At 36.2% G+C, this 115,343-nt stretch carries 109 protein-coding genes and 1 tRNA gene (2 of these 110 only partly in view); 64 read left to right on the top strand and 46 right to left on the bottom strand.

Annotated features, from left to right (window positions below):
* Nucleotides 1-608 carry the 5' portion of a type IX secretion system membrane protein PorP/SprF gene (locus F0365_RS13195; protein ID WP_169934119.1) on the bottom strand. 343 nt of this gene lie to the left of the window's left edge, so 608 of the gene's 951 nt are visible here — the first part of the coding sequence; its start codon is at nt 606-608; its stop codon lies off the left edge, out of view.
* Nucleotides 609-633: 25 nt separating this feature from the next.
* Complete coding sequence (locus tag F0365_RS13190) at nt 634-6,867, bottom strand: gliding motility-associated C-terminal domain-containing protein (RefSeq protein ID WP_169934118.1); 6,234 nt, start codon at nt 6,865-6,867, stop codon at nt 634-636.
* 642 nt (nt 6,868-7,509) lie between these two features.
* Here F0365_RS13190 and F0365_RS13185 point away from each other — a divergent pair.
* The 3 genes from F0365_RS13185 to F0365_RS13175 all read left to right on the top strand — a co-directional run bounded on the left by F0365_RS13185 (nt 7,510) and on the right by F0365_RS13175 (nt 10,891).
* On the top strand, nt 7,510-9,375 hold the full coding sequence (locus F0365_RS13185) for a T9SS type B sorting domain-containing protein (RefSeq protein ID WP_169934117.1): 1,866 nt from the start codon (nt 7,510-7,512) through the stop codon (nt 9,373-9,375).
* Nucleotides 9,376-9,575: 200 nt separating this feature from the next.
* Entirely contained in the window at nt 9,576-10,133 is a 558-nt protein-coding gene (locus F0365_RS13180) for a DUF4251 domain-containing protein (RefSeq protein ID WP_169934116.1), read from the top strand.
* A gap of 26 nt (nt 10,134-10,159) precedes the next feature.
* The gene (locus F0365_RS13175) at nt 10,160-10,891 is read left to right on the top strand and encodes a DUF6090 family protein (protein ID WP_169931759.1); all 732 of its coding nucleotides are present in this window, start codon (nt 10,160-10,162) and stop codon (nt 10,889-10,891) included.
* A 521-nt stretch (nt 10,892-11,412) separates the two neighbouring features.
* Here F0365_RS13175 and F0365_RS13170 read toward each other — a convergent pair.
* From F0365_RS13170 to F0365_RS13150, 5 genes are all read right to left on the bottom strand, one after another.
* Nucleotides 11,413-11,850 (bottom strand): GNAT family N-acetyltransferase, encoded by a 438-nt coding sequence (locus tag F0365_RS13170; RefSeq protein ID WP_169934115.1) that lies wholly within the window; start codon nt 11,848-11,850, stop codon nt 11,413-11,415.
* Nucleotides 11,851-11,858: 8 nt separating this feature from the next.
* The gene (locus F0365_RS13165) at nt 11,859-13,187 is read right to left on the bottom strand and encodes a phosphoribosylamine--glycine ligase (RefSeq protein ID WP_169934114.1); all 1,329 of its coding nucleotides are present in this window, start codon (nt 13,185-13,187) and stop codon (nt 11,859-11,861) included.
* A gap of 54 nt (nt 13,188-13,241) precedes the next feature.
* Nucleotides 13,242-13,580 (bottom strand): hypothetical protein, encoded by a 339-nt coding sequence (locus tag F0365_RS13160; RefSeq protein WP_169934113.1) that lies wholly within the window; start codon nt 13,578-13,580, stop codon nt 13,242-13,244.
* A 460-nt stretch (nt 13,581-14,040) separates the two neighbouring features.
* The gene (locus tag F0365_RS13155; RefSeq protein WP_169934112.1) at nt 14,041-14,436 is read right to left on the bottom strand and encodes a hypothetical protein; all 396 of its coding nucleotides are present in this window, start codon (nt 14,434-14,436) and stop codon (nt 14,041-14,043) included.
* Between the two features lie 371 nt (nt 14,437-14,807).
* The gene (locus F0365_RS13150; RefSeq protein ID WP_169934111.1) at nt 14,808-15,257 is read right to left on the bottom strand and encodes an ABA4-like family protein; all 450 of its coding nucleotides are present in this window, start codon (nt 15,255-15,257) and stop codon (nt 14,808-14,810) included.
* A gap of 199 nt (nt 15,258-15,456) precedes the next feature.
* Here F0365_RS13150 and F0365_RS13145 point away from each other — a divergent pair, with 199 nt between their 5' ends.
* The 3 genes from F0365_RS13145 (at nt 15,457) to F0365_RS13135 (ending at nt 17,523) form a co-directional block, all read left to right on the top strand.
* On the top strand, nt 15,457-16,092 hold the full coding sequence (locus F0365_RS13145; protein WP_169934110.1) for a thiamine phosphate synthase: 636 nt from the start codon (nt 15,457-15,459) through the stop codon (nt 16,090-16,092).
* Between the two features lie 151 nt (nt 16,093-16,243).
* Nucleotides 16,244-16,687 carry a TlpA family protein disulfide reductase gene (locus F0365_RS13140; protein WP_169934109.1) on the top strand — a complete coding sequence of 148 codons (444 nt, stop codon included), beginning with the start codon at nt 16,244-16,246 and terminating at the stop codon, nt 16,685-16,687.
* A 272-nt stretch (nt 16,688-16,959) separates the two neighbouring features.
* On the top strand, nt 16,960-17,523 hold the full coding sequence (locus F0365_RS13135; RefSeq protein ID WP_169934108.1) for a DUF4494 domain-containing protein: 564 nt from the start codon (nt 16,960-16,962) through the stop codon (nt 17,521-17,523).
* 336 nt (nt 17,524-17,859) lie between these two features.
* Here F0365_RS13135 and F0365_RS13130 read toward each other — a convergent pair whose 3' ends face one another.
* Nucleotides 17,860-18,051: a cold-shock protein gene (locus tag F0365_RS13130; protein WP_101013943.1), complete on the bottom strand. Its 192-nt coding sequence runs from the start codon at nt 18,049-18,051 to the stop codon at nt 17,860-17,862.
* A gap of 295 nt (nt 18,052-18,346) precedes the next feature.
* Here F0365_RS13130 and F0365_RS13125 point away from each other — a divergent pair, with 295 nt between their 5' ends.
* Together F0365_RS13125 and F0365_RS13120 are read left to right on the top strand one after the other, a co-directional pair.
* Entirely contained in the window at nt 18,347-19,630 is a 1,284-nt protein-coding gene (locus F0365_RS13125; RefSeq protein ID WP_169934107.1) for a mechanosensitive ion channel family protein, read from the top strand.
* Nucleotides 19,631-19,900: 270 nt separating this feature from the next.
* Nucleotides 19,901-20,200: a hypothetical protein gene (locus F0365_RS13120; RefSeq protein WP_169934106.1), complete on the top strand. Its 300-nt coding sequence runs from the start codon at nt 19,901-19,903 to the stop codon at nt 20,198-20,200.
* A gap of 126 nt (nt 20,201-20,326) precedes the next feature.
* On the opposite strand, the gene F0365_RS13115 is transcribed toward F0365_RS13120, so the two are convergent.
* Together F0365_RS13115 and rimK are read right to left on the bottom strand one after the other, a co-directional pair.
* On the bottom strand, nt 20,327-21,289 hold the full coding sequence (locus F0365_RS13115) for a succinylglutamate desuccinylase/aspartoacylase family protein (protein WP_169934105.1): 963 nt from the start codon (nt 21,287-21,289) through the stop codon (nt 20,327-20,329).
* Entirely contained in the window at nt 21,282-22,154 is an 873-nt protein-coding gene (gene rimK, locus F0365_RS13110; protein WP_169934104.1) for a 30S ribosomal protein S6--L-glutamate ligase, read from the bottom strand. Before rimK ends, F0365_RS13115 begins: the two co-directional genes overlap by 8 nt.
* 2,154 nt (nt 22,155-24,308) lie before the next feature.
* On the opposite strand from rimK, the gene F0365_RS13105 reads away from it, so the two are divergent.
* The gene (locus tag F0365_RS13105; RefSeq protein WP_169934103.1) at nt 24,309-24,767 is read left to right on the top strand and encodes a fasciclin domain-containing protein; all 459 of its coding nucleotides are present in this window, start codon (nt 24,309-24,311) and stop codon (nt 24,765-24,767) included.
* 383 nt (nt 24,768-25,150) lie between these two features.
* Here the strand turns inward: F0365_RS13105 and F0365_RS16680 are convergent, their stop codons facing one another.
* Nucleotides 25,151-25,276 carry a hypothetical protein gene (locus F0365_RS16680; protein ID WP_262889009.1) on the bottom strand — a complete coding sequence of 42 codons (126 nt, stop codon included), beginning with the start codon at nt 25,274-25,276 and terminating at the stop codon, nt 25,151-25,153.
* Between the two features lie 170 nt (nt 25,277-25,446).
* Here F0365_RS16680 and F0365_RS13100 point away from each other — a divergent pair, with 170 nt between their 5' ends.
* The 3 genes from F0365_RS13100 (at nt 25,447) to F0365_RS13090 (ending at nt 27,479) form a co-directional block, all read left to right on the top strand.
* Nucleotides 25,447-25,752, top strand: coding sequence for a hypothetical protein (locus F0365_RS13100; protein WP_169934102.1), 306 nt, complete (start codon nt 25,447-25,449; stop codon nt 25,750-25,752).
* A gap of 370 nt (nt 25,753-26,122) precedes the next feature.
* On the top strand, nt 26,123-26,695 hold the full coding sequence (locus tag F0365_RS13095) for a Crp/Fnr family transcriptional regulator (protein WP_169934101.1): 573 nt from the start codon (nt 26,123-26,125) through the stop codon (nt 26,693-26,695).
* A 55-nt stretch (nt 26,696-26,750) separates the two neighbouring features.
* Nucleotides 26,751-27,479, top strand: a complete 729-nt coding sequence (locus F0365_RS13090) for an acyl-CoA desaturase (protein WP_169934100.1) — start codon at nt 26,751-26,753, stop codon at nt 27,477-27,479.
* A 125-nt stretch (nt 27,480-27,604) separates the two neighbouring features.
* Here the strand turns inward: F0365_RS13090 and F0365_RS13085 are convergent, their stop codons facing one another.
* Together F0365_RS13085 and F0365_RS13080 are read right to left on the bottom strand one after the other, a co-directional pair.
* Entirely contained in the window at nt 27,605-28,114 is a 510-nt protein-coding gene (locus tag F0365_RS13085; protein ID WP_169934099.1) for a PepSY domain-containing protein, read from the bottom strand.
* Between the two features lie 467 nt (nt 28,115-28,581).
* Nucleotides 28,582-29,376: a DUF4294 domain-containing protein gene (locus tag F0365_RS13080; protein WP_169934098.1), complete on the bottom strand. Its 795-nt coding sequence runs from the start codon at nt 29,374-29,376 to the stop codon at nt 28,582-28,584.
* A gap of 100 nt (nt 29,377-29,476) precedes the next feature.
* Between F0365_RS13080 and F0365_RS13075 the strand changes: the two genes are divergently transcribed.
* The 4 genes from F0365_RS13075 (at nt 29,477) to F0365_RS13060 (ending at nt 31,956) form a co-directional block, all read left to right on the top strand.
* Nucleotides 29,477-30,586 (top strand): M42 family metallopeptidase, encoded by a 1,110-nt coding sequence (locus tag F0365_RS13075; RefSeq protein WP_169934097.1) that lies wholly within the window; start codon nt 29,477-29,479, stop codon nt 30,584-30,586.
* Between the two features lie 189 nt (nt 30,587-30,775).
* Complete coding sequence (locus F0365_RS13070) at nt 30,776-31,240, top strand: hypothetical protein (protein ID WP_169934096.1); 465 nt, start codon at nt 30,776-30,778, stop codon at nt 31,238-31,240.
* Between the two features lie 4 nt (nt 31,241-31,244).
* The gene (locus F0365_RS13065) at nt 31,245-31,703 is read left to right on the top strand and encodes a hypothetical protein (RefSeq protein WP_169934095.1); all 459 of its coding nucleotides are present in this window, start codon (nt 31,245-31,247) and stop codon (nt 31,701-31,703) included.
* 22 nt (nt 31,704-31,725) lie between these two features.
* Nucleotides 31,726-31,956 carry a hypothetical protein gene (locus F0365_RS13060; RefSeq protein ID WP_169934094.1) on the top strand — a complete coding sequence of 77 codons (231 nt, stop codon included), beginning with the start codon at nt 31,726-31,728 and terminating at the stop codon, nt 31,954-31,956.
* Between the two features lie 230 nt (nt 31,957-32,186).
* Here F0365_RS13060 and F0365_RS13055 read toward each other — a convergent pair whose 3' ends face one another.
* A complete protein-coding gene (locus F0365_RS13055) occupies nt 32,187-33,149 on the bottom strand; it encodes a lipid A deacylase LpxR family protein (protein ID WP_169934093.1) in 963 nt (320 codons plus the stop codon).
* Nucleotides 33,150-33,496: 347 nt separating this feature from the next.
* Between F0365_RS13055 and F0365_RS13050 the strand changes: the two genes are divergently transcribed.
* The 6 genes from F0365_RS13050 (at nt 33,497) to F0365_RS13025 (ending at nt 39,404) form a co-directional block, all read left to right on the top strand.
* Entirely contained in the window at nt 33,497-34,183 is a 687-nt protein-coding gene (locus F0365_RS13050) for an RluA family pseudouridine synthase (RefSeq protein WP_169934092.1), read from the top strand.
* 349 nt (nt 34,184-34,532) lie between these two features.
* Nucleotides 34,533-35,441 (top strand): ABC transporter substrate-binding protein, encoded by a 909-nt coding sequence (locus F0365_RS13045; protein ID WP_169934091.1) that lies wholly within the window; start codon nt 34,533-34,535, stop codon nt 35,439-35,441.
* Complete coding sequence (locus F0365_RS13040) at nt 35,438-36,814, top strand: aldehyde dehydrogenase (protein WP_317169824.1); 1,377 nt, start codon at nt 35,438-35,440, stop codon at nt 36,812-36,814. The genes F0365_RS13045 and F0365_RS13040 overlap by 4 nt, the downstream gene beginning before the upstream one ends.
* A gap of 251 nt (nt 36,815-37,065) precedes the next feature.
* A complete protein-coding gene (locus F0365_RS13035) occupies nt 37,066-37,380 on the top strand; it encodes a hypothetical protein (protein WP_206071281.1) in 315 nt (104 codons plus the stop codon).
* A 1-nt stretch (nt 37,381) separates the two neighbouring features.
* A complete protein-coding gene (locus F0365_RS13030; RefSeq protein WP_169934089.1) occupies nt 37,382-37,999 on the top strand; it encodes an L-threonylcarbamoyladenylate synthase in 618 nt (205 codons plus the stop codon).
* A gap of 571 nt (nt 38,000-38,570) precedes the next feature.
* The gene (locus F0365_RS13025; protein ID WP_169934088.1) at nt 38,571-39,404 is read left to right on the top strand and encodes an alpha/beta fold hydrolase; all 834 of its coding nucleotides are present in this window, start codon (nt 38,571-38,573) and stop codon (nt 39,402-39,404) included.
* Nucleotides 39,405-39,408: 4 nt separating this feature from the next.
* Here F0365_RS13025 and F0365_RS13020 read toward each other — a convergent pair whose 3' ends face one another.
* On the bottom strand, nt 39,409-40,371 hold the full coding sequence (locus F0365_RS13020; protein WP_169934087.1) for a hypothetical protein: 963 nt from the start codon (nt 40,369-40,371) through the stop codon (nt 39,409-39,411).
* 99 nt (nt 40,372-40,470) lie between these two features.
* On the opposite strand from F0365_RS13020, the gene F0365_RS13015 reads away from it, so the two are divergent.
* Entirely contained in the window at nt 40,471-40,851 is a 381-nt protein-coding gene (locus F0365_RS13015) for a CDP-alcohol phosphatidyltransferase family protein (protein WP_169934086.1), read from the top strand.
* A 220-nt stretch (nt 40,852-41,071) separates the two neighbouring features.
* Nucleotides 41,072-41,425, top strand: a complete 354-nt coding sequence (locus tag F0365_RS13010; protein WP_169934085.1) for a hypothetical protein — start codon at nt 41,072-41,074, stop codon at nt 41,423-41,425.
* Here the strand turns inward: F0365_RS13010 and F0365_RS16580 are convergent.
* The 3 genes from F0365_RS16580 to F0365_RS16570 all read right to left on the bottom strand — a co-directional run bounded on the left by F0365_RS16580 (nt 41,422) and on the right by F0365_RS16570 (nt 42,644).
* Entirely contained in the window at nt 41,422-41,673 is a 252-nt protein-coding gene (locus tag F0365_RS16580; protein ID WP_240961673.1) for a hypothetical protein, read from the bottom strand. The genes F0365_RS13010 and F0365_RS16580 overlap by 4 nt on opposite strands.
* Complete coding sequence (locus F0365_RS16575) at nt 41,670-42,248, bottom strand: TlpA family protein disulfide reductase (protein WP_240961671.1); 579 nt, start codon at nt 42,246-42,248, stop codon at nt 41,670-41,672. Before F0365_RS16575 ends, F0365_RS16580 begins: the two co-directional genes overlap by 4 nt.
* Nucleotides 42,249-42,323: 75 nt before the next feature.
* Nucleotides 42,324-42,644 (bottom strand): hypothetical protein, encoded by a 321-nt coding sequence (locus tag F0365_RS16570; RefSeq protein WP_240961670.1) that lies wholly within the window; start codon nt 42,642-42,644, stop codon nt 42,324-42,326.
* Between the two features lie 95 nt (nt 42,645-42,739).
* Here F0365_RS16570 and F0365_RS13000 point away from each other — a divergent pair, with 95 nt between their 5' ends.
* Nucleotides 42,740-43,324: a pseudouridine synthase gene (locus F0365_RS13000; RefSeq protein WP_169934084.1), complete on the top strand. Its 585-nt coding sequence runs from the start codon at nt 42,740-42,742 to the stop codon at nt 43,322-43,324.
* Nucleotides 43,325-43,426: 102 nt separating this feature from the next.
* On the opposite strand, the gene F0365_RS12995 is transcribed toward F0365_RS13000, so the two are convergent.
* From F0365_RS12995 to panB, 3 genes are all read right to left on the bottom strand, one after another.
* On the bottom strand, nt 43,427-44,038 hold the full coding sequence (locus tag F0365_RS12995; protein WP_169934083.1) for a hypothetical protein: 612 nt from the start codon (nt 44,036-44,038) through the stop codon (nt 43,427-43,429).
* 351 nt (nt 44,039-44,389) lie between these two features.
* Nucleotides 44,390-45,700 (bottom strand): UDP-N-acetylglucosamine 1-carboxyvinyltransferase, encoded by a 1,311-nt coding sequence (murA, locus tag F0365_RS12990; RefSeq protein WP_169934082.1) that lies wholly within the window; start codon nt 45,698-45,700, stop codon nt 44,390-44,392.
* 427 nt (nt 45,701-46,127) lie between these two features.
* On the bottom strand, nt 46,128-46,946 hold the full coding sequence (gene panB, locus F0365_RS12985; protein WP_169934081.1) for a 3-methyl-2-oxobutanoate hydroxymethyltransferase: 819 nt from the start codon (nt 46,944-46,946) through the stop codon (nt 46,128-46,130).
* Between the two features lie 238 nt (nt 46,947-47,184).
* Here panB and F0365_RS12980 point away from each other — a divergent pair, with 238 nt between their 5' ends.
* A complete protein-coding gene (locus tag F0365_RS12980; RefSeq protein ID WP_169934080.1) occupies nt 47,185-47,343 on the top strand; it encodes a hypothetical protein in 159 nt (52 codons plus the stop codon).
* A gap of 307 nt (nt 47,344-47,650) precedes the next feature.
* On the opposite strand, the gene F0365_RS12975 is transcribed toward F0365_RS12980, so the two are convergent.
* From F0365_RS12975 to F0365_RS12925, 11 genes are all read right to left on the bottom strand, one after another.
* Complete coding sequence (locus tag F0365_RS12975; RefSeq protein ID WP_169934079.1) at nt 47,651-48,466, bottom strand: prohibitin family protein; 816 nt, start codon at nt 48,464-48,466, stop codon at nt 47,651-47,653.
* Between the two features lie 11 nt (nt 48,467-48,477).
* The gene (locus F0365_RS12970; RefSeq protein ID WP_169934078.1) at nt 48,478-50,496 is read right to left on the bottom strand and encodes a hypothetical protein; all 2,019 of its coding nucleotides are present in this window, start codon (nt 50,494-50,496) and stop codon (nt 48,478-48,480) included.
* A 12-nt stretch (nt 50,497-50,508) separates the two neighbouring features.
* Nucleotides 50,509-51,255 carry a 3-oxoacyl-[acyl-carrier-protein] reductase gene (gene fabG / locus F0365_RS12965; RefSeq protein WP_169934077.1) on the bottom strand — a complete coding sequence of 249 codons (747 nt, stop codon included), beginning with the start codon at nt 51,253-51,255 and terminating at the stop codon, nt 50,509-50,511.
* Between the two features lie 70 nt (nt 51,256-51,325).
* Nucleotides 51,326-52,198 (bottom strand): succinate--CoA ligase subunit alpha, encoded by an 873-nt coding sequence (gene sucD, locus F0365_RS12960; protein ID WP_169934076.1) that lies wholly within the window; start codon nt 52,196-52,198, stop codon nt 51,326-51,328.
* A gap of 30 nt (nt 52,199-52,228) precedes the next feature.
* Complete coding sequence (locus F0365_RS12955; protein WP_169934075.1) at nt 52,229-52,603, bottom strand: nuclear transport factor 2 family protein; 375 nt, start codon at nt 52,601-52,603, stop codon at nt 52,229-52,231.
* Between the two features lie 87 nt (nt 52,604-52,690).
* Entirely contained in the window at nt 52,691-53,632 is a 942-nt protein-coding gene (locus F0365_RS12950) for a UDP-3-O-(3-hydroxymyristoyl)glucosamine N-acyltransferase (RefSeq protein ID WP_169934074.1), read from the bottom strand.
* A complete protein-coding gene (efp, locus tag F0365_RS12945; RefSeq protein ID WP_169934073.1) occupies nt 53,633-54,199 on the bottom strand; it encodes an elongation factor P in 567 nt (188 codons plus the stop codon).
* 3 nt (nt 54,200-54,202) lie between these two features.
* Nucleotides 54,203-54,988 carry an acyl-ACP--UDP-N-acetylglucosamine O-acyltransferase gene (gene lpxA, locus F0365_RS12940; protein WP_169934072.1) on the bottom strand — a complete coding sequence of 262 codons (786 nt, stop codon included), beginning with the start codon at nt 54,986-54,988 and terminating at the stop codon, nt 54,203-54,205.
* Nucleotides 54,988-56,388, bottom strand: a complete 1,401-nt coding sequence (locus F0365_RS12935) for a bifunctional UDP-3-O-[3-hydroxymyristoyl] N-acetylglucosamine deacetylase/3-hydroxyacyl-ACP dehydratase (protein WP_169934071.1) — start codon at nt 56,386-56,388, stop codon at nt 54,988-54,990. The genes lpxA and F0365_RS12935 overlap by 1 nt, the downstream gene beginning before the upstream one ends.
* 6 nt (nt 56,389-56,394) lie before the next feature.
* Nucleotides 56,395-57,408 (bottom strand): UDP-3-O-(3-hydroxymyristoyl)glucosamine N-acyltransferase, encoded by a 1,014-nt coding sequence (gene lpxD / locus F0365_RS12930; protein WP_169934070.1) that lies wholly within the window; start codon nt 57,406-57,408, stop codon nt 56,395-56,397.
* Nucleotides 57,409-57,431: 23 nt separating this feature from the next.
* Complete coding sequence (locus F0365_RS12925) at nt 57,432-58,658, bottom strand: HD domain-containing protein (RefSeq protein ID WP_169934069.1); 1,227 nt, start codon at nt 58,656-58,658, stop codon at nt 57,432-57,434.
* Between the two features lie 32 nt (nt 58,659-58,690).
* Here F0365_RS12925 and F0365_RS12920 point away from each other — a divergent pair, with 32 nt between their 5' ends.
* The 16 genes from F0365_RS12920 (at nt 58,691) to F0365_RS12845 (ending at nt 65,592) form a co-directional block, all read left to right on the top strand.
* The gene (locus tag F0365_RS12920) at nt 58,691-60,241 is read left to right on the top strand and encodes a bifunctional response regulator/alkaline phosphatase family protein (RefSeq protein ID WP_169934068.1); all 1,551 of its coding nucleotides are present in this window, start codon (nt 58,691-58,693) and stop codon (nt 60,239-60,241) included.
* Nucleotides 60,241-60,654, top strand: coding sequence for a tRNA (adenosine(37)-N6)-threonylcarbamoyltransferase complex ATPase subunit type 1 TsaE (gene tsaE, locus F0365_RS12915; RefSeq protein ID WP_169934067.1), 414 nt, complete (start codon nt 60,241-60,243; stop codon nt 60,652-60,654). The genes F0365_RS12920 and tsaE overlap by 1 nt, the downstream gene beginning before the upstream one ends.
* A 147-nt stretch (nt 60,655-60,801) precedes the next feature.
* Nucleotides 60,802-60,954 carry a hypothetical protein gene (locus F0365_RS12910; RefSeq protein WP_169934066.1) on the top strand — a complete coding sequence of 51 codons (153 nt, stop codon included), beginning with the start codon at nt 60,802-60,804 and terminating at the stop codon, nt 60,952-60,954.
* Between the two features lie 60 nt (nt 60,955-61,014).
* Complete coding sequence (locus tag F0365_RS12905) at nt 61,015-61,176, top strand: hypothetical protein (RefSeq protein WP_169934065.1); 162 nt, start codon at nt 61,015-61,017, stop codon at nt 61,174-61,176.
* A 63-nt stretch (nt 61,177-61,239) separates the two neighbouring features.
* Nucleotides 61,240-61,401: a hypothetical protein gene (locus F0365_RS12900; RefSeq protein WP_169934063.1), complete on the top strand. Its 162-nt coding sequence runs from the start codon at nt 61,240-61,242 to the stop codon at nt 61,399-61,401.
* A 63-nt stretch (nt 61,402-61,464) separates the two neighbouring features.
* Nucleotides 61,465-61,626, top strand: coding sequence for a hypothetical protein (locus F0365_RS12895; protein ID WP_169934063.1), 162 nt, complete (start codon nt 61,465-61,467; stop codon nt 61,624-61,626).
* A gap of 63 nt (nt 61,627-61,689) precedes the next feature.
* Entirely contained in the window at nt 61,690-61,851 is a 162-nt protein-coding gene (locus tag F0365_RS12890; protein ID WP_169934063.1) for a hypothetical protein, read from the top strand.
* A 63-nt stretch (nt 61,852-61,914) separates the two neighbouring features.
* Entirely contained in the window at nt 61,915-62,076 is a 162-nt protein-coding gene (locus F0365_RS12885; RefSeq protein WP_169934063.1) for a hypothetical protein, read from the top strand.
* A 63-nt stretch (nt 62,077-62,139) separates the two neighbouring features.
* A complete protein-coding gene (locus F0365_RS12880) occupies nt 62,140-62,301 on the top strand; it encodes a hypothetical protein (protein ID WP_169934064.1) in 162 nt (53 codons plus the stop codon).
* A 63-nt stretch (nt 62,302-62,364) separates the two neighbouring features.
* Nucleotides 62,365-62,526, top strand: coding sequence for a hypothetical protein (locus tag F0365_RS12875; RefSeq protein WP_169934063.1), 162 nt, complete (start codon nt 62,365-62,367; stop codon nt 62,524-62,526).
* Between the two features lie 63 nt (nt 62,527-62,589).
* Entirely contained in the window at nt 62,590-62,751 is a 162-nt protein-coding gene (locus F0365_RS12870) for a hypothetical protein (protein WP_169934063.1), read from the top strand.
* A gap of 63 nt (nt 62,752-62,814) precedes the next feature.
* Nucleotides 62,815-62,976, top strand: a complete 162-nt coding sequence (locus F0365_RS12865; RefSeq protein WP_169934063.1) for a hypothetical protein — start codon at nt 62,815-62,817, stop codon at nt 62,974-62,976.
* Nucleotides 62,977-63,039: 63 nt separating this feature from the next.
* The gene (locus tag F0365_RS12860; protein WP_169934063.1) at nt 63,040-63,201 is read left to right on the top strand and encodes a hypothetical protein; all 162 of its coding nucleotides are present in this window, start codon (nt 63,040-63,042) and stop codon (nt 63,199-63,201) included.
* 280 nt (nt 63,202-63,481) lie between these two features.
* Complete coding sequence (locus F0365_RS12855; RefSeq protein ID WP_169934062.1) at nt 63,482-63,973, top strand: hypothetical protein; 492 nt, start codon at nt 63,482-63,484, stop codon at nt 63,971-63,973.
* Nucleotides 63,974-64,011: 38 nt separating this feature from the next.
* Nucleotides 64,012-65,211, top strand: coding sequence for an alanine dehydrogenase (locus F0365_RS12850; protein ID WP_169934061.1), 1,200 nt, complete (start codon nt 64,012-64,014; stop codon nt 65,209-65,211).
* 6 nt (nt 65,212-65,217) lie between these two features.
* Nucleotides 65,218-65,592, top strand: a complete 375-nt coding sequence (locus tag F0365_RS12845; RefSeq protein WP_169934060.1) for a DUF4258 domain-containing protein — start codon at nt 65,218-65,220, stop codon at nt 65,590-65,592.
* A 3-nt stretch (nt 65,593-65,595) separates the two neighbouring features.
* Here the strand turns inward: F0365_RS12845 and F0365_RS12840 are convergent, their stop codons facing one another.
* Entirely contained in the window at nt 65,596-66,765 is a 1,170-nt protein-coding gene (locus F0365_RS12840; protein WP_169934059.1) for a proline dehydrogenase family protein, read from the bottom strand.
* 141 nt (nt 66,766-66,906) lie between these two features.
* Here F0365_RS12840 and aroB point away from each other — a divergent pair, with 141 nt between their 5' ends.
* Nucleotides 66,907-67,971 (top strand): 3-dehydroquinate synthase, encoded by a 1,065-nt coding sequence (gene aroB, locus F0365_RS12835; protein ID WP_169934058.1) that lies wholly within the window; start codon nt 66,907-66,909, stop codon nt 67,969-67,971.
* Nucleotides 67,972-68,048: 77 nt separating this feature from the next.
* Nucleotides 68,049-68,354, top strand: a complete 306-nt coding sequence (locus F0365_RS12830) for a hypothetical protein (RefSeq protein ID WP_169934057.1) — start codon at nt 68,049-68,051, stop codon at nt 68,352-68,354.
* A gap of 407 nt (nt 68,355-68,761) precedes the next feature.
* Here the strand turns inward: F0365_RS12830 and sucC are convergent, their stop codons facing one another.
* Nucleotides 68,762-69,958 carry an ADP-forming succinate--CoA ligase subunit beta gene (gene sucC / locus F0365_RS12825; RefSeq protein ID WP_169934056.1) on the bottom strand — a complete coding sequence of 399 codons (1,197 nt, stop codon included), beginning with the start codon at nt 69,956-69,958 and terminating at the stop codon, nt 68,762-68,764.
* Between the two features lie 200 nt (nt 69,959-70,158).
* On the opposite strand from sucC, the gene lysA reads away from it, so the two are divergent.
* Both lysA and F0365_RS12815 read left to right on the top strand, forming a co-directional pair.
* Nucleotides 70,159-71,382 carry a diaminopimelate decarboxylase gene (lysA, locus tag F0365_RS12820; RefSeq protein ID WP_169934055.1) on the top strand — a complete coding sequence of 408 codons (1,224 nt, stop codon included), beginning with the start codon at nt 70,159-70,161 and terminating at the stop codon, nt 71,380-71,382.
* A 408-nt stretch (nt 71,383-71,790) separates the two neighbouring features.
* Nucleotides 71,791-72,666 (top strand): DUF808 domain-containing protein, encoded by an 876-nt coding sequence (locus F0365_RS12815; RefSeq protein ID WP_169934054.1) that lies wholly within the window; start codon nt 71,791-71,793, stop codon nt 72,664-72,666.
* A 291-nt stretch (nt 72,667-72,957) separates the two neighbouring features.
* On the opposite strand, the gene F0365_RS12810 is transcribed toward F0365_RS12815, so the two are convergent.
* The 4 genes from F0365_RS12810 to F0365_RS12795 form a co-directional block, all read right to left on the bottom strand.
* The gene (locus F0365_RS12810) at nt 72,958-77,592 is read right to left on the bottom strand and encodes a LamG-like jellyroll fold domain-containing protein (RefSeq protein ID WP_169934053.1); all 4,635 of its coding nucleotides are present in this window, start codon (nt 77,590-77,592) and stop codon (nt 72,958-72,960) included.
* A 406-nt stretch (nt 77,593-77,998) separates the two neighbouring features.
* Nucleotides 77,999-82,645 (bottom strand): LamG-like jellyroll fold domain-containing protein, encoded by a 4,647-nt coding sequence (locus F0365_RS12805; RefSeq protein ID WP_169934052.1) that lies wholly within the window; start codon nt 82,643-82,645, stop codon nt 77,999-78,001.
* A 404-nt stretch (nt 82,646-83,049) separates the two neighbouring features.
* Nucleotides 83,050-87,705, bottom strand: coding sequence for a LamG-like jellyroll fold domain-containing protein (locus F0365_RS12800; protein WP_169934051.1), 4,656 nt, complete (start codon nt 87,703-87,705; stop codon nt 83,050-83,052).
* Nucleotides 87,706-88,066: 361 nt separating this feature from the next.
* Nucleotides 88,067-89,296: a glycosyltransferase family 4 protein gene (locus F0365_RS12795; protein WP_169934050.1), complete on the bottom strand. Its 1,230-nt coding sequence runs from the start codon at nt 89,294-89,296 to the stop codon at nt 88,067-88,069.
* Between the two features lie 202 nt (nt 89,297-89,498).
* Between F0365_RS12795 and F0365_RS12790 the strand changes: the two genes are divergently transcribed.
* From F0365_RS12790 to F0365_RS12755, 9 genes are all read left to right on the top strand, one after another.
* A complete protein-coding gene (locus tag F0365_RS12790; RefSeq protein ID WP_169934049.1) occupies nt 89,499-90,263 on the top strand; it encodes a ParA family protein in 765 nt (254 codons plus the stop codon).
* 5 nt (nt 90,264-90,268) lie between these two features.
* Nucleotides 90,269-91,165: a ParB/RepB/Spo0J family partition protein gene (locus F0365_RS12785; RefSeq protein ID WP_169934048.1), complete on the top strand. Its 897-nt coding sequence runs from the start codon at nt 90,269-90,271 to the stop codon at nt 91,163-91,165.
* Complete coding sequence (locus F0365_RS12780; protein WP_240961655.1) at nt 91,158-91,742, top strand: DUF5683 domain-containing protein; 585 nt, start codon at nt 91,158-91,160, stop codon at nt 91,740-91,742. Before F0365_RS12785 ends, F0365_RS12780 begins: the two co-directional genes overlap by 8 nt.
* A gap of 1 nt (nt 91,743) precedes the next feature.
* Nucleotides 91,744-92,445 (top strand): 4-hydroxy-tetrahydrodipicolinate reductase, encoded by a 702-nt coding sequence (dapB, locus tag F0365_RS12775; protein ID WP_169934047.1) that lies wholly within the window; start codon nt 91,744-91,746, stop codon nt 92,443-92,445.
* A gap of 40 nt (nt 92,446-92,485) precedes the next feature.
* A complete protein-coding gene (lepB, locus tag F0365_RS12770; RefSeq protein WP_169934046.1) occupies nt 92,486-94,150 on the top strand; it encodes a signal peptidase I in 1,665 nt (554 codons plus the stop codon).
* Nucleotides 94,151-94,153: 3 nt separating this feature from the next.
* Nucleotides 94,154-94,762: a WbqC family protein gene (locus F0365_RS12765; RefSeq protein WP_169934045.1), complete on the top strand. Its 609-nt coding sequence runs from the start codon at nt 94,154-94,156 to the stop codon at nt 94,760-94,762.
* A gap of 10 nt (nt 94,763-94,772) precedes the next feature.
* Entirely contained in the window at nt 94,773-95,621 is an 849-nt protein-coding gene (locus F0365_RS12760; RefSeq protein ID WP_169934044.1) for a DUF1853 family protein, read from the top strand.
* Between the two features lie 120 nt (nt 95,622-95,741).
* A complete protein-coding gene (locus F0365_RS16675) occupies nt 95,742-95,870 on the top strand; it encodes a hypothetical protein (protein ID WP_262889008.1) in 129 nt (42 codons plus the stop codon).
* Nucleotides 95,870-96,361 (top strand): Dps family protein, encoded by a 492-nt coding sequence (locus F0365_RS12755; protein WP_169934043.1) that lies wholly within the window; start codon nt 95,870-95,872, stop codon nt 96,359-96,361. The genes F0365_RS16675 and F0365_RS12755 overlap by 1 nt, the downstream gene beginning before the upstream one ends.
* Before the next feature lie 80 nt (nt 96,362-96,441).
* On the opposite strand, the gene F0365_RS12750 is transcribed toward F0365_RS12755, so the two are convergent.
* A complete protein-coding gene (locus tag F0365_RS12750; protein WP_169934042.1) occupies nt 96,442-97,143 on the bottom strand; it encodes a DUF4290 domain-containing protein in 702 nt (233 codons plus the stop codon).
* A gap of 62 nt (nt 97,144-97,205) precedes the next feature.
* The gene (locus F0365_RS12745; RefSeq protein ID WP_169934041.1) at nt 97,206-97,493 is read right to left on the bottom strand and encodes a DUF493 family protein; all 288 of its coding nucleotides are present in this window, start codon (nt 97,491-97,493) and stop codon (nt 97,206-97,208) included.
* A gap of 69 nt (nt 97,494-97,562) precedes the next feature.
* On the opposite strand from F0365_RS12745, the gene F0365_RS12740 reads away from it, so the two are divergent.
* From F0365_RS12740 to F0365_RS12720, 5 genes are all read left to right on the top strand, one after another.
* Entirely contained in the window at nt 97,563-98,090 is a 528-nt protein-coding gene (locus F0365_RS12740) for an AAA family ATPase (protein WP_169934040.1), read from the top strand.
* A 2-nt stretch (nt 98,091-98,092) separates the two neighbouring features.
* Nucleotides 98,093-99,976: an ATP-dependent DNA helicase RecQ gene (locus F0365_RS12735; RefSeq protein WP_169934039.1), complete on the top strand. Its 1,884-nt coding sequence runs from the start codon at nt 98,093-98,095 to the stop codon at nt 99,974-99,976.
* Nucleotides 99,969-100,922: a methionyl-tRNA formyltransferase gene (fmt, locus tag F0365_RS12730; RefSeq protein ID WP_169934038.1), complete on the top strand. Its 954-nt coding sequence runs from the start codon at nt 99,969-99,971 to the stop codon at nt 100,920-100,922. Before F0365_RS12735 ends, fmt begins: the two co-directional genes overlap by 8 nt.
* Before the next feature lie 153 nt (nt 100,923-101,075).
* Nucleotides 101,076-101,348, top strand: a complete 273-nt coding sequence (locus F0365_RS12725; RefSeq protein WP_015363467.1) for an HU family DNA-binding protein — start codon at nt 101,076-101,078, stop codon at nt 101,346-101,348.
* A gap of 164 nt (nt 101,349-101,512) precedes the next feature.
* Nucleotides 101,513-102,073, top strand: coding sequence for a YqgE/AlgH family protein (locus F0365_RS12720; protein WP_169934037.1), 561 nt, complete (start codon nt 101,513-101,515; stop codon nt 102,071-102,073).
* Here the strand turns inward: F0365_RS12720 and F0365_RS12715 are convergent.
* Together F0365_RS12715 and F0365_RS12710 are read right to left on the bottom strand one after the other, a co-directional pair.
* The gene (locus tag F0365_RS12715) at nt 102,070-102,906 is read right to left on the bottom strand and encodes an aminotransferase class IV (RefSeq protein WP_169934036.1); all 837 of its coding nucleotides are present in this window, start codon (nt 102,904-102,906) and stop codon (nt 102,070-102,072) included. The two genes, F0365_RS12720 and F0365_RS12715, sit on opposite strands and share 4 nt — an antisense overlap.
* Nucleotides 102,907-102,956: 50 nt before the next feature.
* Entirely contained in the window at nt 102,957-103,346 is a 390-nt protein-coding gene (locus tag F0365_RS12710) for an START-like domain-containing protein (RefSeq protein ID WP_169934035.1), read from the bottom strand.
* 146 nt (nt 103,347-103,492) lie between these two features.
* Here F0365_RS12710 and F0365_RS12705 point away from each other — a divergent pair.
* Nucleotides 103,493-103,566 (top strand) — tRNA-Met (locus F0365_RS12705).
* 33 nt (nt 103,567-103,599) lie between these two features.
* Here F0365_RS12705 and F0365_RS12700 read toward each other — a convergent pair.
* Nucleotides 103,600-104,601 carry a LacI family DNA-binding transcriptional regulator gene (locus F0365_RS12700; protein WP_169934034.1) on the bottom strand — a complete coding sequence of 334 codons (1,002 nt, stop codon included), beginning with the start codon at nt 104,599-104,601 and terminating at the stop codon, nt 103,600-103,602.
* A gap of 267 nt (nt 104,602-104,868) precedes the next feature.
* Here F0365_RS12700 and F0365_RS12695 point away from each other — a divergent pair, with 267 nt between their 5' ends.
* Nucleotides 104,869-110,226: a LamG-like jellyroll fold domain-containing protein gene (locus tag F0365_RS12695; RefSeq protein ID WP_169934033.1), complete on the top strand. Its 5,358-nt coding sequence runs from the start codon at nt 104,869-104,871 to the stop codon at nt 110,224-110,226.
* Nucleotides 110,227-110,449: 223 nt separating this feature from the next.
* On the opposite strand, the gene hisS is transcribed toward F0365_RS12695, so the two are convergent.
* Complete coding sequence (gene hisS / locus F0365_RS12690) at nt 110,450-111,820, bottom strand: histidine--tRNA ligase (protein ID WP_169934032.1); 1,371 nt, start codon at nt 111,818-111,820, stop codon at nt 110,450-110,452.
* 123 nt (nt 111,821-111,943) lie between these two features.
* Here hisS and F0365_RS12685 point away from each other — a divergent pair, with 123 nt between their 5' ends.
* Both F0365_RS12685 and F0365_RS12680 read left to right on the top strand, forming a co-directional pair.
* The gene (locus tag F0365_RS12685; protein WP_169934031.1) at nt 111,944-113,185 is read left to right on the top strand and encodes an ABC transporter permease; all 1,242 of its coding nucleotides are present in this window, start codon (nt 111,944-111,946) and stop codon (nt 113,183-113,185) included.
* 176 nt (nt 113,186-113,361) lie between these two features.
* Nucleotides 113,362-113,538 carry a glycine zipper domain-containing protein gene (locus F0365_RS12680; RefSeq protein WP_169934030.1) on the top strand — a complete coding sequence of 59 codons (177 nt, stop codon included), beginning with the start codon at nt 113,362-113,364 and terminating at the stop codon, nt 113,536-113,538.
* Nucleotides 113,539-113,918: 380 nt separating this feature from the next.
* Here F0365_RS12680 and F0365_RS12675 read toward each other — a convergent pair whose 3' ends face one another.
* Complete coding sequence (locus F0365_RS12675; protein ID WP_169934029.1) at nt 113,919-114,521, bottom strand: PhnA domain-containing protein; 603 nt, start codon at nt 114,519-114,521, stop codon at nt 113,919-113,921.
* A 118-nt stretch (nt 114,522-114,639) separates the two neighbouring features.
* Nucleotides 114,640-115,343 carry the 3' portion of a flavohemoglobin expression-modulating QEGLA motif protein gene (locus tag F0365_RS12670; protein ID WP_240961653.1) on the bottom strand. It continues 499 nt past the right edge of the window, so the window shows 704 of its 1,203 coding nt (coding positions 500-1,203); its start codon lies off the right edge, out of view — the gene reads right to left on this strand; it ends in the stop codon at nt 114,640-114,642.

Below are 115,343 nucleotides of genomic sequence, written 5' to 3'. Positions count from 1 at the left end.
AAATGAATGTCTTGAACACCAGTAGACTGTATACCGTTTTCATTTTCTAAATGTGTCGCCGCTAATAAATTAGGAGCTGATAAACCTACATAGAATTTATCTGTAAAATAAAAACCTCCTAAACCTACATTAGGAAAGCTTTGAGTTACATTTTCATTAAAAGCAACATCAGTATCAACGCCACCGGACTGAAGGTTAAAACCGTTAAAGTTAGCATCAAATAAAGTAAGACCCGCTTTTATACCCAAGGAAAGTTTAGCAGTTTCAGAAACAGGCAATACATAGGCAAAATCTGCATAGATATTGTTTTCTGTAACGACGTTTCCTATATCATCGTTTGTAAAAGATATTCCCACTTCCACGCGGTCACTTACTGGGTAATGAACAAATAAGGAAGCTGTCTTGGGAGCACCCTCTAGTCCTACCCATTGTGATCTATACAAAGCACCTACATTAATTTCCGACTTATTTGCAGTAGCATAAGCCGGGTTTAGAATACTTTGATTATACATGTATTGGGTAAACTGCGGATCCTGTTGAGCAACCGTGCTCAAGGAAAGCATACCGATCAATACAATTAGTAATGGTGTTATATTAAAATTTTTCATTTTGTTTATTTCTTTCTTGGAGTGACTATCGGCTTAAGTAAATTCTACCTTGGGATGGTTTTGTAGTTCCATCATTGTATTTCAGGATGTAGTAATAAACGCCTACTGGTAACTCTCCGTCACTCAATAAGGCCGATTGATTACTGAAACCGTTAAATCTAGGTGTATTGGCAGTTCCGTCATAAACACGACTTCCATATCGGTTATAAAACTCTATACTGAAGTTAGGATAAAGAAAGTTTAAGTTATCAATATCAAAAGTATCATTTACTCCATCACCATTAGGTGAAAAACCATCTGGAATTACCAGATTTCCACAAGCCGATAAATCTACCGTAACTTCTAATCTTAGGCTACTTTGACAACCACTTGCTGCATCTATTAAAACAGCGTAATAAGAAGTACCATCTGTCATAATTGTAGAGAGTGGTAAAGCATTCATACCATCAACCGTATCGTACCAAACAACATTATTTGCAATAGAATCATATTCCAATACGTTCAGAGTAAGCTGTTGCAAAGTAGGATTATCGTTGATACAGAAGAGTTCTCCACCTTGATCTAAAATAGGAGTTGATGCATCTCCTACCGTTACCATTACTTCAGTTCTGATACTCGATTCACATCCATTTGCTTCTGTTTGAGAAGCAAAATAAGTGGTTCCATCTGTAAGAGTGTCTGTTGCTGCTAATGGAATAGTTGCATCAATAGCATTATACCATAAAATCATATCTCCAGTTACAGCTGTATCTAGATCGATTACTGTTGGATCATCACTCGTACAAAAATCAAGAGTAGCGCTTATCAAAGTAGGCGCTGCACTTTCATCCACTTGAATATCTAAGGTAGCAGAAGCATCTGTTGCACATGGAGAAGTTGCGGTAACAGTATACGTATAGGTTCCTGCAACGTCTACAGTTGGGTCAAATATATTAGTACCACTATCTAGTAATGGAAACCAAGTTCCGGTCGCGTCAGGTGTACCACCTAATTGACTTAATAAGTCAATTGTACCATCAGATATACAAGTAGAAATTATGTTATCTGTTCCAGCATCAGGAGCTTCGGTAATAGTAACGATAACATCAGCTGAAGATGTGTTACAAGAACTGGTAACGGTGTAGGTATAAGTAGCTGCAAGATCTATAGCTGGATCAAATACACCACTAACACTAGCTAGAGCAGGAGTCCAAGTTCCACCAGTAGTAGCAGTTCCTAATAAGTTAAATAAATCTGTTGTTCCATTGTCAGTACAAGCGTCTAAAATAGCATCTGTACCAGCGTCTACCGGAGCTTCTACAGTTACCATTACAATGGTTGAAGCATCTGTACAAGGTGCTGTTGCACTTGCCATATGTTCAAAGCTATAAGTTCCAGCAACTACTGCGGTTGCGTCAAATAGATTTCCTGTCAATGCCATAGTAGCATCTGTGTCGATCCAAGCACCACCTATATCCTGTGTACCATCTAAAGCAGTAAACAAATCGACCATAGTTTGATCATTACATACAGAAAGTGGCACTGCAACACCAGAATTAGGTGATACAAATATATTTACTGTTACGGTAATACTGTCGTTGGATTCACAATTGGTTATCGCATCTGTTTGTGTAGCAAAATAATTTTCTCCATCTAGCAGAGCGTCTGTGCCTATTAATGGATTCATTAATGTCGCATCTTCATACCATATCACTGCATTCCCCATAGCTGATAAATCAGCAACAGTTGCTTGATCGCAAAAGTCTTGTATAGCAGGAGCAGTGGGAGCAGCAATGTTGTTTATCGTTATTTGTACCGTTTCCATATCTGCACTACAAGTGGCAGAAGGAGTTACCCCATACGTGAAATTATAAACACCCGTAGATAAAGCAGAGATATTTAAAATAGAACCCGTGAGTTCCCCCGTTAGACCATCATCAGTCCAGTTTCCACCAGCATCATTTCCATTTAACTGAGTAAATAAATCTAGCGTTTGTCCTGTGGAAACATCTGAAAGACATATATCTAAGTCGGTTGCAGTACCGGCATTAGGAGCATCCAGTACACTAACGAGTACTGTTGCTGTATCTGAACAAGCTCCATTAGTAACGGTATAGGTAAAGTTATAGTCACCTACAACCAATCCAGTTAGATCAACCGTATTTCCGGTTAAGGCCATTGTTGCATCATCATCAGACCAGTTTCCACCAGCATCTTGTCCAGCCAATTGGCCGAATAAATCTAAAGGAGAGTTAGCAGCCAATTCATTTGCACAAACTACAAATGCTGCAGCTGTTCCTGCCTCGGTAAGCGCATTAATGATTACCGTAACCGTTACATCAACATCCGTACAAGTGCCTATCGCTGGAACAGCATAAGTAAAATCAAATGTTCCGTTTCCTAATGTTGTTAAGTCGATTGGGTTGGTTACCGCAGTTCCTGAAGAAGTGTTTCCAGCATACCAAGTTCCGTTCGTGTCTTGTGTTCCATCGAGTAAATTAAAAAGATCATAAGGCGAGTTGGCCGCTGCTTGATCTTCACAAACTGTAAAAGGAGTTCCTATATAAGCGCCAGACTCTGGTGCAGGTTCTACGGTTACCAAAACTGTAGAGCTGTTGGTACACAAATTCCCATCAGTGATGGTGTAGGAAAAATTATAGTTCCCTACTGCCAATCCTGTAATATCGACGTTGTTACCTGTTAACGAGCCAGTAGCATCGTCATCAGACCAAGTTCCACCAGCATCTTGTCCAGCTAGTTGACCGAATAAATCTAAAGGAGAGTTGGCTACTAGTTCATTTTCACAAACTAAGAATGGAGTAGGAGTTCCTGTATTAGGTAATTCATTGATGATTACCGTTACCACAACATCAACGTCAGTACAAGTGCCTATCGCTGGAACAGCATAAGTAAAATCAAATGTTCCGTTTCCTAATGTTGTTAAGTCGATTGGGTTGGTTACCGCAGTTCCTGAAGAAGTATTTCCAGCATACCAAGTTCCGTTCGTGTCTTGTGTTCCATCGAGTAAATTAAAAAGATCATAAGGCGAGTTGGCCGCTGCTTGATCTTCACAAACTGTAAAAGGAGTTCCTATATAAGCGCCAGACTCTGGTGCAGGTTCTACGGTTACAACAACTATAGAGCTATTGGTACACAAATTCCCATCAGTGATGGTGTAGGAGAAATTATAGTTCCCTACTGCCAATCCTGTAATATCGACGTTGTTACCTGTTAACGAGCCAGTAGCATCGTCATCAGACCAAGTCCCGCCAGCATCTTGTCCAGCTAGTTGACCGAATAAATCTAAAGGAGAGTTGGCTACTAGTTCATTTTCACAAACTAAGAATGGAGTAGGAGTTCCTGTATTAGGTAATTCATTGATGATTACCGTTACCACAACATCAACGTCAGTACAAGTGCCTATCGCTGGAACAGCATAAGTAAAATCAAATGTTCCGTTTCCTAATGTTGTTAAGTCGATTGGGTTGGTTACCGCAGTTCCTGAAGAAGTGTTTCCAGCATACCAAGTTCCGTTCGTGTCTTGTGTTCCATCGAGTAAATTAAAAAGATCATAAGGCGAGTTGGCCGCTGCTTGATCTTCACAAACTGTAAAAGGAGTTCCTATATAAGCGCCAGACTCTGGTGCAGGTTCTACGGTTACAACAACTATAGAGCTATTGGTACACAAATTCCCATCAGTGATGGTGTAGGAAAAATTATAGTTCCCTACTGCCAATCCTGTAATATCGACGTTGTTACCTGTTAACGAGCCAGTAGCATCGTCATCAGACCAAGTCCCGCCAGCATCTTGTCCAGCTAGTTGACCGAATAAATCTAAAGGAGAGTTGGCTACTAGTTCATTTTCACAAACTAAGAATGGAGTAGGAGTTCCTGTATTAGGTAATTCATTGATGATTACCGTTACCACAACATCAACGTCAGTACAAGTGCCTATCGCTGGAACAGCATAAGTAAAATCAAATGTTCCGTTTCCTAATGTTGTTAAGTCGATTGGGTTGGTTACCGCAGTTCCTGAAGAAGTATTTCCAGCATACCAAGTTCCGTTCGTGTCTTGTGTTCCATCGAGTAAATTAAAAAGATCATAAGGCGAGTTGGCCGCTGCTTGATCTTCACAAACTGTAAAAGGAGTTCCTATATAAGCGCCAGACTCTGGTGCAGGTTCTACGGTTACAACAACTATAGAGCTGTTGGTACACGAATTCCCATCAGTGATGGTGTAGGAGAAATTATAGTTCCCTACTGCCAATCCTGTAATATCGACGTTGTTACCTGTTAACGAGCCAGTAGCATCGTCATCAGACCAAGTCCCGCCAGCATCTTGTCCAGCTAGTTGACCGAATAAATCTAAAGGAGAGTTGGCTACTAGTTCATTTTCACAAACTAAGAATGGAGTAGGAGTTCCTGTATTAGGTAATTCATTGATGATTACCGTTACCACAACATCAACGTCAGTACAAGTGCCTATCGCTGGAACAGCATAAGTAAAATCAAATGTTCCGTTTCCTAATGTTGTTAAGTCGATTGGGTTGGTTACCGCAGTTCCTGAAGAAGTGTTTCCAGCATACCAAGTTCCGTTCGTGTCTTGTGTTCCATCGAGTAAATTAAAAAGATCATAAGGCGAGTTGGCCGCTGCTTGATCTTCACAAACTGTAAAAGGAGTTCCTATATAAGCGCCAGACTCTGGTGCAGGTAAAATTTCAATTACAATTGTTTCAGAATTGTTACAAGTACCGATATTAATAGTATAGGTATAGGAATAAGGACTTCCTGCAACTGTAAATGCAGTAATATCTAAAGAGTTGGAAACGGTATTATTCATTGCGTCTGTCCATGTTCCAAGATTGTTATCTTGAGAGCCATCTAAGGAGCTGAACAAATCATAAGGAGAAATAACGCTAAGGTCATTTTCACAAAATTCAGTAACTACTGCTGCACCAGCATTAGGATCTTCTAGTACGATAACTTGTACGGTTGTAGATTCTTCTAGACATGGATTAGGAGCTAAGTTTTGACTGTATGTAAAGTCATAAGTTCCTGGTATAAATGACGTCAAATCTATAGGTGAAGTCACCGTTGGATCCATACTCGTTGTTCCTTGTGTCCATGTTCCTCCTGCGTCTTCGTTATCTAATAAAAAAGTCAAGTCATATGCTGCGGGTAATTGAGATACACAAAAGCTTACTGGATTTAATGCGGAAGGAGTTCCAGAAGATAAAATTTCTAAAATCTCAAGACTAACCGTAGAGGTTTCATCTGGACATGCGCCAGGACCTGTTAATGTGTATACAAAATTATAAACACCTATTGCTTGTCCACTTATGTTAACTGTTCCTTGATCTCCGTTAGCTGTCGCCAAGGGACCGGTCCAAGTACCCCCAGAATCAGCATTAGGCCCTAATAAAGGAAATAAGTCAAAATCTGCTGCGGGAATATTATCCTCACAATAATCCAAACTATTACTCATTCCTGCATCAACAGGATCATCAATTTGAACTACAACTGCAATCGCATCGCTTTCACAGAAAAAATTATCTGCCTGAACATAATAGGTCGCTCCATCAACTAAAGCTTCTGTATCTAACAAAGCCGGTGGAATAGGATCATTAGAACCATCCACATTTTCGAACCAATTGAAGTTAGCGGTTGTTCCGGGAATCAAATCAGCTATAGTTGGATTGGTATCTGAACAAAATTGCTGAGCCGCTGGAGGCGCAGGTGGCGCAGGTGAAGGGAATACAGCAGTACTGCCTGTTTCTATTTGGCTGCGACAACCACCAGAATCAACAAAAACTATAAAGTAATTAGCATTTCCTGATAAAGGCGTTGCTGGACTTAACAAATTAGTAAGTGCAAAATCGCTAAAAACCTGAACACTTCCACCAGCAGGTGCATTGATAGAAAGCGCTCTATTTATATAGGTTTGTATCGTTGGGTTCTCGTTAGAGCAGAATATAGCATCCAGACTTTGACCACTAGGATCTACAGTAAAGTCCACTACCAAAGCTGGTCGAGTACCGCAAGTCCCAGATGGATCGCCAGCATAATAAGTGCCTTGTCTAACAAGTTGTGATTGCTGTAGTGGTGTTCCACCAGTGGCATTTAGATACCAGCGGACGCTGTTCCCAGGTGTTGGTGTTGCAAATGCGTTCAAATCATTAAAGTCAAAACCTGCAGCGTCACAAATTACCTGAGGAGAAACAGGTACTGTTGGACATTGAGCATAAATGGTGTTGAATGAGATGAAGAAAAGTAAAGCCATTAGATATGGCGTTATTTTCATTTTTCGGAGTAGAAATCCTTTCATAAAATTGTAGTATGTAAATCCTAATGGAACGCAAATGTAGTGCTACATGATTAACCGAACAAAAAAATATATTCTATTTTTTAACATCCGATTAACATTCGATAAAATGCAAGATTAAACCGTTCAGCGAGGTGTTTTTTATACGGATAAACGTAATAACCTTAAAACTACACCGTTTTATTTCATGAAAATACGTTAAAACGGTAGTGTTTTTAACAAATGATGGAATAAATTTACCTGGTATTTTGTCTTTTATATGTTTTGCTTTCGCGAAAGCGCCATTTAAATTTCATTCTACTTAAAGTGGTAATACCTTGTGCACAAAAGATTAAGATCAAATAACGTTAGATAGACCAACAATAACTGCTATATCTAAATGGAAATAGCATTGAAAATGATCCGTAGTAAGTTTTAAATAATTTACAAGAGCTACAAATCATCTAAAGAAATATTTCTATTTATAGCAACTCATCCATAATCCATAAAGTGTAGGATTATGTTGTTCATCGATGTTTTAATAATCAATCAATCGTTAAAATCTTAAAAATTTATCACTTTGTATTCTAGAAAAGAGACAAACCATAGTATTTTTCACAAATGAACAAAATTTGCAGCCTTATTGCCTGTCTTTTTTTATGTGTTGCTTTCGCGAGAGCGCAATTAGGGTTTTGCGCAGGTCAAAGTGGAAACGCCATCTTTACCGAAGATTTTGGACAAGGAACTGTTAACGGACCAGCCTTACCCGTTAGTCATACCAGTTACACCTATGTAAACAACGGCGTTCAGGATGGTCAGTATACCATTTCAAGCAATATGCAACAATTAGGAGATTTCTGGAATGCACCAGACCACACCGGTAATCCCAATGGTAAAATGTTGATCGTTAATGCTGATTTTAACCCAGGTGTTTTTTATCAAACTCCTGTTATAGGACTTTGCGAGAACACGCCATATGAATTCAGCTCTTGGGTAATTAATGTATTAAGTACTAATAATTCATGTGGGACTAATGACATTCCTATTCAAGTACGATTTGAAATATGGGACAGTACAGATACTAATCTGCTCTCTGAAGGAGTGATGAGTCCGCGTACTGCAGATGCTGCACCATCTTGGATAAAGTACGGACTTACTTTTACCACCGCTTCGGGACAAAGTGGTTGTATACTCAAATTGATCAATGAAGGAATAGGTGGCTGCGGGAATGATCTGGCTATAGACGATATAGAATTTAAACCCTGTGGAGATGTTACCGAAGTTCTAAATCTAACAAGTTCAAATCTTTCTTCCATTTGTGAAAACGATCCAGCCACTTCCATAACGTTACAAGCTAGTGCATCAACCAATGTTTTTGTTTCCCCAGAATACCAGTGGCAAACAAGTATTGATGGAATTAATTTTAACGATTTAGCTGGCACTAACACCGCTACCTATACCACTCCGATTTTAAACAACACTACATTTTATAGAGTCAAGGTAGCTGAAGATGGCATCAATCTCAACAATTCACAATGTGTCAATTTTTCTGAAATTTTTGAATTTAGAAAAGTAATCGTAGGTCTTGCTGTTCCTAGAAACGACCCTTTTGTATCTTGTAATGGCGACCTGGTAGATCTTATCGTTGATATCGCACCTGGATTAGAAGCCTATTGGTACGACAGTCCCATTGGCGGCACATTGCTAAATAGCAATTCAACAGATTACGCTACCAACCTCGCAGGAACTTATTACGTCGAGACACGCGATCTATTTAGCGGTTGCACCAGTAATATAAGAGTCCCGGTTCCTTATGTAATAGAAAATTCACTAGTAGTGAACAGTGCCGATTTCACGATCTGTCCTAATGATATAGCTATATTAGATCCACAAGCTCCTAATGCGAGATATGTTTGGAATACTGGAGCAACTACACCTAACATAAGTATTGGAACTGCAGGCACCTATACTTGTGAAGTGATTAACAACGCTGGTTGTTCTTCTATTGCGACATTTAATGTTAGCGTAATAGACCTTCCTGTTATCGCATCACTTGATATAATAGGAGAGGAGCTTATTATCAATTTACAAACTCCAGGTGATTTTCAATTTAGCATCGATGGAAGCAATTGGACCACTAGAAATACGTTTGATATCACCACTTTTTTACAAGTTATTGCCAGAGTAAGAGACCGTTTTGGTTGTGAAGTAATTACTCAAGAGTTCTTACGCATTCAAATCCCTAAATTTTTCACGCCAAATGCTGATGGATTTCACGACACTTTTAAAATTTACGGTATCGACAAATTTCCTGGTGCACAACTAGAACTATATGATAGGTATGGAAAATTATTACTGCAAATCAATGATCTAGAAGAAGGCTGGGATGGGATGTACCTTAACCAGCCGCTTCCTAGCAGTGATTACTGGTATAAGTTGTATTTTAATGATCAGCTCATTTCTGGTCATATCACCTTAAAACGTTAAATGTTAAACGAGTTCGTATTATGCATATTATATTTAATTTTAGAGGTGGTACAAAAGTGAAAAGCCGAAAACGTAGGTAGAGGAATGATAGTGTTATTTAAAATATCGCTTTCTTATCTTACCTGCTGGGAGGCAGAAAAGCAAATCGTAAAAAATATAATGCGGCAGCATTTGTACACACATTTATTAAAATAAACAGCATGAAAACTCTAAGGTATTCCATATTAATACTAGTTTTACTAGCGTTTAACTCTTGTAAAACTAGTTTTACAGAGGAAGATCTAAGTAAATTAGTAAATCTACAAGAACAAATGAACCAGCAAGGCTTTGAATTTGAAGCAGATGTTGTCATTCCATTTAACACACAAGCCCTCAATAATGTGGCAAACGATTTGTTGATACGTTCTGGAAACAACGTTGCGCGCATTGATGTACAAGGCGATCATTACACCCTAAAGATAGAAAAGCAGGAGGCAGAATTTGTATTGCCATTTTACGGTGAACGCCGCGTTAGTGGTGGATATACTAACGATACCGGTTATAATTTTATAGGTGATATAAAAAACATCAAGAGTAGGATCAATGAGAAAAAAGGCTATCTTTCTTATGAATTCACGACAAGAAACGACGCAGAAACGTTGGACGTCGAGCTTCAAATTTACCAACCCAATAATGTAAGGTTAAGCATTAACAGTTCACAGCGCACCTTTATGAAATATGAAGGTCGTTTAAAATGGCTGGCAGTAGAAGAGGAATAAGGCTAATTTATGGACCCCAATCAAATATGAGATTTTTTAATAAAGCAAGATTAAAGCATATTAAAGTTAGTGGTTTACGCAAGTACCTGATGTATGCAACAGGAGAGATTATTCTGGTTGTATTGGGTATTCTTATAGCCCTATGGATCAATAACTGGAGCCGAGAAGAACAAATAGGCAAAGCCAATGTCCAACTTCAGGAAAAGGTCTTGTCACAACTGGATAAAGATATTCATGACTTGGATCAGTTTCTAAAAGAATTAGACACCTTGAACAATACGTATCTAAGAGTACTTGGGCGTGATTACGATAAAACTAAAATAGATAAAAAAGGAATATTGTCTACCATACTGTTTGATGTTAAAGATTTAGATCTGGATAAGCAAAACAGCAATTGGATAGATAATGCGGTATTAAATAATTCTCAAGCATCTGAAAGCTTAATCAATCTGAGCGGTATTTATAAATCTTATTTTAAGGATATAGATGATATGGAACAAATCATCTATAAAAAGTTTACTGCAAACCTAGAATACCTAGAAGAAACACAACCATGGTATACAATCTTAATTACAGATTTAAAATGTGAGAACGATTGCATCAACTACTTATTAAAGAGTGAAGAGCACAAATCGAGAATAGCATCTTTACGATTTCTGTATATCAATGGATACGGAGATATAGTCAACAGTTTTTATGACGACCTTATTAAGTTCAAAGAAGAATTAAAGTTGTCGGAGGAAGAAGAGACGAAGTAAGTGTTTGCTTAGAGTTGTGTTGGTCTCTATAAATTCTATTTGACATAATATACATTATGGTTCAAATGTAATTATTTCTGTACGGCCGCGTTTCAGGCTATTTACACATAATTGTAGATACAGTGCCTTTAGGTCTATAAGGTCAGCAATCATATTTAAAGAAATTATGGCTAATGAACTTTAAGGTTTACTCGTAAGCTATAATGTTATGTAATGTGAAATATCCCAGGAAGTTTTGTTTTCATTAGAATATTTGGAACTTGGGTCATTAAACATCCTTGTATTTATTAATCGTTTAATTTAAATATTCTGTTCAATCTCACCTGATTTTTTTAAATAGGCGTTTCTCAAGAAACTTTAGGTTTACACATCAGGATATATGCATCGTAAAAAACAACCTAATAGCTCAATTAAAATAATTAAGTTATAAAGCCCGAGAATCTAATAGAAATAAATGATGTTTTTAAAGTCTATAAATGGGACTTTACAGAATCAGTGATATCAAAAGTTTTGATCCCGTTTTAGTAAATAAATAATTCTTCTTCCTCATCTTGACACCCTATTGTTTTGACATAAGTAAACCCTACTTTTTCATAAAAGTATCGGAGTTGTTTCTCTTCTGTGGTCAACCAGTAATGTTGTTTGGGATCCTCTAATAACAAGTTTTTAAGCCATAAACTGCCATAATTTTTATTTCTTTTGTCTTCAGGCACCCAAACATAACCTATGTATAGGTAATTTTTTAGAAACCAGTAATTGGCTTCCTCTTTATAAGCTTTCATTTCTGTTGTTAAAGCAGAAAAAACAATACCACCTGCACAAATTTCGTTATCCTGCTCCAATACATATATGAGCGTATGTTCTCTATTTTTTTTCCAAATCGATTTTATTCCTTTTTGCCAATCTAAAGGCAACAGATCCATAAAAACAGATTCGTTTTTTAAAATTTTTAGTCGCATACGCTGGTTTATAAAAGTCCCCAAGACCATAATTTATCCGAATCCTCTTGCCAACGATCTCCTATATCGGTGCGGTAGTAACAGTTATTCACAATGACGTTTTGTACTCTGTTGTACATATTGCGCTGTGCATCTTTCATGGTTAAACCGGTACCACTAATTAGAAGGGCTATTCCGGTATCCCCTGTAATAAGCCATTCATTATTTACTTTTTTAAGGTGCATGAGATGTATGCCTTCTTTTGTTTCTTTTTTAATAATGACTACGGCATCTTTAGAAAAGAGTTGAAAGGTTTTCTTATCCTCATAAGGAAATGGTGGTACCACAATAAAAACGCCTACTTGAAAACCTTTTTTAACTTTGATTTCAAATTTTTGACCTGAAGCTAATCTGTAAAAGAAGTCGCCTAAAGGTTCATTGATTCCAGCACGTTGAATGAGAATTTGTGGATATCCAAATCGAGAGGTAAATTCTAATGGATAAATACCATTTCCGTTTACGATACAATTAATATCTATATGTCCTATAAAATTTGATTTCGCCAGCGTGGCCTCAAATTTCTTTAGAGTAGCATCAAATATGGGCGAATCTTTAGTCCAGAACATACTGGTTCCCATCTCACCAGTGGAAACTCCTAATTCTTTTGGAAATAATTTTTTATGCTCAAAAGTGATGTTGATGGGCTTTAAGAACTCGGTTCCATTAAAAAATGAAGCTATAGAAATCTCTACACCTTTTACCTTTTTTTGAAGTTGAAAATCACCAAAATCATTCCCCCACGATTTTTCATAGGCTTTTAAAACACGTATCACATCCAAGCCTTCATCATCACTACCTACAAATAACAATTGCTTAAACTCTTGGGTTTCGCCAGAAGGTTTAATAACATAAGTATCTGGATGCTTTTCAATAAAAACAATAGCCTCTTGAAAATTAGTAAATTCATAAGATGGCAGTACTTTAATCTTATGAGCTTTCAATTGTTGATGGCCAAAATTGCGATCTAACTCCAATAAATCTGTGTAGATGGATCCTCCCACAACAAGTTTTCCTGCATTTCTAAGGTTTTCGCAAATTTCGCCATATCCAGTGTAATCAAAGATAATTAATTCGGCCCAGTCGGTATGCTTTTTCCAATCAGTGACTTTAGGGCAAAAACCGTAGCCAATTTCTTTACAGCCTCTTTCTTGTATAAACAACTTAATACTATGCCCTTCGGTTTGTATTGCATTTGCTATATCCAAAGTTTCTCCATACTTGGAAACAAAGAGAATTTTTCTTTTAACGCCCACTGATTTTTTTAATTTAATAATTGCACGGTCAACTTCTGATCCCATAGGTAAAGGTTTTAAAAAAGATACGGGACTCCTTAATGAAGTCCCGTATCTTTGTTAATCTACTTTTTTCAATGTTTTCAACACATAAGTTTCTTCTGAGAACTCACCGTCTTCTGTTTCTTTTTCAGGAATAATTTGGTACGTCATTTTAAAAGTTTTTCCTACCAGATCATTAGACTTTAAATCAAAAGATTTTAAAATGTCTTCAGAAATTTCACTAAAAGCAATGTAAGTATCTTCACCATCCGCACCACCAGAAATACTAAAGTTATACTCTTCGTATTCATAACCATCATAAGTTACCGTAACACTCTTTACATCCTGCTCTATAGTTTTAAAAGATAAAAAAGACAGGCTTAGAACACATAAAACTAATATTATTTTTGTTTTCATTATTTTAAATTTTTAAATTGAAATGTTTACTTACTTCGGATGTTTTCCACCTCAAGTCCGACAGGCTTTTAGTAACCCCTTTTAAAAGAAGTTATACGTGGTTTTTATAGGCTAAATCACAATATTCCCTTTATAGATTAAAAAAATAAGTATTCTTATAATTGCCTAAAAATTAAGTTTTTATAGGGCGTTGTATTTAAAGGAAATGTAAACAAAAAAACCATTCAAAATCAAGCAGATTTATTATTATATCAGCAAAATAGATGAGGAGATAGCACTTATTTGAGTCGGTGATAAGAATGGGCAAACGCCAGTCACATTAGAATCTGCTAGATCCTATTATTAGGTGATTTGGAGACTTGTCACCTGTGTTTCTGCATACTTCACTTCGCTCCTCTCCTTATTCACGCTTAAGAATCTTGTATAAATGGGCAATCCTTTAAAAAGGTAATTGGCGTCATCAACCCATCAATGCAATTCCCAGACTCGCTTGATCATACATAAAAGCAATCCAACTAGCATAAGCCCATCCAAAAAAAGCAACTACCCTGATTTGATGCCTAGTATTTTTTTTCCATTTACGAGACAGTAATAAAGCAAATAATGGATTGACTTGAATCCCATGCAATCCGAAGAAATGAGCGATTCTTAAATCTTCTCCTAGTTTGCTCCAATTCAATAATGGAAGCCCTGCAACAACATCTGCAACAGCTACCTTATGAGACATCTTACTGATCATTTGTCTGCCCACCCCACTTGCAGCTATAAAGATGATCCATCCTGTAAGAGTGACAAATTGGATGGATTTTGTGGTGTTTACTTTCAATCGTACCGTTTCTATCAAGAAAATAATCATGGCCAAAAATTAGTTCCTATTTAATTCCCATACCAGCAAATAATAATCCATCCAACCAAGCAGATTGACTGTAATGAGAAGTCACACCTCTTGATGTTTGATAAACAAGGAACTCTTTTTCTATTAGCAAGGTCCAAGAAGTCCATTATTGAAAATGATTTTCTTTCTTTTGGAGAACGTATATAAGGTGACCAAATAGTTAATAGTTAATAGTTAAAATATAAATAGCAGCAGAAATACAGATTTCAAAGGTTTGGTCCATATAGGAACTCCCATAAGAGTACGCCCATCTATAATGAGTCGCGCAATGCACGCAATGGCTCCTATCAAATGAATCAACACAATCATATAAAGTATAGGACGTTCTTTTCTTAGTTTTTGGATGCCATGATGGAAATCTCATGACTTTTTTGCTTGAAGAATTTGATGATCATAAAAAGTAAAAATCCCAAAGGTCCAAACATAAACGTTCCTAATAAACAAGGAATCATCACCAATTGATGAATGCCTAGTTTTTTATTTTGATCCAGCATCCACATACCTACTACCAGATCAAAAGCCAAGTAATGCACCCAACCTGACAAAACAGCATTCTCTGTTGTAAACAACTCCATAACTGATGACAGAGTTCCAAAATCCATCATACCTCCAGCCAGTAAGCCTTGAATAATGTAGATCGCATAGATCACTGCTAGCGCCAGCGGTATCACTTTATAATCGATTAAAAATCTGCTGACCTTCCATTTCGGTAAGATGATCATCAAGAGCCACATGGGTAAGGCCAGGATATTAACTATAGAAAAAACGTCATTTGGAGTCATAATGGATAATTTTAAGAGATATTGTCAGTTCTTTGTTATTCAAATACCAAGTTAATATAAAGAATTGGTGCTAAATACTACTCAACCATCATTATCTGATGTTCAATTGTAATTTGAATAGCACTACTATCCCGTTTTAAATAGATACTTTTGGATATTCATACATAAATGTGTATTCCATTGCATAAATCAAGACCCTATGATCCCTAAACTACATTATACGTCTCAAGCACAATCTACTGCAGCGCATCTAGAAAACATCCAAAAAGCCTGCAGCTCTGGAGCCGAATTGGTACAACTAGATCTGGAACATATCGCCGGAAAAGATCATTTGAAACTCGCGCAAGAAGTCATAAAAATTACCGCGCATTTTCAAACCAGATTAGTTATCAAATCCCATTATAAAATTGCCCACGAGATCAAAGCAGACGGTATTTATCTGGAACAAAATGATGCCTGCCCTACCCTAGCCAGAGAACACTTGTACCCTTGGCAAACTATAGGTGCCACAGCGCATAACTTGCAAGAATGCGAGACCTTACTCACTAAAGAAGTAGATTATATAGGATTAGGACCTTTTAGAATCTCTCAAAAAAATGAAACTAAAGCTTTAGGTATCAATGGCTATACTGCTATATATGAAGACTTAAAGACAGAGACACCTCTTATTGGTTTTGGAGACATTACGCCAGAAGACGTTAAGTACATTTTAAAAACGGGCATCTCTGGAATTGCCGTTGCTGATGCCATTACTCAAAATTTTGACCTTATAAAAACCTTTAATCAATTGTTAGGAGCTTCTTCCACAGACGAAATGCGACATACGTTTAAATAAAAATAAAACATGTTGCTTATTACTGATTTGGGCGTTCCCCTAGCGGGTCCTGCTTTCCACTCTATCTTTTATTTAAAAAAAATAAAAGGATGTCGTTGTAATCGGTAACGCGGGAATAAAGTAAGAAATATAACCTGATGACCTTAGCATTATGAACAGTCTTATAACTTCCATTGCAGTAAAAGATCTCGATGGTGAAGACGTAGATTTAATAAGACTCTATAGAGAGAAAGTACAGCTGTTGATGCTTTATAACAACGACTGTTTGGGTTGTACCGGTCGTGCCCTGCCACTCGCCTATGAATTCCAAATCCAATACCCAAGTATACAAGTAACAGGAATTCATGCCGATTTCCCAACTCGAGAAGGAACAAAAGAAAATATCAAAGCTGTTTTTAGAAGTGGCAACAACCCTTTTCCCATATATATAGACCAGCACCATAAAGTCTACGAGCAGTTCCATGCCGAAGGAACACCACAATGGCTGCTCATTACTAAAAATGGCGAACTCTACCGCTCTATTTTTGGATCACAGGATAATGCAAAAAATCGATTGTTTTATGCGTTGGAGAGTTTGATAGGGTTAGATAGGTAGTTTTGAATGCTACTACAAATAATTATGTTAACATCATATCTTACGGAATCAAGGTCTCTATAAACGTTTATCTCTCCTTCCCAATAAGCACAATTCAGTATAAACTTCTATTTGTATCTCTCTTTCGCGAAAGCGAAACCACCAACAAAATTCTTAATTCCCTAAAAACAAATCATCTAAAAACAAAAAACCTAATTTGTGAACATCTATTCTATTTTTTAAGGTTTGCAGCTGGTGCAGCAGCCTATATTTGGCGTCCTAAAAACAAAAATATGAGTGCAACTTGGTACGAGTGTAAAGTAAAATATAGAAAATTTGATGAAGCCTCTGGCACACAAAAAATAAAGACAGAGCCCTTTTTGGTAGATGCGATTTCTTATACAGAAGCCGAGAGTAGAATCACTGAAGAAATGGCAGCTTACTTGCCCGAAAGTGAAGAAATTAAGATCACCAATATCAAGGTGGCCAATTATGCAGAGATCCACCCTTTTGAAAATACAGATCGCTGGTTCAAATCCCGTGTGTCGCTTATTGCTTTTGACGAAGAAAGTGGCAAGGAACGCAAGACCAATATGTACTTGTTGGTTCAAGCAAATGATGTCAAGGAAGCTTATGAAAATACGGTCACCACAATGAAAGATACGATGGGTGAATACACCATTCCGGCGGTGGCTGAGTCCCCTATCATGGACGTGTTTCCTTATTTCTCTGGTGAGGAGGAAGATATGGACCGTCTAAAATCATTTGTCGCCTTGAAAGATTCAGTTCCTGCTGTGAACACGATAAATGAAGATCTAGAACTACCAGACGTGCTCGCTACTGCCGAAGAAGAATAAAAAATACATACTGCGCTGGCCTATGTTGAACACGTCGATCAACTCAGCATAGGCTATCGAAGTAATGCAAAATCTGCCAATTGTGATCGAGATCTCAATCTCTTCTAATTTTTACTCTGGCAGGTCTTCATCCTACTTAGGTAAGGTTTTATTTTCTGCACTCGCTGGTACTGATATTACCTGTACTGAGCCTGTCGAAGGTCATTATGATGTGCAAACTATTGGATCTAATTGGGAAGTTGTAACACATCAACAGGCAGTTAGCTATTAAAATAACGACCATAAAAAAGCCCCATCAATATTGATGGGGCTTTTGTCAAAATATATAACTATATATTAGAGAACTTTTACGTTTACCGCGTTTGGTCCTTTGTTTCCTTCTTGTAAATCAAATTCTACTTCGTCACCTTCTCTAATCTCATCGATTAATCCTGAAATGTGTACAAAGTGGTCTTTTTCAACTCCTTCTTCTGTGATAAATCCAAATCCTTTAGTGTCATTGAAAAACTTTACTGTTCCTTTACTCATCGTAATGTAATTTATTTTTATTAATACTTTTGTTAGAGCAAAGATAGTGCCATTTATCCAAATGACAACACTGTTAACAAAAAGGCTACTACTATTCTTTAATATTAAAGGCTATCATCTGTTTCTATAAGAGCTACTTTCTTTATTTAAAGCGGTCTACCAACTTTATCTTCCTCTAAGAATTTTAAAATAAATCTTGTTAAACCAAGACTATTCTACACAAGGATACCTAATTTTGCAAACTAGAAAAAAACACTTCTTCCACTACCAATAGCTTCCAACAAAGGCCACTCTTATGAATATAGAACATCTGTTATATGATTATTTAGTAGCAACAGGACTCTCAGACACCGCAGCCAAATATGTAAACCTCATCAGCTTGCTCTTAGCACTCTTGATCGCAGCCTTTATTATTGATTTTATTACGAGTAAAGTGATTATCAGATTATTCACTCAATTTAGCGATAAGACCAAAACCGATTTTGATAATTTATTAGTAAAGAACAAGGTCCCTCAAAATGTAGCTCATATCATTCCGCTTCTAGTGATACTTGAATTTATTCCTAAGGTATTTATCGATTTTCCATACTTTGAAAATATAGTAGAAAAAGGATTTAAGGTATTTGCTATCGTTCTCACCCTATGGATAGGCCGTAGTTTATTAAATGCGCTTAGAGATTACTTCAAAACCTTACCTCGTTTAAATGATAAACCTATAGACAGCTACATACAGGTGTTTATGATTTTTGCTTGGGCGCTAGGAATACTATCTGCTTTTGCGATCATAACTGGTATAGAGTTCATTAAATTTATTACGACTATTGGTGCAGCTTCCGCCATTATTATTTTAGTATTTAAAGATACCATACTAGGTTTTGTAGCCAGTATACAAGTATCTATAAACGATATGGTACGTATAGGTGACTGGATCACCTTTGAAAAATACGGCGCCGATGGTGATGTGATCGAGATCAACCTATCGACGGTTAAAGTTCAAAACTTTGATAAAACCATTACCACCATTCCTACTTATGCGCTTATTTCTGATTCCTTTAAAAACTGGCGAGGAATGGAAGAATCCGACGGTAGACGTATCAAGCGAGCTTTAAATATCAAATTAGACAGTATCAAACATCTATCTATAGAGGAAGTAGATCGGTTAAAAGAAATTCAGCTGATTTCTTCCTATTTAGAATCCCGTCAATCTGACATCAAAACATATAATACCGAAAATAACATCAATAAAGAATTGTTGTTAAACGGTAGAAATCTTACCAATATAGGAGTATTTAGAAAGTATATGGAGACCTATATTGAAAATCATTCGGGTACCAATAAGGAAATGATGATCATGGTACGGCAGTTAGCTCCTACTGCTCACGGAATTCCTATAGAGATGTATGCTTTTAGTAGTGATAAGCGCTGGCAAAATTATGAGTACATCATGGCCGATATATTTGACCATCTGATCGCAGCAGTACCTTATTTCAATTTAGAAATATTTGAACTGCCTAGTAATTCGAGTTTTACCGATTTGACTAAAATCACTAATCAAGCTATAGCAAGCGGCAAAGAGTGACCCATTAGTTCTATTATGAATGTTTATGCTACTTAGGGCTTTAACGACATGCCTGTCAACAGTTGAGAAAGCAGAACAAAAAGAACTACCTAAAACAGATCAGTTACTACTGCCCTCTTCCCTCCTGCATAAGTACCATTCCTATTGAATGTTCCAAATCATTCAAGTGCAGGAATTAAATAACAAACTCTTGTTAAGATATGTTTTCATAATGTTAATCGGTAGGTGAGTAAGTAACTTATTTGTTATATTATTTAAAATCAATTTATTATGAAAAAGGAAGCCGAAAATACCGAACAGAAATTAGCTTATAATCCAGACATAACTAAGGAAGATAAAGCCTTGTTAGGTGAGGATAGGGATAATATTCACAATGATGGAAGCGCTGATCGCGAACTAAAAAACAGAAACAAAAAAGTAGACTTTACAGGAAAAGATTTAGATGTTCCTGGAAGAATAGCTGCCCATAAAGAAAATGATACCACTGGGCTAAATGATGAAGAAAATAAGCTTCACAGTCAAGGTGGAGAACGAAATAATAATCTGGAACGCGATGATTCCTCCCAATAAAACCTGCTCTTACAGGAACAAAAAAAAGCTTTCAAGTAGAAGTTACTTGAAAGCTTTTTTTATGATGCCTATAGTTCGAGTTTATTTCTAATGCTCCACCTATGTACTTTTAAGGGTTTGCCCCTACTATTCTATAGACATATGGATAACGGCATCGCCTTTATTCACAACAGGTGCTCTATTGATGCAAAAGACATAGCCTTTTACAGGAGCTTTGACATCTTTTTCAAAAAAACCGAAAGGATCTGAAATACTACCGATCTTATCCCCTTTGTTGTATAGTCGTCCTAAAACTGCATTACTGCGAAACATACCAGAATAGCTCGCTCTGATCCATTTAGAACTTGCTACAACAATAGGCTCATTAACTTTTGCCTTGCTAGCTAATTCTTTTGAAAAATCCCTAATACCTAAATGATGCATCAAATTCAAAGCTCCTTTGACACCCACCTTAGTCACTGATTTATCTATATCTAAAGATTTTCCACCTTCAAATAAGAGAACTTTTTTCCCTAATTTGATAGCAGAATCTCTATATGATTTTTCTCTGCGTTTGGATTTCATAATAAAAGGAGCTCCAAAGATTTTAGCCAACTCTAAGCTTTCTTCATCTCCTTCATTAATTCTTACTTGAGGAGCGTTAAAACGATCTGCACCACCCGTATGAAAGTCTAAACAGTAATCGGCCAGCGGGACAATTTCCTTCATCAAATGATAAGCAAATATACTGGCTAGAGAACCTCTTTTAGAGCCAGGGAAAACCCGGTTCAAATCCCTTCCATCAGGAAACTGACGGGTTTGATTTAAAAAGCCGAAAATATTAACCACTGGAATACAGATGACCATTCCTTTTTGAGGCTTGTGGTAGCCTTTGGCAACCAGTTGCCTGACGATTTCTACTCCGTTAATTTCGTCACCATGAATCCCCCCAGTGATTAAAATGGTAGGACCAGGTTCCTTTGCCCGCTCTATAATAATAGGCACTTCTATTTTTGTGCGTGTATGAAGTTTTGCGATATCGAGATTGATTTGAAGCCCTTTACCTTCTGAAATGACTTTTCCTAAAACTTCGATACTACTGTTATGCATTTCTCTCTACGTATTTGATAATTTGGGAAGCAATGTCTTTACCTGTTGCTGTCTCGATCCCTTCTAGTCCAGGGGAAGAGTTCACTTCTAAAATTAAAGGACCTCTTGCCGACTGTAGCATATCTACACCCGCAATACCTAATCCCATTACTTTAGCTGCTTTTAAAGCTGCATTTTCTTCTTCATCTGTTAATTCAATGATGTCTGCTGATCCACCTCTGTGCAAATTAGATCTAAATTCCCCTTCCTTTCCTTGTCTTTTCATCGCCCCTACTACCACACCATCAACTATAAAAGCACGTAAGTCGGCACCTTTTGCCTCTTTGATAAATTCTTGTACGATCACACGAGCTTGTAAACCATTAAAAGCTTCTAAGATAGATTCGGCAGAGTTTTTATTATCGGCTAATACCACACCAAGACCTTGAGTACCTTCTAATAACTTAATAACTAGTGGTGCACCGCCTACTTTCTCTACGACATTGCTCACATTTTTAGAGTAATTACTAAATACAGTTTTCGGCAAATCAAGACCTGCTCTAGCTAAAATTTGAAGGCTTCTCAACTTATCTCTAGAACGCACAAGAGCTTGCGACTCTGTAGCCGTAAAAATTTTCATCATTTCAAACTGACGCACTACGGCGGTACCAAAAAAGGTTACCGAAGCACCTATACGAGGAATGACTCCATCGAGATCTCGTATTTCTTCGTCTTTGTAAATAACGATAGGTTTCTTTTTTTCAATAACTAAATCACACTTTGTGTGATCTATGATGATCATTTCATGCCCTTTCTTTTTACCTGCCTCTATAATTCTTTTTGTAGAATAGAGGTTAGGACTGGCTGATAAAACTGCAAATTTCATTAATTAAATTTTAATATTGGGTTAAAGCTATGTTGTAAATAAATAAAGCTGCTCGTTAACAAAGCCTAGAAATACGAACAGATTCTGATAATATACAATAATATAAATGTCATCTGCAACTATGTGCTTAGTAGATTGAATACGTTAACATAGTTTGTTAACGACGTCACAAATATAAGTTGTTGTATCCTTACCTGTATTAAAAACAGAAAATCATACAGGTAAATTGAAAAGGGAAGATTAATTCCATAAAGAAGTTGCCCCGTCCTGAATAAAGGCTGCATAATTTGACACAATTAGGTGAAAAAATAACAAAGTAATTATACGTTACAGTAAGCGTTATAAACGCTATTTATTACCTCTAAAATTGTTAAATGAAAAGGATCATAATGTCTTGGTACTGTATTCTTGCTACAGCTAGATCGCTGCACGGACTATTCTTATTTTAGAATTGGAAATAATATTTAAATCTAAAAGTGTCCTATTAGCTTTTATCTAGTCAAAAACAACAATAATAGTAGATTGAAAAAATTCAATACCTGTATCTGAAAGATCGTCAGGAACATGAGATATTGAATTCAATTTAATTATTAAATCGTCCTTAGTGTTTTGGACTGTACTAAAAATGTCTTGTTGAACGATTTCTTCTTCGCCATTTCCAAAAGTTTACTTCTTACTATTGATGTAGATACAATAGTTGTTGTTATTGGAGGAATATTTTCATCCAAAATTAAGGCCTAAACTTAGTATTGCAAGCAAAATAATTATTACTTGTTTTTTAATAATTGATCGCGTTTTAATTTATAAATCAAAAATCTATAGAAGTGAAGTCTAAACCACTTTATGCTTATGATGTTTGGCATAAGTGTAACCAAATCATCATAAGCTATGTAAATGTCATCGTCGAGTGCGGTTATACCTCTTATAGTAATATGATCCAGGTTAAGTGTAGTTTGCAATTCGCTCTAAGTGTATGATAAAACATCATAACTACCAATAAAGGAACTAGTTTGATCTCGATTTTTATTCCCTACGACTATAATGATCTGGCTAAATTTTGAAGTTAACGATTCGAATACTGCATTATGTAATGCTATGTACTTGAATCCACGTACCGTTCAAACTATTGTAAACAATCACTTCGTCTGATAAATTTATTGAATTTGGCCCAGGTGAAGAACTTGAGGTATGGTCTGCTCCTCCAAACATATAAATGTTATCGTTAACGGCTTCACCATCTCTTTGTTCTCTATAACCTGATGGTGGTATTGAGGCTTGTAATAAAGACCAAACTATAAATGAAGAGTTGCCTTTAAATGAAAGTAACCTAACTACTATTAATGTTTTTAGAAAGTATATGGAAACCTGTATTGAAAATTATTCTAGCAACAACAAGTAGATAGTGTTCCAAGTGCTCTAGCTAATTCCTATTAGTCACAGGATTTCAATTGAAATTTACGCCATCAGTATTGATAAGCGCAGGAAGAATTATGAATATATAATGGCAGCTATATTTGATCATCTTATAGCAGCGGTACCTTATTTTAATCTAAAAATATTTGAGTTGCTTCGTGATTTAAATTTTACTGATTCTTAAAGGCTAAGAGATTAAAACAAATATTTTATGTTTATAAATATGTTGGTTTAACAATAGAACGATTGTAACATTAAAAAAGTTTTGGTAACATACTTCTAGTATTAAGGTCGTTTGTCTCTTTAAATCGCACTGGTATCTAAACATAACAGATCGCAGCTATTGATGTTAAAACGGCAGATAAACTAATAGCTGTAGAAAAAATAAGTGCCGAGCAAATGCTGAAATTTTAGCTAGTGAAATGCTAACATTCTCAACAGAGGGAGAGAAGTATTTGTAAGGGAGGAAAATGTAAATAACGCATAATTAATTATGCCAAAAGTTGAAAATTGAAATGGTGTTTTAAATGTAATCAATGGTGTACATCTAACTAAGAAGTAAATATTGAGCATCCATAATAGCAATATTGATCCCGAGCTTATAAAATTGGATATCGTTTTTTTTTAAAAACTTAAAATTTGCCAATTTTATCACTTTCTAGTTAAAGCCTAGTTAATACAGGTAAGTTAGTAGAGGCACGTACGAACTTATAGAAACAGTATTAACCTTAAAACAAATTTATGTCAGATTTAAACAAAACAATCGTAGAAACAGCAATTGCAACAGATGCACTTTCAACTTTAGTAGCAGCTGTAAAAGCAGCTGATCTAGTAGAAACATTATCTAGTGAAGGACCATTTACCGTTTTTGCTCCAACAAATGATGCATTTGATGCATTACCAGATGGAACAGTAGCAACTTTATTAAAACCAGAAAATAAGAGTCAGTTAGCAGGTATTCTAACTTATCACGTAGTTTCTGGAGACATTAAAGCTGCAGATGTATTGGGTCTTATCGAAAAGAACAATGGAAAAGCAACTGTTAAAACAGTAGCAGGTGGTGAATTAACTTGTACTACAGAGGATGGTAAAGTTTTCGTTCACGATGAAAATGGAAATGCAGCAGAAGTTGTAATAGCTAACATTGAGAATTCAAATGGAACCGTACATGTTATCAATAAAGTTTTAATGCCTAAGTAATCATTAAATTATAAGTATTGATATTTAAATCAGTCCCGCAATTCTATCATAGAATAGCGGGACTTTTTTATTGTAATGATTTTACAACTTGCTATTCAGTTTTTATAGTAGTTCTACATATGTTTCAAGTGTGCAGCTTCTTACTCATATAAAATGCCAAAAATTGTAGTGAAAAATCATTCTCGATATCGTTCCAATTAAAATAGACCTCATACAGTTTTTAATACCATTGTCTAAAAACCAAAGCAATCTATCCCATCTACTACATTTTTTGTTTCAAACCCGCTGTGCGTGAGCTATGGGAAACTAGGTACAAGACTACCATGATAGATTCCTAGTCCATCTTTGATGATAAAAACTTGATCTATGTTTCTACCTGCTTTTTAAACATCAGGAATCCCTAAATACGTATCTCTAGCTGGGTATAAATCTCGATGATGTGCACAGAACAAAAAGGAATCTTGTGTCTTCCATGGAAACCCTAAAGGTTGAATGTTAATGATGTTCATTTTCATTTGTTTTATGATGTAGCAAGAACTCTAAAAGTATCTGGATCATACCGTTTATCAAAAACAAATATAATACCTCTGAAAACACCCTATCAGGTCTAAATGATTATGGTGTTTTAAGAATGCGACATAGGGTTATATTTGTGACGCACTTAATAATTACTCATAAAATGTCTGACAGCATCCCCTGCCCCAATTGCCAAACTACTATTTCAATAAACACAGAAGAATTCTTAAAAGGAAAAACTTTTTCCTGTTCCAATTGTGATGTAAAAATTGGACGGACAGAAAAAACAGACTTGGATCAACAGAAAATGGAAGTGTTCAAAAATTTTAATAAAATCAAAAAAGAAAAAAAATCTAGCATCCCTTGTCCTGACTGTGGTACCGCAATCCCTTTTCTTACTAAAAATTTAATGAAAGGTCATAAAATTGCGTGTCCCAATTGTAAAGCAAGTTTAGCTTTGCAGGGATAAAAACACCAAATTTGATGGGGAACCAGTAGGAATGCCCCTAGTTTTGTCGTTACGAATAGTCGTGCTACGTACAAGGTATGCCACGCAGTCTGCTTAAAGTCTATTCCGTACTCCGCAAGGCGACTTGATATAGAACTGATCATAAAGAAAGATGCTAGTTGGAGCGACAATAGTAAACGAATGCTTGTGGAAAAACATCCTGGTAATCTCAAAATATCCACGCAGTCTACCAAAAGTTTGTTCCATGCTGCACAATACATTGCTCTGCTCCATCGGCACTTATTAAATTACCTTTTAATTAGGAAACTGCTATCTATTAATTTGTTTCTATGCGCTTATCTTTGAAATGGAATTAGTAGGATCGATCTAAATGGAACAAATTAAAGAATATCTAGAAAGTATTGCTCACATCTCTGAAGAGGACTGGGATTTCTTTACCTCAAAATTAACGCAGCGAGTGATTCCTAAAAAAGAAATTTTTCTAAAATTAGGTGAGGTAGAAAATCAGATTTCGTTTATAGAGTCGGGAATCGTACGCTTGTTTATTCCTAAAGAAGACGATGAAAAAGACATCACTTTTGGCTTTAGTTTTGAAAACCAATTTATAAGTGCCTACGACTCTTTTTTAACCAGACAGCCCTCATTGTATCAATTACAGACACTGACCAAAACAAGTTTACTCAGTATTACCTATGAGGACTTACAGGATGTGTACAAAAAGACGCAGATAGGGAATCTTATAGGCAGATTAACCGCAGAGCGACTTTTTTTAATAAAATCTAAACGGGAACAAAACCTCTTGAATCTTAACGCTGAAGAGCGATACGTGAAATTATTTAAAGAAAGACCTCAATTGATACGTGTCATGCCTTTGAAATATATCAGCTCTTATATAGGTGTTACCGCACAAGCATTGAGCCGCATTAGAAAGCGAATTTCTTGATCTAGGTTCATAGTTTTACAAGGGTACTGCTCCTACCTTTGTAAAAAAAAGATTTATGGCTGTTATACTCTTAGTTGTAGCTCTCTGGTACGGTGGACTCTTCTTTCAATCCTTCTTTTTACATCGCTATGCGGCACATCAAGTGTTTACGATGTCTAAAACAATGGAACGCATTACTTTTGTACTCACTTGGATTTTTCAAGGCTCTAGTTATTTAAGTGCCTATGGGTACGGCATCATGCATAGAATGCATCACGCTTTTACCGACACAGAAAAAGACCCACATTCCCCAAGATTTGATGATAATATGTTTGCCATGATGTGGAAGACCAAAACTATTTATCAAGACATCAATCAAGAGCTCGTAGAAGTAGATGCACGTTTTACTAAAAATGTACCTCAATGGAAAGCTTTTGACAAATTTGCTAGCTCCCGTTTCTCTAGGCTTTTATGGATTACTTTGTACGTATTATTCTTCGTTTACTTTGTAACTGCTTGGTGGCAATGGTTATTATTACCAGTTACCCTTATGATGGCACCTATTCATGGTGTGATCATCAACTGGTTCGGTCATATCTATGGTTATGTGAATTACCAAATGAAAAATACCAGTAAGAACTTATTCCGATTTGATTTCTTGATGATGGGAGAAGGTTATCACAACAATCACCACAAACACGCTAATCGTGCTAACTTTGGTGTGAAATGGTACGAAATAGACGTTACCTACCTTATTATTAGATTACTGAACTCTATAGGCATCATACAGCTTAAAAGGTCTTGATATAAAATAGAATAAAAAAAATCCTCCCTGTAGATTTAACATCTATTCGGAGGATTTTTCTTTGGAGTGAACTTTAGTTTTGAGATCTAATTATTAAACTGCTAAGTCTAATTCAGCAGGAACAACTATACAAACAATAAGACTAAGGTCAAGACCAATCCAGCGCCAGCAAAGAGAATTCCTTTTTTAAAGATTTCAGTACCTCGCATAAACATCCAGAATGCTGATATTACAAAGAAGAGCAAGCCAACTCCAAAGAAGATGTTTAAAAAGAACAAGGGCTGCCCTGACTTTGCTTTGTGGAAGTGAGTGAGTTTATCTAATAGGTAAGGCAATTCCATTTTAGTGTATTGCGTTTCTCCAGTGAGACTGTTGTAAAAACCATTTTCAAAATAGTAGATCCCTGCTTCCTCCCGAGTTACTTCAAGTTTTTTTATTGGAATAGCTGGGCCTATTTCGCTTATAGTTAGCTGCGGCTCGACTGTTTTTTCAATGGTGGTCTCTTGCTTTAATAATTCTGTATCTCTAAAGATTAACGCAATACCACTTATCGCATAAACAGCCATGATACCTGCAAGGAAAAAGCCCAGATACCTGTGCAACTCGCGCATTTTTTGAGAAGTTTTTCTACCCATTGTAATTTATTATCTAGAATTATTATAAATAACAAATGTAAGGCACCCTATACGATTACAAAAGCGCTATCTTAAAAATAGCTCCTTTTTTTAAAACTCGTTATTTCAGCTTTAACAACACAACTTAATGTTGGACCAAATCCAAAGCGTGAACTCTACTAACAAAGACGAAGCACTCCAAATTAGAGGAGCTTTTAATGTAATTATGAGCTGTAATGTGAACTTTTTGAAGTATAGTATAAAGAATCGTAAGCCCATTTAATGATGTAAACTATATATTTACTTGAAGTATTTAAATAGTTGATTAATAGCATTGTAAATGATTTAAAAACTCACTATAGGCTTTGTCTATTATATGGTTTTATTGATATTCTAAAGGATAATTTGAATCAGTTTATCGTATGGAGCAACAAGAGGTGCCTGATACTATAAGACCTTCGGATTTAGTTAAGGAACTGGAGAGTAAATCAATTATTACGTCTGGCTTTGCGTGCTTTTTTCACGTTGTATTCCTGGATGCGTTTAGCTCTTGCAGCGAGTTGAATACTGTCATAATTTGCTGGAAGTTCTCTTTCATAAGATTTCCAATGCGCACGCGCAGCAAAATAATCAAACTCAATCGCAGGCTTTTGATCCTCCAATTTATCATCAGTAATGCTGTTCATAAGGATGTCTTCCACGTAAAAATCATCTACAACGGTTTCTGGTCGGTACTCTTCTTTTAGAGACATATCAAAAACACTTGCTGTTTTATCAAACCAAAATGCACTCCAACCGCTTCTTAAGCGCTTTAATAAATCATAAGCCGTATTTCCAGTCTGCCGGTGGATGAGTTTAATGAGTATTTGTCCTTCGGTTTTGGACAGTTTTTTAAGCTCTCCTTTGAATTCTCCCTCGATATAGTCCTCGACCATCTTAGAATATTTCTTTTTTTGGTTTTTGGTTTCTAAAGAGGCGAGTCGTTTATCGAGAACGGTTAAACGTTCTGCCGCTAGTTTTGCATAGGGCCATACTTTTTCCACCTTGCGTTTTAAGATTAAATAACGTATGCGCTCGTACCTACTGTCAAAATTTAAGTCTTGTATCAAAAGGACTTTATCCAATTCTATGGCACTTAATGAGTCGCCATCCACGTAGAAATATTGTTCTACTGCCTTTGCTATCGAGTCTTTTGAAACGGGTTTGGGTGTTGGTATTACTTGTGCTTTCGCGAAAGCGAGACCGCCACAAGCCACTAGTAAAAAAATTAAATTATTTATCATAAACAAGTATGCTCTAAAAGTGTTCCAAAAATAAGAAACCCAATAGAATACAAGCGTTTTTGCGACCATATTATTATCTTCACGCTCTAAAATTTATCACATGGCTGAAAAAAGCATTTTAAATAAAAAATCACTCGACTTTCTAGAAAAATACCTCAATACCGCCTCTCCTACTGGTTATGAATGGAACGGTCAAAAGGTATGGATGGACTACCTAAAACCTTATGTAGATAGCTTTATAACAGATAATTACGGTACCGCTGTAGGCGTTATCAATCCAGATGCAAAGTTTAAAGTCGTTATAGAAGGGCATGCAGATGAGATCTCGTGGTATGTGAATTACATTACGGACGATGGCCTTATTTATGTCGTGCGCAATGGTGGCTCTGACCATCAAATCGCTCCTTCTAAAAAAGTAAACATTCATACCAAGAAAGGAATCGTGACAGGAGTATTCGGCTGGCCAGCGATTCACACTAGAAATAAGTCCAAAGAAGAAGCTCCTAAACCAGACAATATTTTTATAGACTGCGGTTGTGAGACTAAAGACGAAGTACTGGCACTTGGAGTAGATGTAGGATGTGTGATTACCTATCCAGATGAGTTTTTTGTATTGAACAAAAACAAATTTGTATGTCGCGCACTGGACAACCGCATGGGCGGATTCATGATTGCTGAAGTAGCGCGTTTATTGAAAGAAAATAAGCGAGAATTGGATTTTGGACTGTATATAACTAATTCTGTTCAAGAAGAAATAGGATTGCGCGGAGCAGAAATGATCACGCATACCATAAAACCTAATGTAGCGATCATTACAGACGTGACCCACGACACGACAACTCCTATGATCGAAAAGAAATCTAATGGAGACGCAGCCATAGGAAAAGGTCCTGTCCTCGCCTATGCACCAGCGATTCAAAACAACCTGCGCAACCTGATCATGGATGCCGCAGATGAGAAAAAGATTCCTTATCAAAAAAGAGCTACTTCTCGTTCTACAGGAACAGATACAGATGCTTTTGCTTATTCTAATGGTGGCGTACCAAGTGCGTTGATATCACTTCCATTACGTTATATGCACACTACTGTAGAAATGGTTCACAGAGATGATGTAGAAAATGTGATCAAAATGATTTATGAATCTTTATTGAAGATTGAGAATAATCACGATTTTAATTATTTTTCTAATAAGAATGAAGGCTTGTTTTAAATGATCCTCTTTTTCCAAAGGGCAGCATTTATTCTGCCCTTAGGAAATGCTTTTGTTACAATTAAACAATCCCTTATTTGCTTTGTGAATGGGGATTTTTTTTTTGCAATGTTATTAAATTTGACATCATTAAAGATAAAGAAGAACCAGTTCTTTATTTTTACCAGTATAAAATTTAATTGCCATTAAATGAAATTAAAAACCTTATTCTCTTGTCTTTTTCTATGTGGTGTGATGTTGTCCTGTTCTACAAAAAGAAAAAAAGACACCTCAGCGCTTACGCAGAAGAATCAAAATGTCTTTAACTTTAAACCTTTGTTTCCATTAATAGCTGGTTGCGAAGGTGCTCAAAGTTCCTCTTGTCTTGAAAACGCAATTAGTTACATCATTATTGATGAAAGTATTAAAAGAAAAATGGTATTTGTCAACGACACCGTGAATGTAGGGATCAGCTTTAAAGCTAATGGAAAGTTAGATTTAATAACTAATACAACTAACAACAGTCTATTAAAGAAACTAATTGTTGATATTTTGCCCTCTATAGATTTATTAGCTCCAGCTTATTCAGAGAGAGAAAAAAGGTATGTTAGCCACACCAACTTATGGTTTATTATCATTAAAAATAATGAACACGTAAATCCATCCAATTATTAACAACATGAAAAAATTAATCCTTAGTTTCTTATTATTAGCTACTTATCAAGTCACATTTGCTCAGAACATTTACAAAGTAAAATTGAACGAATGTAACACTCAACAGTTCGGCTTAGAAAGCAGAGAAACCACTGCAAAAATTAAGGATAAAGATGTCCTTGAATTATTGATTAAGAGCATGAAAGAGGATGCCTTTAACAAAATTAGAGGGGTGTTAAAACTTCAAGTTATAGTTTATAAGGACGGTACCAGCTGCCTGTTAAGCTTTGAGAACGAGACTAATCTGAGCTCTGAAGAATTGAACATTATAAATATCAAGTATGCGATTGATAGTCAATTAAAATGGACTATTGGAGATGAAGCCGTAGCGGCATTAATGGAAATTGATTTTAAAAAACGAAAAACAGTTATTAATAGGTTCGGAATACACGGTGATCTTGGTTGGCATCAATTAAAAAATTAAAATATCAATTAATACTGAATAAATGTCATACTTAAGTACTAAAGCTTTTGGAATGCTTCTCGATCGCTTTATTGAAATATCAAGCATACGGGTAATGTGCGGCAGCCTTTTAATTTTATTTTCTGGGATTACCTTTTGGATTTTTGAAAACGTGCTTTATATCAATACTTTATTAATTCTCGGTATCTTAATAGGTGTGGCCTTAATTATCTGGAAAGTCTTAGACCACCTTAAACGAAAAAACGAATTATAAGATCTTATTGATTGGGTTTTGATAGGTACGCAACAGATACTGAACAAATTTGAATGGAGCTTTTCTTCGTAGTTGAATTCATATAAATCCAACAAGACAGTTCTTTTCTAAGCTACTCATGACTTTATTTTCCAAAGGGCAGCATTTATTTTGCCCTTAGGAAATGCTTTTGTTACAATTAAACAATCCCTTATTTGCTTTGTGAATGGGGATTTTTTTCTAATCCTATGTCAAATCGTAAACCCAATCCTGATCCCGCCCCACTTTGCAGTTTCTCCAGTATCAAATTCTTTTGAAATGATGGAACGCGTGTATTCCAAATACAAGGTTTTCGTTTTTAAAACGATACCATAATTGAACTGTGTGTTGAGTCGTTCTAGATTTCTAGAATCTACAGTGTAAGGGCTGCTCCTATGGAACAATCCTCCTTGGAGTGTGGCATCGTAGCCTATGACGTTTAGTATAGGTTGGACATACGCATAGAGTTGAAACCCGTTTCTTTTCTCCGCAGAAGAAAATGGCGAATTTATAATTCCAATCATAGAATTGAATCCCATAGAGGCGTTGGTAAAAAGCGTTCCTATTTTTGTGTTTGCTTGGGCTTGAATAGAGAATAGGTCTTTGTATTGAAGCAATTGTTTTTCGTAACCTACTTCGTAATTCATAACCAAGTCATTCTTGATTTGATTTCCCCAACCTCTAGGAGTTTTATTTCCAGTAGCCTCATGTATTCCAATTTGCATCTCGCCACCATAAGCTGCTGGGCCTATGATTCCTAAATTGAAAGAAGAAGTAAACCGGCTTTTGTTGATGCTGTCTGTAGCGATTACAAAGCTTTTTAAAAAAATAGCCGCTGCAAAAGGCCTGTCTCCTACTTGAATCTCGGGTAAATCATAGCGACCTGGCGTGAAGCCTATGTGTTCTATGGCTAATCCATAACGAGTCTCCACTTCTTTTGGCTTTAAGAAAAGATAGTTGGCAGGATTGTTTTTAAAAAATGGAGTTGCCAATTCAAAACTATAACCTTGCGTATAATTCTTATCTGACGCAGCAAAATAATCGTTATCGTAATGAAATCTAAAGTAGTTGGTGTTTTTGATATCGCGTATGGAAGATAGGTTATCAATTTTCTGAGCGATGGCTATCGCTGGAAGTAGTAAAACGAGTAAAGTAAAAATGCTAGTATTTCTCATACTGTATAAACGAGAAATCGGCAGCCGCAGTTTTATTTATAAGTTCCTAAAGAATTGAATGAATACTCGTGTTTAGAAAAACTTAGATTACCTATGGAGTTTAAAAAACTATCTCTGCATGGAATGGTAAATAAATGGCTGAAATATCTTTAAAAAAATATTTAATGTATTCATAGTGAGTATTTTAAACCTAAAGGTCATTTGTCTTTTAAAAACTGTAATTACGCTTGCACCCATAGTTTGATAATAGTAATGTAAGATGGCAACAAATAACACTATCATACAATGAAGATATTATACTATAAAAAAGTTACAAGTACTTTACCTTTACCACTCGATTCTACCCTATGTCTATCAACCACCGCATCCTTTTTGAAGACAACCACCTTATTGCTATCAACAAGCAGTCTGGAGATCTCGTGCAAGGAGATAAAACTGGAGATGAAATTCTCCCTGATGTGATCAAAGAGTATATCTCAAAGAAGTACGATAAACCTGGTGCTGTCTATTTAGGCGTGGTTCATAGATTAGACCGCCCTACAAGCGGTGTTGTGATATTTGCACGTACTTCAAAAGCATTGCCTAGAATGAACAAACTTTTTGCTACTCATGAAACTGACAAAACCTATTGGGCAATTGTAGAAGGAATTGTACCTAAGAAAAAAGACCGTTTGGAACATTATCTGGTCCGCAATCCGAAGCAAAATAAAAGTTACGCACATGATCATGAGGTGCCCAACTCTAAAAAAGCAGCACTCTCCTATACTGTGATTAAAGAACTGGATCGTTATACGCTTTTAGAAATAAAACTGGAAACAGGAAGACATCATCAAATCAGATCACAGCTGAGTAAAATAGGTTGTGTGATCAAAGGAGATTTAAAATACGGCGCCAAACGCAGTAATAAAGACGGCAGTATTCATCTTCACGCGAGAACATTAGAATTTGTGCATCCTGTAAAAAAGCAGCAGGTTAAGATTATCGCTCCTGTGAATGTTAAGGATGCGTTGTGGAAGGCAGCTGCCGAGTTGTAAATAGTTCTGAGAATAGGACTTGAAAAGGAGAATTAACCAACTCCTCTTCAACCACTACTAATTAGTAGCAAGCTAGCAAATCTGTCGTTTGCATTGCTCTCGAAAAAAAGCTCATCGACTGCAAGTAATAGTTAATGGGACCAAAAGTAGCCACTGGAGGGGCGAAAGTAGCGGTGGCAAATTTTAGCCGGATAGATTTTGAGGTCTTAGAATAGGATCACATACTTTGTATTTATCTTCAAATCATATATCAACGTAATCAATCACAATTTCTTACCAACTTTACAAACACCTTCACATAACTTGGTGTTCTTTGGTGTAAATTGGTTTTTAATTTGAAAATCAATCGATGACATCGTTAAAAATAGCTCTAGACTGGACGCCAAATGCAAATCACATTGGGTTTTTTATAGCTCAAGAATTGGGGTACTACGCAAATGAAGACTTATTGGTAGAAATTATAGATCCTTCACAAGATAATTACGAGCTCACCCCTGCAAAGAAAGTGGAACTAGGCCAAGTAGATATGGCTTTGTGTCCGCTGGAGAGTGTGATGAGTTATCAAACAAAATCAAATGCTTTTGATCTAATTGCAATTGCAGCCCTATTTCAAGAAGATCTTAGTGCAATAGCTTGTAAATCTGGTACAGGGATTAGGTCTCCTAAAGATTTAGATCATACCACTTATGCTTCTTATAAGGCCCGCTACGAAGATGCTATAGTGAAACAAATGATCAAAAATGATGGTGGAAAAGGAATGATAGAATGCGTTTACCCAGATAAATTAGGTATTTGGGAAACCATAGAAAAGGATCAAGTTCAAGCCACTTGGATCTTTACCAATTGGGAAGGTGTTCAGGCAGCACAACAGAATACCGAGTTGGTATTGTTCCAATTAAAGGACTACGGTATTCCTTACTCATATTCTCCTGTGATCAGTTGCTCTGAACATACCATTTCCACAAAAGAAGTCGCATTAAGATCATTTTTAAAAGCCACTAAAAAGGGTTTTTTCTACGCGCAAGAATATCCTGAGAAGGCTGCAGAATTCTTAAAGGCTCTAGTTCCAGAAAAAGATAAGAACATGGATCTACAGAAATCTATAATAATGACTTGTGCTGTTTTAGGAGATCACGAGCATTGGGGCCAAATGAATTCTGATGGAATCCATAAATTCTTGACCTGGCTTCAAGACCAAAAGTTAGAGAACCATCACTTAAAAGCGAATTCCCTTTTTACTAATACCTTATTATCATGATGAATGTAGAACAGCTCCATAAAGCCCAACAAGATTTTTTTAAGACGCGTAAGACACAAGATCTAAAATACCGTGTTGAAAGCCTTCAAAGGCTCAAAAAAGTGATAGAAAGTCGGGAACAACAAGTTTACAAAGCACTCGCAGATGATCTCGGTAAGAGCGAATTTGAAGCCTTTCTTACGGAGTATAATGTGATTATAGATGAGCTTAAAAAATACATTTACAGAACAAGTAAATGGTCTCAACCTAAAAGAGTTAGGGCTTCTGTACTCAACTTTCCCTCTAAGGCAAGAAGATACCCAGAGCCCTATGGAAATACCTTGATTATATCGCCCTGGAACTATCCTTTTCAACTTGCTTTAGCTCCATTAATAGGTGCTGTAGCCGCAGGAAATACAGTAGTTTTAAAACCTAGCGAATTCTCCAATGCGACGAGTAAATTGTTACAGGAAATCATAGAAGAAGCATTTGACGAGGCACATGTTTCTGTCGCTTTAGGAGATTCAAAAGTTGCACAAGAGCTCACTACCCTGCCTTGGAATTATATCTTTTTTACTGGGAGTCCAGCAGTAGGTAAATTAATTTATCAAGCAGCAGCAAAACATCTTACACCAGTGACATTAGAATTAGGTGGTAAAAATCCATGTGTGGTCCATGAAAGTGCAAATATCAGGGTAACGGCAAAACGTATCGTTTGGTCTAAGTTTCTCAATGCAGGTCAGACCTGTATCGCACCAGATTACTTACTGGTACACAAAAGCATTAAAGATCAACTGGTTACTGAAATTAAAAAACAAATTCACGTATTCTTCGGTACCAACGTAAAAGAATCGGCAGATTTCCCTAGAATTATTAGAGAGAATCATTTTGACGAACTTATTGGTATGTTGGAAGGAGAAATTCTAATCGAAGGTGGCGACCACGATAGAGATGCACTGTATATAGCTCCTACCCTTGTTGATGAACCATCTAGAGATACTAAAATAATGGGGAATGAGATTTTTGGCCCTCTACTACCCGTGATCACCTATTCCACAAAAGAAGATTTGGAACAATGGATCGATAGTTTTGAAAAACCTTTGGGCGCTTACTGCTTTACTGGCGATTCTAAATTTGAAATGTGGTTCATCAAGCGATTTGCTTTTGGCGGTGGTGTTATTAACGATAGCATTGTTCAGTTTCTAAATGATAGGCTTCCCTTTGGTGGTGTCGGCAACAGCGGCATCGGCTCTTATCACGGTAAGAAAACTTTTGAAGTGTTTTCTCATTACAAAAGCGTGGTACATAGAGGTACTTGGATTGATTTACCAGTTAAATACGCACCCTATACTCATAAGTTGAGTAGGGTTAAAAAGTTGATGAGTTGGCTGTAATTCCATAATCAGTATTCTCGAATTGATACTAAATGATCAAAAAATTATTTGTGGCAGGCTTTCGCGAAAGCGAGACAAATAAAATACTCTAAAATAGAAATCACAATATCAAATAATCTAAACCTAACACTATTGGTCAAGAAGAAATAAAACATTCAACAACAAGGCGCTGTAGGCCTTTTAAAACATAAAGCGCAGTAAAAGCTGCTGATTAATCAATTTTATTGATTAAATTTAACCTAATATAAAACATGGATTTGAATTATACTCTAATTACATCGCAGCAATTACTGCAATACAGCCTGCAAAGCACCTTAACAATTGTTATTGTTTCTGGGCTTTTTGTGTTGGGATGGATGCTATTTTTAAAAAATCAGAAAGCAAACTCTGACTCCACTAAAAATTCTATTTCTATAAAAATAGATCACAACGGTAAATATAAATATGATGTAGTGCCCAATTCAGGCAATAGTAATTTGAAGTTTTGGATACGCATTCTCATTGCTATTATCGCTTTAGCCTTTCTTTGGATTCCTATCAAATCATTTTTTAATCCGCAATATTAATATGGCACAATTGATTAAAATATACGAAGATAATCCTAACCAAAAGGACTTAAAACGTATGGCAGATGCTATGCGAGACGGTGCTTTAGTTATTTATCCCACTGATACCGTCTATGGTTTAGGTTGTGATATTACCAATAAAACGGCACTAGAAAAGATAGCCCGAATCAAAGGAGTCAAACTAGAAAAGGCCAACTTTTCTTTTATCTGTGAAGACTTGAGTAATCTAAGCGATTACGCCAGTCAAATTGATTCTCATACTTTTAAAATTCTCAAACGTAATCTACCAGGTCCTTATACCTTTATTTTACCAGGGAATAATAATTTACCTTCTGTATTTAAGAAAAAGAAAACAGTAGGAATACGTGTGCCAGATAATAAGATCGCTACAGAGTTGGTACGATTATTAGGAAATCCAATTATCTCTACTTCTATTAAAGATGATGATGAAGTTATAGAATACACCACAGATCCAAGTCTTATTGCCGAAAAATGGGACAAACTAGTGGATTATGTGATCGACGGCGGTTTCGGTGGTAACATAGGTTCAACAGTTATTGACCTTACAGGTGATGAGCCTGTTCTTTTGCGTGAAGGAAAGGGATCTATAGAATTATAAGTAGTGCTTTCCAGATTTTATAGAACTGAATTTTATCTGAGCTTACTGATTATAGCTATTAGTATGGCTATGTAAATCAACTTAGCATAGCAGACTCGTCTATGGATATTAATATTCATGACACCTATTATGTTTTCGGTTTAATAGATTTGCTCTCTATTGTTTTATGGACAGGGCTCTTATTGGGTTCTTTTTTAGCAGGTTTAAGCAATAAGAAGTTCTCTTCCTTTACCAAGCTTTACATGATTACCTTTATTATATTTCTAATATTGATGTTTTCATTTATACGTAATTACTTTTTTTATCTCCCTATGTAAACCTTACTTAAAAGGTATTATACCAATAGTGATCAACTTGAATCTTATGTAAATATTATTCTGTTTTTATTGCCCATTATAATAGTTATGTTGCTGATTATTGGTATTTGAAACCTTATGAGTCTAAGAAAAATTAACAAGGTATAGTTGTCTTTTAATGGCAAATTTAAATTTGATAAAGCTTTCCTTTTTCACATTTACTTATTAGAATACCATTTATTTTGTTTTAAATTGTAACTAATAAAAAATAAAAAATGCCAAATTTAATAAAGACTACAGCTCAAAAAGATAACAATGTAAGCATCTACTATGAAGATCATGGAAGCGGTCAACCGATCGTTTTAGTTCATGGATGGCCATTAAGTAGTGCCATGTGGGAATACCAAGTTCCTGTTTTAGTAGAAGCTGGTTATCGTGTGATTATTTATGATCGTCGCGGTTTTGGTCGTTCTTCTAGGCCTTATTTTGGTTATGATTATAAATCCATGACAGAAGATTTACATGATTTGATTGAAAAATTAGATTTAAAAGATATTGTTTTGGTTGGGTTTTCCATGGGCGGTGGTGAGTTAGGACAGTATGCAGAAACATATGGAACCAGTAGAATTAGCAAGCTTATTTTTATCAGTTCTGTAGCTCCTTATCTATTAAAAACAGATGACAATCCCGATGGAGCTCCTGACGAAGTCTTTAAAGGAATGGAAGAAAATGTGAAAAATGACCGTGCTGGTTTTTTAAAAGCTTTTGGTGAAAGCTTTGTCAATTATAAAGATTATAAAGACCGTATTTCTCAAGGACAATTAGATTACAACTTTCAAATCGCAATAGATGCTAGTCCTAAAGGAACTTTGGATTGTATCAATTCCTTCGGTAGAACAGATTTACGTAAGGAATTAAAGGCTATCCAAGTCCCCACTCTATTCATTCACGGAGATGCCGATAACATTGTTCCTTCAGCACCTAGTTCTCAACAAGGACATCAATTAGTAAAAGGTTCTAAGTTAGAAATTATTAAAGGTGGCCCTCATGGTTTATACCTCACTCACAAAGACGAACTCAATAGATTGCTCCTGAGCTTTATCAAATAGATTTTTAAAAATCCAATAGTTCATAACGCTCTAGAGATTGTTCTAGAGCGTTTATTTTTTGTTCTATTTTATTGAAAAATCGCGCTCTTTCTTTAGTGGAAGCCTTACTCAACGAAGTAGATTGTTTGAGTTGGTGTTTGAAGTACCCTTGAATGCGACCCAACATATTACTAGCGGTAAATTTGATATACCCCAGCATGGTCATGGTCACAAAACCGGCTGCTGGTTGACCGTGCTTATAAGTTATAGAATTATTAGTCATGATCAATAACTCGTGGTAATGTATATCATACCTATCACTGGCTAAATCTTTTTGTCTTTGCTTTACCAACTTCATAATGTCCTGACACAATATCTTAGCATCAGAAAGAGGTAACAATCCAGCAGTTAAAAAGTAATCCACTTGCTTAAGACTGCTGCTCACCGTAGTATCATTCCATATTTCACAAACTTCAAATCGACTTATCAATTTGTTGATTTCTTTCATATATGTCTTGAGCTCTAAGCTTAAATGAAAGTTTTCATAGCGAGTTTCGGTAAAGTTAGGATCCATTAATTGCAGCCATACATACATCTTGAACCTGGACAACTCACTAGCATCAAAATGGTGATAGACAGGAATATCCTTAGCGCTGTATTCAAAACGAACCCCATCTTTACCCAATTGAGACAAGTTTTGGATCGTTTCGGCAAGGTAAATTTCCATACTTTTTATGGAATTCACATGAGGAGTTGCTTCTCCTAAGGCACTTAATTTTAAATCTTCGACTAAAATATTATCTAATGAAAACTGTCCTTTTTGCGCTAATTGCATGGCTTCCTCTATAGACAGCTTTGCTTTGCCTTGAATACGCCTATAAGCAGCGTCATAACTTATTTCTAGCACGTCGGCTACTTGTTGTATAAAAGATGATGATTCTGTTAGGCTTTCGCGAAAGCGGGTAATAACAAGCTCTTGTTTATTCATTTTGCATTTTTCACAAAAATAAAAATACAACATTAGGAGTTAACGCAAATGATCTTCGAAATAACGCGATAGATTTGAGCATTCCAAATAAAGGAACTTATGCATATTCCAAAAGCATTGATATTATTTAGACTGCTCTTAGCTCCGATCATTTTAACACTAGCCTATTTTGTCGATGATGCTTCTAAAATAACTGTAATAATTCTCATGTATTTGGGACTGGTTTCTAAAATTCTCGGTGGTATAGTCGCTCACAAACAAGGAATTCCTAGTGCTCAACTAAGAAGAATGGACCGTCTGAGCTATATGGTATTTTGGCTTTCTATAGGTTTTACTGCCTGGATATTATACCCACAACTTATCGCCAATAATAGCGTTTCTATTTATATCATTTTGGAGATAGAAATCACCTGTTATATCATCATTAAGGTGAAATTTAAAAAGGAGACTTACACACATGCCTTTCTTTCTAAATTATAGGGCGTAAGGCCATTGATTGCTTTCACCTCTTTAATAGGCTTTAATCACGATGGGATACCTTTTGTAACTGCACTAGTCGTGGGATTAATTTTTCCTATAAGCCGAATTTTAATAAGGCTTATTTTACCAGAATAGGCACACGACATACCAGATGCTTATTTGATTAGAAAAGGAATAGATTTTAAAAAGAATGACTTACTCAACGGTTAAAAAAAATGTTATGAGAAACTTAGTACAACAATATTATGTGATTATGGAAGAAAAAGTAAGCACCACCACTTTTACAAAATTGTGGATGGCTTTAAAGCATAACCTAGGTGCTAGCTATCTCGACGTGCAGTTAGAACGTTTGTGTAAAAATAAAAGAAAACAATTGCTTTCTTTAATCCCCCATCATAATACCAAAGGGAAGCCTTCTATTTTAAGTATTCAACTGACCAATGCAAAAATAGGAGAACTACGCGATGTGCTTACAAAATCTGGGTTGAAGCTATTGAAACTGGTGCGTATTCCGATTAATATGAAAGAGCAAGAGCTGGTAATTCCACCAAATATCATGCGCGATTTATTTTAATTGTCGCTTTGCAACTGTTCCATTAATTGGTAAAACTCCTCTTTAAATTTCTCATATTTCTGTCCAGTGGCGCGTCCATTGTAACCGGTATGTATACGTCTTACTTTTCCAAATCTATCTATGTAAATACTGGTAGGATAAGATAGTATGTGATCTAGCATAGGTAGTTTTTCGTTAGCGGTTTTCTTATCTGTAAAGCCGTATTGCGCTAAAAGTATAGGATAGGTAACATTTTCAGCTGCAATCAAACGATCAATAGAATTAAATGCTTCTTTTTCAGAACCTCATATTCAAAAGCGAGTCCTATAAATTTAACATCAGGTTGTCGAGAGTTGATGTATTCTTGATAGAATCGTGTTTCTTCGAGACAGTTAGGACACCAACTTCCTAAAAGCTGGACAATAACTACCTGATCTTTAAATTCTGGATCATTCAAGCTGACTATATTGCCATTAGTATCTTTAAAACTAAAGTCAATAGAATCAGAGCCTTCTTTTAAAAAAGTCAATTCTTTTGCATCTGGTAAGTTGTATTCATTATTTAGAACAGCTGTAAAAGGTTCCCAACAGTGATTACCACTATAAAAGACTCCCTCCAAAACACTGTCTTTTACCACCGCTTCAAATAGGAATACATGCGCCCCATCAAATGTGGATAATTTTAAAGTATGATTTATAATGGAACCTTCTAAAAACCTATAATCTCCAGTTGTTGTTTCATATGTTCCCGTTACTTCGTTTCCCTTTTGATTAAATACACCTTTTGCCATGTATCGATCTAGTTTACTATCTGGACTAAAAACAGTTTGATAGTTTCCAGACATATCGGTTGCGATACCTTTATTATTTGTTTCATCAAAACGATATTCTTTTCCCGCATTTAATTGAAATGGTACTATTCAATCCAGACTAGGTTTTATATCGACGCCTGTAATTAAACTATAAGACTCAAACTTACCTTTAAAATAACCTTCAAAAACTGGCGGTTTTATAAAAATAGAATCTCCTTCAATGGCTACTTCGGTAACTAAGATTTCTTCGTTAGCATTTTTTATAGTAATGGTTTGATCTTCATTTACTGTGATTTTTACAGGTAGTTGGTTATTGTCTCCTAAATCAAAAACAAGTCTCCAGTTACTGGGCTTTAACGAGTACTGTTCTGCTGCTTTTTGACAGGAGGTGATGAGTAGGATAAAGGAAAGTAATAGCAGCTTTTTCATAATATGAGTGTATCATTTAATTACCAGGTAAGTATTACGTAAGATTTAATTAATATTTATTTAGGATTTGAGTAGGAATTTAGGAACTTTGCTGAATGGATCACCGCCACTTCTTAATCTATAAACCTTATAAAATGCTCAGTCAGTTTATGACGAACGACAGGCATCAAAAAAACAAGAACTTTCTAGGCGATCTTTATGATTTCCCAACAGAAAGTATGGCGGTAGGAAGACTGGATGAAACCAGTGAAGGCTTATTAATGATTACAACAGACGGCCAACTCAGCAACATTATTAATAAAAGAGGGAAAGTAGAAAAGGAATATTATGCTCAAGTAGACGGCACGATAACTCCCGAAGCTGTTGAAAAAATGATTACGGGTATGGAGATCAGTATCAACGGCAGTAACTACTTAACTAAAGAGTGTCAAGCTCGTATTTTAGATCACCAACCCTTTTTACCAAAAACACGTCAACGGGTCAGAGATGACCGACATGGTCCAACAAGCTGGGTGTCTGTAACTTTAAAAGAAGGTAAATTTAGGCAAGTACGTAAAATGTGTGCTGCGGTAGGCTTTCCTGTATTGCGATTAGCCCGTGTGCGTATAGGAGATTTTACAATAGACGATTTAAAAGGTGAAAAAGTTGTGGAAATTACGGAACTCATAACCACGGAATAAATGTGCTCTTTATGGGAATACCAACTATTGATGTTAGCTTGCTTTAACTAGCAGCAGAAGAAGTAAAACAGCTATTCAGTTGTATTTTTCCTAAAGGTAGAATTACTCATTCTTTAGAATGATCAAGGTTGCTTTTACTCCGGCAGCCAGATTCCATATGTTTTGTTGGATGACTTTCCCTTTGGAATCCATTACCTTGAACTCGGCTGTATTGGGACCTGAAGTACCTTGATTTAATGCTTCTATTTCTAATTTATTAAAACCGTCTTTAAGTGGTATGCTTACCCCTTGATAGACATTTCTTAGATAAATCTTATCCACTAGTATTTTATCATCTTGCCAGATACGAACCATATCTCCATCTTCAAATTGATGATCTCTACAAATAAGGCGTAATATTTTCTCGCCAGTTCTGATCTCTCCTAAGAAAGTATCACTTTTAAATCCCGCACCAACTGGAGCATCTCTTTTAAATTTTTGTTTTTCGTATTTAATTCCTGGATCCACCAAATCCGTTTCTATACGCATTTTGATTTCGTTGTTGTCTTTAGGTCTGGTATAGGTTTTTGTCTCCTTCTTTTCTGGAAATAACATCGATCCACCCGAAGTAGTTTGAGGTACCGGTTCTATAGTACGTGGAGTCGTTTTAGGGATTTCCTGAGCAACAGAAATACCTAAAGAAAAAATAAAAATGAATGCGACAATATTTTTCATAATTGAAAGATATCAAATTCCTTGCCCAATCTGTATTCTAAAAAGTTATTTTAGGTTAAAAGAACTGTAATAAATAGGTCGCTTGAATCAATTTTAACTTTCAAAGACATTGATATAGAATGATTTCCGTACCAGCTAGCAGTTCATTTAAAATAGAAATAATAAAAACCTGTCTAATTCTATAAAAGCAAGATGTTCTTTAATACCTCACTTTTTATAGTGGTTGCGCTTTCTTGGTTGCCAAAAGGCATGACGCGGAAGCATCACCTAGATCAGAATCAATACTAGAATCGCTTTTGCTCCGCTACTCAATGTCAAGGGATTAAAAATTGAAATACTAAATCATTAAAGTTAATTCAACCGCTCGATCTTAGCTCCTATCGCTCTTAACCTAGTATCTATATTTTGGTAGCCTCGGTCAATTTGCTCAATATTGTGGATCGTACTCGTGCCTTTTGCACTTAATGCTGCTATAAGTAACGAGATACCTGCTCTAATATCTGGACTAGTCATAGTCGTAGACTTTAACTGAGATTGAAAATCATGACCAATAACAGTAGCTCTATGTGGATCACAAAGAATGATTTTTGCCCCCATATCAATCAATTTATCTACGAAGAACAAACGGCTTTCAAACATCTTCTGGTGTATGAGCACACTACCTCTAGCCTGTGTAGCCACCACCAAAACAATACTCAGTAAATCTGGAGTAAAACCTGGCCAAGGTGCATCAGAAATGGTCAAAATAGAACCGTCGATGTAATTCTGGATTTCGTACCCATCTTTATGAGCAGGAATGTAAATATCATCTCCTTTGCGCTCTACGGTAATTCCTAATTTTTTAAAGGTATTAGGAATATTTCCCAGCTCGTCATAAGCTACATTTTTAATAGTCACTTCAGATTTAGTCATCGCAGCAAGACCTATCCAGCTTCCTATCTCAATCATATCTGGAAGTACGCGATGTGTCGTGCCTCCTAATTTTTCTACACCTTCAATGATCAACATGTTAGATCCTATACCAGATATGTTGGCACCCATACGCACGAGCATTTTGCAGAGTTGCTGTAGGTAAGGTTCACAAGCGGCGTTATAGATCGTTGTTTGTCCTTTGGCAAGGACAGCGGCCATAACGATGTTTGCTGTTCCTGTTACCGAAGCCTCATCCAGTAACATGTAGGCTCCGTGAAGCTCATCTGCCTCTACTCCATAGAAATACTCTTCTTTATTGTATCTGAATTTTGCTCCTAATTTGATAAAACCTTCAAAGTGGGTATCTAATCTGCGACGGCCTATTTTATCACCGCCTGGGCGTGGAATATAACCTTTTCCAAAACGTGCTAATAACGGCCCCACTAACATGATAGAACCTCTCAGACCGCGCCCTTGAGTTTTATATTCTTCCGACTGTAACCAGTCCAGATTGATATTATCTGCCTGGAAAGTGTACGATTCTGGACCGTTTTTAGTCACTTTCACACCTAAGTTGTTCAACAAAGCGATGAGTTTATTCACATCGATTATGTCTGGAACGTTATTAATTTCTACCGGCTGGTCCGTTAATAAAACTGCACAAAGTATTTGAAGTACTTCGTTTTTAGCTCCTTGCGGATGTATATCTCCTTTTAATTGATGACCGCCTTCTATTATAAATGTTCCCATGAATGTCTTTGATTGTAATTTTTAAAAATAAAGAACTTGAAGAAGTTGTTAAAGCGTTCTTAAGTTTAGTATTCACAAGTAATGAACAAGATGAAGTATTAAGTACTGGAACCAAGCATTAAGATTTTTAATAATTACAAAAGCTTATGGAGCTAAAAACTAATGGTTACTTTTAGTACTACAATCACTGCCAACACTCATCTCAAAATTCCCTTGCGGGAAGGATTTTCCAAATTCAGATTTTATTGAGAAATATCCCCTTTAAGTTGGGTAAAGTGTTTCGGCTGTACTTATTCTCAGAAACCTTTCCCCGTACAGAAGCTATCGAGACTAAAGGTTTAGGTTGATAACCCACCCATTCCAGCATTTTATTCAATAAAATAATTTAGTATCACCTTATACCAATAGGCAATCGGTAATTTAGAATTTAATACTGCTCCTCGTCATTAGGAAAGTCCTCTGCTTTTACATCTTTCACATAATTTGCTACTGCGTTACCCATATCTTCATAAAGGTTTAAATAACGACGTAAAAAACGAGGATTAAATTCATGCGTCATACCAAACATGTCGTGAGAGACTAAAACCTGTCCATCTACTCCAGCGCCCGCTCCTATTCCTATTACTGGAATGGTAAGCTGGTCTGCTACTTGTTTTGCAAGTGCTGCCGGCACTTTTTCTAATACCAAAGCAAAACAACCCATACGTTCCATAGCAAGGGCATCTTCAATAAGTTTATCGGCTTCCTCCTTTTCTTTTGCTCGTACCGTGTACGTTCCAAATTTATAAATAGACTGTGGCGTGAGTCCTAAGTGACCCATTACTGGAATACCTGCATGAAGAATACGTTTGATAGATTCTTTAACTTCGCTTCCACCTTCTAATTTCACACTGTGACCGCCACTTTCTTTCATGATGCGTATGGCACTGCGCAACGCCTCTTTGGGATCACTCTGATAACTACCGAAAGGTAAATCAACTACTACTAGAGCACGCTCTGTACCTCTTACCACACTGCTCGCATGATAAATCATTTGGTCCAGCGTAATAGGTAAAGTTGTTTCATGTCCTGCCATTACATTACTGGCACTATCACCTACAAGAATCACATCTATACCAGCGCTATCAATGATTTTTGCCATAGTATAATCATAAGCGGTTAACATCGATATTTTCTCGTTATTCCCCTTCATCTCCGTTAGTGATTTTACGGTGACTCTTTTATATTGCTTCTTTGCAGTTGACATAATACTTGTTTTAAGTGTAGCAAAAGTACTACTATTACAGCGCAATTAAACTGAAACAACAGGAGACTTCTAATCCCTATTATTTGCGTTCTCGCTTTCGCGAAAGCAAACTCTCAACAAACTCTACCACAAGATTCTACCACTGTAACCATTGAAAAGCCTACTGCTATAGATGCCGTAAAACCTTTTTAAGCATTTTTAGGCACAAGACTCCACTGCATTAAAAAAATCCAGACGTATGAATATACCGCTGACAACTATATCTATAACTAGAGAAGACCACAAATTAAGCACGACTGAAGCATCACAGCTTCTTATAAAAATCGTTAGTATTCCAGACAGTATCCCTTTTGAAGAACGACTTATCAAATTAGTTTTGTCGGAGATACACAAATAGCGACCGTAACAACCACCTATGAATTTTATTACAATAACTTCTTAGCGCATTTGGAAACCAATAGGTTTACACTTTTCTTTATCGATGTTAAATGGATCATCGCAGGATTAGCAGACACCCGTATATACCGGTAGCATCACTGGTCTCGAGTAGCTATATGAGTTATTGCCACAAGTACTTTTTTAAGACACTTGCTATTGACTACCTTGAAACAGCTCGTGGTAGGCCACTTTTACAAACATAAAAAGTCCCATTTCATAAGTTATGAAATGGGACTTTTTTTAAAATCTATTGAAATCGGAGTCTTTTACTGATTCCCTAGTATGATAGGTAAACCACCGTTTTCACCGCCACCTATAACAATAACTTTAGAATTAGGCGATTGAGACAGTTGTAAGGTAGCTTCAATTCCTTTTTCCTTTAAAATTTTATCAGTTAAAGATGCGCTTAGAATTTTGTTAGCTACTGCTTTTCCTTCGGCATCGATTCTTTGTCTTTCAGCTTCTTTAGATGCTTTGGTAAGACGAAATTCATATTCTAAAGATTCTTGTTCCTGACGTAATTTACGCTCGATAGCCTCTTTAATTTTAACCGGTAAGGTTACATCTTCTACCAATACTTTATTCACTTGAATATATTGGGAGGACAATTCTTTTTGGACTTCTTCAAGAATTTCATTTTGAATAACATCTCTTTTACTAGAGTACAGTTGCTCTGGAGTATAACGTCCTACCACACTTCTAGCGGCAGCACTAATGGCTGGAGCAAGAATCGCAGACTCGTAATTACGTCCTTTTTCTTGATGTAAGTAAGGTAATTTGTTGTATTGTGGTTGGTACCATACCGTACCATCTACAGTAACTTCTAGACCGTTAACAGAAAGCACTCTCATTTTATCACTTACTGAAAGCTGTCTTACAGGATAAATGATCATGTCATTCCACGGCGCAATAATGTGAAATCCTTCACCATAAGTGTTTTCTCTATCCACACCATTGTCAAGAGTTTTAAATAAAACACCTGCCTGCCCAGACTCAATAATGACTGAACTTTTGATAATAATAATTGCTAGTATCACTAAACCTACTAAGGTTAATACTGCCGCTTTGGGTAATTTTTGCATAATCTTCTTTTTTAAACTAATCCGTTATATTTTCTTAAAAACCATTCTAAACCTAACAATAAAAGGATCATTACCAATACCACTTTCCAGTCTATTAGACTATTTTGCTTTATGGTTGCTCTTTCTACTGTTTGTAATAATGGGTCACTATTTAATCGAGTCATCAACTGATCCACCTGTCCTTGATAAAAAACATTTGACGATCCCACCAACTTTTTCATACCAACATCACTGGCATTTACCTGTTGCTTTTCAATATCGTAATCTAAAATACTAAAAGATCCAGAACGAGATAATTGATCATTCTCTATTTGAACTGTAAAGGTATAATCCCCATGATTCAAACCACTTAAATCTACGGTATAAGTATTACCACTCAACACAAAAGGTCTGGTGACTATTTCTTCAGTATCCTTATTTCTTAAATTCATATTTAAGATACCATTATCTTCAAACTCATAATTCTTATCGAGGTATTGAGCATTAATAACAACGGCTTTATTCTGATAATAAAAAGACTCATAAAGTACTTCTAATCTATTTCTCTTTTTACTATTTGCAAGATACTGAACTTGACTACTTACTAGGTCATCAAAATTTTTAAAGTCCTTATTATTAAGAAAACTTTGGCCTCTCCACCTCCATAAACCACTCGCTAAGGTTACCGCATGTTTAGAATCGTTGTTTTCATAGGTAAACCATATAGGTTGTGTAGTCGCAATACTTCCTATTTGCTTATAAAAAAGAACATCTACATTGGTATTAAATATCATATCACCAAAAGGTACCTTAACTGGCGGATAATCTTCAAAATTGAGTTTCTCTAAATTGAAAGTGGCATAGGAGTCATTGAGAATAGGCTGCGCCTCATCGTATTCATTACTTGCCTCTATTTGAAATACAGGGTTATTGGCATTCATGTAATTCAAATCAGGATCAACTCCTGTGATGATCCAAGTGTTTTTATTCCATTGGTCTTTTTGGGTATACGCTTTGGCAAAAGCCGAACTCACCCCATACATCACTACCAAATTGTACTCATTGAAATCGTAAGAATCAGAGGTGTTTTTGATGGTTACCTTACGTTGTTGATTGGATTCTATCGCTTTCTTTAGCACTCCTATATCTGGATGCAATTGATCGCTTAAAAGAAGCACACTAGTTTGTTGATCAATTACTTCTACTGCAAAACTTCGGTAATTATTTTTTGTGTTCTTCTCCTTAGATAGGGTTTGTATGGTCGCGAGCATTGATTGTGTTCCCACAGAAGTGCTCGTTAAATTAAAACTCGCAATAGCAGCTCTTTTTTTTGCATCAAACGAAAATGATTCCTTGTGCAATGTTTTGGTTCCTTGAGTTACTGTAAAGCTTAGAATCACCTCTTCAGTACCTTGATATGCTACAAATACCTCTACTGGAAACTCATTGTTAAGGTAGGAATACCTATTCACGTTAATAGTAGTGATCTGTACATCTGAATAGGAAGTCGTATCACCATAAATAACTGGATACAAACTGGTTTTATCATCCAGTAGAGCATACGCATAGCTGTTTCCACTAGTCTGGTTACCGTCTGTAAGAATGACGACAGCTTTATTTCTATTCTTAAAAAGCTCTTGAGGTTGCTCAATCGCTTTGCCTATGTCGGTATCTGATTGATTAAAACCTAAAGAATCTAAAGGTTGAATAACGTCAGAAAACTGGAAGCTTTGAATCTCAAATTTTGAATTTAGTTCCTCATTTTCTTGTAATAATTCCAAATCCTTTTGAACAGTACTCGCCGCCCCTAAATAGTCCATAGATTTAGAATCATCTACCATAATTACCAATTGAGGCAAGAGCGATTCATAAGTTTTAGAGTCAAATCTAGGGGCAATGAATAACAATAAAATAAAAAAAACCGTGAGAAAGCGCAATAACGCAAACCAAGGTTTTCTTTTGGTATTTTTAGAAGTACCTATATAACCGTATTGAAAAAGAGCAATTAACGCAGCTACTACTGCAGCAATAATCATCCAGAATACGGTCATGAAATTATTTTTTTAGGTTAACATCCCGCCATCTACGTGTAGTGTCTGTCCGGTAATGTAAGTAGAAAGATCACTAGCAAGGAATACACAGGCGTTTGCAACATCTTCTGGAGTACCACCACGTTTCAATGGGATTGCATTTCTCCAGCTCTGCACTGTTTCTTCATTAAGAGCATCTGTCATTTCTGTTTCTATAAAACCAGGAGCAATAGAATTACAACGTATGTTACGCGATCCTAATTCCAAAGCAACTGATTTGCTAAAACCTATAATCCCTGCTTTACTAGCCGCATAATTGGTCTGTCCAGCATTTCCTTTCACGCCTACAATACTGCTCATATTAATAATACTACCGTGACGTTGCTTTAACATGGTGCGTTGTACTGCTTTGGTCATGTTAAAAACAGACTTTAAGTTGACTTGAATTACTGTATCAAAATCAACCTCGCTCATTCTCATCAAGAGATTGTCTTTAGTGATACCTGCATTATTTATCAATACATCAATACTGTCAAAATCTTTTGTAACAACATCAATAAGTTCTTGTGACTCCGTAAAGTCGGCTGCGTTACTTTTATATGCTTTTGCTTTAACTCCTAAAGCGGTAAGTTCCTTCTCTAACTCTAGCGCTGGGCCTTCAGAACTTGCATAAGTGAAAGCGATGTTTGCTCCGTGTTTTGCAAACACTTCAGCAATACCTTTACCTATGCCACGACTGGCACCAGTAATGATTACATTTTTACCTTGTAATAATTTCATAAGAGGTTGGTTATATATAAAAGCCAGAATGGGTATCAAATCAATGTTACGTATTCTGGCTTTGTGTAATTTATCCTAAAACTTCGGCAACTTTCTTACCTATTTCGGCTGGAGAATCCACCACGTGAATTCCACATTCTTTCATGATTGCTTTTTTAGCTTGAGCAGTATCTTCAGACCCGCCTACGATTGCACCAGCGTGCCCCATAGTACGACCTGCAGGAGCAGTTTCACCAGCGATAAAGCCTATAACAGGTTTTTTGTTACCAGTTGCTTTGATCCAATGTGCTGCGTCAGCTTCTAACTGTCCACCTATTTCACCTATCATAACGATAGCTTCAGTTTCTGGATCATTCATAAAAAGTTCAACAGCTTCTTTAGTAGTTGTTCCTATAATTGGATCACCACCTATTCCTATTGCTGTAGAAATACCATAACCCTGTTTAACAACTTGGTCTGACGCCTCATAAGTAAGCGTTCCTGATTTGGAAACAATACCTATTTTTCCTTTTTTAAATACAAAACCTGGCATAATACCTACTTTTGCTTCTCCTGGAGTAATCACCCCTGGGCAGTTAGGACCTACTAAGCGACAGTCCATATCTTTTATATAGTCTGCAACTTTAACCATATCTGCTACTGGAATACCTTCTGTAATGGTAATGATTACTTTGATACCTGCATCTGCGGCTTCTTTAATAGCATCTGCAGCAAAAGCTGGGGGTACAAAAATGATGGATACATCGGCTCCTGCTTTTTCTACTGCTTCTTGAACAGTATTAAAAACTGGTTTACCTAAATGTTCTTGACCACCTTTTCCTGGGGTAACACCACCTACTACGTTAGTACCGTAATCTATCATTTGACCTGCGTGGAAGGTACCTTCACTACCGGTAAAACCTTGTACTATTATTTTAGAATCTTTGTTTACTAAAACGCTCATTGTTTATAATTTATATGGAGTATTCTTAATTTAATCTTGTGATGGGTGACTGGTCTGATGCACCTCTATTATTTTATCGTCTTCTAATTTAAAGATAGAAATAAAATATCCTACAGGAATCTCTTCTCTTGGATTTTCATTTGTTCTTACATAAACGGTAAATCTCGCTGCTACTTCTTTTTTATCACTGATCATATGTGTTACCTCAGACCTCATACTTTCATAGGAAGTTGCTGTAGACTGACAAAGTCTGTAATAATCATCGTAATTGAATTCTCTGTAACCAGAGCTTGCATGCCAGTGCATTTTAAGATCTTTATGTATGTAATGATCAAACTCTTCTACGTTAACAAACACGTCAGAATCTAAAAATTTTTGCACTATTTTCTTTGCTGCTGCAGCCATTTATAAAAACTTTTAATTGAGTGCTAAACTAGGTAAGAATGAAATGTTAACCTAGAATAAAATTCTATCTTTTCATTAAAATATTAACTATTGCTTATTCATTTTTTTAAGAAGTTCTAAGGCTTCCGGAATTTGTTTTATAGCTGCTATTTCCTTGTATTTACTTCTAAAATCATCTGCAGGAATACCAAAATAATTTTTATTCCCTTCCAGTGATTTACTTACTCCAGACTTTGCAGAAATAACTGCCTTCTTCCCTATTGTTACACCGCTCGTGATTCCTACTTGTCCCCAAATGGTTACTTCGTCTTCTATAACTACACAGCCTGCAATCCCTGTCTGACTGGCAATAAGAACGTGTTTACCTAAAACGGTATCATGCCCTATTTGTACTTGGTTATCAAGTTTACTGCCATAGCCTATTGTAGTATCTCCTGTAACACCACGGTCAATAGTGGTATTTGCGCCTAGTTCTACATGATCCTCAATGACTACACGACCATTACTTAATAATTTATCATAGCCATCTGGACGACGTTTGTAATAAAAAGCATCACCCCCTAAAACCGCCCCGGCATTAATAATCACGTGATTACCAATAACAGATCGATCACCTATACTCACATTTGCATGTATAATGGTGTGATCTCCTATTTCTACATCCCTACCTATTGTGGCGCTGGGATGAATGTGGGAGTGTTCTCCTATACTTTTGGGAAGTTGCGCTTTCGCGAAAGCGAAAAAAGGAACAAAATACTGCGTAAGCTTATTAAAATCTCTAAAAGGGTCGTCTGAAATAAGTAATGCCTTGCCATTTGGACAGTCGACTTGTTTATTGATTAACACAATGCTAGCAGCACTTTGCAATGCTTTATCATAGTATTTAGGGTGATCCACAAAAACAATATCGCCTGGGGTCACCACATGAATTTCATTCATTCCCAAAACAGGAAAGGATGCGTCACCCACATAATCACAATTGATAATTGCGGCTATTTCAGCAAGTTGATATGTTTTAGGAAATCTCACTTATTGCTTCATTCTCTCGTGATAGTTCCCCTTTTCAGTATCAATTCTAATGATATCACCTTCATTGATAAATAAAGGAACATTGACTTCAGCACCTGTTTCTACCGTAGCTGGCTTAGATGCATTTGTTGCTGTATTTCCTTTAAGACCTGGTTCAGTGGCGGTTACCTTAAGAATCACGTATTGTGGCATATCTACAGACAATGGAGAATCATCTTCTGTATTGATTTGAATTTTCACTACTTCCCCTTCTTTTAATAATCCAGGCGCATCCAAAGAATTTTCTTGCAGTATAATTTGCTCATAAGTCTCTGTATTCATGAAGTGATATCCCTCACCATCTTTATATAAAAATTGAAAAGAATGTGTTTCTACACGTATTTCTTCAATTTTATGTCCAGCAGAAAATGTATTATCAATCACTTTTCCTGAAGTTACAGATTTTAATTTAGTTCTTACAAATGCAGGACCTTTACCAGGTTTTACATGAAGAAATTCAATAATTTTAAAAATATCGTGATTGTAATGAATACACAATCCTTTTCTAATGTCGCTTGTACTTGCCATATCTTATTGTTTACTAACGTATCCTCTCATGATACCTCGCTTTGTGTTTTTAATAAATTCTAATATTTCATCGCGCTCTGGTGTCGCAATCATTTCTGCCTCTATGATTTCTACACCTTGAGAAACATTGTAATTTTTTTGATAAAGAATGCGATAGATGTCTTGAATTTCTCGGATTTTTTCCAAGTCAAATCCTCTTCTACGCAAGCCTACAGAATTAATACCTACATAGCTTAAGGGCTCACGACCCGCTTTAACAAACGGAGGAACATCCTTACGAACTAAAGATCCACCGGTTACAAATGCATGGCTTCCTATCTGACAAAACTGTTGTACAGCGGCCATACCTGCTAGTACTACATAATCTCCTACTGTAATATGACCTGCAAGAGTACTATTATTAGAAAAAATACAATTATCTCCAACAATACAATCGTGTGCAATGTGGCAATAAGCCATGATCCAACAGTTTTTACCTATCACGGTTTTCATTCGGTCTGAAGTACCCCGATTAATGGTCACACATTCTCTAATAGTGGTATTATCCCCTATTATAGTTAGGGTATCTTCGTCTTCAAACTTTTTATCTTGAGGAATGGCACTTATTACTGCACCAGGGAAAATACTTACATTTTTACCTATACGTGCACCTTCCATGATGGTCACGTTAGATCCTATCCAAGTTCCTTCCTCGATAACCACATCGTTATGAATGGTTGTAAAAGGTTCTATAACTACGTTTTTGGCAATTTTTGCTCCTGGATGTACGTATGCTAGTGGTTGATTCATTATTTTACTTTTGAAATTTGTGCCATCAACTCAGCTTCGGCACAAAGGATGCCATTTGCGTAAGCGTAAGCTTGCATGTGACAAATCCCTCTTCTTATAGGAGAAATTAAATCACATTTAAATATAAGGGTATCACCTGGGGATACTTTTCTTTTAAACTTTACATTATCCATTTTCATAAAGAAAGTCAAATAATTCTCTGGATCTGGAACGGTACTCAAAACTAAGATACCACCAGTTTGTGCCATGGCTTCTACGATAAGTACTCCTGGCATTACCGGCTGCCCAGGAAAATGACCTAGGAAGAAGGGCTCATTCATTGTTACATTCTTCAAACCAATTACATGACTATCAGAAAGTTCAAATATCTTATCTATCAATAAAAAGGGGGGCCTGTGCGGCAATACCTCCATAATTTGCATTACATCCATAAGTGGTTCCTTACGAATATCTACCTGAGGTACATTATCTTTAATATCCTTCTTAATAATTTTTGACATTTTTTTCGCAAATTGAGTGTTGACAAAATGTCCCGGCTTAGTGGCAATTACTTTACCTCTAATTTTATAGCCTATTAAGGCGAGATCACCAATGACATCTAACAGCTTGTGGCGTGCAGCTTCATTAGGGTGATGAAGTTCTAGATTATCTAAAATTCCATTAGGTCTAATGGTAATATTATCTTTTTTGAATGCTTTTTTAAGGCTTTCTGTTGTTTTCTCTGACAGTTCTTTGTCGACATAAACAATGGCGTTATTAAGATCACCACCTTTTATCAATCCATGTTCTAAAAGCATTTCAATTTCATGAAGAAAACTAAATGTTCTAGCACTAGAAATCTCTTCTTTAAAGTCGCTTACTTTATGAAGTGTCGCGTTTTGAGTTCCTAAAACTTTAGTTCCAAAATCAACCATTGCCGTGATTTGATAGGAGTCAGCAGGCATTAAGATAATCTCGCTACCTGTTTCTTCATCCTTGTAGGAAATATTTTCTTGAACCACATATTCTTCTCTAAACTGCTCTTGTTCTACCCTACCTGCTTTTTCTAAGGCCTCAACAAAGAATTTTGAAGAACCATCCATGATTGGTGGCTCACTACTATCTATTTCTATCAAACAGTTGTCTATTTCTAAACCTACTAAAGCTGCGAGTACATGCTCACAAGTATTGATTTGCACGCCCCTTTTATCTAGAGTAGTACCTCTTTTAGTATCTGTAACATAATTAGCAGATGCTTCAATTACCGGACTACCTTCTAAATCGACTCTTTGAAAAGCATAACCATGATTTTCTGGGGCCGGTTTAAAAACTAAAGTTACTTCTTTACCAGTATGCAAACCAACACCCGACAAGGTTACTTCATCTTTTATGGTCGTTTGCTTAAATTCTGTTACCGTCATTTATGCTTATTTTTTTTCAAGATTTGAAATTCTCGATTCTATTTTTCTTAAATTCTTAAATAACACGTAGCTTCTATTCCAGTCTGAATAATCAAAAGCTGGAGAGCCTTGAACCGTTGTTCCTTCTTTTAATTTTCTGCCAACACCGCTTTGTGCTTGTATGTTGACATTATCTTCAATGACTATATGACCTGCGATACCTACTTGTCCACCGATCTTACAATTCTTTCCTATTCTACTTGATCCTGCAATTCCAGTTTGAGCTGCGATTACTGTATTTGATCCTATTTCAACATTATGGGCAACTTGAATCTGATTATCTAATTTGACCCCAGATCTAATGATCGTACTCCCCAAGGTGGCCTTATCTATAGTAGTTAGTGATCCTATCTCTACATTATCTTCGATAATTACATTACCCGTTTGAGGTATTTTTGTGTAAGTGCCATCTTTGTTAGGCGCAAATCCAAAACCATCTGAACCTATTACGCTACCAGAATTAATAACTACCTGATTCCCTATTATGGTATCAGATTTAATCTGTACTGCCGAATGTAAAATACAATTATCTCCTATAGTCACATTATCTCCAATGTTGACATTGGAAAAAATCTTTACATTGTTGCCTATTTTTACGTTTTCACCTATATAACTAAAAGCAGCTACATATAGATGGTCTCCATAAGATGCTGTCTCATGAATAAAGCTGGGTTGTTCAATACCTTGTTTGTTCATTTTAGCCAATTGATAAAACTCTAATAGTTTTGTAAAAGCGAGGTAAGCATCTTCCACTCGAATCAAAGAACAAGTTACAGGTTGCTCCACTATAAACTCGTTGTTTACAATTACAGCACTAGCTTGAGTTTTGTAAATATAAGGTGTATACTTGGTATTAGAAAGGAAGCTCAAGCTACCAGACGTACCATCTTCTATTTTTGACAATTGACTTACTTCAACGCTTGAGTCTCCTTCAATAGTTCCTTCTAGAATTTCGGCAATTTGTTTGATGGTAAATTTCATTGTAGCAAAAGTACTAATTTATATCAATCTTGCAGCTTAGGATAACAACAGTAATATTTTCTCACTTCTTTGAGCAATGCTTTAAAACTATCTTCTTTTCCAGCCTTGATGAGCTCTATTAATTTTCCTTTTTTATCCAATATTTTTATAGGTTGTGCTTTCGCGTAAGCGACGTTAACAACAAAACCAGAAAACACAAAATAAGAAGCTTCATGCTCTGTCAGCTCATAAGTTTGCATTAATTTATAAAGATGTTTTTGCACCTTTTTAGGAGCAACTTGTTTGTTAGTGAATTTAATTTTAAGCAACTGTCGATTTAAAATCATGGTACACAACTCGCTAAGAACAAAGTCCTTATGGTCTTTCCCCAACTTTAAGGTAGTAATAATATCTGAATCGTCTAATGATGCAAATTTTTCAAGATCATTAGTGTTAGTATTAAAATCCGGGTTTGAATTATTAATGAAGTATTCTAAATTCTTAGGCAGTTCTACCTTTATTCCTTTATCAATCAGTTCTTTAATACGTTGAATTACAGACTGTAATAAATGCTCTGCTCCTATTCCAGTTTTATGTAAGTAAACTTGCCAATACATCAACCTGCGTCCTGAAAGGAAATTCTCTACACTGTATAGACCTTTTTCTTCAACCACTAACTGATCATCTACAACATTAAGCATAGTGATCAAACGCTGACTGTTAATATTACCTTCAGCCACTCCTGTGTAAAAGCTATCTCTTTTCAAATAATCCAATCGGTCCATATCCAGTTGACTAGATATGAGCTCTAGCATAAATGGGCGGTGGTATTCTCCCTTAAATATCTGAATAGCAAGTGTTAAACTACCGTTAAATTCGGTATTTAAATGATTCATAAAATGACATGATAATTGCTCATGTGTCACCTTATTAATAATTTGATATTCTAATGTATGAGAGAAAGGGCCATGTCCAATGTCATGTAATAAGATCGCTTTATACAACGCGTCTTCTTCCTTATCTGATATCTCAACCGACTTAGATCGAAGTACTTGCACCGATTTTTGCATTAGATGCAAGCAACCTAATGCATGATGGAACCTCGTGTGGTGTGCACCTGGATATACCAGGTAGCTCAAACCCATTTGGGTAATTCTACGCAAGCGCTGAAAATAAGGATGCTCAACGATTTTAAAGATCTCTTCAGAAGGAATCGAAATAAAACCGTAGATGGGATCGTTTAATATTTTAAGTTTGTTCTGTTGTTTCAAGGGAACAGCTATTTAAACACAAATATACTGATATGGCAGAGATCAAAATACTATGGGTAGATGATGAAGTGGATTTATTAAAGCCTCACATTATTTTTCTTGAGAATAAAGGCTATTCCATAGACACGCGAATTAGTGGTTCAGAAGCATTAGAGGCTATTGAAGAAACAAGATATGACCTTATTTTTCTAGACGAAAATATGCCTGGATTGACAGGTCTAGAAACTTTACATGAAATCAAGGAAAAACAAGCACAGCTTCCTGTTATCATGATTACTAAAAGTGAGGAAGAGTATATAATGGAAGAAGCTATAGGATCTAAGATTGCAGATTACTTGATAAAACCTGTAAATCCTCATCAAATTCTTCTTGCTGTAAAGAAAAACTTAGACCACTCTAGGTTAGTCAATGAAAAAACTACTAGCGATTACCAGCGGGAATTCCGCAAAATTGCGATGGAAATGTCCATGATCAATAGTTATGAAGAATGGGTACAACTTTATCAAAAATTAATTTACTGGGAAATTGAATTAGAGGATGTTGACGATTCGGGAATGTTTGAAATCTTAACTGCTCAAAAAAACGAAGCAAATCAACAATTCTGTAAGTTTATAGAAAAAAATTATCCCGACTGGTTTGATGGCCATGAAAGTAATCCTACCTTAAGTCATGATCTTTTCAGGAAGCGTGTTGCGCCGCTCCTAAAAAAGAAGGAACCAGTTTTATTTATAGTCGTAGATAATTTGCGTTATGATCAATTCAAAGTTTTTGAGAACTTGATCAATAATCATTACAAAAAAATTAAGGAGGAAACCTATTGCTCCATACTGCCTACCGCTACACAGTACGCTAGAAATGCTATATTTTCTGGGTTGATGCCAGAAGATATGAAAAAGCGTCATCCAGACTTATGGCTCGATGATACAGAGGAAGGTGGAAAAAACATGCATGAAAATGCCTTTTTAACCGCTCAATTAAAAAGACTTGGGCTTAATATTAATCACCAATATCACAAAATCACTAATGAAAATAACGGCCGTAAACTCGCTGATAACTTTAAATCTCAAAAAGACAACGACCTTACTGTAGTTGTTTACAATTTTGTAGATATGCTCTCCCATTCTAAAACTGAAATGGAAGTCATTAAAGAGCTGGCAAGCACCGATAAAAGTTATAGGTCATTAACTTTAAGTTGGTTTAAGAATTCTCCATTATTAGATATTATACAACGCGGACAAGAATTGGGATTCAAATTGGTTTTAACCACTGATCATGGAACCATTAATGTCACTACTCCAAGTAAGGTAATAGGTGATAAAAACACCAGTTTAAATTTAAGGTATAAAACAGGCCGCAGCTTATCCTATGAAGATAAAGATGTTCTAGCGGCGACAGATCCTAGTACGATCAAGCTACCTAAAATAAACATGAGCAGTAGTTTTATTTTTGCAAAAGGAGATTTGTTTTTTGCTTATCCAAATAACTACAATCATTATGTAAGTTATTTTAGAAACACCTATCAACATGGGGGTGTTTCCCTAGAAGAAATGTTGATCCCATTTGCCATCTTTGAACCTAGATAATGGAAATCACCTATACCCTTAACGAAATTGACATGGTAGCAAAAAAGCTGCTAGAAAACTTAGAATCTAAGGTAATCTTGTTCCAGGCACCTATGGGTGCAGGAAAAACTACATTAATAAAATCCATGTGCAGGCAATTAGGGGTAGAAGACTATGTGAATTCTCCAACATTTAGTCTTGTTAACGAGTATAAAGGTGATTCTACCGATGTTATACATTTCGACCTTTATAGATTAGAAACAAATGATCAATTATTTGACATTGGCTTTGATTATTATCTAGAAAAAGACGCACTTTGTCTAATCGAGTGGCCGGAGCTGTCAATTTCTTTTCTATCTGATTATCAATATATAAAAATAAAAATACTAGGCTCAGAGACTAGAAATTTGATTTTAGAAAAATTGATTGAATAAGTTATTATTTATCTTTAGTTAATTATCAATTGATTTTATATTTTTTACGTCTGATTTACAAGTTATTTAACGAATAATTTTTCATAATTGTTGTTTATACCGATGAGGCATTTAGATTCGTCTTGTTAATAATTTAAACCTTTCGTTATGAACAACAAGCCTCTTAAAGCACTAGCTCTTTTAGCCATTTTTAGCGTATCTATCGCAGGAGCAGCAATTCAGTTTCAACCAAAGGAAACTAAAACAACTAAAATTGACAAGCTATTACTTGCTAAGTTTAAGCCACCTGTAACTGGTTGAACGTTAAGTTGGTTAAGATAATAAAAATCATCTCTCATTAACTCTTTTAAATAACATTTTATGAACAACAAGTCACTTAAAGCACTAGCCCTTTTAGCCATATTCAGCGTTTCTATCGCAGGAGCAGTAGTTCAGTTTCAACCACAAGAAACTAAAGAAACGAAGACAACCAAAATCGAAAAGCTATTACTTGCTAAGTTCAAGCCACCGGTAACTGGATAAAATATTATGGATACCGATTATCAAAAAAACTCCCTACACACTACCTCTTTTAAAACACCTATTATGAAAAACAAGTCACTTAAAGCATTAGCCCTTTTAGCCATATTCAGCGTTTCTATCGCAGGAGCAGCAGTTCAGTTTCAACCACAAGAAACTAAAGAAACGAAGACAACCAAAATCGAAAAGCTATTACTTGCTAAGTTCAAGCCACCGGTAACTGGATAAAATATTATGGATACCGATTATCAAAAAAACTCCCTACACACTACCTCTTTTAAAACACCTATTATGAAAAACAAGTCACTTAAAGCACTAGCCCTTTTAGCCATATTCAGCGTTTCTATCGCAGGAGCAGCAGTTCAGTTTCAACCACAAGAAACTAAAGAAACGAAGACAACCAAAATCGAAAAGCTATTACTTGCTAAGTTCAAGCCACCAGTAACTGGATAAAATATTATGGATACCGATTATCAAAAAAACTCCCTACACACTACCTCTTTTAAAACACCTATTATGAAAAACAAGTCACTTAAAGCACTAGCCCTTTTAGCCATATTCAGCGTTTCTATCGCAGGAGCAGCAGTTCAGTTTCAACCACAAGAAACTAAGGAAACGAAGACAACCAAAATCGAAAAGCTATTACTTGCTAAGTTCAAGCCACCGGTAACTGGATAAAATATTATGGATACCGATTATCAAAAAAACTCCCTACACACTACCTCTTTTAAAACACCTATTATGAAAAACAAGTCACTTAAAGCACTAGCCCTTTTAGCCATATTTAGCGTTTCTATCGCAGGAGCAGCAGTTCAGTTTCAACCACAAGAAACTAAAGAAACGAAGACAACCAAAATCGAAAAGCTATTACTTGCTAAGTTCAAGCCACCGGTAACTGGATAAAATATTATGGATACCGATTATCAAAAAAACTCCCTACACACTACCTCTTTTAAAACACCTATTATGAAAAATAAGTCACTTAAAGCACTAGCCCTTTTAGCCATATTTAGCGTTTCTATCGCAGGAGCAGCTGTTCAGTTTCAACCACAAGAAACTAAAGAAACGAAGACAACCAAAATCGAAAAGCTATTACTTGCTAAGTTCAAGCCACCGATAACTGGATAAAATATTATGGATACCGATTATCAAAAAAACACCCTACACACTACCTCTTTTAAAACACCTATTATGAAAAACAAGTCACTTAAAGCACTAGCCCTTTTAGCCATATTCAGCGTTTCTATCGCAGGAGCAGCAGTTCAGTTTCAACCACAAGAAACTAAAGAAACGAAGACAACCAAAATCGAAAAGCTATTACTTGCTAAGTTCAAGCCACCGGTAACTGGATAAAATATTATGGATACCGATTATCAAAAAAACTCCCTACACACTACCTCTTTTAAAACACCTATTATGAAAAACAAGTCACTTAAAGCACTAGCCCTTTTAGCCATATTTAGCGTTTCTATCGCAGGAGCAGCAGTTCAGTTTCAACCACAAGAAACTAAAGAAACGAAGACAACCAAAATCGAAAAGCTATTACTTGCTAAGTTCAAGCCACCGGTAACTGGATAAAATATTATGGATACCGATTATCAAAAAAACACCCTACACACTACCTCTTTTAAAACACCTATTATGAAAAACAAGTCACTTAAAGCATTGGCCCTTTTAGCCATATTCAGCGTTTCTATCGCAGGAGCAGCAGTTCAGTTTCAACCACAAGAAACTAAGGAAACGAAGACAACCAAAATCGAAAAGCTATTACTTGCTAAGTTCAAGCCACCGGTAACTGGATAAAATATTATGGATACCGATTATCAAAAAAACACCCTACACACTACCTCTTTTAAAACACCTATTATGAAAAACAAGTCACTTAAAGCACTAGCCCTTTTAGCCATATTCAGCGTTTCTATCGCAGGAGCAGCAGTTCAGTTTCAACCACAAGAAACTAAAGAAACGAAGACAACCAAAATCGAAAAGCTATTACTTGCTAAGTTCAAGCCACCGGTAACTGGATAATATCATTTTAAAAACACCTTACTCGACAACTTGTTTAAATGTTTTGTTATGAACAGTAAGTCTCTTAGAGCCTTATCTCTTTTAGGCATATTAAGTGTATCCATCGCTGGAACTGCCGTTCAATTCTAACCACAAAAAACTAAAGAAACCAAAACAACTAAAATCGAGAAAAAATTACTCGCTAAATTCAAGCCGCCGGTAACTGTATAAGATTTAATTTGATTTTATATAAAAAGCTCACTACATTTACTTTCAGCGAGTTTTTTAATTTTAAATTTATATGGCCACCAGAAATAAGTCAAGTAAGGGCAAACATGCTATTGCCATAGGTAGTGCTATTGCGGTTATCATGGCTATTCTTCCTTACGCATTTTATTATTATGAAGCATTGCCTGACTGGTTATGGGAGACCTCTATGTTTAAGAGATTGTCTTTGTCATTTGCCGATAATCGTTTAATGGCTTCATGGATTTTAGTACAAAAAATTGTTCCTCTGATTTTATTGCTAATTTGGTTTTTTACTTGTAAACATTGGTGGTACCATACCATAATTATCCCTATTAGTTTATACGCATTTCAGTTGTATAATCTTTTTGATTTTTCTACTTCTTACATTGATTCTGGTGAATTGTATTTCATTGTACCCGTTGTCATTATATCCTTATCTCTTTCCTATCTCGCTAGAATCAAAATTTTTGATAAAATTCATGGTATTGACATCAGTGAGATTGAAGATGGAATAAAAAAACCTAGTGATCGTTGGTTCAAATAATTGATTCCCGATATATTATTAATAAATATTATAGCTGAATGTCCTCCTACTCTACTCCTTTTACCAAAGACCAGTTAATCCCGCAAGAGGAACGTCTTGAAATTACAAGAACCAAGAAGGAGTTGTTTATCGGTATTCCCAAGGAAACTCAACATCAAGAAAAACGTATTTGTTTAACTCCAGATGCTGTTGCTGCGGTATGTGCTCATGGCCATCGTATTTTAATAGAAAAAGGAGCTGGGCTAGCAAGCAATTTTACCGATCAAGATTATAACAATGCCGGTGCAGAATTAACTACCGATACTGCAAAAGTATTCTCGTGTCCCACCATTCTTAAAGTGGCACCCCCATCATTAGAAGAAATTAAGATGATTAAACAACAATCGGTTTTAATATCTGCCTTACAATTAAAAACTAGAGATCAAAATTATTTCAATAAACTAGCCGAAAAGAAAATTACTGCTCTAGCTTATGAATTCATTACAGATGACGAAGGAAGATTTACTGCTGTTAATGCATTAAGTGAAATTTCTGGTGTAGCCTCTGTTCTAATTGCGGCCGAACTATTATCTAGTGGCGAAAACAGAACCGGACATCTATTCGGTAACATAACTGGAGTACCACCAGTAGACGTTGTTATTTTAGGTGCTGGTGTCGTGGGAGAATTTGCGGCTAGAACAGCTTTAGGCCTTGGTGCTAGTGTTAAAATTTTTGATAATTCTATTTCAAAATTGCGCAACGTACAAAATAATGTAAGTCAGCAATTGTTTACTTCCACTATACAGCCTAAATACCTGTCTAAGGCTCTCAGGCGATGTGATGTAGTAATAGGAGCGCTAACAGGCGAAAACAGAACGCCTGTAGTAGTCTCTCAAACTATGGTAGAGAACATGAAAAAAGGTTCTGTAATTATAGATGTCAGTATAGACATGGGGGGCTGTTTTGAAACTAGTGAAATAACTAGTCACGACCAACCTACTTATACCAAATTGGGTATTACTCATTATTGCGTACCGAATATTCCCGCTCGGTATTCAAAAACTGCTAGTGTCGCTTTAAGCAATATTTTTACTCCTTACATATTAAATATAGCAAATGACGGTGGTATTGAGCATGCCATACGCATGGACAAGGGTTTAAAGTGTGGTATTTACCTTTATCATGGTATTGTTACTAATAAATCAGTAGGGGAATGGTATAATTTACCTTACAGCGACGTAAATTTGCTCATCTTTTAAAAAAGTATGAAGTTTATAAAGCGTTTAGGTTTTTATGGTGGAGGCTTTGCCATAGGTATTGTTTTTCTCGTATTTTTTCTCACCGGAAAGAGAACACAGTGTACCTGGTTGCCAGAAGATCGTGTTATTAGCGATATTGGTAGAAAAAATTATGTGCGATTTTCTCCTGAAGTGCGCACTATGCTTCAACAAAGCAAAATCGACACCCTAGACATTCAACTCATCCTTAAATACGGCAAAGTTGATTTTTCAAAATCTAATACAGATACTATTCCTTGTAACTTTTACCACATCTCTGGAAGAAAAGAACTGGCTAATACCAGTTTATGGGTAAGAAATTGTGATCGTTTTACTAGAGTAGAAAAAGTATTAAGCCAGTAACTATTAGATTCCTCTTCTTTCCATCTCTTGATTGATAAGAGTAAGTTCCCTTCCTGTTTGCCCCGCTACCGATGTGTTTTCTTGTGCTCTTCTTATGAGATAAGGCATCACATATTCAATAGGACCAAATGGCACTATCTTAAAGGTATTGTGCCCCAAGGCAGCAAGGTTAAAAGTAAGGTTATCACTCATTCCATAGAGTTGTCCAAACCATACGTCATTCGTATTAGGCTCTATTTCCTTGTCTGCTAAAACTCGCATAGCATCTAGGGTACTTTCTTCATTATGGGTTCCTATACAAAGTTTTATCGTATCTAATCTTTCTAGAATGTAATGCATAACGTTATTATACATTTCATCTGTAGCAGCTTTATCGACACAAATAGGGCTTGCATAGTTATAACTCTTGGCACGTTCCCGTTCCTTTTCCATATAGGCTCCTCTAACAATTTTTGCTCCAACTATATAGTCATTTGCTTTTGCGTCTTCATAGAGCTCCATAACGTAATCCAGTCTGTCATGGCGATAGCATTGTACGGTATTGTATATATATGCTTTCCCGTGATTGTATTTTTGCATCATTTCCCGTATAAGATCATCAGCAGCGTCCTGCATCCAAGTTTCTTCACCATCAAAAAGTAAAGAGATATTGTTATCCACGGCTGTTTTACAAAGTAGATCTACTCTATTGTAAATACGTTCCCACTCCAGTTCTTCTGGAACAGTTAGTGTTTTTTTTTCAGTAATTTTTTGCCAAATATAAAATCGACCTATACCAGTGGGCTTGACCACTTCAAATGGCAACGCATTATTTTCACTAGCCATATGAATCAGTGTCAACTTCTTCCCTACTACTGCATCAAAGTCGGCCTCGTTTTCTTTTCCTTCCACAGAATAATCCAGAATAGAACTCACTCCTTTTTCATACATTTTTTCCACCAGTGGCATACATTCCTCATCGGTTGTACCGCCACAAAACTGTTGAAAGACCGTATCCTCTATGATTCCTTTTACAGGTAAATGCCATTTTAAAGCAAACATAGTAACTTTAGAGCCTAAATTGACAAGCCATGGCATTGACATAGAACTAAATATAAAATGTGCCTTCTTCAGTTCCTTATCAGATCTTAAAGAAAAAGCATTTGCGGTATTGTTAAAAGGATTCTTATTCATGGTACAAATATAATTTCGAAATTGGTTTTATTTAATCATATAGACGCTACTTTTGGTAAATCATAACATATATTCCAGGTGTATGATGTTCTCGCTTTCGCGAAAGCGTACTTATCATCAAACCTATAACCTTATTTTTTAATGAAGTCCATTTTAAACTCCAATTACAGCATACATTTTCAAGAAGATACGTATCTGAATCTCAATAAATATATAGCTTCTAAAAAACCAAGCTGTATTTTTATACTTGTAGACGAAAATACCATGGAACATTGTTATCCCATTCTTATGCCGCATATAGAAACAGAAGCTCGTATTGAAATCATCGAAGTAGAGCCTGGAGAAGAACACAAAAATATAGAAACATGCAGTGGCGTGTGGAGTGCGATGATTGAATTAGGCTGCGATCGCAATAGTCTAATGATTAATCTTGGCGGTGGCGTTATTACAGATTTAGGCGGTTTTATCGCTTCTACCATTAAAAGAGGCATCTCTTTCGTTCATGTTCCAACTACGGTTTTAGGTATGGTAGATGCCGCTATAGGTGGTAAAAATGGTGTTGATATAGGACATCTAAAAAATCAAATAGGTGTTATTGTCCCACCAGAAATGACCTTGATAGACACCTCCTACTTATTATCTCTAGAAAAGAGACAATTGCTCAATGGTTCTATAGAAATGTTTAAACATGGTCTTATTGCAGATCGAGCGTACTGGAATGCTATGATTCAAATAGGTGATGACTATTATTCTGAAACCTTTAAAAGTCTTATCTATCAAAGCGCCGTGATTAAAAATAAAGTAGTCAACAGTGATCCTTTTGAAAAAGGTCCTCGTAAATCGTTGAATTACGGCCATACGATAGGTCATGCTATAGAGTCATTTTGTTTATCTAATGAGCATCAGGAGTCATTATTGCATGGAGAGGCCATTGCTGCAGGTCTGTATTTAGAATCTTATTTAAGTCATGTACATACGGGACTGAATAAAAAAGATTTTGATGAAATAGCGTCTTGGTACCAGCAAATAGGATTGAAATTAACTTTTACATCATCTGAAATTGAACAAATGCTGGAATTGATGATGCACGATAAAAAGAACGTGAACGGTGAGATCAGATTTGTTTTATTGGAATCTATAGGCTCTTTTGTTACAGATCAAACAGTACCTGTTGAAGAGGTCATCAAAAGCTTTTCTTTACTTTAAAATTTAAATAACTTCAGAATATTGTTTTGTGGGTTGTCAGAAATAATATATTTTCGGTAATCCCAAACGGTCATGATATGAGAAATGTTATTGTTGATTACAAAAAGCTTACGCCAGAAGTATTGGCCATGCTAGTAGAAAAATATCCTGATGGATATGGTGATGATGATGTGATTACTTTTAAAAATCATAAATATGAAACTATAGAAGCGGTAGAAGTCATTACAGAGGACACGAAGTACCTTGTAAAGATTTCTAAGCGTCTTTCTATGCAGATGGAATCTTTTGATGAAGAGGATTATTCTGAAAAAGAAATGGGCGATCCAGAAGCACTACCAGAAATTACCGTGGATGATTTAAAGAAGGCTGAAGAAGAAGATTAAACCATACCTGTTTTTGTTTGTGCACAGACGTTGTATTAGTTAAAACATAATAAAATGACTAGAGTACACAACAATCAAAAACCAATTAAAGAACATCAATGTCAAGGTGGCTAAAGTCATCATTCCTCCTGCATTTTTTTTCGCAACTTTATTTCATTTAAGTGATATCAATTTTTAATTAGAACATTTTAAGATGATGGGCTTTTTAAAAATGATGTTATTCGTAATTTTACTTACCGCTATCCTAAATATCTATAGGTTAAAAAAGCTTTAAAAAATAGAAAACACGACTACAGGCTGGCATAAAACAAGAGCAGCTTTTTATTTAAGAGTATACATAAATGGAAAAAAAATCCCATTAAAGCAAAAGCCTTAATGGGATTTTTAATTCTATATTTTATTTGATTTTACTTATTTAAAACCGCTTGTACTTTATCAGCTGCTTCTTGGAATTCAACAGCACTTTGAACATCTAGTCCAGAGTTATCAATGAGTTCTTTGGCAATTTCTGCATTCGTACCCTGAAGTCTCACAATAATTGGTACGTTAATAGCATCACCCATATTTTTATAAGCATCTACTATTCCTTGTGCTACACGGTCACATCTTACGATACCACCAAATATGTTGACAAGAATAGCTTCTACTTTATCATCCTTTAAGATAATACGGAACGCTTCTTCCACACGTTTAGCGTCTGCAGTACCACCTACATCTAAGAAGTTTGCAGGTTCTCCACCGGCTTGTTTGATCAGGTCCATAGTTGCCATAGCAAGTCCGGCACCATTTACCATACAACCTACATTACCGTCTAGATCCACATAGTTCAATCCTACGGCTCTTGCTTCTACTTCTGTTGGGTTTTCTTCTCTAACATCTCTTAACGCCTCAAGATCTTTGTGACGGAATAATGCATTCTCATCAAGAGTGATCTTACAATCTACTGCAATAATGGTGTTATTAGAAGCTTTAAGGACTGGATTGATTTCAAATAAAGCAGAGTCAGACCCTACATAAGCGTTGTATAGACAGTCGACAAACTTTGTCATCTCTTTAAAAGCTTTGCCGCTTAATCCTAAATTGAAAGCGATACGTCTCGCTTGAAAAGCTTGAAGACCGTGCGCTGGATGTATAGTTTCTGTAAAAATCAAGTGAGGTGTTTCTTCAGCCACAGTCTCGATATCCATCCCACCTTCTGTAGAATACATAATCATATTTTTTCCTTGTGCGCGATCTAGTAGTACAGACATATAGAATTCTTCTATTTCTGCCTCTCCTGGCTCGTATACATCTTCTGCAACAAGAACTTGGTGTACTCTCTTACCTTCAGCACTCGTCTGAGGAGTAACAAGATCCATTCCTATAATCTGCCCAGAAATTTCTTTTACTTGATCAAGGTTTTTTGCAAGTTTAACACCACCACCTTTACCACGACCACCAGCGTGAACCTGTGCTTTGATGACATGCCATCCAGTTCCAGTTTCCTCGGTAATCGCTTTTGCAGCGGCTACGGCTTCTTCTGAAGTTGTTGCAACTTTACCCCTTTGTATGGTAACACCATAGCTGGCGAGTATTTCTTTACCTTGATATTCGTGAAGATTCATAATTGTTCTTTAAGATTCAATTTAAGTACAGCAAAAGTAAGAAAGTGAACTTTGAATTTGAAATTATTCTATCTAAAAGAATGCTTATTTTATACACATGATATGCAGCTCCTCTAGACTTTAAACTTACTGTTAAATTTTATGATATTATTCACGTTTAATTCTGCTACTCTATTACTTTTGTAGGCTTAACTTTAACCATGAATAATCAAGATTTATTAAACATAGCCCGTGAACACGGTAGTCCGGTCTATGTCTATGATGCAGAGGTCATTGTAGCGCAGTATGAACGTTTAGTTTCCGCTTTCGCGAAAGCGAAAAACTTAAGAATTCACTACGCAGTTAAAGCACTTTCGAACATCTCAATTTTGAAACTTTTTAAACAGTTAGGCGCTGGGCTCGATACCGTGAGTCTACAAGAGGTTGAATTAGGTCTTGCTGCTGGCGTTGATCCTAAGAAAATAATCTTTACTCCTAATGGTGTTTCCCTAGAAGAAATAGAGAAAGTTGCCACAAAAGGGGTGCAAATCAATATAGACAACCTTTCCATTTTAGAGCAATTCGGTTCTAAACATCCTAATACGCCTGTATGTATAAGAATCAATCCTCATGTGATGGCTGGTGGAAATGCAAATATTTCTGTAGGACATATCGATAGTAAATTTGGAATCTCTATACATCAAATACCTCATATCTTGCGTATTGTGGAGAATACAGGAATGATGGTTAATGGTGTTCATATGCATACTGGTAGTGACATTTTAGACATAGGTGTATTTCTTTATGCAACAGAGATTCTTTTTGAAACGGCAGCCAAATTTAAAGATCTGGAGTTTATTGACTTCGGTAGTGGTTTTAAAGTCCCTTATAAAGAAGGAGACGTTTCTACCGATATTGAAGACCTAGCAGATCAATTATGTGTGCGTTTCCATCAATTTTGCGAGGATTATGGTCGTGAAATTACTATGGCATTTGAGCCAGGAAAGTTTTTAGTAAGTGAAGCTGGGAAGTTTCTAGCCGAAGTAAACGTGGTCAAACAAACCACTTCTACGGTTTTTGCGGGAATTGACTCTGGGTTTAATCATTTGATAAGACCTATGTTATACGGTTCTTATCATGGTATCAAAAACATTTCAAATCCAGAAGGACGCAATCGCTTTTATAGTGTAGTAGGATATATATGTGAAACCGACACCTTTGCAAGCAACCGCCAGATTGCTGAAATTACAGAAGGAGATATTCTTTCTTTCTCAAATGCTGGAGCCTATTGTTTTTCTATGGCAAGCAATTATAATTCTCGATACCGACCTGCCGAAGTTCTTTGGTACAACGGTACATCCCACTTGATACGTGAACGAGAAACTATGAAAGATATATTAAAGGGACAGTGTGAGATTCAACTGGAAGAATTGATACCTGTATAGTTGATTTCCTACTTTTATACAAAAGCCCATCTTATGATTGGGCTTTTTTTTGTGTTTCACTTCTTGCCTTGTGGCCGTTTTTGTTTTAAAAGCAATTTTCAAGTAGAACCGGTAAAGTAATTCCCTTTTTCATAACACGAAAGATGGTATCTAACTGTAAGTTTTTTTTAATCTAAAGATGATTTTATAATCCTAGAGGCTTATAAAATAAAGAAACTATTTAACCTTTTGAAAGTAATTTAAGGTTGCTCCAATCAGGTAAATAATTTAAATTTGGCGTTTAAAAATACAACTTTATATAATTCCAAAACTTTAATGGAATGCAGTACTTAAACAGGAAAGAAGTTACAAATTTGCAAGTTGTTGTAGGATTTATTCAAACATATTCACCGATAATAAAGATAACCCATGGCGTCAGGATTTTTTGCTTTACTAGATGATATAGCGGTACTCATGGATGACATGGCTGCAATGAGTAAGGTTGCAACAAAAAAAACAGCAGGCATTTTAGGTGATGATCTTGCCGTAAATGCCGAAAAAGCTTCTGGTTTTGTTTCTTCTAGAGAAATACCTATTTTGTGGGCTATTACTAAAGGCTCTTTTTTAAATAAGCTCATCATTTTGCCTATTGCTTTTCTATTAAGTGCGTTTTTACCTTGGGCAATAACAATTATTTTGCTTTTAGGAGCTATTTATCTGGCATTTGAAGGTGCTGAAAAGATTTATGAGTGGTTGTTTCCACACGATAAGCCAAAAATAGAAATTAAAAGTCCCAAATTATCAGAGGCCGAAATTCTAGCCTCAGAAAAAGATAAGATTAAATCGGCTATTGTGACCGACTTTATTTTATCTGTAGAAATTGTAATCATTGCATTGGGGTCTGTTTTGGAAGAAATTCTACTTATGCAAATTTTAGTGGTGTCCATAGTCGCAATTATTGCCACTATAGGAGTTTACGGAATTGTAGCCCTAATTGTTAGAATTGATGATTTAGGATGGAGATTAGTTAAATGGAGTGATAAAAAGAAGAGTATATCAAAAACGATAGGTACCATATTAGTCCAGGCGTTACCTTGGATAATTAAGAGTTTATCTGTAATAGGAACTGTCGCACTTTTATTAGTTGCTGGTGGAATCTTTATGCACAACCTACATTTTATAGAGGAGCTTCTATCGTCACTTCCTTCTCTTGTAGGTGAGTTGATCACTGGTCTGATCGTAGGAGCCATTTCCTTGGCTTTGTTTAAACTATTTAAATACCTGTTTTTTAATAAAAAGCAATAGCTAAATAGGCGTCCAAAAACTACAGCTTGCCTTGGTCAGATTTTTTAACCATTTCCATACAATGCATTCTTGAATAAACTTTAAAATTTAAAAAGTAACAGAGCCGACTGGTTAGAATTTATGCTAACTATAGGATCTTCTATTTGATATTTCAATTGGAGATAAGCAATACGTACTTTAAAGCTTTTGCTATAGGAACTTGTAAAGATGGAAAAACGAAATATAAGATAAATAAACAGCCTGTTTACTAGTGGAAACAGGCTGTTGTAATTATTATAAGTGAATCACTTTTTACTTGATGATCACTTTTCTAGTTTGAATACCGTAATTAGTGTTCATTTTTATAATGTAGTTACCGCTTGCTATGGAAGAGGTATCTATTCTAATGATTCCGTTCTGGTCGGCTACATCCCAAACTTTTAACTGTTGTCCTAACATATTGATGATCGTTAGCTCTTCGATTTCTATTTCTACAGATCTCTTGATATGTAACTCTTCTGCATCATTAGGTGTAAACACAATAATGTCGGTAGCGCTTATTTCTAAACTATCATTACTTAAAGTAGATGGATCTGAAAAGGTAATAGAGAAACGATCTTCATAAGTTCCTGCAACCAGTTGTGGGCTGGTATAAATAGCATTCATAATATTGACATAGGTGTTTAATAAAGCGTCTTTGACATATATTTCTTGTGTAGGAGCCACATTGCGTAGATCGTCTATCTTGATGCTGAACCTGCTGTTGTTATTTACTTTTATAAATAAAGGCAGCTCTGTAGTAGCATCCATAGCAGGAACTCCTTGTATTTGAAGTTTCTCATTAGGCAGCGACCAAGCCATGTCATCCATTTGCTCTTCCTGCATTCTTCCGTCATAAGCTCTATCAAATCCCGATGTTGTGTTGCCATCTATAGTCACCAACAACTGTCTGTGAATTAAGTTGGAAGAATCAAATCCCAACCTGATTTTAGAACGTGGGTCATTGACTGTATTGATATCTCCAATACTTGAAATAGGATTGCTTCCTGGAGCAGATACAAATAAACTTTGTCCATCTGACTCTTTTCTAAACTGACGCTGATCGTTTCTAAATCTAATGCTACCGCCATCATTGATTCCGGTGACAAAGAAACCTTGACCTACTGGGATAAATTGTTCTGGTCGCTTTGTTGCTATTCCTCCTTGATTGATATCTGGATTTGAAGTCCCTATGGTAGCACTACCTACTCCGCCAGAGTAGTTATAACTAGCATAACCACCTTGATAGTCTCTTAATATATGTGTGTTTCCTCCCCAGTGTTCCCAAAAATAAACAGTTCCATCTGTATCTGGGTTATCTGAGATAAACTCATGAGCATCTAAGGCACTTGGATAAGGGTTTCCTACCAAGTAGTCATTCCCGTTGTCGATATTTAGATCAATAGCTCCATTATTAGGCTTTCCTACAAAGATATAATTCTGTGTTGCTCCTGATGCTCCTGTTCCTTTCATTGTCCAGGCTTCTCCAGCAAATTGGTTGCTAGTAGGTCCTGCGTATTCCCAATTGGCATACGTATTGCTAGTAAGATTTCCATATTTCCATAACCATCTTCCTGAAATAGTTGCAGGTGTGCTAACTGTTCCTGGAGCACCATCTCTTACTGACGTTGGAGTAAATAGTATGTCTCTTGGAGTGGTTACTAAAGTTCCATCTTTAAGAACTCCCGATATGGTGTATCCATTGTTATTGGTCCCGTTAGTAATCCTACTTACTGGTGAACTCCAGTAGTTGTAATCGTATTGACTAGAAGTTCCTTGTTGATCGATTTCAATCTTTCCTGTTATAGAAGAGATCAAATCGCTATCTGTAGATTGTACCAATTGAGATTCTCCTTGAAGATCTATGGTACCGTCTAATTTTAAGTTATGTGTTATCCTAAGGCCATGATCGCTTTCCATATAAAGATTTCCTAATGGCCCTACTTCCAGTCCTAATAGCGTGTAATCTTTATTATTTGCTGTAATATTTTCATTTACAACTGCAATGTTCCAGTCTATTGATACAGTAGTTCCATTAATGACTCTTGTAGCACCTGGGATAAACATAGCGTTACCGTTACTCCAGCTGCTAACGCTATTCCAGTTTCCATCAGATGTAGACACATAAGGAAGTGGCGCAGTTTGCTCATTGATACTAAAACTATCTGGCTGGATCAAACTACCTCTATGACCGTTTCCTGAAGCATCGTTAAGGTGCGTTCCTATATAGGTATTCATATTGAAATAGGCCTCGAGATCATTATTCCAATTCAATCCAGAAATATCATTTCTACTAACTGTTTCTGGGATAATGGATCCTTTTATACCAGTTCCATCGATCTCAATTTCTTGATTCATCATAAAACGGATCTGATCCTGACTAAGAGCTCTGGAAAAAATCCTGATCTCATCCAAGTTTCCTGAAAAGTTATCGATGATGTTATATTTATCAACATATCGAGAAGCAATACAAAACTTAGCATCATTAGGAACCGTATTGGCAATATTCTGAGTAATATCTTCAATTCCATCTATATAAAGCACTGCTGTACTACCGCTATAGGTAAAAGTCACATACCTCCATACATTATTGCTTAGAGCGGTATTACTAACTATAGTAGAAGTCCCGTTATGGGTCATTGCCACGCGATTGCTATCTGTTATATAGAAATGATACCCATCATTACCTGCTGCTCTTTTAGAAACAATAGTTTTATCAGTGTTACTTGAATTGGAACCATTGGTTTTTACCCAAGCAGATATCGAATAATCACCACTAAACTCTACTTCGTCGTCCATAGCTACATAATCGTTGGTACCATCAAATAGGATATCCTTAGAGGCAATAACTTCATGAGCAACTCCAAATTTAACATAACGTGTCCCATCAAAATCATAGAAAACTTCTTGATTAGAACCTACGGTTCTCAAGAATTTTGTTTCAATACCCGTTGTAAAATTTTCATCATCGGAGACTATCATGACATAAGCATCGTTTCCAACTAGTGGTGGCAGTGATGTAAGTCCAATAGTTGATACAGAAATCTTAACTTCTGGAATATCATTGGCATTTTGGGAAATCTCTTTAAACTTCCAAGTTCGCTCTGTCACCTCTGTAAAGGTCGTTACCAGACTTGGGCCTAAGGTTACTTCTAAAGGGTCAGGAAGTGCTGTTAAAGTTGATCGTGTACTTCCCCACATTAAAAAGTCACCACTAGATTCAAAAGTACTAGGATTAGCACTATTAGTGGCATAAATATCTCCTAAACCAATGGTGATAAAAGTGAACGGATCCACACTTTTTGCTTGTTTCTGATTCAATAAAGAACAGTCATCGTAGCCTATTCCTGCCACATTATAGGTGTAACCAGTATCCGTTGAGGCGTTCCACAATGGATTTCCATTAGAGTCAAAATAAGCACCTGGGACATGTGGTAAACTGATCGCAGGAACTGGGAAAAGACCAAGAGTTATGCCAAATTTTACCGCTAGATAAGATTCTAAACGCTGGCGGTCCACATCAGGTTTACGCTCTGAAAAAGACATGATCTCCAAGATATCTCCTGTAAAACTAGGACCGAAAAACTCCGATCTACCCAACCAGTATCTAGAGTTTAAAATATCTTTAAACGTGGCAGCATTTTCTTCTCTCATCAACGCTGGATCAAGAGTTAAACCTAAATCTACCCCATCAAGATATAAATCCATACCATCTCCAGCTGCATTCAAACGCGCATTAAAAATTACTGGACGATCATAAACTAAATTTGGATGTACAATCGCCCTACCATAAGAAGTTTGAGCTCCTTGATTATAAGCAGCAATGTCTGGATAAGAACCATATCTCGCTGAAGTATCATTTATAGAAATACCTGTTACATCTTGACTTCCTGCGTTCGTAACATAGTCATCTCCTAGAAAAATATCTTCTGTAGGACGCGCTGCGCTAATGGTAGCAGTAGGATTTATAACGATAAATATATCCCTATTGTAAAAACCAGATTTACCAAACATTTGCTTGGTTCCATCAAAAGAAACTACTGGATTATAATTGACGTTATTAGTTGAGTTATCGTAATAGATAGGTCTTTCTGTACCAGAAGCAGTAGCACTGGTCCATTCAGCACTAATATTAGATGCTGGATTTAAGGAAGAAATATTGGTCCATTGACTCACTGGATCGCCATCGCTTAATCCGGCTAATGTTCTAGCATTCAACCACAATTCTAAATTCTGGCCAATTCCTAATCCACAATCGGAATAATTTTTGACTTGTTGAGTATATCCAGCAATTCTTACATTATCAAAAGCTACACCTACATCTCTGTTAGAACCGTCACTTCCAAAATTAACTCTAAATTGCACGCTGTTTTGGTTATCAAATGCTTGTGGTGGTAAATCCATGGAAGCATTGAACCAACCTCCTGAATTATCACTCCATGCTCCCTGCATAACTGAAACCCCTCCTGTAGTACTTGAATTATACCAGTTCGTAGCTTCATCATTTATTTTTCCCAACGTATACCAGTTGGTACCATCATTAGTAAACTCTATGTTCATTCCATCATAATTAGACTCCGTATAATGACTAATATCTAAAGACAATGTCATTTTATCATAACCAGACAAATTAATGGCTAGAGATGTTGCTGAAACATCGGTATCATTTTGATATCTACCTCCCTGATTACCGGAGTATTGATAACTTCCTCCATTACCTGGATGATCTCCAGATGTTCCTCTTAAAAATGAAAGTCCTCCATTATTTTGATAAGTCCAAGCATTAACTCCTGTACTATTTTCAAAGTCAGCATTATAAATAGTGACTTGTCCAAAAAGGAATGAAGAGAAAAATAAAGTGAAAACATAGAGGATTGTTTTCTGGTTCAAGTGTAAAAATGTAATCATTTCTCGAGTTTAGAATGAGAAACGCAATATTATAGCTTGAAAAAATAAAATCCAAAATTTGTACAATGCATAGCATAATAGTATTATGCATGCATAACATAAACTGCTATAATTCAATAGCTAACATTAGTTAATAATATATTAAATCACTAAAAAGGAATGTATTTCAACGAAATTGAGTGAAAAAGCCTGCATAACTCGTCGATTAACGATTGAAAATACACCCATATATATTAACTATGGTTTAAAAACAATTAACAAATGTCAATCTTTATGAACTGAAAAGAGATTATCGATGAACTACACCAGTAGTATTACTTATTTAATTCATCTTAATTTGAGATAATACAACAGCCTGTTTACTAGAGGAAACAGACTGTTGTAATTATAATAAGTGAATCACTTTTTACTTGATGATCACTTTTCTAGTTTGAATACCGTAATTAGTGTTCATTTTTATAATGTAGTTACCGCTTGCTATGGAAGAGGTATCTATTCTAATGATTCCGTTCTGGTCGGCTACATCCCAAACTTTTAACTGTTGTCCTAACATATTGATGATCGTTAGCTCTTCGATTTCTATTTCTACAGATCTCTTGATATGTAACTCTTCTGCATCATTAGGTGTAAACACAATAATGTCGGTAGCGCTTATTTCTAAACTATCATTACTTAAAGTAGATGGATCTGAAAAGGTAATAGAGAAACGATCTTCATAAGTTCCTGCAACCAGTTGTGGGCTGGTATAAGTAGCATTCATAATATTGACATAGGTGTTTAATAAAGCGTCTTTGACATATATTTCTTGTGTAGGAGCCACATTGCGTAGAGCGTCTATCTTGATGCTGAACCTGCTGTTGTTATTTACTTTTATAAATAAAGGCAACTCTGTGGTAGCATCCATAGCAGGAACTCCTTGTATTTGAAGTTTCTCATTAGGCAGCGACCAAGCCATGTCATCCATTTGCTCTTCCTGCATTCTTCCGTCATAAGCTCTATCAAATCCCGATGTTGTGTTGCCATCTATAGTCACCAACAACTGTCTGTGAATTAAGTTGGAAGAATCAAATCCCAACCTGATTTTAGAACGTGGGTCATTGACTGTATTGATATCTCCAATACTTGAAATAGGATTGCTTCCTGGAGCAGATACAAATAAACTTTGTCCATCTGACTCTTTTCTAAACTGACGCTGATCGTTTCTAAATCTAATGCTACCGCCATCATTGATTCCGGTGACAAAGAAACCTTGACCTACTGGGATAAATTGTTCTGGTCGCTTTGTTGCTATTCCTCCTTGATTGATATCTGGATTTGAAGTCCCTATGGTAGCACTACTTACTCCGCCAGAGTAGTTATAACTAGCATAACCACCTTGATAGTCTCTTAATATATGTGTGTTTCCTCCCCAGTGTTCCCAAAAATAAACAGTTCCATCTGTATCTGGGTTATCTGAGATAAACTCATGAGCATCTAAGGCACTTGGATAAGGGTTTCCTACCAAGTAGTCATTCCCGTTGTCGATATTTAGATCAATAGCTCCATTATTAGGCTTTCCTACAAAGATATAATTCTGTGTTGCTCCTGATGCTCCTGTTCCTTTCATTGTCCAGGCTTCTCCAGCAAATTGGTTGCTAGTAGGTCCTGCGTATTCCCAATTGGCATACGTATTGCTAGTAAGATTTCCATATTTCCATAACCATCTTCCTGAAATAGTTGCAGGTGTGCTAACTGTTCCTGGAGCACCATCTCTTACTGAAGTTGGAGTAAATAGTATGTCTCTTGGAGTGGTTACTAAAGTTCCATCTTTAAGAACTCCCGATATGGTGTATCCATTGTTATTGGTCCCGTTAGTAATCCTACTTACTGGTGAACTCCAGTAGTTGTAATCGTATTGACTAGAAGTTCCTTGTTGATCGATTTCAATCTTTCCTGTTATAGAAGAGATCAAATCGCTATCTGTAGATTGTACCAATTGAGATTCTCCTTGAAGATCTATGGTACCGTCTAATTTTAAGTTATGTGTTATCCTAAGGCCATGATCGCTTTCCATATAAAGATTTCCTAATGGCCCTACTTCCAGTCCTAATAGCGTGTAATCTTTATTATTTGCTGTAATATTTTCATTTACAACTGCAATGTTCCAGTCTATTGATACAGTAGTTCCATTAATGACTCTTGTAGCACCTGGGATAAACATAGCGTTACCGTTACTCCAGCTGCTAACGCTATTCCAGTTTCCATCAGATGTAGACACATAAGGAAGTGGCGCAGTTTGCTCATTGATACTAAAACTATCTGGCTGGATCAAACTACCTCTATGACCGTTTCCTGAAGCATCGTTAAGGTGCGTTCCTATATAGGTATTCATATTGAAATAGGCCTCGAGATCATTATTCCAATTCAATCCAGAAATATCATTTCTACTAACTGTTTCTGGGATAATGGATCCTTTTATACCAGTTCCATCGATCTCAATTTCTTGATTCATCATAAAACGGATCTGATCCTGACTAAGAGCTCTGGAAAAAATCCTGATCTCATCCAAGTTTCCTGAAAAGTTATCGATGATGTTATATTTATCAACATATCGAGAAGCAATACAAAACTTAGCATCATTAGGAACCGTATTGGCAATATTCTGAGTAATATCTTCAATTCCATCTATATAAAGCACTGCTGTACTACCGCTATAGGTAAAAGTCACATACCTCCATACATTATTGCTTAAAGCGGTATTACTAACTATAGTAGAAGTCCCGTTATGGGTCATTGCCACGCGATTGCTATCTGTTATATAGAAATGATACCCATCATTACCTGCTGCTCTTTTAGAAACAATAGTTTTATCAGTGTTACTTGAATTGGAGCCATTGGTTTTTACCCAAGCAGAGATGGAGTAATCTCCGCCTAACCCCACTTCGTCATCCATAGCTACATAATCGTTGGTACCATCAAATAGGATATCCTTAGAGGCAATAACTTCATGAGCAACTCCAAATTTAACATAACGTGTCCCATCAAAATCATAGAAAGCTTCTTGATTGGCACCTACAGTTTCCAGAAATATAGTTTCCACTGCTGTGGTAAAATTATCATCATCGGCTAGTATCATCACATAAGCGTCATTCCCTGTTAATGGCGGTAATGAGATTAACCCCGCTGTTAATACTGATATTTTCACTTCTGGAATATCATTGGCATTTTGGGAAATCTCTTTAAACTTCCAAGTTCGCTCTGTCACCTCTGTAAAGGTCGTTACCAGACTTGGGCCTAAGGTTACTTCGAGAGGAGCTGAAAGTGCTGAAAGTGACGCACGAGTACTCCCCCACATTAAAAAATCACCGCTATCTTCAAAAACACCTGGATTAGCACTGTTAGTAGCATAAATATCTCCTAAACCTACTGTCATAAAAGTAAACGGATCCACACTTTTTGCTTGTTTCTGATTCAATAAAGAACAGTCATCACGACCTATACCTGTTACATTATACGTGTAGCCAGGATCTAATGTTGTGTTCCATAAAGCAAATCCATTAGAATCAAAATACTCACCAGGCACATGCGGCAGTCCTATTGCTGTGACCTCAAAAAGACCTAGGGTTATGCCAAATTTTACCGCTAAATAAGATTCTAAACGTTTGCGATCTGCATCACTTTTGCGCTGTGAAAAGGACATCACCTCCAAAAAATCACCGGTAAAACTAGGTCCAAAAAACTCGGATCTTCCCAACCAATACTTGGAGTTTAAAATATCTTTAAATGTGGAAAGGTTGGCTTCTTCAGTCAAAGACGGATCCAGTGTAACCCCTAAATCTATACCATCTAAATATAAATCCATACCATTACCAGCATCATTGAGTCGTGCATTAAAAATTACTGGACGATCATACACCAACGTAGGGTGAACAATGGCTTTACCATAATCACTTTGAGCTCCTTGATTATAAGCCACAATGTCTGGAGAAGAACCATATCTGGCAGAAGTGTTATTGATAGAAATACCTGTTACATCTTGATTTCTTCCATCGGTTACATAATCATCTCCTAAAAATACATCCTCTGTAGGACGAGAAGCAGATATAGTCAGTGTAGGGTTAATCACGATATATAAATCTTCACTGTAAAAGCCCGACCTACCAAACATAGCATTAGATCCGTCAAAAGAAACTACGGGATTAAAATTAACATTGTTTGTTGAGTTGTCATGATAAGTGGGTCTTTCTGAACCAGAAGACTTAGCATTAGTCCAATCTGGACTGATATTGGACCCGGGAAGTAATGCTGAAGTATTTTCCCACTCACTCACTCGATCTCCATTATTCCGTCCCGCAAGCGCTAGCGTTTCTGTATTCAACCAGAGTTCTAGACGGTCATAAATACCAGTACCACAAGTAATATAGTTTTTAACCTGCTGAGCAAATCCAACAATTCTGAAAGTATCAAATGCTACACCTACATCTCTGTTAGAACCATTACTTCCAAAATTAACTCTAAATTGCACGCTGTTTTGGTTATCAAATGCTTGTGGTGGTAAATCCATGGAAGCATTGAACCATCCATTGGAATCTCCACTCCATGCTCCCTGCATAACTGAAACCCCTCCTGTAGTACTTGAATTATACCAGTTCGTAGCTTCACCATTATATTTTCCTAGCAGGTGCCAGTTAGCTCCACCATCATTGGTAAATTCTATGTTCATTCCATCATAATTAGACTCCGTATAATGACTAATATCTAAAGACAATGTCATTTTATCATAACCAGACAAATCAATAACTGGTGAAGTTACAGATACGTTAGTATCGTCATCGTAACTATCACTTCCCGACATTCCCGAATATTGATAATTTCCTGTTCTACCAGGATGATTTCCTGTATTACCTCTTACAAAAGAGCGTCCACTACTATTTTGATTGGTCCAAGCATTAACCCCTGTTGAATTTCCAAAGTTGGCATTATAAATAGGTACCTGTCCAAGAAGGAATGAAGAGAAAAATAAGGTGAAAACATAGAGGATTGTTTTCTGGCTTAAGTGTGAAATTGTAACCATTTTTCTATATTGTATTGATTAACACAACGATAGAGATATAATTCAATCAATCCAAAAAAAAAATAAGACAAATCATCATAAATTTGGGCGAGCAAAACATAAATGTCTATAATTCAGCATTTAACCATTGTTAACTTTATTTTAAAGTACTGAAAAAGAATGCACTTAGTCGAAATTTAACCTAAAAACATTTGTGCTTTAGCGACTTTATACCCTAAATATTAAAATAGATGTTAACATTTGTTAATAATATTATGCACAAATGTCAATCTTTATGAACTGAAAAGAGATTATCGATGAACTACACCAGTAGTATTACTTATTTAATTCATCTTAATTTGAGATAATACAACAGCCTGTTTACTAGAGCAAACAGGTTGTTATAATTATTAGTGAATCCCTTTTTACTTAATGATTACTTTTCTAGTTTGAATACCGTAATTGGTATTCATTTTTATAATGTAGTTACCGCTTGCTATGGAAGAGGTATCTATTCTAATGATTCCGTTCTGGTCGGCTACATCCCAAACTTTTAACTGTTGTCCTAACATATTGATGATCGTTAGCTCTTCGATTTCTATTTCTACAGATCTCTTGATATGTAACTCTTCTGCATCATTAGGTGTAAACACAATAATGTCGGTAGCGCTTATTTCTAAACTATCATTACTTAAAGTAGATGGATCTGAAAAGGTAATAGAGAAACGATCTTCATAAGTTCCTGCAACCAGTTGTGGGCTGGTATAAGTAGCATTCATAATATTGACATAGATGTTTAATAAAGCGTCTTTGACATATATTTCTTGTGTAGGAGCCACATTGCGTAGAGCGTCTATCTTGATGCTGAACCTGCTGTTGTTATTTACTTTTATAAATAAAGGCAACTCTGTAGTAGCGTCCATAGCAGGTACTCCTTGAATGAGAAGTTTTTCATTAGGTAAGGACCATGCCATGTCATCCATTTGCTCTTCCTGCATTCTTCCATCATAAGCTCTATCAAATCCTAATGTTGTGTTGCTATCTATAGTTACCAACAACTGTCTGTGAATTAAGTTGGAAGAATCAAATCCCAACCTGATTTTAGAACGTGGGTCATTGACTGTATTGATATCTCCAATACTTGAAATAGGGTTGCTTCCTGGAGCAGATACAAATAAACTTTGTCCATCTGACTCTTTTCTAAACTGACGCTGATCGTTTCTAAATCTAATGCTACCGCCATCATTGATTCCGGTGACAAAGAAACCTTGACCTACTGGGATAAATTGTTCTGGTCGCTTTGTTGCTATTCCTCCTTGATTGATATCTGGATTTGAAGTCCCTATGGTAGCACTACCTACTCCGCCAGAGTAGTTATAACTAGCATAACCACCTTGATAGTCTCTTAATATATGTGTGTTTCCTCCCCAGTGTTCCCAAAAATAAACAGTTCCATCTGTATCTGGGTTATCTGAGATAAACTCATGAGCATCTAAGGCACTTGGATAAGGGTTTCCTACCAAGTAGTCATTCCCGTTGTCGATATTTAGATCAATAGCTCCATTATTAGGCTTTCCTACAAAGATATAATTCTGTGTTGCTCCTGATGCTCCTGTTCCTTTCATTGTCCAGGCTTCTCCAGCAAATTGGTTGCTAGTAGGTCCTGCGTATTCCCAATTGGCATACGTATTACTAGTAAGATTTCCATATTTCCATAACCATCTTCCTGAAATAGTTGCAGGTGTGCTAACTGTTCCTGGAGCACCATCTCTTACTGAAGTTGGAGTAAATAGTATGTCTCTTGGAGTGGTTACTAAAGTTCCATCTTTAAGAACTCCCGATATGGTGTATCCATTGTTATTGGTCCCGTTAGTAATCCTACTTACTGGTGAACTCCAGTAGTTGTAATCGTATTGACTAGAAGTTCCTTGTTGATCGATTTCAATCTTTCCTGTTATAGAAGAGATCAAATCGCTATCTGTAGATTGTACCAATTGAGATTCTCCTTGAAGATCTATGGTACCGTCTAATTTTAAGTTATGTGTTATCCTAAGGCCATGATCGCTTTCCATATAAAGATTTCCTAATGGCCCTACTTCCAGTCCTAATAGCGTGTAATCTTTATTATTTGCTGTAATATTTTCATTTACAACTGCAATGTTCCAGTCTATTGATACAGTAGTTCCATTAATGACTCTTGTAGCACCTGGGATAAACATAGCGTTACCGTTACTCCAGCTGCTAACGCTATTCCAGTTTCCATCAGATGTAGACACATAAGGAAGTGGCGCAGTTTGCTCATTGATACTAAAACTATCTGGCTGGATCAAACTACCTCTATGACCGTTTCCTGAAGCATCGTTAAGGTGCGTTCCTATATAGGTATTCATATTGAAATAGGCCTCGAGATCATTATTCCAATTCAATCCAGAAATATCATTTCTACTAACTGTTTCTGGGATAATGGATCCTTTTATACCAGTTCCATCGATCTCAATTTCTTGATTCATCATAAAACGGATCTGATCCTGACTAAGAGCTCTGGAAAAAATCCTGATCTCATCCAAGTTTCCTGAAAAGTTATCGATGATGTTATATTTATCAACATATCGAGAAGCAATACAAAACTTAGCATCATTAGGAACCGTATTGGCAATATTCTGAGTAATATCTTCAATTCCATCTATATAAAGCACTGCTGTACTACCGCTATAGGTAAAAGTCACATACCTCCATACATTATTGCTTAAAGCGGTATTACTAACTATAGTAGAAGTCCCGTTATGGGTCATTGCCACGCGATTGCTATCTGTTATATAGAAATGATACCCATCATTACCTGCTGCTCTTTTAGAAACAATAGTTTTATTGGTACTGCTTGAATTGGAACCATTGGTTTTTACCCAAGCAGAGATGGAGTAATCTCCGCCTAACCCCACTTCGTCATCCATAGCTACATAATCGTTGGTACCGTCAAATAGGATATCCTTAGAGGCAATAACTTCATGAGCAACTCCAAATTTAACATAACGTGTCCCATCAAAATCATAGAAAGCTTCTTGATTGGCACCTACAGTTTCCAGAAATATAGTTTCCACTGCTGTGGTAAAATTATCATCATCGGCTAGTATCATCACATAAGCGTCATTCCCTGTTAATGGCGGTAATGAGATTAACCCCGCTGTTAATACTGATATTTTCACTTCTGGAATATCATTGGCATTTTGGGAAATCTCTTTAAACTTCCAAGTTCGCTCTGTCACCTCTGTAAAGGTCGTTACCAGACTTGGGCCTAAGGTTACTTCGAGAGGAGCTGAAAGTGCTGAAAGTGACGCACGAGTACTCCCCCACATTAAAAAATCACCGCTATCTTCAAAAACACCTGGATTAGCACTGTTAGTAGCATAAATATCTCCTAAACCTACTGTCATAAAAGTAAACGGATCCACACTTTTTGCTTGTTTCTGATTCAATAAAGAACAGTCATCACGACCTATACCTGTTACATTATACGTGTAGCCAGGATCTAATGTTGTGTTCCATAAAGCAAATCCATTAGAATCAAAATACTCACCAGGCACATGCGGCAGTCCTATTGCTGTGACCTCAAAAAGACCTAGGGTTATGCCAAATTTTACCGCTAAATAAGATTCTAAACGTTTGCGATCTGCATCACTTTTGCGCTGTGAAAAGGACATCACCTCCAAAAAATCACCGGTAAAACTAGGTCCAAAAAACTCGGATCTTCCCAACCAATACTTGGAGTTTAAAATATCTTTAAATGTGGAAAGGTTGGCTTCTTCAGTCAAAGACGGATCCAGTGTAACCCCTAAATCTATACCATCTAAATATAAATCCATACCATTACCAGCATCATTGAGTCGTGCATTAAAAATTACTGGACGATCATACACCAACGTAGGGTGAACAATGGCTTTACCATAATCACTTTGAGCTCCTTGATTATAAGCCACAATGTCTGGAGAAGAACCATATCTGGCAGAAGTGTTATTGATAGAAATACCTGTTACATCTTGATTTCTTCCATCGGTTACATAATCATCTCCTAAAAATACATCCTCTGTAGGACGAGAAGCAGATATAGTCAGTGTAGGGTTAATCACGATATATAAATCTTCACTGTAAAAGCCCGACCTACCAAACATAGCATTAGATCCGTCAAAAGAAACTACGGGATTAAAATTAACATTGTTTGTTGAGTTGTCATGATAAGTGGGTCTTTCTGAACCAGAAGACTTAGCATTAGTCCAATCTGGACTGATATTGGACCCGGGAAGTAATGCTGAAGTATTTTCCCACTCACTCACTCGATCTCCATTATTCCATCCCGCAAGCGCTAGCGTTTCTGCATTCAACCAAAGCTCCAGATGGTCATAGATACCAGTACCACAAGTAATATAATTTTTAACCTGTTGAGTAAATCCGACAATTCTGAAATTATCAAATGCGCCACCACGGTCTCTTGTAGAACCATTACTTCCTAAATTAACTCTAAATTGCACGCTATTTTGGTTATCAAATGCTTGAGGTGGTAAATCAATGGAAGCATTGAACCATCCATTGAAATCTCCACTCCATGCGCCTACCATTACAGATATTCTTCCTGTAGCAGCTACGTCATAACTTCTATTATACCAGTTCGTAGCTTCACCATTATATTTTCCTAGCAGGTGCCAGTTAGCTCCACCGTCATTGGTAAATTCTATGTTCATACCATCATAACCCGTCTGAGTGTCAATACTAATATCTAAAGATAAAGTCATTTTATCATAACCGGACAAATTAATAACAGGAGAAGTTGCAGATATATCAGTATTATTTTGATAACGACCGCTTGATGTATTTGAGTATTGATATCTTCCAGAACTACCGGAATGGTAGGAATTAGTACCCCTACTAAAATCAATCCCACCGCTATTTTGATAGGACCACGAATTTACTCCAGCTCCATTCTCAAAATCAGCATTAAAAATAGTTACCTGTCCAAAAAGAAATGCTGAGAAAAATAAGGTAAAAACAGGCAGTAAAACCTTCAGTCTAAAAAAGTTAATTTTATTCATTATTCCAATGTTAAAAATGAGTAACACAAGAATAGAAGATGAAATAGGCAGAGACAAGCTAAGTGTTATGCGCTACATAAGGAAAAAATAATAAATATAAATTAAAATACTGTTTATCATCTATTTACAACTTTAAATATATAAAAAAAAGCTGTAATTAAATTTTCGTACGTCGATAAAATAATCAAATGTTTAATCTTTTCAACAGAAAAGGTTAAAATAAGGTTGTTAAAATAATTACCAATTGGTAACTAATAAACATTTGATAGCTAAATTTAAAGTGTCAATAATTTTTATCGACGAACTACATATTAACAATTTTACTGAGAAAAGTGTAAAAAAAAGTGTGTAAATTAACTTTTTATAACTGTGCTTTTACTCCTATCCATTTACTCAAATATTTATATGCTCTATCGGAGTGATAGTTCAGCATTTTGATAAAAAAATCATCCTTTGACTCGATGTACAGGTCGTTGTCTTTTATCGATACAACTCTATTTAAAAGCGCTTTCGCGAAAGTGTTATAATCATAATTGTCTTTTAATAATTCTTCATTAGTGTCACTGATATTATTCCATTCCGATTCAGATGTATACAACACCACACATTTATGTGCATAATCTAGGGGGTCATTTTCCTCAAAACCGTATAATTTTTCATCGTTAAACATGCCTTCTGAAGCAATAGCGGTCATTGCGACCGGTGTGCAGGACAGCATGGCATCAAATATTTTACCCTTTAAACCAGCACCAAACCTTAATGGTGCCATCAATACTCTATATTTTTTTAAGGTGTCCATAGCACTTGGAGCAAATCCTTTTATAATAAATCCTTGTTCCTTATTGTGAAGTTGGTTGATCTTCTCATTTTGGTAGGCTCCGTAAATATGAATCTCTACACCCGGCAATTGTTTTTTAATGCTAGGCCATATATCCATCTTCATATGTAAAACCGCATCATAATTAGGACGGTGTAGGGAATTGCCTATCATTATAAAATGTCTTCGCTCTTGAAAACTAGGAAGGCACTTATCTTTTTTTTGATATTCAGAAGTCTTGAATAAAAAAGGCACGTAAATCAACTTGGAATCTGGCACTTGAAATGTCTTCTTTAATAAGGCCATTTCTACTTTGGAAATAATAATACTCAAGTCACACCTATATATAGCTGCAATTTCTCTCATAGCAGTTTCATTAAATACATTTACCTGTTCCCTATTCTTAAACGCCTCTTCCCTAGCCTTTCGTAAAAAATGAAGATCTTCTGTATCCAATATATGAATAGCTTTGGGAACATGTTCTCTACAACGCCATCCATATTGCTCTTCGGTCATAAAACGATCGTACAATACTATATTTGGTTGCAATTCTTTGACGTAATCGTCAAAACTAGAATCGTTGAGGATAATAGACTTTTCGATTATATGCAAAGCATTCAAATCCTTAGAAAATTCAGATTTTGTTGCGGCACATGAAAAGTGAATTTGATATGCGTCTTCTTGAAAAACCCTGAGCAACTGTATCATCCTATACCCTGCAGCTGTTGTGTTAGGCTCTGGCCAGTTTTTTCCTATAACGAGTAATTTTTTCATAAAGCAAAGTTAGTTCTTAGATCTTACTAGATCGATAAATTGACCTGTTGCAATAAATCATTTATTAAAGTCTGAAGCTCCAAATCAATGAAATAAGTGCAAATACCTACTTGCTAACAAAATCTTGTCAACCTAATTATAGAATAGAGCCTAAAATCCGCCGTAAAATATTTACTTTAGCGTTTTAATTTATAAATCTTCCATGGGTAAAATAATTGCTATAGCAAATCAAAAAGGTGGTGTAGGAAAAACAACAACGGCAGTTAATCTTGCAGCCTGTTTAGGTGTTTTAGAAAAGAAAGTTTTACTCATTGATGCTGACCCTCAGGCAAATGCGACTTCGGGTCTAGGAATTGATGTAGATACCATAGAACAAGGGACCTACCAACTCATAGAAAACTCTGCAAAAGCTGAAGACTTAATTATCAAAACAGCATCTCCTAACGTTGATATTATTCCAGCGCATATTGATCTTGTTGCCATAGAAATAGAACTCGTAGATAAAGAAGACCGCGAGTACATGATGAAAAAAGCCTTACAGAGTATAAAAGATAGCTACGATTACATTATAATCGATTGTGCTCCATCTTTGGGTTTGCTCACATTAAATGCACTCACCGCGAGCAATTCGGTATTAATTCCTATTCAATGTGAATACTTTGCCTTAGAAGGATTAGGTAAATTACTGAACACGGTAAAGAGTGTACAGAAAATACATAACGCAAACCTGGATATAGAGGGTTTACTGCTTACGATGTACGATAGCAGGCTGCGACTTTCTAACCAAGTAGTAGAAGAAGTAAATCAACATTTTGAAGGCCTTACCTTTAAAACAATCATTCAACGTAATGTGCGTTTAAGTGAAGCACCATCTTATGGAGAAAGTATTATTAATTATGATGCATCTAGTAAAGGGTCAGAAAATTATTTGAGCCTTGCCAATGAACTCATACAGAAAAACGCCTAAGCAATATGGCCAAAGCAACTAAAAAACAAGCACTAGGAAGAGGTTTATCTGCTCTTTTAAAAGACCCTAGTAACGATATCAATTCTACCTCAGATAAAAATGCAGATCAGATAGTAGGTAATGTTATTGACCTTTCTCTAGAGGACATAGACATGAACCCTTTTCAACCTAGAACTAGTTTTAATGAGGAGCAGTTAAGAGAACTGGCTTCTTCCATCAGAGAACTAGGTGTTATACAACCTATAACCGTACGTAAAAAGGGGTTTGGTAAGTATGAACTCGTTTCTGGAGAACGCAGGTGTCGCGCTTCTAGGCTTCTAGGAATGAATACCATTCCTGCTTATGTGCGTATTGCAAATGACCAAGAATCTCTTGAAATGGCACTGGTGGAAAACATACAGCGTCAAGATCTTGACCCTATTGAAATTGCTCTTTCTTATCAAAGACTTATTGAAGAGATCGATCTTACTCAAGAACAAATGAGCGATCGAATTGGGAAATCTCGTAGCGCCATTGCCAATTACCTACGTCTGTTAAAATTAGATCCCATCATACAAACTGGTATGAGAGATGGATTTATTTCTATGGGACATGGTCGCGCCTTGATCACGGTAGAAAGTTTAGAACTACAGCTAGATATTTATCAAAAGATACTCAGCGATGGCCTTTCTGTGAGAGATACTGAGAAAATGGTAAAGGAATTAAAAACAGAACCGCTTTCGCGAAAGCCAACTAAAACCAATTCCTTACCAGAGCATATATCTAAGCAAACAAAGGAATTAAACGATTTACTAGATACTAAAGTAACCACTACCATGACAAATTCTGGCAAAGGTAAAATAACTATTTCTTACGCTTCCAAAGCTGATTTTGAACGTATCGTAAAGTTGATCAATGAGTAAAGGTTTTTTTTACATATTACTTTTTTTGGGAACATTAGGTTTTTCACAAAACACAACAGATCCTGGTCCTAATTTTGACAGCTTGCTCGTCGCACAAGACAGTGTTGCAACAGTTTATGATGCCAACAGACCTGCAAAAGCCGCTTTTTATAGCGCTGTCATACCTGGTCTAGGACAAGCTTACAATAAACAATACTGGAAAGTACCTCTAGCACTCGCTGCAGTAGGATTACCCATTTATGCTTACACTATTAACGATAAAGAATACAACAGACTCAGAGATGCCTTTAGAATAAGACTTGCTGGTGGAACAGACGATGAATTTTCAAATGAAAACGGCACACCCATAATAAGCACAGAAGGGCTAGAAAGAGCACAACGTACCTCACAACGCAATAAAGAGTTAAGCATCTTAATAACTGCCGCTCTTTATGTCATACAAATAATAGAGGCTAATGTAGATGGGCATTTGAGCCAATTTAGCGTGGATCGCAATTTGAGCTTCTTACCTTATATGGATTATAATACTCTGGCCATTGGCAATACCTACGGCTTTAATTTAAGCTACACTTTTTAATATGAAAATAGCATTATTAGGATATGGTAAAATGGGCAAGGCTATTGAAAAAATAGCACTAGAACGCGGTCATAATGTGGTTACTAGAGTAGGTCGCAACGATTCCATGGAAGAAATTACAAAAGCCGATGTAATTATTGAATTTACAAGTCCCGAAAGTGTCATGGGAAATTTAAGATATTTGATTCCAACTCAAATACCAATAGTATGCGGTACCACTGGATGGAATAAGCATCTTCCTGATATTACAAAGCTGGTTTCTAAACATAAATCCAGTTTGGTATATGCTTCAAATTTTAGTCTAGGAGTGAATATATTCTTTGAGCTCAATAAGAAATTAGCTCAAATGATGAGTTCGTTTAAAGAATATGATGTAAAAATGAAGGAAATTCATCATACAGAAAAGAAAGATGCCCCTAGCGGCACTGCTATTACTTTATTTGATGGACTTTCAGAAAGCGCAGGGAAAGAAAATTGGCATTTGGGTCATACGTTAAAAAGCAACTCTGTACCTATTGAAGCCGTGAGAGAGAATGATGTAAAAGGAACACATAGTGTTACCTATCAAAATGAAATAGATCGCATAGAAATTATTCATACGGCACAAACTAGGGATGGGTTTGCACTAGGAAGTATCATTGCCGCAGAGTGGATTACTAATAAAAAAGGAATATACACGATGAAAGATGTATTAGGATTGTAACACAACCTAAACACTTTTATCACATTACAACATATCAATTATGAACTGGACAGAATGGTTAATCGTATTTTTAATAATCCAGCTGGTACATGGATTAGGAACTTGGAAAATGTACGTAGCTGCTGGTTACGAGGCATGGCAAGCATTTGTTCCTGTTATTAATGCGGTTATTTTGATGAAAATAATGAACAGACCTTGGTGGTGGACCATTTTATTGTTCCTACCGGTGGTAAATATCATGATGTTTATCGTCATCTGGGTAGATACACTGAGATCCTTCGGTTACAATAAAAGATTAGATACTATTTTAGGTGTTAGTAGCTTAGGTTTCTATAGCTATTACATCAATTATACGCAGGTATTAAATCACATAAAAAACAGAGAATTAAATCCTAGAACGGCTGCAGGAGAATGGACCAATTCTATTCTGTTTGCTGTTATAGCTGCTACCATTGTACATACTTATGTGATGCAACCTTTTATTATTCCTACTTCCTCGTTAGAAAAAACTTTGCTTACTGGAGATTTCCTTTTTGTCAGTAAGTTTCATTATGGTGCAAGATTACCTATGACACCTATCGCTGCTCCTATGGTTCATGATACCATTCCTATTTTGGGTGTAAAGAGCTATCTAGCCAGACCCCAACTGCCTTATGCGAGAATTCCTGGCTTTCAAAAAATAGAACGCAATGACATAGTCGTTTTTAACTATCCTACAGACACCATTAATTCGTACCCTAATGATGATGGTAAATTTCATTACAAGCCTATTGATAAAAAGTCCAACTATGTAAAGAGATGTGTAGCCATCGCTGGGGATACCATGTCTATGAGAGATGGAGATATCTTTATCAATGGAGAAAAATTAATACTTCCTGAACGTGCAAAGCCTCAGCATTCTTATGTCTTAGAAACCGATGCTGTATCTCAGACAGATCAAGAAATGATTTTCCCTGATGGGAGTAAATTGACAAGAGAAGAGTTTTTCTTTACCTATGACATTACCGATGGGTTTCAATTCGGTTCTCATTTAAAAACGGGTAGGCCAGCCTTTTTTGTGAAGGCTGCTACAGAAGAAGCTATAGAAAAAATAAAAGCTTCTGGACATGTTATCAATGTAGAACGGCAAAACAGAGACATAGGAAGGCCTATGAGTATGGCTTTAAGAGACCTAGAGGATGAAAATTCCTTATACATGAGACCTAATGTTTTTCCGTATGACGGGAGAACATCTAATAATGCAGATGATAGAGATCCTTTCTTAATTCCTGCCGAAGGAATGACCACAGACATAGATTATAAGAACATCCCTTATTTCGAAAGAATTATCGAAGTTTATGAAGGCAGTGAAATGGATACATTTAATGATGTTACATTAAAAGGAAATCAGGTTTTATTAAATGGCGCACCACTCACCTCTTACACCTTTAAGCAGGATTACTACTGGCTTATGGGGGATAATCGCGACAACAGTTTAGACAGCAGGTTTTGGGGTTATGTACCCTTTAATCACGTAGTTGGTAAACCTGTATTTGTATGGATGAGTTATGATACTAATAAATCATTTCCTAGTGGTTTTAGGTTCGAAAGAATGTTTACCACCGTAAACGGATCTGGACAACCTACTTCCTACTTAGTTTATTTTCTTGTTGTTGTGGCTGGATATTTTATAGTAAAAAGAATTTTAAAAGGAAGAAGTAAATAAATTATGAATGGAATCATTATTCATCCATCGTATTTTGTGGATGTGATAGCACTCGTTCATATCCATAAATCTTCTAGCCTTGTATTAGAAACCCAAGATAGTTATGTTAAACAGACCTATCGCAATAGAACTTACATCGCTGCAGCAAATGGTAAACTTGCGCTTAACATTCCTATCATACATCAAAAAAAAGGGGGGTCTGTACCCTATCATTCTATTGAAATAGATCATTCACAAAATTGGGCAACCACTCATTTAAAAAGTATTAAAAGTGCTTATTACAGTAGTCCTTACTTTGAATATTATCAAGATGACCTCGAGATGCTTTTTAAAGACATTCCAACTTCTTTAATGGAATGGAATATTAAAACACTTTATTTTTTGTTAGAACACTTGCAACTGCATAGAGAAATAAAGAGGACTCAACAATATCAAAACGATCCACTAGCAAAGCGATTAATTGATGCTAAAGACAAACCTGTGATGTGTTTAACCCAATATATACAAGTGTTTCAAGAAAAGCATGGTTTTACGCAACCTCTAAGTGGTCTCGATGTATTATTTAACTTAGGTCCGGCTGCTGGTGCTTTCCTAAAAAGCCAATCCCGTTAACTATAAATTCATGGAGAGTAACTTTGCACGTTTTAAAGCTTTTTATAAAACAGCAAGCTTGTGGTCTGGAAAGTTACTAGGATTAGAACAATTTGGATTATCAAATTTTAATTTTGATCATCTAGAGCATCAAGAATCATTAGACCTACCCATGATACCTCAAGGAACTTTATTGGGTAAAAGAGCCGAATACTTTTTCAAGTTTTGTGTAGAGCAATCCAATAACTATCAATTATTACTATCTAATATTCAAGTATTTAAAGGAAAAGTAACCATGGGTGAGTTGGACTATATCATCAAGGATCAACGTTCTAACTCCACTTTACATATAGAATTGGTTTATAAATTTTACATTTATAATCCTACAATCACAAGTACGGAGAAATCAACTGTCCTTCAAGAGCTCAACAAATATCAAGGTCCCAACGGCAGGGATCATCTGGTAAGGAAATTAGAGCATCTTAAAAACCATCAACTACCATTGCTCTACACTGCAGAAGCTGTGGAGCTATTAAAGAGTCATGATATTGCTGTAGAAAATATCAAACAACGCGTTTGTTTTTTGGCACATGTATTCATACCACATCAATTATGGGATCATAAATTTAAGTACATTCATAAATCGAGTATTGTCGGTTATTATTATAAGAGTTCCGCTTTCGCGAAAGCGGAAACTGAAAACACCTATTTCCTTCCAGAAAAATATGCGTGGAAAATGACACCACAGGAATTACCTGCATCCTATACCTTCCATCAAGTTCTATTACTTACTTGGGAAAGCTTAGACAGAGGCTTTGCACCGCTGCTCTGGATGCAACTAGAAGACAAGAGTTTTGAAAGCTTTTTTGTTGTTAAATAATTTCCTTTTAGCTGATAGATTCACACTATATCAGGATTTACCCTATTTATTTGTGATTTTATAAACATAGTTTAACTTCAATTTCTTAAAGTATGGAAGTATGTATTGTTACCTTTAAGCATGGAAAAGAAATTTGAAAGAAAGACGGATGATCAACCATTGACCAGTTTCGGTGATCGAAATGTGGAACACAGGGATCTTGATTTAGAAAAGACAACAATCAAAGACAAACAAAAAACATCAAAATAATGAATTACTTAAACTTCGATTTAGAAAAAGCAAAACACACCAGTAAGGAACTTAATATTCTATTAGCTGATTATCATTTATACTATCAAAAATTAAGAAATTACCATTGGAATATTGTAGGAAAATCATTCTTCGATTTACATATTAAATTTGAAGAAATGTATGACGATGCCATTATAAAAATTGATGAAATTGCAGAGCGTATTTTAACTTTAAGATACCAACCTACATCCAATTATAGTGATTATTTAAAACTTTCTAATATAAAGGAAACCAAGTCAGAATTATCTGATATAGAAATGGTGAATAATCTAATAGAAGATCATGGTAGTCTTCTTTCTCAAATGTCAAAAGTTGTAGCAACAGCTGGAGACTGTGATGATGAGGGTACGATTGATTTAATAGGTGCTTATATACGGGAATTAGAAACTACTTCATGGATGTTAGATGCTTGGAGAATGAACTCTGAAGATACTAGAAAATCTATTTAATCTAGCATACTTATTACAAAGTAAAAGTCCCATTTTATAACTAAAATGGGACTTTTTATGAAGTTTAAAAAAAAAGAAACTTAATTCCTTCTCCTTCTGTTGCTATTGCTATTGCTATTATTATTGCTATTACTACTACTTCTTGTGTTCTTTTTACCTTGCTGGCGCTTATTGTTATTGTTATTGGTATTAGAACGGCTCGTACTTGTATTGCGATAAATCAGCGCCTTAGACTCTAAAAGGTCTTCTTCTTTTGCAGCAAGGTTGATCTCCCCTTCGCTTAATTCAAAGAGGTGCTTAAAAATAACCGCATCATCTACAGAGTCTTTATTCCAATTTAGGAACGATTTCTTCATGTGGTTTGCGATAATATAAGCGAGAGCTTCTCTTTTCTCTCCCTTTTCCCATCCTAGAGCAACATTGATCATTCCCTGGATATTATTTCCATAAAATCGGTAACGAGGTCTTTTTTGAGGGTAAGACATTCTTGCTGGTCTGGCCGCAAGCTCTTCTCTATCAGGAATAGGATATGGGGAATCTACGTCTAAATCAAAATTTGCGATAACAAATAATTGATCCCATAGTTTGTGTTGAAAGTCGGCAACATCTCTTAAATGTGGATTTAAATTACCCATCACACCTATAATAGCGGTAGACATCTTATTGCGTTCTTCCTTAGTTTCTAAGGCTCTGCAATGTTCCACTAACTTTTGAATATGTCTTCCATATTCTGGTATAACAAGCTGGTTGCGCTCTGTATTGTATTCTAATGATGATATCAAATTGAAATGGTATTACTTAATGTGAAGTGTTGCAAAATACACAAAATAGAATAAATAATCTATTAAAGAGAGATAACTCCTTTAACTTTACTGACCTCTTTATATTTAGCGATCACTTTGTCAGGGTTTTTCATGTTTACTAGTATAGAAACACTGGTGTATTTTCCTTTACTGGATTCCTTTGTCGTTATTACCGCTCCTGTATTATCAAAAAGCGTTTCTATCTCTGAGATTTGTGTTCCTTGCGTTGGGACTATGAATTTATACAAATACTTAGAAGGCCATGAACTCGTGTCTGCCAGCTGAATCTTTAGTTTTGCGTAAAACTCTTCTGAATTTTTATTTTCCATACTGTAGATGCAAATATAATTCATCATAGCCTCGATTGCTATTGATAGATTTAGTTATTTTGTACTGTTATGAAAAAAATCAAAAGAATTTTAATCATCGGTGGTCCTGGATCGGGAAAAACTAGTGTTCTAAAGGCTATTGAAAAAAATGGCTTTAACGTACATCATGAAATCTCTAGGGAAGTAACTGCAAAAGCAAAACAGCAAGGCATAGCGCAACTTTTTCTAACCGACCCGTTTGCTTTTAGCAATGAATTGCTTGCTGGTCGTATTTTACAATTCAATAAAGCGACAGAAGGAATCCATTTTTATGACAGAGGTATTCCAGACATTCCTGCCTATCACGTGTTTACAGGGGATGATATTCCAGCAGAATTTATCAAGGCTAGTGAAGAACACCAGTACGATTTAGTCTTCTTTTTACCACCGTGGGAGGAAATATACGAGAGTGACAGTGAACGTTATGAGAGTTATGAGCAAGCAGTAGTTTTAGGAGATATTCTCCATAGCTTTTATAGCAAGTTAGGCTACACTCCTATTCCTATTCCTAAACTTGATGTAGAAAATCGTCTTACTTTTATTAACGATCATTTATAGTATTGATAAATAGATCCTTAAACATATTAAAAACCGTTTATGGTTTTGACCAATTCAGACCTTTACAACAGGAGATTATTTCCAGTGTATTAGAAGGTAGGGATACTCTTGCCTTATTACCTACTGGTGGAGGAAAATCTGTATGTTATCAAATTCCAGGTATACAACTTCCAGGTATCTGCATTGTCATATCTCCGCTGGTTGCTTTGATTAAAGATCAAGTCGACCAACTTAAAAAGCGAAATATCAAAGCGGTAGGAATCACTGGAGGTATTTCTTACCAAGAACTAGATGATGTACTGGATAATTGTATTTATGGAAATTATGATTTTCTGTATTTGAGTCCAGAGCGATTGCAACAAGCGTTAGTTAAGGAACGTATTCTTAAAATGAATGTCAATCTGATCGCTATTGATGAAGCACATTGCATCAGTGAATGGGGCCATGATTTTAGACCTGCCTACCGACAGATCATTACGTTAAAAGAGTTGCATCCTCGAGTTCCTATAATTGCGGTTACAGCGACAGCAACCCAAGCGGTACAAGAAGATATAGTCACCGTCTTGGAACTGGAAGATGCACAAGTATTCAAGTCTAGTTATGAGCGTTCCAACATTCATTACAAAATAGAAAACACTGGAGATAAACGACAAGCACTACGTCATTTTTACACGGTTTATCCCGGTAGCAGTATCACCTATGTAAGAAGTAGAAAGAATGCCGTAGAATTCACTTTACTCCTTCAGCAAGCTCAAATTACTTCAGGATTCTATCACGGTGGCCTTTCTAATAAAATACGAACCCGTACTGCGCAATCCTGGATGAATAATAAAATACAGGTGATGGTAGCTACAAATGCATTTGGTATGGGGATCGATAAGCCAGATGTGCGTAGCGTCGTTCACATGCAATTACCTGACAGCGTTGAGAGTTACTATCAAGAAACTGGAAGAGCCGGTAGGGATGGTGATGACAGTATTGCTTATTTTATTTACAATCGCAATGATATTGAACATGCGTACAATCAGTTTGTGAAATCACAACCTACGGCAGATTATCTCAAATTTATCTATCGCAAATTATCTAATTATTTGAGAATAGCCATAGGTGAAGGAGAAGAGCAAACTCATCCTCTTTCCTTTTCAAAATTTTGCGCCACCTATCAATTAAACGGTATGCAAGCATACAGCGCCCTTAACGCCTTAGACAGATTTAGTGTGATCAGTCTTGCACAAGGTTATCATAGACGTTGTAGTGTCAGCTTTCGCGAAAGCGGAACAAGAATCATTTCCTTTGCCCAAAATAGACCTGTTGTCAATGCAATTATACAGGCCATCTTGCGCACTTATGGAAGCAGTAAAAATCACGTGCTACAAATCAATACAGCTTTGATCGCTACACGAAGTAATACGAGTGAAGAAGAAGTAAATGAAGCACTGCAGTTGCTGCACGATCAAGAATTGATAGAAGCTACTATTACCAATACAGATTTACAAATCACCTATTTAGTTCCTAGAGATGATGATCGTACCATCAATAGATTCTCAAGAGAACTAGAACGACAGAATACGCTGAGGCTTAATAAACTAAAGTCATTAGTACAGCTGGTAACCAATACAACCACTTGTATCAATAGAATGATATTGGAATATTTTGACGAAAAAACTGACACCGATTGTGGCCATTGTAGCAACTGTTTGAGCGCAGTAGTTAGAACTACCTCAGGACAAATTATCACCCTATTACGCAAGCAGCCCTTTGATAGTCAAGAGATCTGTAAAAGAATAAATGAACATAAAGATGTGGTGGTCGCACATCTAAAAACATTATTAGAACAAAAGAAAGTTATTTTAACTAGCCATAATAAATATAAAATCAATGAATAAGTCCTTAAAGATAGTATTCTTCGGTACACCAGAATTTGCCACTGGCGTATTGGATACATTGCAAAAATCACATCATGAAATAGCGGCTGTGGTAACAGCTCCAGACAAACCTGCGGGAAGAGGAAGGAAAATTAATGAGAGTGATGTAAAAAAATATGCTGTAGCACATGATCTTCCCGTTTTGCAACCTAAAAACTTAAAAGCAGACGAATTCTTAAAGGAGCTAGCTTCATTTAAAGCAGATGTGCAGGTTATCGTAGCCTTTAGAATGCTACCAGAAGCCGTATGGAAGATGCCTCCTTTAGGTACATTTAATCTCCACGCAAGCCTATTGCCACAATACAGGGGGGCAGCCCCTATCAATTGGGCAATTATAAATCAAGAAAGAGCAACTGGTGTAACAACATTCTTTATAGATGATAAAATTGACACTGGCGCTATTATCTCCAACAAAGAGACTCCTATTGATCCATTAGAAGACGTAGGAACACTTTATACAAGACTAATGTCTATTGGAGCACAACTGAGTTTGGAAACCGTTAATAGTATCGCTGCGGGCACAGTTACTACCTCCCTACAAAAAGATAATACGGATCTAAAAGAAGCTCCCAAACTCAATAGTGAAAACACATTCATCGATTTTACAAAAAATGCGGTGACAGTTGACGCACTAATAAGAGGATTGTATCCTTATCCAGTAGCAAAAGCTTTTTTATATAATAAAGAGCAAATGGTTGTGAAAATTCACAAAAGTAAAGTCGTTGAAAAACATCACAAAATGAAACCCGGAAGTTTTGTTATAGAAAACGGGGAGATGATTGTTGCCTGTGGTAAAAACATGATACAAATCGAAGAACTCCAATTACCTAATAAAAAACGCATGAAAATAAAAGATCTATTGAATGGATATACGTTTGTTCCAGATGCTAGATTTGACGAGGCTTAAGGAGAAATCTCCTTGAAAGGCTTATAGTTATTAACAATTTATCGGTTTTATGAACAAATTGTTGAGATTTACACTGTAATCCTTGTGTGGTCGCATATTCCGTATAAATTTGTTCAACGTTTTAGTTTAACCAACATTAATTTAAATTCAATTATGAACAAAACAGATTTAATCGAAGGAATGGCAGAGCATGCTGGAATTTCAAAAGCAGCAGCTAAAAAAGCATTAGAATCTTTCTTAGGAAATGTAGAAGGTTCTCTTAAAAAAGGAGATAGAGTATCCTTAGTAGGATTCGGATCTTTCTCAGTTTCTAAAAGAGCTGCTCGTGAAGGTAGAAACCCACAAACTGGTAAGACTATCAAAATTGCTGCAAAAAAAGTTGTAAAATTCAAAGCAGGTAGCGATTTACAAAAAGCTGTAAACTAATTTAGATTAGTTTAAACCATTAGAAGTCCTAACTTAACTCGTTTAAGATTGGGACTTTTTTTATTGCTTTTATCTAAGTATTTTATCTGATCCTTTTGCTATTCTCTTAAAACTAGTGTGATATTCATTAATTTTTACTAAGTTTAAGGTGATAAGAACAGTTTATGAAAAATGTAGCGCCAGAAAAAGGAAGTCTTTTAGTTTCCGAACCTTCCATAATAGGAGACGATTCCTTCTCACGCTCTGTGGTTTTACTTACTGAATTTAATAAAGAAGGTGCTGTAGGTTTCATTCTCAACAAACCCCTAGACTGTACATTAGATCAATTGATACCTGAAATCACTTTACAATTAGAGGTGTACCAAGGCGGTCCAGTAGAAACAGATAACCTTTATTTTCTTCACAATATACCAGATCTTATTCCAGACTCCCACTTAATTGAAGATGGTATTTATTGGGGTGGAGACTTTCATGCAGTAAGTGATTTACTTCGTAAAGGAAAAATTACCGGAGAAGAAATCAAATTCTTTTTAGGGTACTCTGGATGGGAACGCCATCAACTAGAGAATGAGTTAGAATCTAATTCTTGGGTAGTCGTGGAAAACACGGATAGTAAAAACCTTCTATCAAATAATATGCATGATATTTGGAAAAAGAAAATGAAATATTTAGGTGGTGACTACGAGTTATGGTCTAATGCTCCAGAGAACCCTTCTTATAACTAATCAAAAAAGGTGTCATTAAGCAATTCTATCAACTCATTTGCAGTCTCATCAGAGTAACTCTTTTTACGGTATTTAGTAACACTTTGAACACCTCTTATCATATTAGTAACAAAGATTTCATCTGCTCTTTGCAATTCAAAAGGTGTGATGGTTTCCTCTACAAAATTATAGTTGAGCATCTTTTTAAATTGCTTGATAATATGAGTTCTCATAACACCATTCAAACAGCCGTCATCAATAGGTGGCGTTTTGATCTCATCGCCTTTACGTAAAAACACGTTTCCTGAAATAGCCTCGACAACCATCTTATCTTGATTGAGCAATAATAAATCATCATAATCATTTTCGCTAGCATAAATACCTGCAAGAATGTTTACCGCTTTATTAGTGGTCTTTAAAGTGCTTAATAAAGAAGCATAAACAAAATGATCTTTGAACAGATCAACTTCTTTCTTGGACACATTTTCAAAAGCACCCTCCAGACTAGAACAAGAAATCGAGTAGTTCACTGATAAATCATTTGGCGTATATAAACCTCCTGATTTTCTCCAAACACTAATCCTTATCCTGGCATGATTTTTATCTAAACCTTCCTTGTTAAGTAACTGATGAATGCTATCCTCAAGGAATTCTGGAGTGAAAAATTGAGGGATATCCATGCGTAATATACGCATACTTGACATCAACCTAAAATAATGTTCTTCAAAGAGTAATGCTTTACCTTTATAACACCTCAAAGTTTCAAAAACTCCATCACCATAAAAGGTTCCCCTGTTATCGTAAGGGATAACAGCATTCTGTTCTTCTAAAAATTCTCTATTAATTATCACCATAAAAAAAGCCCTGTAATTTCAGGGCTCAAAATTAAATATTAATTAGGGTTTTATCTAGAACCTAGGACTTTTTTTAGTGCTCCTATTTGGTTTTCCCAAAACATTTTTTGTTCTTCTACCTCATCTTCATCATCACCAAAATCTGAAATCATTAAAGAGACATCTTTAGTAATTTCATCTACCTGAATTCTAATTTCAAAATATTTTTTAGTGTCCTCATCATAATCCCATTGAAAACGGGCTCTTTCTCCAGAGACGCGTTTAAGGATTTTTGCTTTCTCTTCCTGTCCATCCCAAATAAATCGGAAATACTCGCCACGACTATTTACATTGTCAGCAAACCATTCTGACATTCCAGATGGCGTTGCAATATGTTGATATAACAAAGTCGGTGATGCTTGAATTGGAAATTCAAGGTCAAATTTGATTGGGTCTTGCATTTAATAAACTTTGACGGCAATATAAGGTTTAATTTCATTCCTGAAAAAAGAAAATTAATCAAAATTAATAATGAGTAAGGTTTGGAATAAAAAAATAAATAGATGTATATTTGCAGCCGCTAAACAACAAAGAATATTACCTAAATGGCGTGGTAGCTCAGTTGGTTAGAGCGCAGCACTCATAATGCTGAGGTCGGCGGATCGTGCCCGCCCCACGCTACAAAGCTCTTACTTTACAGTAAGAGCTTTTTTATTATCTAGTAGTTCCTCTTTTAATTAGTGACGATTTCAAGGTATGTACACGTGTTACCTTTATTTTATCTGTGTTATTAATGAGGTTCAACATCCTGATGAACGCCTTCTTCCCTATTTCTAGAGCCTGTTGATCAATAACAGACATTTTTGGAAAGGAATAATTAGATAAAAGTCCGTCAGAATAACATATAAGCTGTAATTCTTCAGGTATTTTGATATGCAATTCGTGTGCTTTATTTAATGCCAAGACTCCTGCTATTTGATCTAATGCTATAATAGACTGAATACCATCAAATTTTAAAGCCTTTTCTATTTTTCTAGAATATTCCTCTTCGTCAGATGCTGTAATAACTAGGAAGCTTACATCTTCATTCATTTCTACACTGGCTCTAATACCTTTTTCTCTTAATTTGCCGACACTTAATAAACTTATAGTACTGGCCATACAAATAGTTCTATCACCACTTTCTAATAAGAAATCAAAAGCTCTTTGACCAGATTGATAATCATCATTAACTATCTTATCACATTCCAATTCGTCTATGACACGATCAAACATGACTAAAGGAATACCCAAATCTATAAGTTCTTCAAAATGCTTATATTTTTCAACTTGTTGGGTTTCCCTTGCGGCAGCTATTATAAAACCATCAATAGATTCTTTATTTAAAGCAGATAAATAGGCAACTTCTTTATCATAGGATTCATTTGAAAAGCCCGTAATGATTTTAAAATTATTTTCTGTAGCTGCTACTTCCAAACCATTTAAAACCTGTGCAAAAAAGTCATTCCTAATGTCTGGAATTATCACAACTATAGTTTTATTTGTCTTTAAGGACGTTTGTGAAAACTTATAGCCTAACTCCCTTGCAGCCTCGATTATCTTAAGCTTTGTATCGCTGTTAATTTCTTCACTGTTATTTAAGGCTTTTGAAATAGTCGAAATCGAATAATTCAACAAATCTGCCAGTTGTTTTAGGGTTACTTTCTCTTTTTTCATGCTTCAATTGCTAGCATAGGAAATATAAGGGTATTCTTGAACACTGACAACTGATTTTATTAATTAACATATGTTAAAAATGATGCTAATACGTATAAAATAATCGTTTAAAAACATATATATATTTTTAAAATATTCTCCTAAAACGGTAAATATTCCATGAAATGCATAATAACAACGTTGTTCGGCGATTATATTGTTAAAATACCTTTTTTGACGATGAACGACCTTTATATTCGTGTACCTGAACAAATAATAAAAAGGCTCATGAAAAAAACTACTCTTTCCCACCATTGGAAAATGATAATGTTCACATTTGTTGCATTATATTCCTTTTCGAGCATCGCACAAACTAGTCAAGTTAATTTAGATATAAGTTGGCCGTCTTATTCTGGTGAAAACTATATTTTAATCTATAACCCCTCTGGAACTGAGATAGCTCGATATTGTAATCCTGCTCAGTGTTATACTGGATCTGCGGTTGCCTATTACGCTACTATTGATTTAGGTTGTTTACCAGACGGTAACAACTATAGAGCTAGATTATATGATAGCCCAAACGATGGCTGGGATAGCGGTGGTACCGCTACTATAACTTCAGGAGGAAACGTAGTCCTTAGTACTGGTTTAAACAGTGGTCAAAGTGGCGACTATTTTAACTTTAATGTATATGGCGGTGGCTGTGGTGCTGCTGCGCCAGAAGTGGCTGTTTTAGGAAATGGAGTTATTATTTCTGATAACGACACCACTCCTAGTAGTGCTGATGCTACTAATCTTGGTACAGCCGACGGAACTACAAGTATTGCAGTCACCTACACTATAGAGAATACGGGAACTGCAAATTTAGATCTTACAGGTACTCCTATTAATATAACTGGAACAAACGCTGGAGACTTTAGCATTACCGATCAACCTGCCGCAACTATTGCTCCTGGAAGTTCAGATACCTTTACCGTAGAATTTTCACGTGCTACTACTGGGACCAGTAATGCTGTGATTAGTTTTACTTCAAATGATGCAGATGAGACGAACTATAATTTTGATATTACGGCGGTTTCGGCTGGATCAATATCTACCTTATACTTTGAAAATTTTGATGGTGGCGCTTCTGGATGGAGTCCTTCCACAACAGGCGGTTTTCAATTTAGTTTGGGAACTGTAACTAACGAAAAAGGAGAAGGAGACTATTGGTATACTAATAACTGGAACAATTATCCAGCCAATGCATCTGCAACGGTGACCAGTCCTATCATTTCTACCTTAGGATATACCGACCTTAAGTTTTATATAGATTTTAGAACCAATACCAATGATAATAAAGATGGTATGAGAGTTCAATACAGTGATGACGGCGGTAGTACTTGGATCACCTTAGGTTCTGATACTTCTGGTGTAAATTGGTATAATTCTACAGACGTAGATGGATTTGCTAACAATGCCGATGCATGGACCGGAGACAACTCCAATTTAACTGCATCCCTAAGTAGGTTTGAAGAAGCTACACATGTCTTACCTAACTCTACTGAAAACAATGCCAACCTAAGATTGCGAATTGCTTTTGCCAGCAATGGGTCAACTCCTACAGATGATGGTGCTTTATTTGACAACATTATTATCACTGGTAGAAAAATAATCCCTGATAATGCTCCTGATGGACCAGCTGATGTAAATGATAATTTGACACTTTGGTTGAGATCTCAAGATATTCCATCCACTGATGGAACATTATTGCCATTGTGGGAAGATCAAGCACTAGATAACGATGCTTTTGAAATACCTGCAAATGCTCCTGTATATGCTAATAATACGACTAACAATATCAACTTTAACGCAACTGTTGCTTTTGATAGATCTCAACAACAACACTTAAGAGGTAAAGGAGGTTATAACTCTAACGATTACTGGATTGTTGTACGTAGTACGATAGATATGACGGGACAACTAGCAGGTGAAACCATGCTTCTAGCTGCAAAATGCGCTCCTGTCAACCCAGCAAAAGACCCTTCTGGATTAGGTTGGGGCCCCGTATCAGTAAGATTTGATGACGAAGTTATTTCGCATAGTGTTGGTACTGTTTCTGAAACAAACCCAGCAGATGGTAGTTATGGAAGATCATTCTCTAACGCTACTAGAACATTTGATGATGTACACATCCTCAATGTGAAAAATAACCCAGCAAACAATCAAACAGAAATCTATTTAAACGGACGTAAAATTGATAACCAAACGGGTATGACCCAAATCTCTAGAGAAACCTTAAACTTTTATGGCTTTACCAACAAACCTTTTTATATAGGTGCCGGACGTTACCAATTGAACGGGTTACCATTTGAAACTCACTTGAACGGAGAAATAACCGAAGTTTTTAGTTATAGAGATAGAAAATCTAATTTAGTACAACAAAGAATATATTCTTATCTGGCTATCAAAAACGGAGTGTCATTACACAATCCTACAAGTACTTTAGATGATCATAGGGCTGATTGGGATTACCTTGATTCTGACGACAATACAGTGTGGAACTATTCCGCTAACACAAACTTCAACTTTGACGTTGCAGCAATAGGACGTGATGATAAATCAGAATTAGTTCAAAAACAATCTAAAAGTGAAAACTCAACGAGTATAGTAGCTGTAGGTTTAGATCGCGTGGAAGACTTAGGAACGCAAAACGCGCAGAGCTTTGATAATGATAAAGACTTTTTATTCTGGGGTCATAATGGACAAGACCTCAATGCCAGCAGCACAATTATAAATCACGATGTTGGTATTTCAAATGCCGTATTGACAAACATCACAAGAATGAACCGTGTATGGAAGATGGAAGAGCAAACCCCTACTGACATAGCAACTACCGAGCTTAGAGTAGCTACCACTGATTTTGCTGGTCTACCAGCCTTAACAGTAAATAGAAAATATGTTCTTATGATAGCAGATGATGAGAACTTTACTACCGGACTGGAAACAAGATTCTTCGTTAACGATGGAATATATGAAAGAGCTTCTTACAACTTTGATGGAATTAAGTATTTCACTCTTGCTGTCTCTGATGTGATGTTTGATGATAGAAGTGTCGCTTTTGACGGTGTAGATGATCACATCATCGTAGATAATCCTCAAGGCTTGGGAAGTACTTTTTCTGCAAGTGCGTGGATTTTAAGTGAAGGTGCAAACAGTGCCAATACAGAAAGAACCATCGTTGCAAAAAGAGCAAATGGTAATGGATACCAGCTGTCTCTTAGAAATGACAATCGGATAACACTAAGATGGAATGGTAGCTCTTTAGAAGAAATGGTTTCTAATACAGCTTTAAGTGATGGCGTATGGAGACATATAGGTTTCTCTTATGACGGCAGTACTGCAAAAATCTATATTGATGGTGTTCTGGACATTGAAGCTACGCTCTCTGCTCCTCTTCCTGATGGAAACTTATTAGGAATAGGTGCTAGAATAGACGAAGATGAAATGGCTTACGACCTTTTCCATGGAGAAATTGATGAAATCAGAATGTGGGATATGGCTTTAACTGAAAATCAAATCAGATTCATCATGAACCAAGAGCTGATGGAAAACGCCAACCTTGTCTCTGGTAAAACCATTCCAAGTACGATTACTAAAAATGAACTAGCTGGATTGAACTGGACGACCTTATCTGCTTATTACAGTATGAACAGTTTTATTGGAACTTCTTTAAATGACGAATCTGTTAATGAAGGCTATGGTAGAATGGCAAATGAGAACTACTTTGAATTAAGAACTCAAACCGCTCCGTTACCATATAAATCCTTAGGTACCGGCGACTGGGAAAATTCTTCTAGTTGGGAAAATGGTTCTGTGCTATACACGCCAGGAAGTACTCGTGTCATTAATGGAGTTGTTGAAAATATAGACTGGAACATCGTAAAAACTAACAATGAAGTTACTATTGCAAATTCAGATATAACCTTACTAGGCTTATTTGTAGAAAGTAACGAAATGAATGTAGATAACGATCACGGACTTACCATTACTCATGTTCTGGATCTTCAAGGTTCCATTGATCTTAAGGGAGAATCTCAATTAATTCAAACTACAGACAGTGATTTGTTAAGTACCACAACTGGATTTATAGAAAGAGATCAACAAGGAACAGGTATCACATATGACTATAATTATTGGTCTTCTCCGGTAAGTATTACTAATAATAACAATGATAATAACGGTTTTTCCCTAGCTGACGCTCTCAAAGATGGAACTCTAGTAAATAATCCTAGAGATTTAAACTGGACGCCTACAAGTGTGAGAAATGGTACAGCAGGAGATGCTGCTACCGCGGCTACTATATCTGGAAGATGGTTGTACAAATATGGAAACTTAACTAGTGGCACATATGCTAACTGGCAGTATACAGGTCCCACAGGAGTTATGAATGCTGGTGAAGGATTTACAATGAAAGGAACTGGTGCAACTGGAGAACAAAACTATGTTTTTGTAGGGAAACCTAACAATGGAGCTATTGATCTCCCTATCAATGCAGGAAACGATTACTTAATTGGTAATCCATACCCAAGCGCTTTAGATGCTCATGAATTTATTACAGATAACCCTAACCTAGACGGTACCTTATATTTTTGGGAACATTGGGGTGGTAATACTCATATCCTTGCTAGCTATCAAGGTGGCTATGCGATGTACAACTTCTCTGGTGGTGTGGCTAATGCAACTTTAGGAACTTCTAGTCCAGACGTTAACCAAGGAGGAATTGCTACCAAACGTCCAGAACGTTTTGTGCCGGTTGCACAAGGATTCTTTGTTACTGGAATTACAAATGGTACGATCAGATTTAGAAACGATCAACGACAGTTTGTAACAGAATCTTCTGGAAACAGCCTTTTTGTGTCTGCTCCAGGAACTGATGCTGGAAGCAATGCGTATGCAGACTATAACAGCTTTAATGATCCAAGACCTAAAATCAGATTGGGATTTGATAGTCCTAGTACCATACACAGACAACTATTATTGACTATTGACCCCAATGCAAGTAGGAACTATGACCATGCTTTTGACGGTGTTCAAATCGACGAACAAATGGAAGATATGGCATTCATTTTAGGAAATAAAAATCTAACCATTCAAGGAATAGATGCTATGAACTCAAACATTGAATTGCCGTTAATGGTAAAATTACAAGCAGAAGGTAACATGACCATCAAATTAGATGAGATTAAAAATATAGAACCAACGCAGCAAATCTTCCTTAAAGATGCTGTCTTAGGAACTTATACAGATTTGATGAGTGGTCACTACACAAGCCCTAGATTAGTTGCTGGAACCAACTCAACACGTTATTCTATTGTGTTCAATGACCCTTCTACTTTGAGTAATGAAGATGTGACACTAGTAGAAAGCGATTTAGTGGTCTACACTCCTAACGGTATGCATACTTTAAACATAAAGAAAGGACAGAACATCACTATGGAATCCATCGGGCTTACTAACATGTTAGGACAGCAGGTTCAAACTTGGGATGTTAGAGATCAAGGCGGAATCATCTCGGTGAGTACTCAAAATATAGCCAGCGGTAACTACATTATGGTTATGGACACTAATTACGGTATGCAGTCCCGAAAAGTGATTATTAAGTAAAACACTCCAATCCCTAACTACAAAAGCCTTTGAATAATTTCAAAGGCTTTTGTTATTTATAGAGGTCTAATAAATTAGATTAACGAGCTTGCAGTTGTATACTAATTATACAAATGCTTAGGTTTGAAAGTGCCCATATCAAATTGATATGATTGTTGCTTCAACAGCATTAGCGTCCCGTAGGGTATTTATAAAAGGATACCTGATCGATACTCAGGAGCATCTAAGACAGTTTTGAAATAATCTCTTCGGGGGTCAGCAACGATTGCTCGCCACTGGCCATATTCTTTAGGTTCAGTTTTCCTGTCGTAATTTCATCTTCACCGGCAAGAATCACGTAAGGAATAGCATTGCGATCTGCATAACTCATTTGCTTCTTCATTTTTGCAGCATCGGGATAGAGTTCTGTTTTGATTCCGCTTTCGCGAAAGCGAGACAACCACAAAGAACAATACTGCGCTTCTTTCATCCCAAAATTAATAAACAATACCTCTACTCCTGCTCTTACCGAGTCTGGGAAAAGGTCTAATTGTTCCAAAACTAAGTAAATGCGGTCCAGTCCAAAACTGATTCCGACACCACTCACGTCTTTTAATCCAAAGATTCCAGTTAAATCATCATAACGGCCACCACCACCTACACTTCCCATAGCAACTCCTTCTGGAGCAGCGACCTCAAAAATACATCCTGTGTAATAATTCAAACCCCGAGCAAGCGTTATATCAAGATCCAGAACAGCGCTTTTTAAAGGCATTTGGGTAATGGAAGTATTGATAAATTCGAGCTCTTCAATTCCTTTTAATCCTATTTCAGAATTTTTGAGCAATTCTTTCATGCTCGCAATCTTTTCTGCATAAGATCCAGAAAGGGAGAAAACAGGATCCAGAATATCAATGGCTTGTTGATTGATTCCTTTGGATAGCATTTCTTCCTGTACCTTTTCCTTTCCGATTTTATCCAGCTTATCTAATGCAACCGTAAAATCTATAAGCTTATCCTCTGCTCCCATTACCTCAGCAATACCTGCAAGAACTTTACGGTTATTGATTTTTATAGTGCAAGCCTTCAGTTTTAAGTCTGTAAAAACAGTATCGTATAATTGTACGAGTTCTACTTCTTGAAAAAGCGAGTTGCTTCCTACTACGTCTGCATCACATTGGGTAAATTCTCTAAAACGTCCTTTCTGTGGGCGATCTGCTCGCCATACATTTTGCATTTGATACCTCTTAAAAGGAAAGGTAATATCGTTTTGATTTTGAACCACATAACGTGCAAAAGGTACGGTAAGATCGTAACGCAATGCCTTATCAGAAATCTGGGCGGTCAGTTGATTTTCTTTACCTGTTTCCAAAAGTTCTGGATCGGCCTTTTTAAGGTATTCCCCACTATTCAAAATTTTAAATATCAATCGGTCACCTTCTTCACCGTATTTACCCATCAATGTATCAGAATTCTCAAAACTAGGAGTTTCAATAGGCATAAAGCCGTACAGCTCAAAATGACGCTGGATCTTGTTCATGATATACTGCCTGCGCTGTACTTCTAGCGGACTAAAATCTCTGGTACCTTTAGGAATGGATGGTTTCTGTGCCATAATTTTTATTAAGGATGCAAATATAAACAGTTATGCGACGTCTGTTCCTAAAGTAATTTTAATAAAAAGATAATTTACCTGAAGAACTTGTAACTTTCTATCGATTTTCAAGTCTTACTTTCCATGATAGGATTACTACGCCAAAATATCAATATCGCACAACAAAGCATTAAAGGCCAATTGCTGCGTACCATACTGACCATTATTATCATTGCCATAGGAATCACCGCTCTTGTAGGGATTTTAAGTGCTGTAAATGCACTTTCTTCCACTTTAAATAATGGTTTCTCAGGAATAGGAACCAATACCTTTTATGTGCAGCAATACTCGCGTAGTTTTCAAAGTCGTGGTGGCAATAAAAGAACCAAGGTGAATCCTATTATCAATTACCGACAAGTAAGAGAATTTAAAGATAAATATAAGACCGCATTAACTCAAGTAGGCATTTCTTTTCAAGCCACTAGTAGTGCCGAAGTAAAAAGTGAAGACAGAAAGACCAAACCAGAAGTCATCGTTGCTGGTGTCAATGAATACTATGCAGAGAATGCTGGTATCAAACTCGGTGAAGGTCGTATGTTTTCCTCTTTAGATATTTCAAATAATTCTAAAGTCTGTGTGGTAGGAAGCGACATGCAAGAAGATCTATTCCAAGGCTTTAATCCATTAGGTAAAACCCTTAGTATACGAGGTAATAAATTTACAGTAATTGGTATTCTGGAAGAAAAGGGGTCTACCTTCGGTAATAACGTAGACTTAAGAATCCTTATTCCTATTGAAACAGCACGGGGTATTTATACAGCTCCTAATATCAATTATGATTTAAGCGTCAAGGTATTTGAGCAAAATTTTATAGAAAAGGCAAAAGACGATGCGATTATTTTAATGCGAAATATCCGAGGTCTCAACCCTATTGAAGAAGATAATTTTGGAATCGTACAAAGCGATCAGCTAATGGGGAATTTGAATGATATAACTTCTTCTTTAAATATTGCTGCTATTATCATAAGTCTGATCACCATTTTTGGCTCTTCTATAGCACTGATGAATATCATGTTGGTTTCTGTTACAGAGCGCACGCGTGAAATAGGTGTTAGAAAAGCTCTTGGTGCTAAACGCAGCACGATTTCATGGCAGTTTTTTATTGAGACCTTTTTAATCAGTCAGTACGGCAGCATAGTAGGTATTCTGTTAGGAATGCTTATAGGATATGCGGTTTCTGCTGGGTTTGAAATCCCATTTGAAATCCCGTGGAATGCGATTATTGCTGCAACTATTGTTTCTGTTTTAATAGCCTTTGCTTCTGGTGTTATTCCAGCGGTAAAAGCAGCAAAGCTCGACCCTATTGAAGCCTTGCGTTACGAGTAGTATCCAATTCATTACCGTAAAAGACAAGGATGACTATAGATTTTATGTTATACCGATAACAAGCAGCTAAAAAATGATTTGTGTCGCGTCCACCAAATTTTTATAAAAGAGGAGTGAAATTTACAAGAACCTGTGTCATGCGACTCTATTAAAACAATTGATTTGTCTAAAAATAATTGAAAAAAGGAAATAAATTAGCTCTAGGAATTTCATTAGGAGTGGTATTTGGATCGGCCATTGGTCTGGCCATCGGAAATTTAGCCTTAGGGACAGGTGTTGGAATTGCAATAGGAGCTGCCATAGGAAGTTATTTAAAGCAAAAGCAAAGCAACGAGAATGGCGGTAAGTCTTGAATTAATGGAAAGCGAGAGCAGCAAAATTAGATCCTATCGAGACATGGTGCTCTAAAGAGCGTCATCGGTGTTTCATTTCAATAAAAGCAGGTGCAGTTGCCTCAGGGGATTATAAATAAAACACACTTCTTAGCTCCATGATATAGAGTCATTCCATACATTTTATCGCATAACAAATAAACTTCGACAGTGTTTTTAAGGTAGAAAACAAAAAACTCCCCTCAGATCAAAGCTTGTATTAAATTCCTATTGATAAAACGTCTTCAAAGGTTTGTATTTAATAAAGCATAAGGACCTTGATCTTGCCATGATGTCCATAAAGAAATCAGTTCATAACTAAAGTATTGACGGCCGTTTAAAACCTAATGATACCTTACAGATTACTCTTCCTTAGAAGTTTTCTTTACAAACTCGGTCAATAAAACTACTTGAGTAGGTCCTACCCTACCTTCTATTTGATTTGCATTATCATGAACTAAAGAAATATTACGAACGGCTGTACCTCGTTTTGCAATAAGACTAGACCCTTTCACATCGAGATCCTTAATAATTACAATGCTATCACCTCTATGAAGAATGTTACCATTCACATCTTTATGAATGATTTTAGGACCGCGTTGGATTCCATCCTCAGCCCATTGTTTTGTATCTGCCTCCATATACATCATGTCGATAAGATCTACTGGCCAGCCTTCAGCTCGCAATTGATCGAGCATTCTGTATACCACCACTTGCACTGCTGGGACGGTACTCCACATAGAATCATTAAGCGCACGCCAGTGGTTAGGATCTACTTCTGTTTCTCCTTCCAATTGCATTCTACAGGTCTCACAAGCAAAAATAGTCGTGTCCTTGACGTTTTTAGGAGAGTCTGGAACTTCATATACATCTAAGCTGACCTTAATTTCTAAGGTATCTTTTGCAGCGCAAAGCTCACAAGTATCTGCTGATCGTTCTTCTAATTGTTTACGTAAGTCTGACATGGTCTGTTTTTAGGAATTGCAATAGTACATATTCTAGCAGCAGTTTACCTTAAGATATGGCTATTAATTGTTGTTGTTAAGCTTTCGCGAAAGCGGAACAACAGCCACTTCTTCTCTACTATTTCAAATGCCCTAAAATAAAATCAATAGTAGGATTAGTATTCAACTGTTCATCAAAACTTCTGGCTTTGTGTGCCGCTGGTAAGACTAAATTTAAGGACTTCATTTTTTCAATAATAGGATCGTATTCTAAAGAACATTTTCCTAAGAGCATGTTGTCAATACTAGCATTAGATTTATAGAGGTCGTATACCTTTTTAAGCCCAGAAAGGTACAACGCGTCTTTGGTAAAACCGCCGCCGCGATGTATGCGTAATGTGATGTTAAAAGCACGCTCCCGATCGAGTTTGTACTTACCGTGTATCAGGTCAAAGGTATCTGCAAAGGAATAACCTTTTATCAGGGAATCTGTTGCTATGACACGATAAGCCAGTTCTTTTAATCTTGTTAAAGTTAAATTACCACTCATATATTCAGACATCACAGCAAGCCCTTCTTGTGTTTCTACATTATTAGGAAATCCATTGCCGAAAACATATAACGGCTGCTCTATAGCGTTAAAAGTGGTCACCAAATGCACTCCTATTTCGTGATGTGCCAGCACGTTCAATTCATGTTGTGAATACTTGTGACCTTTCTTTAAAATAAGCATTCTATCCTTGTTAGAGACCATAGCTGAAGCACTCATCGCACTGCTTGTTTTGATTTTAAAATCAAAATCGTACAACTCTCGATATTTGATAAAAAAAGCTTCGGCTTCGG

The organism is Nonlabens sp. Ci31 (assembly GCF_012974865.1).
Lineage (GTDB): Bacteria > Bacteroidota > Bacteroidia > Flavobacteriales > Flavobacteriaceae > Nonlabens.
This window is presented reverse-complemented; position numbering and strand designations above follow the sequence as displayed.

What these genes read in the sequence shown, in the direction of transcription:
- F0365_RS13190 (WP_169934118.1), bottom strand. Translation starts at nt 6,867, where the DNA reads ATGGCTTTACTTTTCTTCATCTCATTCAACACCATTTATGCTCAATGT.
- F0365_RS13185 (WP_169934117.1), top strand. Translation starts at nt 7,510, where the DNA reads ATGAACAAAATTTGCAGCCTTATTGCCTGTCTTTTTTTATGTGTTGCT.
- F0365_RS13180 (WP_169934116.1), top strand. Translation starts at nt 9,576, where the DNA reads ATGAAAACTCTAAGGTATTCCATATTAATACTAGTTTTACTAGCGTTT.
- F0365_RS13175 (WP_169931759.1), top strand. Translation starts at nt 10,160, where the DNA reads ATGAGATTTTTTAATAAAGCAAGATTAAAGCATATTAAAGTTAGTGGT.
- F0365_RS13170 (WP_169934115.1), bottom strand. Translation starts at nt 11,850, where the DNA reads ATGCGACTAAAAATTTTAAAAAACGAATCTGTTTTTATGGATCTGTTG.
- F0365_RS13165 (WP_169934114.1), bottom strand. Translation starts at nt 13,187, where the DNA reads ATGGGATCAGAAGTTGACCGTGCAATTATTAAATTAAAAAAATCAGTG.
- F0365_RS13160 (WP_169934113.1), bottom strand. Translation starts at nt 13,580, where the DNA reads ATGAAAACAAAAATAATATTAGTTTTATGTGTTCTAAGCCTGTCTTTT.
- F0365_RS13155 (WP_169934112.1), bottom strand. Translation starts at nt 14,436, where the DNA reads ATGATTATTTTCTTGATAGAAACGGTACGATTGAAAGTAAACACCACA.
- F0365_RS13150 (WP_169934111.1), bottom strand. Translation starts at nt 15,257, where the DNA reads ATGACTCCAAATGACGTTTTTTCTATAGTTAATATCCTGGCCTTACCC.
- F0365_RS13145 (WP_169934110.1), top strand. Translation starts at nt 15,457, where the DNA reads ATGATCCCTAAACTACATTATACGTCTCAAGCACAATCTACTGCAGCG.
- F0365_RS13140 (WP_169934109.1), top strand. Translation starts at nt 16,244, where the DNA reads ATGAACAGTCTTATAACTTCCATTGCAGTAAAAGATCTCGATGGTGAA.
- F0365_RS13135 (WP_169934108.1), top strand. Translation starts at nt 16,960, where the DNA reads ATGAGTGCAACTTGGTACGAGTGTAAAGTAAAATATAGAAAATTTGAT.
- F0365_RS13130 (WP_101013943.1), bottom strand. Translation starts at nt 18,051, where the DNA reads ATGAGTAAAGGAACAGTAAAGTTTTTCAATGACACTAAAGGATTTGGA.
- F0365_RS13125 (WP_169934107.1), top strand. Translation starts at nt 18,347, where the DNA reads ATGAATATAGAACATCTGTTATATGATTATTTAGTAGCAACAGGACTC.
- F0365_RS13120 (WP_169934106.1), top strand. Translation starts at nt 19,901, where the DNA reads ATGAAAAAGGAAGCCGAAAATACCGAACAGAAATTAGCTTATAATCCA.
- F0365_RS13115 (WP_169934105.1), bottom strand. Translation starts at nt 21,289, where the DNA reads ATGCATAACAGTAGTATCGAAGTTTTAGGAAAAGTCATTTCAGAAGGT.
- rimK (WP_169934104.1), bottom strand. Translation starts at nt 22,154, where the DNA reads ATGAAATTTGCAGTTTTATCAGCCAGTCCTAACCTCTATTCTACAAAA.
- F0365_RS13105 (WP_169934103.1), top strand. Translation starts at nt 24,309, where the DNA reads ATGTCAGATTTAAACAAAACAATCGTAGAAACAGCAATTGCAACAGAT.
- F0365_RS16680 (WP_262889009.1), bottom strand. Translation starts at nt 25,276, where the DNA reads ATGAACATCATTAACATTCAACCTTTAGGGTTTCCATGGAAGACACAA.
- F0365_RS13100 (WP_169934102.1), top strand. Translation starts at nt 25,447, where the DNA reads ATGTCTGACAGCATCCCCTGCCCCAATTGCCAAACTACTATTTCAATA.
- F0365_RS13095 (WP_169934101.1), top strand. Translation starts at nt 26,123, where the DNA reads ATGGAACAAATTAAAGAATATCTAGAAAGTATTGCTCACATCTCTGAA.
- F0365_RS13090 (WP_169934100.1), top strand. Translation starts at nt 26,751, where the DNA reads ATGGCTGTTATACTCTTAGTTGTAGCTCTCTGGTACGGTGGACTCTTC.
- F0365_RS13085 (WP_169934099.1), bottom strand. Translation starts at nt 28,114, where the DNA reads ATGGGTAGAAAAACTTCTCAAAAAATGCGCGAGTTGCACAGGTATCTG.
- F0365_RS13080 (WP_169934098.1), bottom strand. Translation starts at nt 29,376, where the DNA reads ATGATAAATAATTTAATTTTTTTACTAGTGGCTTGTGGCGGTCTCGCT.
- F0365_RS13075 (WP_169934097.1), top strand. Translation starts at nt 29,477, where the DNA reads ATGGCTGAAAAAAGCATTTTAAATAAAAAATCACTCGACTTTCTAGAA.
- F0365_RS13070 (WP_169934096.1), top strand. Translation starts at nt 30,776, where the DNA reads ATGAAATTAAAAACCTTATTCTCTTGTCTTTTTCTATGTGGTGTGATG.
- F0365_RS13065 (WP_169934095.1), top strand. Translation starts at nt 31,245, where the DNA reads ATGAAAAAATTAATCCTTAGTTTCTTATTATTAGCTACTTATCAAGTC.
- F0365_RS13060 (WP_169934094.1), top strand. Translation starts at nt 31,726, where the DNA reads ATGTCATACTTAAGTACTAAAGCTTTTGGAATGCTTCTCGATCGCTTT.
- F0365_RS13055 (WP_169934093.1), bottom strand. Translation starts at nt 33,149, where the DNA reads ATGAGAAATACTAGCATTTTTACTTTACTCGTTTTACTACTTCCAGCG.
- F0365_RS13050 (WP_169934092.1), top strand. Translation starts at nt 33,497, where the DNA reads ATGTCTATCAACCACCGCATCCTTTTTGAAGACAACCACCTTATTGCT.
- F0365_RS13045 (WP_169934091.1), top strand. Translation starts at nt 34,533, where the DNA reads ATGACATCGTTAAAAATAGCTCTAGACTGGACGCCAAATGCAAATCAC.
- F0365_RS13040 (WP_317169824.1), top strand. Translation starts at nt 35,438, where the DNA reads ATGATGAATGTAGAACAGCTCCATAAAGCCCAACAAGATTTTTTTAAG.
- F0365_RS13035 (WP_206071281.1), top strand. Translation starts at nt 37,066, where the DNA reads ATGGATTTGAATTATACTCTAATTACATCGCAGCAATTACTGCAATAC.
- F0365_RS13030 (WP_169934089.1), top strand. Translation starts at nt 37,382, where the DNA reads ATGGCACAATTGATTAAAATATACGAAGATAATCCTAACCAAAAGGAC.
- F0365_RS13025 (WP_169934088.1), top strand. Translation starts at nt 38,571, where the DNA reads ATGCCAAATTTAATAAAGACTACAGCTCAAAAAGATAACAATGTAAGC.
- F0365_RS13020 (WP_169934087.1), bottom strand. Translation starts at nt 40,371, where the DNA reads ATGAATAAACAAGAGCTTGTTATTACCCGCTTTCGCGAAAGCCTAACA.
- F0365_RS13015 (WP_169934086.1), top strand. Translation starts at nt 40,471, where the DNA reads ATGCATATTCCAAAAGCATTGATATTATTTAGACTGCTCTTAGCTCCG.
- F0365_RS13010 (WP_169934085.1), top strand. Translation starts at nt 41,072, where the DNA reads ATGAGAAACTTAGTACAACAATATTATGTGATTATGGAAGAAAAAGTA.
- F0365_RS16575 (WP_240961671.1), bottom strand. Translation starts at nt 42,248, where the DNA reads ATGTCTGGAAACTATCAAACTGTTTTTAGTCCAGATAGTAAACTAGAT.
- F0365_RS16570 (WP_240961670.1), bottom strand. Translation starts at nt 42,644, where the DNA reads ATGAAAAAGCTGCTATTACTTTCCTTTATCCTACTCATCACCTCCTGT.
- F0365_RS13000 (WP_169934084.1), top strand. Translation starts at nt 42,740, where the DNA reads ATGGATCACCGCCACTTCTTAATCTATAAACCTTATAAAATGCTCAGT.
- F0365_RS12995 (WP_169934083.1), bottom strand. Translation starts at nt 44,038, where the DNA reads ATGAAAAATATTGTCGCATTCATTTTTATTTTTTCTTTAGGTATTTCT.
- murA (WP_169934082.1), bottom strand. Translation starts at nt 45,700, where the DNA reads ATGGGAACATTTATAATAGAAGGCGGTCATCAATTAAAAGGAGATATA.
- panB (WP_169934081.1), bottom strand. Translation starts at nt 46,946, where the DNA reads ATGTCAACTGCAAAGAAGCAATATAAAAGAGTCACCGTAAAATCACTA.
- F0365_RS12980 (WP_169934080.1), top strand. Translation starts at nt 47,185, where the DNA reads ATGAATATACCGCTGACAACTATATCTATAACTAGAGAAGACCACAAA.
- F0365_RS12975 (WP_169934079.1), bottom strand. Translation starts at nt 48,466, where the DNA reads ATGCAAAAATTACCCAAAGCGGCAGTATTAACCTTAGTAGGTTTAGTG.
- F0365_RS12970 (WP_169934078.1), bottom strand. Translation starts at nt 50,496, where the DNA reads ATGACCGTATTCTGGATGATTATTGCTGCAGTAGTAGCTGCGTTAATT.
- fabG (WP_169934077.1), bottom strand. Translation starts at nt 51,255, where the DNA reads ATGAAATTATTACAAGGTAAAAATGTAATCATTACTGGTGCCAGTCGT.
- sucD (WP_169934076.1), bottom strand. Translation starts at nt 52,198, where the DNA reads ATGAGCGTTTTAGTAAACAAAGATTCTAAAATAATAGTACAAGGTTTT.
- F0365_RS12955 (WP_169934075.1), bottom strand. Translation starts at nt 52,603, where the DNA reads ATGGCTGCAGCAGCAAAGAAAATAGTGCAAAAATTTTTAGATTCTGAC.
- efp (WP_169934073.1), bottom strand. Translation starts at nt 54,199, where the DNA reads ATGGCAAGTACAAGCGACATTAGAAAAGGATTGTGTATTCATTACAAT.
- lpxA (WP_169934072.1), bottom strand. Translation starts at nt 54,988, where the DNA reads ATGAATCAACCACTAGCATACGTACATCCAGGAGCAAAAATTGCCAAA.
- F0365_RS12935 (WP_169934071.1), bottom strand. Translation starts at nt 56,388, where the DNA reads ATGACGGTAACAGAATTTAAGCAAACGACCATAAAAGATGAAGTAACC.
- lpxD (WP_169934070.1), bottom strand. Translation starts at nt 57,408, where the DNA reads ATGAAATTTACCATCAAACAAATTGCCGAAATTCTAGAAGGAACTATT.
- F0365_RS12920 (WP_169934068.1), top strand. Translation starts at nt 58,691, where the DNA reads ATGGCAGAGATCAAAATACTATGGGTAGATGATGAAGTGGATTTATTA.
- tsaE (WP_169934067.1), top strand. Translation starts at nt 60,241, where the DNA reads ATGGAAATCACCTATACCCTTAACGAAATTGACATGGTAGCAAAAAAG.
- F0365_RS12910 (WP_169934066.1), top strand. Translation starts at nt 60,802, where the DNA reads ATGAACAACAAGCCTCTTAAAGCACTAGCTCTTTTAGCCATTTTTAGC.
- F0365_RS12905 (WP_169934065.1), top strand. Translation starts at nt 61,015, where the DNA reads ATGAACAACAAGTCACTTAAAGCACTAGCCCTTTTAGCCATATTCAGC.
- F0365_RS12900 (WP_169934063.1), top strand. Translation starts at nt 61,240, where the DNA reads ATGAAAAACAAGTCACTTAAAGCATTAGCCCTTTTAGCCATATTCAGC.
- F0365_RS12895 (WP_169934063.1), top strand. Translation starts at nt 61,465, where the DNA reads ATGAAAAACAAGTCACTTAAAGCACTAGCCCTTTTAGCCATATTCAGC.
- F0365_RS12890 (WP_169934063.1), top strand. Translation starts at nt 61,690, where the DNA reads ATGAAAAACAAGTCACTTAAAGCACTAGCCCTTTTAGCCATATTCAGC.
- F0365_RS12885 (WP_169934063.1), top strand. Translation starts at nt 61,915, where the DNA reads ATGAAAAACAAGTCACTTAAAGCACTAGCCCTTTTAGCCATATTTAGC.
- F0365_RS12880 (WP_169934064.1), top strand. Translation starts at nt 62,140, where the DNA reads ATGAAAAATAAGTCACTTAAAGCACTAGCCCTTTTAGCCATATTTAGC.
- F0365_RS12875 (WP_169934063.1), top strand. Translation starts at nt 62,365, where the DNA reads ATGAAAAACAAGTCACTTAAAGCACTAGCCCTTTTAGCCATATTCAGC.
- F0365_RS12870 (WP_169934063.1), top strand. Translation starts at nt 62,590, where the DNA reads ATGAAAAACAAGTCACTTAAAGCACTAGCCCTTTTAGCCATATTTAGC.
- F0365_RS12865 (WP_169934063.1), top strand. Translation starts at nt 62,815, where the DNA reads ATGAAAAACAAGTCACTTAAAGCATTGGCCCTTTTAGCCATATTCAGC.
- F0365_RS12860 (WP_169934063.1), top strand. Translation starts at nt 63,040, where the DNA reads ATGAAAAACAAGTCACTTAAAGCACTAGCCCTTTTAGCCATATTCAGC.
- F0365_RS12855 (WP_169934062.1), top strand. Translation starts at nt 63,482, where the DNA reads ATGGCCACCAGAAATAAGTCAAGTAAGGGCAAACATGCTATTGCCATA.
- F0365_RS12850 (WP_169934061.1), top strand. Translation starts at nt 64,012, where the DNA reads ATGTCCTCCTACTCTACTCCTTTTACCAAAGACCAGTTAATCCCGCAA.
- F0365_RS12845 (WP_169934060.1), top strand. Translation starts at nt 65,218, where the DNA reads ATGAAGTTTATAAAGCGTTTAGGTTTTTATGGTGGAGGCTTTGCCATA.
- F0365_RS12840 (WP_169934059.1), bottom strand. Translation starts at nt 66,765, where the DNA reads ATGAATAAGAATCCTTTTAACAATACCGCAAATGCTTTTTCTTTAAGA.
- aroB (WP_169934058.1), top strand. Translation starts at nt 66,907, where the DNA reads ATGAAGTCCATTTTAAACTCCAATTACAGCATACATTTTCAAGAAGAT.
- F0365_RS12830 (WP_169934057.1), top strand. Translation starts at nt 68,049, where the DNA reads ATGAGAAATGTTATTGTTGATTACAAAAAGCTTACGCCAGAAGTATTG.
- sucC (WP_169934056.1), bottom strand. Translation starts at nt 69,958, where the DNA reads ATGAATCTTCACGAATATCAAGGTAAAGAAATACTCGCCAGCTATGGT.
- lysA (WP_169934055.1), top strand. Translation starts at nt 70,159, where the DNA reads ATGAATAATCAAGATTTATTAAACATAGCCCGTGAACACGGTAGTCCG.
- F0365_RS12815 (WP_169934054.1), top strand. Translation starts at nt 71,791, where the DNA reads ATGGCGTCAGGATTTTTTGCTTTACTAGATGATATAGCGGTACTCATG.
- F0365_RS12810 (WP_169934053.1), bottom strand. Translation starts at nt 77,592, where the DNA reads ATGATTACATTTTTACACTTGAACCAGAAAACAATCCTCTATGTTTTC.
- F0365_RS12805 (WP_169934052.1), bottom strand. Translation starts at nt 82,645, where the DNA reads ATGGTTACAATTTCACACTTAAGCCAGAAAACAATCCTCTATGTTTTC.
- F0365_RS12800 (WP_169934051.1), bottom strand. Translation starts at nt 87,705, where the DNA reads ATGAATAAAATTAACTTTTTTAGACTGAAGGTTTTACTGCCTGTTTTT.
- F0365_RS12795 (WP_169934050.1), bottom strand. Translation starts at nt 89,296, where the DNA reads ATGAAAAAATTACTCGTTATAGGAAAAAACTGGCCAGAGCCTAACACA.
- F0365_RS12790 (WP_169934049.1), top strand. Translation starts at nt 89,499, where the DNA reads ATGGGTAAAATAATTGCTATAGCAAATCAAAAAGGTGGTGTAGGAAAA.
- F0365_RS12785 (WP_169934048.1), top strand. Translation starts at nt 90,269, where the DNA reads ATGGCCAAAGCAACTAAAAAACAAGCACTAGGAAGAGGTTTATCTGCT.
- F0365_RS12780 (WP_240961655.1), top strand. Translation starts at nt 91,158, where the DNA reads ATGAGTAAAGGTTTTTTTTACATATTACTTTTTTTGGGAACATTAGGT.
- dapB (WP_169934047.1), top strand. Translation starts at nt 91,744, where the DNA reads ATGAAAATAGCATTATTAGGATATGGTAAAATGGGCAAGGCTATTGAA.
- lepB (WP_169934046.1), top strand. Translation starts at nt 92,486, where the DNA reads ATGAACTGGACAGAATGGTTAATCGTATTTTTAATAATCCAGCTGGTA.
- F0365_RS12765 (WP_169934045.1), top strand. Translation starts at nt 94,154, where the DNA reads ATGAATGGAATCATTATTCATCCATCGTATTTTGTGGATGTGATAGCA.
- F0365_RS12760 (WP_169934044.1), top strand. Translation starts at nt 94,773, where the DNA reads ATGGAGAGTAACTTTGCACGTTTTAAAGCTTTTTATAAAACAGCAAGC.
- F0365_RS16675 (WP_262889008.1), top strand. Translation starts at nt 95,742, where the DNA reads ATGGAAAAGAAATTTGAAAGAAAGACGGATGATCAACCATTGACCAGT.
- F0365_RS12755 (WP_169934043.1), top strand. Translation starts at nt 95,870, where the DNA reads ATGAATTACTTAAACTTCGATTTAGAAAAAGCAAAACACACCAGTAAG.
- F0365_RS12745 (WP_169934041.1), bottom strand. Translation starts at nt 97,493, where the DNA reads ATGGAAAATAAAAATTCAGAAGAGTTTTACGCAAAACTAAAGATTCAG.
- F0365_RS12740 (WP_169934040.1), top strand. Translation starts at nt 97,563, where the DNA reads ATGAAAAAAATCAAAAGAATTTTAATCATCGGTGGTCCTGGATCGGGA.
- fmt (WP_169934038.1), top strand. Translation starts at nt 99,969, where the DNA reads ATGAATAAGTCCTTAAAGATAGTATTCTTCGGTACACCAGAATTTGCC.
- F0365_RS12725 (WP_015363467.1), top strand. Translation starts at nt 101,076, where the DNA reads ATGAACAAAACAGATTTAATCGAAGGAATGGCAGAGCATGCTGGAATT.
- F0365_RS12720 (WP_169934037.1), top strand. Translation starts at nt 101,513, where the DNA reads ATGAAAAATGTAGCGCCAGAAAAAGGAAGTCTTTTAGTTTCCGAACCT.
- F0365_RS12715 (WP_169934036.1), bottom strand. Translation starts at nt 102,906, where the DNA reads ATGGTGATAATTAATAGAGAATTTTTAGAAGAACAGAATGCTGTTATC.
- F0365_RS12710 (WP_169934035.1), bottom strand. Translation starts at nt 103,346, where the DNA reads ATGCAAGACCCAATCAAATTTGACCTTGAATTTCCAATTCAAGCATCA.
- F0365_RS12700 (WP_169934034.1), bottom strand. Translation starts at nt 104,601, where the DNA reads ATGAAAAAAGAGAAAGTAACCCTAAAACAACTGGCAGATTTGTTGAAT.
- F0365_RS12695 (WP_169934033.1), top strand. Translation starts at nt 104,869, where the DNA reads ATGAAAAAAACTACTCTTTCCCACCATTGGAAAATGATAATGTTCACA.
- hisS (WP_169934032.1), bottom strand. Translation starts at nt 111,820, where the DNA reads ATGGCACAGAAACCATCCATTCCTAAAGGTACCAGAGATTTTAGTCCG.
- F0365_RS12685 (WP_169934031.1), top strand. Translation starts at nt 111,944, where the DNA reads ATGATAGGATTACTACGCCAAAATATCAATATCGCACAACAAAGCATT.
- F0365_RS12675 (WP_169934029.1), bottom strand. Translation starts at nt 114,521, where the DNA reads ATGTCAGACTTACGTAAACAATTAGAAGAACGATCAGCAGATACTTGT.